This is a genomic window from Arthrobacter sulfonylureivorans (assembly GCF_047607445.1).
In the GTDB taxonomy this organism is placed as follows: Bacteria; Actinomycetota; Actinomycetes; order Actinomycetales; family Micrococcaceae; genus Crystallibacter; species Crystallibacter sulfonylureivorans_A.
Genome location: NZ_JBLKRT010000011.1, coordinates 1 through 112,168 on the forward strand (window position 1 = coordinate 1; position 112,168 = coordinate 112,168).

Sequence of the window (112,168 nt, forward strand, 5' to 3'; positions counted from 1 at the left end):
ACCCCAACCAACCGGAACCGGCCGAACCGGTGCAGGCCAAAGCCCGCCCGGCGAATGCTTGGCCGGCCCGCCGGGTGACGCCGTCCGGCAAAAGGTGCCGTTTGGTGCGGGAGGCGGGCAGCAGGGGCCGCCGGACAGCAGTTTCGGGCAGCGCGACCCGTCCGGAGAACGCTCGGCCGGGCCGCCGGGTGGCGGCTTCGGGGTGAAAGCTCCGCCGGCCGGGACCGAGCCGGGTTGGCAGACCGCCCGCGAGACGGCACGGCAGGAGCGGCTGCGGAACCTGAAGGTCGGCGGGGTGGAGGACGTCTGGATCCGGCGGCTCTACACCGCGCCGGGGACCGGGCAGTTGCTGGGCATGGACTCGAAGGCCCGGAAGTTCCCGGACGGGATCCGGCGGATGGTGCTGGCCCGGGACGCGGTCTGCGGCAGTCCCTGGTGCGACGCGCCGATCCGGCACATCGACCACATCGTCGCCTGGGCCGAGGGCGGGCCCACCACCCTGGCCAACGGGCACGGACTGTGTGAACGCTGCAACCAGGCCAAAGAAGCCGACGGCTGGACCGCCACACCCATCGACGGGCCACGGCACAGCGTGCAGACGACCGCCCCGACCGGCCACACCTACACCAGCACCTCACCGCCCCTGCCCGGCACGCCGCCGGGACGGCCCGCCGTACAGGCAGCCGGGGTGCAAGAGGCAACTGCTGTGCGGCGGGGCCAGCGGACCGCACCGGAGCCGCTGCATTTGGTGGAGACCGCCCTGCGGCAAGCGGGTGCCCTCGACGCGGGCCGCCCTGACATCGGCGCCACGGGTGGCTGGGCGGTCGTCCGCATCCCTAGGGACGAACTGATCCGCCCGGCAGCCTGACCGCAAAGAGCGGCGTGGTGACAACACTCGCGGTTGGTGCCCCGTGCAAGACAGCATTCGGACGAGGCCTTATTAAGCCATCGTGGCTGACAGGCGGGGCTGCCTCCAGTCTGAGCCCGATTCTGAGTGCTCGGTGAGCCGATCACGGTTCGGACTATGGGGCACAGTAAGGCAGACTTGTAGGCGATGAGCATGATGACCTTTTCCTCCCTGTCAGCCATTCCCGCACAAGCTTCTGGTGATTCCAGTGCACTCACCGGTGTAGCCGACTGGGCTGTTGGCTTGATGGAGACCATCGGTGCCCCCGGGGCCGGACTGGCCATCGCGCTGGAAAACCTTTTCCCGCCGCTGCCCAGCGAGGTGGTGCTTCCGCTGGCCGGCTTCACGGCGAGCCGCGGGAGTTTCACCCTTATCGAGGCACTGCTCTGGACCACGCTGGGCTCGGTCTTCGGCGCTTGGGCGCTGTACGGTCTGGGGGCTTGGCTGGGCCGGAGGCGAATGCGCGCCATCGCCGCAAAGCTTCCGCTGGTCGACCTGGAGGACGTGGACAAGGTCGAGGCATGGTTCGGCCGACACGGCTACAAGGCTGTGTTCTTCGGGCGGATGATCCCGATCTTCCGAAGCCTGATCTCCATCCCCGCGGGCATCGAACGCATGCCGGTGACCAAGTTCCTCTTGCTGACCAGTGCGGGCAGCCTGATCTGGAACTCCATCTTCGTGTTCGCTGGTTTCTATCTAGGCGAGAACTGGCACATCGTCGAGCAGTACGCGGGCATCTTCCAAAAGATCGTCATCGTCGTCGTCGTTCTCGCGGTTCTCTACTGGGTCACCACCAGGATCCGTAAGATCCGCAACCGCAGGAGCTAGTAACCCGCCGTCGCTGCACGCGCCTGTTTCTGGGGTTCTTGACCTGGCGCGAAGCGATCCTGCCTTGCGGCGGCTGAAGCCGATGCACCCTTCCCGCCCCTTCTGAGCGGCTTTCACGCGTTGCCGCTGCGCTGAGCGTAGGTTCACACACCTCCTTCCTGCTGTTTGTCGGATGCCGCCTGCCGTGACACGCCGCGCCTGCGGTGGATGCGTCTCATCGACATCAAGCAAGCTGGCGTCCCACGCCCCGTCACAGCCAGCAGCGCGCCAACATCCCACACCCCAGCCCGGTGGCCCGCGTCCCGGGTGGTCGTGACTAGTGGTATCTGCAGATCAGGTGCGCTTCTTGAGTCCATCTGACGATCGCCCCGGCGACGCTGTGGCTGACGCCGCCACCGACGCCGCCACCGACGCCGGGGCCGACGCCGCGCCCCGCCAGCCGACGTCGCGCCCCTCCAACTGGCCCCACTCAACCCCCCACTGCTTGACAAGAGACTCCAAGGTTGTATGGTTAGCTACATCAGTAACTAACCCCTCCACCGAATAACCGGTGTAGGGGCCGTGGAAGGAGCGGCTGTGATCGACGATTCAAGGCCGATCTTCCTGCAGATAGCGGAGCTCATCGAGAACGACATCGTGGACGGGGTGCTGGCGGAAGAGGGTCAGGTGCCGTCCACCAATGAGTTCGCCGCTTTCTACCGGATCAATCCCGCCACTGCGGCAAAAGGAGTCAACCGCCTAGTGGATGACGGGATTCTGTACAAGAAGAGGGGGATCGGCATGTTTGTAGCAGCCGGCGCCCGTTCCCGGTTAGTGGCCCAACGGCGCGACGACTTCTTCAGGGAGTACGTCCAGCCGATGACCCGGGAGGCACGAAAACTGGGCATCAGCACCGCACAGCTGACAGAAATGCTCAACCGCACCGAGTCCACCAGCGACATGACAGAGGGAAGCGTGTCCCGATGAACAACCCGACCATACCCGCCGCCATAGAACTGCGGCAGGTGACCAAGACGTACCGCGATGCGACGGCGTTGGACAACGTCAGCCTCCGCCTGGAAGGCAACCGGATCTACGGCCTGCTGGGCCGCAATGGCGCCGGCAAGACCACCTTGATGTCGGTGCTCACCGGCCAGGGCTTCCAGAGCAGTGGTGAAGCACTGGTCTTTGGCCAGCACCCCTATGAGAACGACGGCGTGCTGTCCCGGATCTGCTTCATCCGTGAATCGCAGAAGTATCCGGACGACTTCACCGCGCGGCAGGCTTTCAAGTCCGCATCTTTGTTCTTCAAGAATTGGGACCAGAGCTTCGCCGACCAGTTGGTCGAGGAGTTCCAACTGCCGCTCAAGAGGCGCATCAAGAAGCTCTCACGGGGCCAGCTCTCCGCCGTCGGCGTGATCATCGGACTGGCATCCCGCGCGGAAGTGACGTTCTTTGACGAACCGTACCTGGGGCTTGACGCCGTGGCCCGGCAGATTTTCTACGACCGGCTGGTCGAGGATTTCGCAGCGCATCCGCGGACCATCATCCTCTCCTCGCACCTGATCGATGAAGTGGCGAACCTGCTGGAGCATGTGGTCCTGATCGACCGCGGCCGAATCATCATGGACGACGACGCCGAGGCCGTCCGCGGCACCGCCGTCACGGTGGCGGGCAACGCTTCTGCCGTCCAGTCCTTCGCTGTCGGCCGCGAGGTGCTGCACCGCGAATCACTGGGCTCGCTGGCTTCCTGGACGGTCGAAGGCCGGCTCACCAGTGCCGAGCGCGCCGAAGCGGCCGATCTTGGACTGGAACTGGCCCCGGTGTCGCTCCAGCAACTGGTGGTGCGCAAGACCATGGCAGCAACCGATGCTGCCCTCGAGACCGACTCCGAACTGGAGGTCCTGAAATGAACCGCGTCGTCAACGTAGCGCGCATGCAGCTGATCAATAAGTGGACGTTCCTGGGGATCCCGGCCATCATCATGGTCGCGGCCTTCCTGGTAACCCTGGCTATTTGGGCGATGATTCCGGCCAGTGGCGAGACGTTCTACTCCGGCGCTTCACAGGCCGTGATGTGGTACTTCCTGGCCCTGGGCATCCAGTCGCTGACGCTCACCTTCCCGTTCTCACAGGCCATGAGCGTCAGCCGGAGGACCTTCTACATCGGCACGGTGGGACTGTTCGCTACGGTGGCGCTGGCCATCAGCGTGCTCTACTACCTGCTGGGCCTCGTGGAAGTTGCCACCAATGGCTGGGGCTTCAACGGACAGCTCTACGCGCTGGACTGGATCGCCAATGAGCACGCGGTGGTGCAGATCCTGTTCTACTTCATCGCCATGGTGGCGCTGTTCATGATCGGCTTCTGGTTCGCCACCATCTACAAGCGCTGGCAGGCAACCGGGATGTTGGTCACATGGATCGCCATCGCTGTGGTCCTCATCGGGCTGCTGGGCTTGACCAGTTGGCAGGGATGGTGGCCGGTGGTGGGGCAGTGGTTCGTCGCCCAGACACCACTGACTGTCTCCGGCTGGACGGCGCTGTTCTGCGCGGTTCTGGCTGGCGGGTCCTACCTGACGTTGCGCCGCGCGACCCCCTGATCCAGGACCCGATCAACGCTCGCAACTTCGGCAGTACGGCGGCTCCCGCATAGCAAGCGGGAGCCGCCGTACTGCGTGTTGGTGGACCGGAACTGTCCGCGTCATCACCTAGTGTGGATCCGTGGCAATTGACTTCACGGCGATCGATTTCGAGACGGCAAACGGGTTCAGGGGCTCGCCATGCTCCGTCGGCTTGAGCAAGGTCCGTGACGGCCGGATCGTCGAGGAAGCCTCATGGCTGATGCGCCCGCCGGACGGCTTCGACCACTTCGATCCGCGGAATGTCCAGATCCACGGTATTACCGCAGGCATGGTTGCCGGAAAGCCCCGCTTCGGGGAACTGTTCGCGGACATGGCAGATTTCATCGGCTCCGACGTGTTGGTGGCCCACAATGCTGCGTTCGACATGGGGGTCATCCGGTCGGCCTTGGAAGTGTCTGAACTTTCCGGCCCGGCTTACGACTACGCCTGCACCGTCATCCTGTCACGGCGCAGCTACTCGTTGGTGTCCTACTCGCTTCCGTTCGTGGCGGAAGCGGCCGGCGTGCCGCTGCTGAACCACCACGACGCCGTGGCGGACGCTCGCGCCTGCGCCGGCATCATGATCGACATCGCCAGCCGAAATTTCGCAGGCAGCATTCCTGACCTGCTCACAGCGATGCAGTTGCGCACCACCCGCCTCGAGGCCTATATCCACGGAACGGCCGCTGTCTCGAAACCAACAAGGACGGCACTGGAACGCCAAACGCTGGCCTCCGCCGGGGGAGCGGCGCCGTCCTCTGCCTGGACGTACTGGCCGGACGAGGGCAGCAACCCCGAGCCGAACCAGGACGCCGACGACTCCCACCCGTTGTACGGCCAGACCGTGGTTTTCACCGGCAATTTGGGCCTGTCCCGCCAGGAGGCCAAGAACCGCGCGGCCGAACTGGGTGCGCGACCGGCCAGCAACGTGACCCGCAAAACCACGGTACTGGTGGTCGGAGACGGTTTCGTCGCTTCGGATCTCAAGAGCGGCCGGGTCACGGCCAAGGCCCACAAGGTGCTGCAGTTGCACGACAAGGGCCAGCAGATCGAGGTGTTGTCCGAGGGCGAGTTCCTGCAGATGATCGGCGGCCGCTGGCCTGCGCACAGCGCCTGACTGGCAGCGCCCGGCCGGCCGCAGCCGCTCGTCGACCTGCAGGTGGACCTCGGTGAGCCCCTGACCGGCCGCACCCGCCAGTCAGACCCGCAGACGGACCCCGGTGAGCTCCTCGGACAGGTCGATCAGCCGGGAGGCAGCATTGCGTTCCAGGGCATGCCGCTGCGGCGCAACGACGGAGGGGCGCCCTGTCAGTTGGAAGCGTCCGTCGGGCCCCCAATAGTCGCCGTTACGAACCTCGTCGCCGGCCGTCGCATGCACCAACGGCCACGCTCCGGCGTCCTTGCCCTGTGCCAGCAGACCGAACAGCAGGCGCTGCTGCCGGGTGGCCGGTTGGGAGAGCCGGAGACCCGGCCTGTCCGGCGTGAAGTACTTCCGGGCATATCCCGGATGCGCCACCACGGACGAGGCAGGTGCGCCTGCTGCGTCCAGCCGGTGCGCCAGTTCGAAACCGAAACTCATCACCGCGAGCTTGGACAGGGCGTAGGACCGGTAGCTGGAGTACTTCGCCGGCAAAGCGGCCCGGCGGAAGTCCGGGCGTACCCAGCGGTGGCTGATGCTGCCCACATGCACCACGCGGCCGCGGCTGTGGGTCAGGCTAGGCATCAGCCTGGCAACCAAAGCGAAGTGGCCCAGATGGTTGGTGCCGAACTGTAGTTCGAAGCCATCGTCAGTGAATTGCAGCTCCCGGGAACCGATGACTCCGGCATTGGCCAGCAGGGCATCGATTCGCTCAAGGCCGGCCAGTTCCTCCGCGGCTTGCCGGACCGAGTCCAAACTGGCAAGGTCCAGCTTCTGGAACCTCACGTCTGCTCCGGGCACCGTATTGCGGACTGCTTCCATGGCCGCGCGGCCGCGGGCCTCGTTGCGTGCGGCCATCACCACCGTCGCGCCGGCCGCGGCCAGTTGCTCACTGGCGAAATAGCCCAAGCCGGCATTGGCGCCGGTCACGACGATCGTCTTCCCGTCCTGGCGGCCCAGGGCGGCCGGGTTGTGGGCCATGCCTAGCCTTGGGTCTGCGCCAGGAAGCGGTCGGCCATGCCGCGGATGACGTCTGGTCCCTCCAGGGCTGCCAGCCAGTCGCCGGGCAGCGCAGCTTCACCGTAATGGGCGCCCAAGAGGCTTGCCGCAATGCTGCCGGTCGCGTTGCTGTCGCCGTCGTGATTGATCGCCGTGGCGACGGCCCTGCGGAAGTGTTGCTCCGGCGTCGTGCTGTCCGCCGTAGCCAGGACCGCGTAGAGGGCGATGGACAGGGCTTCCTCAGCAGACCGGCCGTCGCCGAGTGCCGCGGTTAGGTCGGCAGGTGCCACCGGGCCCTGGGCGGAGAGTTCGACCGCTGCGCGCAAGCGGCCGGCCAGTTCGGCGGACGCGGCATCGTGCTCGGCGCGGGCCAGCATGGCGACGGCGGCGCCCGGCAGGGTCGCCTGTTCATGCACCAGCAGCCGGATCAACGTCGCCAAGGTGGCCGCGCTGCGGTGCGCGGCCGGATGCCCGTGGGTGAGGGCAGAGCCGTCGGTAGCCAGCCGCTGAACGGTCTGGTCGTCGACGAACGGCAGCAGTCCGAAGGGAGCGGAACGGGTCACGGAGCTGCTGTCTTGAGCGTCCCGATTAATCGGACGGGCCCGGGTTCCCATCTCACCGGTGGCCAGCCCGGACAAGCAGGCCTCGGCGGGTGCGTGCCGCGCGTGTAGCACGGTCTGGCCGTCGATCCAGCGGGGCAGCGGCTCAGGAGCCTGGTCCGGAAAGCGGCCTTCCTGCGTGGTGTACCAGCGGAGGTAGGCGAGCCAGAGGCAGGCAGCTTCGTCCGCGGCCGTGCCGCTGTTGGCCCACTCCAGAGCCTCGGTCAAGCCGTCGAGGGTGTACAGCGTTAACTGCGTGTCACTGGTGAAATGCCCCGGCTCCGGCAATTGGGAGAAGTCGCGCAGGCCGTCGGCTCCGAACCGCCCGGCGATCAGGTCGAAGGAGTCCAGTTCAACGGCTGCCCCCAGTTGGTCGCCGAGCGCGCCGCCGAGCAGGCAGCCGCGTACCCGCGAGGGATAGTCCGGAACAGCAGGCGAAGGGTCATTGGACCGGGAACCGGGGAGCGGGGCATCGGTGATCACGATTATTAGCTTAGGCGTGCAGACTGACATTTTGCCCGACTGCGCTTTCGGGATGTGTTCAGGGTTCTCCCAGACCCCGATGACAGAGTGGAGTAGTTTTGAGTCAATCGCCGGCGTCCTGCCGGCCCGGCAGAAGGACAGTATCCATGGCAGCAGCCCACCCGGCGGCATCGGCTCCCGCCGTTCCCGACGTCCCGCCCCGGCTCGGGGAAGGACGCAGCTACTCGGTCCGGATTGGCGCGGAAGTGGCAGGATCGTTCTTGCTGTTTTTCGGTGCGCTGGGGATCGGCATGTTCAATCCGCAGGGCGCTTTCGGCGTTCCCTTCGGCTTCGGCCTGGCGGTCATTGCCGGCATGCTCGCGTTCGGCTACATCTCCGGCGGGCACTTCAACCCGGCCATCACGCTGGGCAGTGCGCTCGCGGGCCGCATCTCCTGGAAAGCGGTGTTGCCCTACGTGCTGGCGCAGCTGGTCGGCATGTCGCTGGCAGCCGTGGTGCTGTGGGTCATTATTGGCAGCCATCCGGCCGGCGCGCAGTCGACCAGCGTCTTCGAATCCATCGCCAACGGCTACGCCAGCGGTGACGAGTTGGGCTTCTCCATGGCCGGCGTGTTCCTGGCCGAAACCATCGCGACCGGCCTGCTGGTGGCCGTCTACCTGGGAGCGACCTCGGCCCGCGACCGGCTGCGCAGCGCACCCTACGCGGTCGGCTCTGCTTTCGCCGTGCTGACCGCGGTGATGCTGCCGATCTCCAACGCCGGCCTGAACCCGGCCCGTTCCACCGCCGCGGTGTACTTCGCCGGCAGTGGCCCGGTGGGCGAACTGTGGCTGTTCTGGGTGGCTCCGCTGCTCGGTGCCCTGATCGCCGGGCTGTTGTACCGCAGCGCTGAGATGGTTCCCAAGGCGCGCAAAGCCGCTGACGACGGCGGTGCCCCGGTGGCGTCGGCAGCCGCACCTGTGGAGGGCGCGACAGCCGTCCGGGAGAGCGGCCGAGGTGATGTTCCCAACACCGCGGTGCAGGACCAGCCGGACGCGCCGGTGCCGGCGGACGACCAGGGCGCGGCCGAAGCCCGCGATTTCTTCGACCGCAAGCCGAACCGGCCCCGCCCGGAATCCGACTGACCCCAAGCTGCAGGCACAACGGCACGTCCCGATTCCGGGGCGTGCCGTTGCGCTTGTCCGAAACTGTCCTGGCCGGCGGCTAGCTTTGAAGCATGAGGTTATTGCACACGTCCGACTGGCACCTGGGCCGCTCATTCCACGGCGTCGGGATGCTGGAGGCGCAGCGCGGATTCATCGACCAATTCCTGGAAACCGTGCGTGACGAGGACATCGATGCAGTGCTGATCGCCGGCGACGTATATGACCGCGCGTTGCCCGGCGTGGATGTGGTCAACCTCTTTTCCGAAGCCTTGTCGCGCATCCGTGCCATCGGGGCCACGGTGATCATGACCAGCGGCAACCATGATTCGGCCAGCCGGTTGGGTTTTGGATCCGGCATCCTGGCCCATGGCGGTGTGCATATCCGCACCCGGCTGGACCAGCTTGCAGATCCGGTGGAGCTGGACCTTGGCGGGGCCACCTTGGCCGTATACGGCATCCCGTACCTCGAACCACGGATGTGCGCTGAGGAGCTCGGGGCGGCGGCCCCCAGCCATACCGCCGTGACACGGTCGGCGTTGGACCGCATCCATGCCGATCTGGCACAACGGCAGGCCGGCGGTCCCGTCCATTCGTTGATCATGGCGCACACGTTTGCCAGTGGCGGCATCAGCTCGGACAGCGAACGGGACCTGAGCATCGGGGGAGTAGGGGCGGTTCCGCTGGATTTGTTTGACGGTTTTGATTACGTGGCGCTGGGACACCTGCACGGACGGCAGGCCCTGAGCAACACCGTGCACTACTCCGGCTCGCCGCTGCCGTACTCCTTCTCAGAGGCCGGGCATGAAAAGGGCGGCATCATCCTCGAGTTCACGGCGGACGGGCTCAGCACCGTTGAAAACGTGTCCTGGCCCGCCAGGCGCAGGCTGGCCGTGCTCAAGGGGACCATGCAGGACCTGCTGGAATCCGCGGACCACGCGTGGGCGGAGGATGCGTACTGCCAGATCACCCTGACCGACGATGAACGGCCGCTGAAGGCGATGGAGCGATTGCGCGAACGTTTTCCGGACACCTTGGTGCTGAGCTTCGAGCCAGCCTCCGGATCCCGGCGGGACACCATGAGCTACAGCCAGCGGATCGCGAAAGCGCAGGACGACCTGCAGGTCTGCTGCGGTTTCCTGGAGCATGTACGTTCCCGGCCCGCCGACGATGCCGAACGGGCGCTGCTGGCGGAAGCGCTGCAGGCAGTACAGGCAGCGGAGGTGTCGGCATGAGAATCCACCGGCTGGAAGTACAAGCCTTTGGGCCCTTCGCGGCTCGGGAATCCATCGACTTCGACGAACTCAGCTCGCAGGGATTGTTCCTGCTCAACGGCCCGACCGGTGCCGGCAAGACCAGTATCCTGGACGCCATCTGTTTTGCGCTGTACGGGTCCGTTCCCGGAGCGCGTCAGCAGGGCAAGCGGTTGCGCAGCGACCACGCCGAACCGGAGACGGCCCCCGAAGTCGTCTGCGAATTCTCCGCTCGTGGCCGCCGCTTCGAAGTGACCCGCAACCCGCAGTGGGAGCGCCCGTCGAGCCGTGCCCGGTCCGGGTCGGTGACGGAGCAGGCGCACACCCTGTTACGCGAGAAGGTCAATGGCGTGTGGGTCCAGAAGAGCAGCCGCAACGACGAGGCGGCCGCGGAACTGCTGTCGGTGCTGGGAATGAGTCTGGAACAGTTCACCAAGGTAGTCCTGCTGCCGCAGGGGGACTTTGCTGCCTTCCTGCGGGCCGACGCCAAAGAGCGCCGGCCGCTGCTGCAGCGCCTCTTCGCCACCGACCGCTACGAGGCGGTGGAGCAGACGCTGGCAGATGAGGCAGCGAACGCGCGGTCGGCTTATCAGTCCGCGTTAGCGGGTGCCGATCAACTCCTGGAACGGGCAACGGAGGAAGCAGCGCGCCATCTGGCTGCCGAGGACATGCCGGACCCGTCGCTGGCTGCCGGGGACCTGCTTGTTGCCTACGAGTCGTCAGTGGGCTCCGCCGCCGCCTCGGTGAAAGGCGCTGCCAACCGCGGACAGGAAGACCTGGGCCGGCTGTTGGAAACCATCGGCAGGCGCGAGCGGGCCGTGGCCGATCACGCGGCCTTGGCGGAACTGGAAAAGCTTTCCTTAGAGCACCGCCATGCCGCTGACAGCCAAGCCGAGTTGACCGAAACGCTGGCAGCGCACCGGTCGGCGGAACTGCTGGCCGCGCCCATCCGTCATCGCGACCAGGCCGCGCTGGCCATGGAACGCGCGGCGAAGGACTTCATGGACCGAATCGATGCGGCCGAGACGCATCCGCTCTATCCGGCTTTCGTTCCCAGCCGTCCGGAACCCGACCTCTCCGGACAGACGCTGCTCGACGAGGCGTCGGACCGGCTTGCCAGTGAGCTTGGACGAATCCGGTCATTGCTGCCCGAAGAGCAGCGGTTGCAGGCCTCCCGTTCCGACGTGCAACGTTTCGAACAGCGTGTGGCGCAGCTGGCGCAGGATCTGGCTGCTGCCACCGCAGACCACGAACAACTCGCCGCCACCGGCCGCGGGCTGCAGGATGAACTGGCTGCACTCGACGAGGCACCGGACGTGGAACTGCTCACGGAGCGCCTGGAGCAGGCGCAGCGCATCCGGGATGCGGTGGCCGACCACACCGCCTGTCTAGCCAAGGCGGAAGCTGCACGCGCAAGCCGCGATGCAGCGCACACCCGGCAACTCGAACGCAAGGAAGCCTGGCTGTCCTTGCTGGAACAGCGTTTGGACCAGGCGGCAGCCGAGCTGGCGGCCAACCTTGCCGAGGGAGACCCTTGTCCGGTATGCGGCGGCACCGAGCATCCGCAACCCGCAGTAGCCGCCTCCGGCCAGCTGATCACCCGCGAGCAGGAAGCCGCAGCCCGCCAGGAGCATGCTGCCGCCGAAGCACGGTACTCCGAAGCACGCGAAGCCTGCGCCAATCTGGAACAGGAGCTGTCCAACTTGGCTTCCCGAGGCGGAGCGACCGATGCAGCGGAAGCGGCCGCGGCCGTGGCAACCGCCCGGGCCAGCTTGGACCATGCGGTAGCGGTGCGGGACCGGCGCCGCACGCTGCAGGAACGTTCTGCCGCTACGACGCAGCAGCTCGAAAAGATCGCGCGCGAGCTCTCGGCCCTGGCTGTGGCAAAGGCCAGCGCCGATTCCGAGCTCAAGGCGGAGAGGGAACGCACGGACGAGCTGGAACGGAAGCTGCGCGAGGCGCTGCCCGACGGGGGCAGCCTGCACGAGCATGCGGCGTCACTGTCCCAACTGGACCGGCTCCTGGCCGATGCCCTCAAGATCCTCGCCCAGCACCGCCATTGCAGCATCACCTTGGATCAGGCCGAAGGAGAGCTCGCCTCAGCGATCGACCGATCCAACTTCACCACTGAAGATGACGCCAGGGTCTCGCTGCTGGCGCCGGCACAGCTACAGGCACTGGAGCAGCGCCACACTGCCTACCTCAAGGCCGGTCAGCGGCTGGCGGTGCTGGAGAGCTCGGAACCCGTTGTCCGCGCCCGCGCCGCCCTCGAGAACGGAGAATCCCTGCCGGATTCCGGGCAATTGGACGCGGCACGCGATCAAGCCGGGGCCTTGGACCGCACGGTGCGAGAGCTCCAGGTGCGGCACGGCGTGCTGGCAGCGTCTCAGCAACAACTGGCCGCCTACCGCCGTCGTTTCGACGAGGAACAACTCCGTCTGGCACCCATTGCCGCACGGCACGAACTGCTGCAATCGGTGGCGGACACGGTGAGAGGACTGGGCGAGAACGAACGAAAGATGACGCTGACCACCTACGTCCTCGCCGCCCGGTTGGAACAGATCGCGGCCGCAGCTACCGAACGCTTGATCGCGATGACTGACGGGCGGTACACCCTGGTCCACGACGACTCAAAGTCCGGGAACAAAAAATCCGGACTTGGCCTGCACGTCAGCGATGAATGGACCGGACAGCGGCGCGACACCGCGACCCTTTCCGGCGGAGAGTCCTTCATGGCCTCGCTCGCGTTGGCCTTGGGACTGGCCGACGTCGTCCAGGCCGAAGCCGGCGGCGTGGACATCGAAACGCTCTTCGTCGACGAGGGATTCGGCAGCCTGGATGAGCAGGCCCTCGAACAGGTCATGGATGCTTTGGAGGGGCTGCGCGACGGCGGCCGGGTGATCGGCCTGGTCAGCCATGTGGCGGAGATGAAGCAGCGGATCGGCGCCCAACTTCAAGTCACGAAGGGACGCCACGGCTCAACCGTCCGCACGGTACTCACCGGCGTCGCCTGACCACCGGTATGATAGGTACGTTATCCGGGTTGTGCGCATCGGGAGGCGGGACGATGCGCGGTTCGAACCAACGGAAAAACCAATGACATCTCCCGATTCCGACGCGCCCGCGGAGCAGCACTCCGCGACCGCTGCTCCGGCCTACAGGCGCAAACGACGCAATCCCTTCGGCCGCTACGCCCGGTTGGCCCGGCTGGCGGGCACTTCCTTCCTGGCCATCGGATTCCTTGCCCGGTTGCCCTTGGCGATGTTGACGGTCGGAGCTTTGACTCTGGTCACCGTGACCAGTGGGTCCTACGCCTCGGGTGGCTTCGCCGCCGGTGCTGTAGGCATCGGTTCAGCCGCCGGGGCACCGCTGTTCGGCTATCTCGCGGATCGAGCGGGACAACGCCCGGTGCTGCTGATCGCCGCCGCGGCCCATACCTGCGCCATTGCCTTGCTGCTGACCTGCGTCTACATCGGCAGCAGCGGGGCCGGGACGGCCGCCGTGTTGGCGGCGTCATTCCTCGTTGGGGCCACCTGCCCGCAGGTCGGGTCGCTGGCGAGGGTGCGCTGGATGGCGATGACGCGCAGCGACAAGCCGGCGCTGGACACGGCGCTGTCTTACGAGAGCACGGCGGATGAACTGACGTTTGTGTTGGGACCGGCGCTGGTCGGGCTGTTGGCCGCGCTGATCGCGCCTTGGCTTCCCTTCGTGCTGGCGGCCGCGCTGACCGTCACTATGGTGACCGCGTTCGCCATCCACCCCACGTACCGCACGGTGGTCCCGGTGACCCCGGAACTGGTCAAGGCGCACCCGGAAGCGGCTGCGGCCGCGACTCCGGTGCGGATCAATTGGCCGTTGGTCTCCATTCCGGTGCTGGGCATGGTGGCCATGGGCACGTTCTTCGGGGCGACCCAGAATGCACTGAGCGCTTTCGGCGGCACCTTTGGAGCGGCCGATGCTGCCGGCCTGCTGTATGCCCTGCTGGGCCTGACATCGGCGTTCGGCGCCCTCTCCGTCGCGTACTGGCCCGCGCGCTGGACGCATGTCTGGCGCTGGGTTGTCTGTGCTGCGTTGATGACGGCTTTTTGCCTCATGCTGCTGCTGCCGGCCGACGTGCTCCCGATGATCTTCGTGCTGCTGCTGGTCGGCGTGCCCGTTGGGCCGACCATGGTCACGATCTACGGCATCGGAAGTATGGTCGCCCCGGACGAGCGGCTTGGCACTGTCATGACGCTGCTGGCCAGCGGCGTTGTCCTGGGCTCTGCGCTGGGCTCGGCGTGCGCCGGCGCGCTGGCCGAAACCTCCGGCCACACAGGTGCCTTTTTGGTCTCGATTGCCGCCGCGGGCATGCTCTTGATGCTCGGCCTGGTGGCCGCCGCCGTCGTCAGGCGCCGGCAGCGCTGAGCGCGCTCACCGCAGTTCAGCCTCGATGGCGGCAGCTGACCGCTGCAATGCTGCCGCGATCTCCTGGTCGGGAGTGTCGGTTCGGATGTAGACCACGGCTATGGCCGCCGGCAGTTGGCCGGGAACGGAAACCGGTACCGCGACCGAGGAGACACCGGGGATGACCTCGTCATGGCTGACGGCGTAGCCGATTTCCTTGGCCAGTTGGGCTTCCGGCCGGATGGGTCGTCCCGGAGCGTGTTGTTCCCACTGTTCCCGGGTCAGCGCCGACTGAATGGCGATTCCCGGTGCGCCAACGTCGAAGGAATGACGCGTGCCCGGATGCTGGACCAGAGCCGTTGTGTGCCGCGGCTCCACGGTGAACAGCGTGACGCAATCGTGTTGATCCCAGACCGCGATGAAAGCGGTCATCATCAGGTCGTTCGCCAGCAAGGTCAGCTCCGGCAGCGCTGCCGACTGCAGGTCGCGCGACACACCGCGTGCCAGCGCGGCCAACCCCGGACCCGCCTGCACTCGCCCGGCCGAATCCCGCATCAACAGCGAATGGTCTTCAAGGGTCCGCAAGATCCGGTAGGCGATCGAACGGTGCACTCCCAGGGCATCGGACAGTTCGGCGATAGTCATCGGCGCCTGCGCTTCGGCCAGGATTTCCAGCGCTCGAATGCCGCGTGACAGAGTCTGGGAGTGCGCCGAGGCCGGCTTGGTGGGAGTCTGGCTCATCGGACCATCCTAGGAAGATTGACTGCTTGAAAGCGGACGTGGAGCGGTGAGACACGCGATGTGCCACGCCTCACACCCACTATTGTTCTATATCAGGACGAAGTGTCCAACTATAGAACGCAATAATGACTGCCGAGGCCCCGTGAACCCCCGTGCAGGTTGAGGCATCGCGGGAATAGGGGCCCTGCCGTTACCCAATTGATATGGGGGCGCCCTGTGGGCCGCGCCACTCTCCGGTAATATGGCTCGGGTCACATTACCGACCGTTCGGTAAATACCGTTCTGTGAACGCAACGGAGAGAATATGTCCACGTCAGAAGAGCTGGCAGGCAACATCAGCCCGGCAGCCCGCCGCGAAGAGCGCAAGGTGCTCGCCGGCACCTTGGTTGGCACCACCATTGAGTGGTACGACTTCTTCATTTACGCCCAGGCTGCCGGATTGGTGCTGGCCTCCCTGTACTTTGCTCCATTGTCGCAAGAGAGCGCCGGGCTGGCGCAGATCGTCTCTTGGGCCTCGCTGGGCATCAGCTTCCTGTTCCGCCCGCTCGGCGCCATCGTCGCCGGCCACCTCGGTGACCGCCTGGGCCGAAAGATGATGCTGGTCTTCACACTGGTGCTCATGGGCGCGGCCACCGCGCTGATCGGTGTGCTGCCGACCTACGCCCAGATCGGCATTTGGGCTCCGATCCTGCTGGTGTTCCTGCGCATCCTGCAAGGTTTCTCGGCCGGCGGTGAATGGGGCGGCGCTGCCCTGATGTCCGTTGAGCATGCCCCGGTGAACAAGCGAGGCTTCTTCGGTGCATATCCGCAGATCGGTGTTCCGTGCGGCATGATCCTCGCCACCGGCGTGATGTGGCTGCTCAGCACCTTGCTGACAGAAGAAGCATTCATGAGCTGGGGCTGGCGTGTACCGTTCCTGTTCTCGATCGTGCTGATCCTGGTGGGCTACGTCATCCGCCGTTCGGTGGACGAGTCCCCGGTGTTCAAGGAGATGCAGGAACGCAAGAAGGAATCGGCAGCTCCGCTGGGCCAGTTGTTCAAGCACAACTGGAAAGAGGTCATCCTCACCGCGCTGATCTTCATCGCCAACAACGCAGCCGGCTACCTGCTGATCGCGTTCTTCGCGTCCTACGCCACCAAGCCGGTGGAGGCCGGCGGCCTTGGCATGGACCGTCCCTCCGTGCTGCTGGCCACCACGCTGGCCGCCTTCGGCTGGTTGATCTTCACCATGTACGGCGGAATTCTCTCCGACAAGATCGGCCGGGTCCGCACCTTCCAGATTGGCTACGTGTGGGTCCTGCTGTGGCAGATCCCGATGTTCATGCTGATCGACACCGCCAGCATTGTGCTGATGGGCATCGCAATGTTCGTCCTGACCATCGGTCTGGGCCTGTCCTACGGTCCCCAGTCGGCTCTCTACGCCGAGATGTTCCCGGCCCACGTCCGCTACTCGGGCGTATCGATCGGCTACGCCATCGGTGCGATTCTTGGCGGCGCGTTCGCCCCGTTGATTGCGGAAGTGCTGCTGGGCGCGACCGGAACAACCATCTCCATCGGCATCTACATCATGGTGCTCTGCGTCATCTCGCTCGTAGCCGTGTCCGTGGTCAAGGAGACCAAGGGCAAGAACCTGCGGGTGGAGGAAGCGCATCAGGAGTACCTGCGTCAGCACCCTGAGGCACGCGACTCCCGCTAGGGAAGGCGCTCCCACTGGGAGCAAGGACTTCTCCTGTGGACCGCCGTCGGTAATGGATACCGGCGGCGGTCCGCTGTTTTGTGGACTGTCGGCGGCAGCTACTGCGGGAGGGCGGCCAAGACTTCCTCGTCGCTGACTTGGTTGAAATGCCGGTAGGCCTCGCCGACGGCCCGAAAGGCCCGCGGCTGACGCAGGCAAAAGACGGCGTCGGCCAGCTTCTCCAGTTCTGTGCAGGTCTGCGGCGGCCCTACGGGCACGGCGACGACGATCTCTCGTGGCTTGCTCTGCCGGACAGCTTTGATGGCGGCCTTCATGGTGGCGCCGGTCGCCAGGCCATCGTCGCAGAGTATGGCGGTACGGCCGACGACCTCAGTCGTCCTGCCGTGCAGATACGCCTCCTGGCGCCGCTGCAGCTCGGCACGTTCCGTGGCTTGGACGGCGTGGAGGCGCTGCTCGCTGTAGTTGCGGCGGCGCAACTCGGCCACAATGTGGTCCACCATGACGACGGCGGTGTGCCCGCCGTGCGCTGCCAGTGCGCCGAAGGCTACTTCCGGCTGATCAGGGATCCCCAACTTGCGGACGATGAGCGCATCCAGGTCAGCACCCAGTTCTTTCGCCACAATGGCAGCCACGGGAACGCCGCCGCGCGCCAGCCCCAGTACGGTGACGTCTTTGCGCCCGCGGTAGTCTGCCAATTCGGCCGCCAACTGATGTGCCGCATCGGAGCGATCTGTAAAAGGGTAAGGTGCTCCGCTCAACAGTCCCACGGCCTCCAGTATCCTCTCCCACGCGATAACGGGCGAGGGCCGAGTGCGAACTGGGCCAAAGCCGCGCCGGGCGTCGAGGGGACAGCGCCGCGAAAGGGCGGGCGCCGCACGAAGGACATTGGCTGCGGGTTGTGGCCCTGGCACCAGAAGGTTGCACGGAATCATAGAGGCTCCGACGGGTAATCGGTTGAGGCGCGATGGGTAGTTCTCCCCATCGCGCCGGTGCAACTGCCCGGATAAGCTCGTATCAACGGTCGGGCTCGGAACGGGGGCCCGCACCGCCTCGGCCGGACTTGGGTCCGGGCGTGGAAGAGCCGGAGCCGCAGGATTCCCCCCAACGCCTGCTGCTCCGGCCCTTTCGTTTAACCCTTGGTGCCCCAAGGGCCCAGCTGCTGCCTTCGGCCGCCGCCGAAACCGATGCGCCGATCGATCCCGGGTCGGTTGCTCTTCACGTAGACGAAGACCATCCCTAAACCGGTGGATGCCCCTGACGCGCATCACCTGGCGTCAGGGGCATCCATTCGTTCGGATGTCGAGAGGGGCGCTATTTCTTCAAGGTGTCCGCATCTTCGACGAGCAAATCGTCGAACTTTTCAAGATCGTCGCTGAGACCTGCGTACACTTCAGGCTTCTTCGACTTGAGGTAAGCGCCGTAGACGATGCCGCCGATGACAGCGAGTACGAGTATCCACGGCAGCACGACCACGTAGGGCTCCTCGGAACCTGCGACGAGCGGGAACTGCACAATCGCCATGATGCTGAAGACCGCTAGCGCGATAAAGCCAATGGCCGGTGCGATCAGGGTCGTCCAGAGCCGCGGGTCGCGCTTCTTGCGGAAGTAGACAACGACTGCAAGGGCGGCGATCGCCTGCACGATGATGATTGAGAGTGTCGCGAAGCCAAGGCCTACCGGAACGAGGGTGAGGATCGACGGCAGATCCGGGAACGCGAAACGGAAGATCGCCGCGATGACCAATGCAAAAATGAGGTTGGTCAGCAGCGCGCGTTGCGGCGCTCCCTTCGCGTTGGTCTTAGCCAGCCAGTGCGGCAGCACACGGGCGCGACCGAGCGAGAAGAGGTAGCGTCCGGCGGAGTTGTGGAATGCCAACTGCGCGGCGAAGAGGCTGACCACGACGAGCACCAGGGCAATGACGACGAAAACCGGCCCCAGATGCTTGTCGATGAGCATCAGGGTGAGGTCGCCCGCCTCAAGATGCTCAATTGCCGTCGCCTGCGCGATGTCGGGACCGATCGAACTGACGATCGCCCACGCGGCAAATGCATGCATGAGCCCGATGATGATGATGGCCGCGTAGGTCGCCCTGGGAATGGTCCGGTGGGGATCCTTCGCTTCCTCACCGAAGAGCGCCGTTGCCTCGAAGCCGATAAACGCGGTGGCCGCGAGCAGCAGGCCGATCCACAATGATCCGCCCATGATGATTTCAGGCGTGAACACCGAGAAGCTGAAGCCCTGCTGGAAGAGCACGGAGAAACCGAACACGAAGACCATGATGATTTCGAGTACGAGCGCGACACCCAAAACGACGGCGCTCACATGGATACCCGAGATGGCGAGCAGGTAAACGATGACGAAGAGTACCGCGCCGGTCCAGAACCAATCGAGCGTGAACGCCTCGCCGAAGAGTTCGGGCATGACGACCATCCCGGCGAAGAAGCCGATGGTTCCAAGGGCGCCGGCCACAAAGGCGTTGTAACCGATCGTGGCGATGATGCCAGTGATGAGGCCCGCAGTCTTGCCCAGGCCTTTCACCGCGATCGCGTAGAAGCCACCAGCGTTGGTCAGCTCCTTGGTGATCTGCGCGTAGCCGATCGCAAAGAGCAGCAGTGCCGCTGCGACCATAAGGATCGCGACGGGAACTCCGCCGCCGTTGCCGTGCGCGATCGCGAGCGGGAGCACGACGATGAGAACCGTGACTGGAGCAACTGCAGCGAGAACGAGAAAGACAATCGCGCTTACTCCAAGCTGGTTGCGTGCCAACACGTCCGTGTTTTTCTCAGACAACTGAACTCCCTTCGAATGAGTTGTGGTGAATATTGGAAGTGAGTCAACTGCCCTGACTGTGCAGCACTCCCAGCTTCCGGACTAATAAAGCCAGTTTGCGCCGGATGCCGCGGTTCTGGCTTGTCATTCCGTGCATGAAGATAGACAATGCGCGCCCGAACGACACTGGCTTCCCGGCTGCAGGGCGCTGGCGCCGGTTATGCCGGGAAGGAGGAACGGCCGGTGTAGCCAAAGTCGGACAGCAGATTGACTCCGTTGACGGCGCGGGACCGGCGGGAGGCCAAGTAGCCGACACTCCAGGCAATGTCGTCGGCCGACTGGATGGGAAAAGACGGGTCATTCATGGCTTCGCCCAGTCCGCGGCGTGCCATCGGTGTGTCGACAATCGACGGACAGACGCTGTTGACCCGGATCCCATACTCGTCGAATAGTTCCACGGCCAGCGCCCGTGTCATTTGGACGAGCGCGCCCTTGGATGCGTTGTACGCGAGCATGCCCGGCACCGCAACGAAGCCGGAGTCAGAGCCGACGATGGTCACGCTGCCGCCCTCTGCGCGCTTGAGGTACGGAAGAGCAAACTTGACCGCAAGGAAGGTGCCCACGACGTTGACATCGAGGACCTCCCGAAAGCTCTTCGCGCTAACGTCCTCGCAGGCCGCTCCCATTTCACCTTCGATGCCGGCGCAGCAGACGAGTGCGTCGATGCCACCCAGCTTGCCGCCGAGTCCTCCCACCGCGTCTTCCAGTTGAGAGTCTTCGGCGACATCGGCGCGTGCGGACACGACTCGCGACGGCCCGACGAGTTCGAGTTCAGAGAGCGCCGCGTCCAGTCGGTCCTGGTTTCGGCCGACGATGCCAACCTGTGAACCTTCCCGTGCGAATAGACGCGCCACGGCAAGGCCGATGCCGGACGAGCCGCCCGTCACGACGACGCGTTGCGGCAGGCTGCTGCCCTCAGTGACTGAAAGTGACATGTGTGCTCCAACTCCCTCGGTCCGGGCGATTGCCTTCCTCTCGGCTTTCGCGGATCGGCTGTGAGACAAGTTACTCAGAGTTGGCGCGGGACGGAATAGCAGTTCATTCACTAGACTGGCAGTCTGATTAATAGACCTTGGTGGAATCCTCTTCCTTTTGACTGAACTAGGGGTATAGTCGCGGTTACACATCCCCGACTTCGGAGCGAGGAGCCCCCATGTCACAGCTGTCCCGCGAGGAAGCCCTCACCATTGCCCGCAACGCTCTTCCAATGTTCGGGATAGCGGAAGACGCGGTGATCGATTTCGTCAAACATCGCGAAAACGTCGTCTTCCGCGTGTCCGAAGGGTCAGCCGCCTTCGCGCTCCGAATTCATCGGCTGGGTCATCGGACTGACGACGAAGTAGGCACTGAAGGCGCTTTCATGACCGCTTTGGGCGCAGAAGGTCTTCCGGTTCCTGCAGTAGTCCGGACCGTTGCGGGCGCCCTGTTCGCGCTTGTTCCTGACAGCAGCGGGCGGATGCACCACGTCGATGTCCAGAGGTGGGTTGCAGGCGGCAAACCCTTGGGTGATGCCGGCGCGGCATGGCTCGGCGAGGACGGCTTGGATACCGAAGTCTTCGCGCGACTCGGCGAACTCTGCGCCACGTTCCATCAGGCATCGCGTCGAATAGGGAAGGTCTCCGGTTACTCCAGGCCGGCCTGGGACGCCGAAGGGCTTGCCGGGGCGGCAGCCCTCTGGGGTGATCCCCGCCGGCTGGGACGGACCGATGATGAACGCGATGCGATCGACGCGGCCGTGCGGCGCATCGGCCAACGCCTGGATCAGTTGGGAACCGCGCCCGAAAATTACGGCGTCATCCATGCTGACTTCACGCCCGAGAACGTTTTGACCGCCGGGGACCGGCACGTCCTGATTGACTTTGACGATTTCGGAGAAGGCTGGTGGCTGTTCGACCTGGCCACCATCCTGTTTTGGTACCACCGCCACCCTCAAGCCGTGGAGTATCGCCAGGCACTGTTGGCCGGCTACCGGAGGCATGCGGATATCCCGGAGCGTGCCATGGAGGACCTGGACACGTTCATCCTGGCCCGGGGCCTCACCTACCTGGGATGGGCCGCCGACCGACCGGGGGATGAGACCAGCGACTTTCTGCAGTCCGAGGTTCTGCCCGTCGTCGTGGATTTGTGCCGTGAGTACGTGGCTGTCGATGGGCAGTTACCGGAAGGGCGCTTGCCGGAAGGGCAGCACACCCCACGTGATGCCAGCCTGCTCGCCCGACGGGCCGCGACCATCGGACCCCACTCGCCTCTTTTCTACGACCGGCCGCTGCACTTCGTGTCCGGTGACGGCGTGTGGTTGGTCGATTCGGAGGGAAACCGCTTTCTCGACGCGTACAACAACGTTCCGCAGGTCGGCCACGCAAATCCTCGGGTGGCAGATGCCGTATGCCGGCAGCTCAATACGCTCAATGTGCATACGCGGTACCTCAGTGAACCAATCGTGGACTACGCCGAGCAGCTCTTGGGCACCTTCGACGCACCGCTTGACCGCGTCTACTTCACGAACAGCGGATCCGAGTCAAACGAGCTTGCCATCCGAATTGCGAGGCACATGACCGGCCGCAGCGGCGTCATTGTCACCGATCACAGCTACCACGGCAACACGATTGCGCTCGCAGCGCTGACGACCGGTTTGACCGTCTCGGAGCCGTTTGGCGACCACGTCCGGCCGATCCACGTACCGGATCTTGATCGCGAGGGGAAGACCTCAGATTCAGGAGTCATCCTGGATCGCGCTTTGGCAGCGATTGACGAGGCCATCGCGTCTCTCGTCGAATCCGGCCACGGCGTGGCTGCCCTGTTGATCGAGCCGGCGTTCTCCACCGAGGGGCTGCCCCGTGTGCCGGAGGGTTACCTTGAAGGGGTCGTCGAGCGGATTCGTGCGGCCGGCGGCTTGGTTATTGCAGACGAGGTCCAGACCGGACTGGGCCGTTTGGGCGATGTCTGGTGGGGTCATCAGGCGACCGGCATCAAGCCGGACCTGGTCACCCTTGGCAAACCGTTGGGTAATGGCTACCCGCTCGGCGGTGTGGTCACCACCGCCGCGATCTTGGAGTCCTTCAGTAGCGCCAACATGTACTTCAATACTTTTGCCGGCACCGCCACCGCGGCGGCTGCCGGCCAAGCCGTGCTGAACGAGATCACCTACCATGGGCTGATTGCCCGCTCAGGTGAACTCGGACGGCACGTTGCCAGCCGGCTCGATGACCTGGTCGCCAGCCATCCTCGGGCAGCCTCTGCGAAGGGACGAGGCCTGTTCTTCGGTTTGGAACTTGTTGACGACGACGGCCGCCCGGATGCCGGCTTGGCCAAACGGATTGTCGAAGCTCTCGTGCGGGAACGGATCCTGATCAGCCGGATTGGACCGAACGACAACATCCTCAAGATCCGGCCGCCACTGGTGATTGGCCTGGACGAACTGGACCGCGTCATTGACGCTCTTGACGTGGCACTCGCCGCGGAAACCCGTGCAGAAGCCGTGCACGCATGAACGCCGACGATCGCTCGGGTCCGTCCACGGCGCGCCGAGGGGAGGGGGAGTCGGGGGCCCAGCTTACTGAGCTGCCCCTTCCTCTTCGCAAGCGGCAGCAACTGCAAACCCGTCACGACTTGGTGCGTTCAGCCATCGACATTATCGACGCGCTGGGGGAGAAAGCCACCACCATCGACCGGATCACGGCGCGCGCCGGCACATCAAGGGCAACCCTTTACGCGCATTTTCCGGGAGGCCGTGCCGACGTGTTGGCCGAAGCCTACAAGAGGGTTGGCCAAGATTTGATCGATGCAGCGGAGCGCGACGCTGCAGGGCAGGACGATTGGATCGAGAAGCTCTGCGCCTACCCGCGTGCCATGCTCGCCCTTGCCGCTCGGCGTGAGCTGGGTTTCTTCTACAACGTCTCGGGGCCCCAGCACTTCGGGATCGGCAAGCGCCGGGGCAGCGCCTCGCAACATACCCTCGACATGTTTGTCCGCGAACTCGGGCACGCCCAGGAGCGCGGGGACCTGCGTGCTGACATCGACATTGAGGCGGTTGCGGGACTCCTCATCGGCGCCATCCGCGAAGCAGGAATCGATGCTGCCCGTGAACCGGCAACAGCACCCCGCAACCTCACGGCGTTCCGCCAGCTTCTGCAAGCCGTCGCCGGCCGCTGACCCGCTCAGGCGCGCCGGTATGTGCTCGGCGGAACGCCAAAGGCGCTGCGAAAGACCCGGCTGAAATGGGCTGCATCGGTGAAGCCCCAACGCGTGGCGATGGCACCGACCGCGCGGTCGGCCTGCAGCGGATCGCGCAGGTCGCGACGGCAGCGTTCGAGCCGTCGGGCGCGGATCCACCCGGCTACGGTGGTTCCAGCGTCGTGGAAAATGCTGTGCAAGTGCCGGGTGGAGATGAAATGCGCTGCGGCAATGCCTGCCGGAGACAGTTCCGGGTCGCCCAGATTGGCTTCGATGTGCTGCCGGATCCGTGCCAGCAATTCGCCATGGTGTCCGCGCTGGGGCCCGTTCCCGCTGTGCAGTTCGCTGTCAAACAGGGTTGCGAGCAGGTCCACGGCGTTATGGGCGAGCCGGTGGCCGCTGGGGCCCGAGAGCAGTTCAAGGTTGTCCGCCAGCTGGACCATGAACGGGCTGATCATCCGGCCGATGCCGGCGTCCCCGGCCATCCGGACGGCGGTCAGTTCGGCGACGGAATCTGTCGGCAGGTCCAACGCGTCGTGCGGGAACATCAGCACCAGGGTGCGGAAGTCGTCGTCGAACTCCAAGGTGTAGGGCCGGTGGGTGTCATAGACCGCCAGATCGCCCGGGCGCAGCGTGGCTTCGCGGTTGTCCTGGACGAGGATGCCGGTGCCGGACAGTTGCAGGTTGAGCTTGTAGTAGAGCCGGTCGGACCGAGTGATGAGCGCGGGCGTGCGCAGCACCTTGTGGCTGTTCGCGGTCACTTCCACCACGGACAATTCGTCCAGAACCCGGGAACGCAGGCGTCCGTGGAAGCCGGCGGGGGAGTTGGTACGGGCCTGCAAAGGCACAAAGGACTCGGAGATCAGCGTGTTCCACTCGGCGAACGAGCGGGCCTCGGCAACCTGCACCGCTGAAGGAACGGCAGGCACGGAAGGCGCAGACGGGGTGCGCGGCAGGGAAGGTGCGGGTACCGCGGCAGCCGCGGTACCGCCAAAATCACCGGCGGTTCCGGCGGTGCCGGATGAGGTGTGGGTGCTGCGTTCGGGAAAGGTGATCGTCACAATGGCCCCTTCGCTTGGAACCGGTTTTCAAGTGTGTCTCAGGACACAGTCTCCACACCATAGCGCCTGCGGGGGCACGTTGTCATGTATTTTCCACAACGGGCGAAAAACAATTTTGATCAGGAAGCTGCGGAGACCATTCGAAGCCAACTGTCCAGGTGCTCGATCAACTGCTCAGGGGAGTGGTGGTCCGGGGTGAGCGAGGCGGTGATCTGCGCGCCCAGCAGGAAGGACATGAGCTGCCCGGCCAGCACGTCGTCGCTGGCCGGAGTGCGGACCTCGCCCGCCTCCCGGGCTTCGGCGAGGAAGCGCATGAAGTCCACGCGCCACCGCTCCATGGAGTCGGAATGGAGGGCGGCCTTGTCCGGGTCGGTGAGCGCCTTTTGCCAGAACGGAATGACCAGTCGGGCCTCGCTGATGGTCACATCGGTGACGGGCAATACCTCCAGGCAATACCGCCGCAAGGCGTCCAGGCCGCTGTGGCCGCGGATGGATTCGGCCACCCGGCGGTTTGTTTGGTCGAAAACGTAGCCGAAGGCAAAGGCCAGCAGGTCGTCCTTGGTGGGGAAGTAGGGCTTGAGTGCGCCGTTGGCAAAGCCTGCTTCTGCGGCAATTTCGCGCATCGTGGCACCGTCGATGCCGTGCCGGGCGATGATCCGCCACGTCGCTTGCACCAAATCGACCCTACGTTGGTCGTGGTCGACGATCTTCGGCACCGGCCGCCTCCTGTAAACGTGCGTAGAAAAAACCCTTGCCATGAATCCTACTGAGGGTTATTCTCTACGAACATAGAAAAAAGAACGTGGTGTCGATCACAGCCCAAAATTCGTCCCGCGTTTCCCAATCTGTTTGAGAAAGGGCCGCCATGACCACCGCTGCCGCCACTGTTTCCTCCTACGCTTTGGCCTCCGCCGAGGAAATCACCGCCGTCCGCACCATTCTGGCTGAGGCAGGGCTGGCGGGGGAGAACACCCGCTTCGCCTACCTTGGGCTGCTGGATCCGCCGCGCCGCGGTGGTGAAGCGAGCGGAGACCGGCGGTTCCGGGCCTTCCTGCTGGACGTCACGGGCGCCGCGCCCAAGGATGTGACCGTTTCCGTCACCTCCCGCAAAGTCCTGACACAGTTTGAGCTGGATACCTCGGTAACCGGCGAGTTGCCGGTACTCGAGGAGGAGTTCGAGGTGGTCGAAGCCATCCTGTCCACCGACGAGCGCTGGCTGAGGGCGATTGCCGACCGTGGACTGGAAATCGACAAGGTGCGGGTCGCGCCGCTGTCTGCCGGGGTGTTCGAGTATCCGGAGGAGAAGGGCCGTCGGATCCTGCGCGGCCTGGCGTTCTACCAAAACTTCCCGGAGGACAGTGCCTGGGCCCATCCAATCGACGGACTGGTGGCCTATGTGGACATCGTGAACAAGACCGTGGACCAGGTGCTGGACTTCGGTGCCATGCCGGTTCCCGCGGAGCACGGCAACTACACGGATCCGGAACTGACCGGCGAACTCCGCACCACGCAGAAGCCCATCGAGATCACCCAGCCCGAAGGACCCAGCTTCACGGTCAGCGGCGGCAACCACATCGAGTGGGAGAAATGGTCCTTTGACGTTGGCTTCGACGTCCGCGAAGGCGTGGTGCTGCACAACATCGGCTTCAAGGACGGCGGCCGCACCCGCTCCATCATCAAACGGGCTTCGATCGCCGAAATGGTGGTGCCGTACGGCGACCCGTCGCCGGTGCGCTCCTGGCAGAACTACTTCGACACCGGCGAATACCTGGTGGGCCAGTACGCCAACTCGCTGGAACTGGGCTGCGACTGCCTGGGCGAGATCACCTACCTCTCGCCCGTGATCGCCGACGGTTTCGGCAACCCGCGGGAGATCCGCAACGGAATCTGCATGCACGAAGAGGATTACTCCATCCTGGCCAAGCACTCCGACCTGTGGACCGGGATCAACTACACCCGCCGCAACCGGCGCATGGTGGTCTCCTTCTTCACCACCATCGGCAACTACGACTACGGCTTCTACTGGTACCTCTACCTCGACGGCACCATTGAGTTCGAGGCCAAGGCCACCGGGATTGTGTTTACCAGCGCGTACCCGGGCAAGGGCTACGAGTACGCCTCCGAGATGGCTCCGGGCCTGGGCGCGCCGTACCACCAGCATCTGTTCAGCGCGCGGCTGGATATGGCGCTGGACGGCTTCACCAACCGGGTGGAGGAAGAAGAAGCTGTGCGGGTTCCCCTCGGCGAAGGCAACGAGCGCGGCAACGCCTTCACCCGCCGTCGTGCTCTGCTGAAGACCGAGTCCGAGGGCGTCCGCGAAGCCAACATGCCGGCAGGCCGGACCTGGCACATTTCCAACCCGGAATCCACCAACCGGCTGGGCGAGCCGGTGGCCTACAAGCTGATGCCGCAGGGCCAGCCCACGCTGCTGGCCGACCCGGAGTCCTCGGTGGCCAAGCGCGCGGCCTTCGCTGCCAAGGACCTGTGGGTTACCCAGTATGCCGAGGACGAGCGTTACCCGACCGGCGACTTCGTGAACCAGCACGCCGGCGGCGCCGGACTGCCGGCCTATGTAGCGCAGGACCGCAACATCGATGGCGAGGACATTGTGCTCTGGCATACCTTCGGCCTGACCCACTATCCGCGGGTGGAGGACTGGCCTATCATGCCGGTAGACACGGCCGGATTCAGGCTCCGCCCGGATGGTTTTTTCGACCGCAGCCCCGTGCTGGACGTGCCGGCCAACACGCCTGCCGCCGGCGGGCACTGCCACCGCTAACCAGGGGGTGTGGAGATGACCGCGGTTGCGCAGTCGGCATCCACGGCCCAGCACGACGCCGGGGCCCAGCTTGAGCGGCTGGCCCGGCTGTGCGCCGTGGTCGCCTTCACCTCCATCGCCGCCCACCTGTGGATGGCCTGGCAGCACCTGGATACCCCGTGGCAGAGCCTGCTGATGCTGGCCATGGCCGCGTTCTGCCTGCCGTGTGCGCTCAAGTCTTGGCGCCACGGCGGGGCAGGACCGGCCCGGATGCTGATGTTGGCGGCCCTGGCCATGGCAGCCTTCCACACCTGGCTGCTGACCGGGGCCGGTTCGTACGGCGGCGGCCACGCCGGGCACGGCGTCGCCGCGGCCGGGAGCACTGCGCTCGGCACAGGCTCCGTGGGGACCGCCGTCGGTCCGGAGTCCCTGCCCGCAGTCCTTCCGCACACCGAAATGATGCTGGGCGTCATCCTGCTGGAACTGCTGGCGGCCGTGTCGGCGGCGTTCTACCTGAACCGGTTGCGCCAACGCCCGTAGAGCCCAGCCCGCCGGAGCTCACACCGGAGTTCAGGCAACCCCGCCGGAGTTCAGGCCTACACGGAGCGGAACGGATTCCTACCGTTTGGCAGGGGCACGCACCCGGCGTATGAATGAGGGGTGACCCCAGACCCTGACTCCGCTCCACACCCCGCTCAGAATCGTCCCGCCGCCGGCATAACGGAGAGCCCGGACGGGCTGGACGGCGCCGAGCAGGGGTATGTGCCGGATCCCGGCCGCTGGCGGATCCTGTCTGTGCTGCTGGTGGCCATTTTCATGTCGCTGGTGAGCGTCAGCATTGTCAACGTGGTGCTGCCGTCCATCCAGATCGGGCTGGGCGCCTCCGATTCGGACCTGCAGTGGGTTCTGTCCGGCTACGCCCTGACCTTCGGCGTGGTGCTGGTGGCTGCAGGCCGGGCGGGAGACATCCTGGGCCGCGGTCCGTTGTTCATCGCCGGCGTCGCGCTCTTCACGCTGGCCTCGGTGGCCGCCGGACTGGCCCCCGACCCGCTCAGCTTGAACATCACGCGCTTTCTGCAAGGACTCGGTTCCGGACTGCTGAATCCGCAGGCCGTGGGCATGATCCAGCAGTACTTTCGCGGTGCCGAACGCGGCCGGGCCTACGGTGCACTCGGCAGCGTGATCGGCATTTCGGTGGCCATCGGGCCCTTGCTAGGCGGGATGATCATCGAGTTCGTCGGTGTGCAGGAGGGGTGGCGCTGGACGTTCCTGGTGAATGTCCCGGTGGGGATCCTGGCCATTGTGCTCGCGTTAGTGTGGTTCAAACCCCGTCACGCCGGGGCCGGCCGTCCCATGGCGGCCGATGCCGACCGGGATCTGGATCCCCTCGGAGCGGTGCTCCTGGGCCTGGCCGTGCTGGCCCTGCTGTTGCCTTTCGTGGAACGCGGGGCCGGGCCCTGGATCTGGCTGCTGCTGCCGGGCGGCGCTGCGCTGCTGGCGTTGTGGGCGTGGTGGGAACACGCCTACCGGCGCCGGGGCCGGAGCCCAATGGTGGATCTGCGCATATTCCGCACGCACAGCTTTTCGAACGGCTCTCTGATCGCCGGCCTGTACTTCATGGGAGTGACCAGTGTGTGGGTGCTGGTGGCCCTCTACATCCAGCAAGGGCTGGGCGGCACCGCGCTCGAGGCCGGGCTGATCGGTCTGCCCGCCGCCCTGCTCGGCGCCTATGCGTCGCACTGGTCGGGCCAGCGCGTCCTGGAGCACGGGCGGACATCGATCGTGGTCGGAATCCTCTGTGCGTTGCTGGGGCTCGGCCTGACCATCGCCGTCATCCTAGGGGAGGCGGCCGGGGTGCTCAGCATCTGGTGGATGCTGCTGACGTTGTCATTCATCGGTATGGCGCAGGGCCTGATCATCACTCCCAACCAGACACTCACCCTCGCCGAAGTGCCGCTGGAGTATTCGGGCAGCGCCGGGGGAGTGCTGCAGACATCGCAGCGGATCGGCACTGCCGTGGGCATTGCCGTGATCACCGCCGTGGCCTTTGCGGTCCAGGCCCGGGCCGGCTGGACGGCAGCGATTACCGCGGGCCTGTGTGTCACCGCTGCTTCGGTGGTCGCCACACTGCTGATCGCCGTGGCCGATGCCAGGCGCAGCTCGCGGTTGTCCGCGGCGAGCTCCGGGCGCCGCTAGAACCGGCCCGCCGGTCAGCGCCGGCGAACTTCGATCTGTCCCTCGCGGACTCGGGTCTCGTAGCCCGGCTGCTCGGAACTGGCCGGGCCCCTGACAACGCTGCCGTCCGCCAGGCGGAAGGTGCTGCCGTGCCAGGGGCAGGTGATGCACCCGTCGTCGACCGTCCCCTCGTCCAGCGGACCGCCCATGTGGCTGCAGACGCTGTCCAGGGCCCGGACAGTCCCGCCGTTGCGGTACAGGACCAGCGAGACGTCGCCGACCTTTGCCAGTTGCGGCGTGTTGTCGGCCAGTTCGCTGGCGGCCAGCACGCCGGTCCATGCGGCCGGCCCTTCCCGCCACGCCGTGTGGTTGACGTTGACGCCGCGCGAGTAGCTCAAGTGCCCGCCGAGGTAACCGCCGGACATGAGCAGGCCGAATCCGCCCAGGGCGATCACCTTGGCAACTCCGCGGTGGCCGCTGCAGCGCGCCGCCAGCGAGGCGGTGAAGCAGATCAGTGCCGACGCGTTCGCGGCGGCATGCACGATTCCCACCCGGCGGTCTTCGCCCTGCGTGTCTGACCAGTCGTTGAGTCCGGCCCAAGCCGTGGGCGCCGCGGTCAGGATACCGGCGGTGACCAGCAAATCGGCGGCGGGCTCGGCGCGGCGGCCGCCCACCGTGTCCAGCAGCGTCGACATGGTCCACGCGCCAATGGGCAGGTCGGTCATCAGTGGATGCAGCGGATGCCCCAGATAGCTGCCGCTGAGGACGTTCCTGACCAACCGCGGTTTAACCAGGCGGCCAACCAGGGCGGCCACCGGCTGGGCCACCTTGTCCAGCGCTTCGGTTTGCTCGATCCGTTCCATCAGCTTGTGCAGAGCAGACATCGGCGTTCCTCTTCCCCATAGAGTGTTGGCCAACGGCAGCCCGCCGGCCGCTGACCGGCCCCCAGTAGCAGCCAGTGTTGCATCGGCGGGCGGAAGCGGCAAGGGTGGGCAGACGCCGGTGGGCGGCCCCCGTACGGAAGCCGCCCACCGGCGTCGTTATTCAAGCGGGCCTTTAGCGGGCCTGAACGGAACTAGACCTGGTTGCCGATCTTGAAGCCCTTGGCGGCCTGGCCGCGGAAGGTGCCGTCTTCGTCATCTTCCCGGGTGAAGGAGAAGCCGTCGGCGCCGATGGTCACCGCCATTTCCGAGCTGTCGGTGCGCTCGACGACTTCCTGCGGGTTGCCGTCGAGGTCCAGCACCAGAGATGCCTCGGTGTACCAGGACGGGACCACCGGGTTGCCCCACCAGTCGCGGCGCTGGTTGTCGTGCACGTCCCAGGTGATCACGGGGTTGTCCGGATCGCCGGTGTAGTAGTCCTGGGTGTAGATCTCCACACGGTGGCCGTCCGGATCCAGAATGTACAGGTAGAACGCGTTGGACACACCGTGGCGGCCCGGGCCGCGCTCGATCCGGTCGGACATGCGCAGCGCGCCCATCTTGTCGCAGATCTGGATGATGTTGTGCTTCTCATGGGTGGAGAAGGCCACGTGGTGCATGCGCGGTCCGTTGCCGCCGGTCAGGGCGGTGTCGTGCACGGTGCCCTTCCGGTGCATCCAGGCGGCATAGGTCACGCCGTCGGAGTCCTTGATGTCCTCGGTGACGCGGAAGCCCAGGTCCTCCAGGTACTTGCGGCCGCGCGGGACGTCCGGGGTGACCTGGTTGAAGTGGTCCAGGCGCACCAGTTCGCCGGCGGAGTAGAGGTCGTAGCGCATGTGCAGGCGCTCCACGTGGTCCACTTCGTGGAAGAACTCGTACGGGAAGCCCAGCGGATCCTCCACCCGCAGCGAGTCCCCAATGCCCTTGACGAAGCCTTCCTTGCGGCGCTCGGTGCGGCAGCCCAGTTCCTTGTAGTAAGCCTCGGCGCGGTCCACGTCCTCCGGGGTGCGCACCCGGTAGGCGAAGGCGGCGACGGCGGCGATCGGTCCCTTGCGCAGCACCAGGTTGTGGTGGATGAACTCTTCGAACGAGCGCAGGTAGATCGCTTCGTCGTCTTCGTGGGTCACGTGCAGGCCCAGCAGGTCCACGTAGAACGCACGGGACTTGGCCAGATCGGTCACCACGATCTCCATGTAGGCGCAGCGCAGGATGTCCGGGGCCGGGACGGAGGGCTTGGGGATTTCGTTGCTCATGTTTCTCTCTCCTTCGAGCGGTGGGGGATGGGGTTAGGCGTCCGTGACTGCGGCGGCATCCTCGGCCTTGCCGAAGACCGGGTTGTGCACCTCGCCGAGGTTGATGTGGACGGCCTGCTGGTCGGTGTAGAAATCGATGGAGCGGTAGCCGCCCTCATGGCCCAGACCGGACGCCTTCACACCGCCGAAGGGAGTGCGCAGGTCGCGGACGTTGTTGGAATTCAGCCACACCATGCCGGCCTCCACGTTTTGGGCGAAGTTGTGCGACCGCTTGAGGTCGTTCGTCCAGATGTAGGCGGCGAGCCCGTACTTGGTGTTGTTGGCCAGCTCCAGCGCCTCCTCGTCCGTGTCGAACGGGGTGATGGCCACGACCGGGCCGAAGATCTCTTCCTGGAAGATGCGGGCGTCCGGAGCCACGTCGGCGAAGACGGTCGGCTGGATGAAGTTGCCCTCCGGGAAGTTCTCCGGGCGGCCGCCGCCGGCGGTCAGGCGGGCTTCCTGCTTGCCGATTTCCACGTAGGACATGACCTTCTCGAAGTGCTCCGGGTGGACCAGGGCGCCCACCTCGGTGGCCTCGTCGTGGGGGTAGCCCACTTTGACGCGCTTGGCCTGGGCCGAGTAGCGCTCGACGAATTCGTCGTAGATGCTCCGCTCCACCAGGATGCGCGAACCGGCGGTGCAGCGCTCGCCGTTGAGGGAAAAGACACCGAAGATGGTCGCGTCGATGGCGGCTTCGAGATCGGCGTCGGCGAACACGACGGCAGGGGACTTGCCGCCCAGCTCCATGGACAGGCCCTTCAGGTACGGGGCCGCGTTGGCGAAGATGATCTGGCCGGTGCGCGACTCGCCGGTGAAGGAGATCAGCGGGACGTCCGGGTGCTTGACCAGCGAGTCGCCGGCGAAGCCTTCTTCACCGAAGCCGTGGACGATGTTGAAGACGCCCTCGGGCAGGCCCGCTTCCTCGAAGATCCCGGGCCACAGGGACGCGGAGAGCGGGGTGAACTCGGCAGGCTTCAGGACCACCGTGTTGCCGGTCGCCAGCGCCGGGCCCAGCTTCCAGGACTCCAGCATGAACGGCGTGTTCCACGGCGTAATCAGGCCGGCGACGCCGATCGGCTTGCGGTTGACGTAGTTGGCCTGGCGGCCGGGGACCTTGAAGGCGTCGTCGTGCTGGGACACGATCAGGTCGGCGAAGAAGCGGAAGTTTTCCGCGGCGCGCTGGGCCTGCCCCAGGGCCTGCTTGATCGGCAGCCCGGTGTCGAAGCACTCCATTTCGGCCAGTTCCTGGCCGCGGGACTCGACGATGTCGGCGATCTTGTGCAGCACCCGGGAGCGCTGGCGCGGCAGCATGGACGGCCAGGGGCCGTTCTCGAAGGCGTCCTTGGCGGCGGCCACGGCTGCGGCGACGTCGGCGACCTTGCCGGAAGCTGCCTTGATGTACGGCTTGTTGGTGACCGGGTCCAGCACGTCGAAGGTGTCGCCGTCGATCGAGTCGACGAGCTTGCCGCCGATGTAGTGCTGCAGATGGGTAGGCAGGTTGTCCGGAACAAAGTGCTCGGCCATGATGGTCCTTTCCAATGGGGGTTGCAGGTCTTGAGGTAGTCGGTTGGGTCTAGAGGGGTGAGGGCGGCATGCCGTCCGCGGCCAGGTAGGCATTGAGCGTGTTGGTCCGGTGGGCCCGGGCCGCCTTCTCCACCTCGCTGGTGCTGGCACCGGCGTCGATCAAATCCAGCAGATGCTCGTGTTCCTCCACGGAGGAGCGGGCACGGCCGGGAATGTGGCTGAAGCTGGAAGCCCGCATGGCGTTGAGCCGGTTCCAGCCCCGGTGGACCAGGTCCAGGATGTGCGGGTTGGGGCAGCGCTCGTACAGCACGGCGTGGAACCTGTCGTTGAGCTGGGTGAAGCGGGGCGGATCGAAGTCGTCTAGGCAGCGGCGCAGCTCGGCGTTGATGGCACGCGCCTCGGCCAGGTCCACCGCGGAGAGCAGCGGAGCGGCCAGCGCCGTTGCCGCTCCCTCGATGACGGCCAGCGTCTCCATGGTGTGCAGGTACAGCTCGGCGTCAACGGCGGCCACCGTCGCGCCGATGTTGCGCTCGAAGGTGACGAGCCCCTCGGCCTCCAGCCGGCGGATCGCCTCGCGCACCGGCACCGTGCTGCAGCCCAGCTCCGCGGCGATGGTGCCGAGGACCAACCGGTACCCGGGCACCAGTTCGCCCTTGGCGATCCGCTCGTGGAGCAGCTCGTAGGCCTGCTCCGATTTGCTGGGGGCCAGGGTGGTCACTTCTGCTGCTCCGCGACCCAGGCGTCGTACCGGGTGCGCCATTCTGCGTTCATTGGGAACAGGCCCTCGATCTTGTGGCCTTGCTTGACCATCTCGAAGACGAAGGTGTCCTGGCGTTCCTGCTCCACAACCTCGTCGGCGATTTCCGCGGCCAGGGCCGGCGGGATGACCAGGATGCCGTTGTCGTCGGCCACAATGATGTCGCCGGGCTGGATGGTGGTGCCGCCGCAGGCGACCGTGACGTCGGTGTCCCAGGGGACGTGCTTGCGGCCGAGGACCGCCGGGTGGGCGCCGTTGTAGAAGGTGGGGATCTCCAAGGCCGCCACCTCGGACAGGTCGCGGACACCGCCGTCGGTAATGATGGCTTCGGCGCCGCGTACCTGGCTGCGCAGGGCGAGGATGTCGCCGAGCGTGCCGGAGCCCTTTTCGCCGCGGGCCTCCATGACCAGGATCTCGCCCGGGCCGATGGCGTCGATGATGCGCTTCTGGGCGTTGTAGCCGCCGCCGTGGGACTTGAACAGGTCCTCGCGGTTGGGCACGTAGCGCAGCGTGCGCGCGGTGCCGATGACCTTCTGGCCGGGCTTGGTGGCCAGCAGGCCGTCGACGCTGACATTGTTCAGCCCGCGCTTGCGCAGCGCGCCGGAGATCGTGGCCGTGGCAACCGAGAGCAGCTTGGCCTTGACGTCTTCGGTCAGCGCGGACTTGCCGGTGACCGCCGGAGCCAGCCCGGCGGCTTCTTCGCTGCCGAACGCGTCAATCCGGTCCTGGTCGGTGATCTTCGGGGTGTTGCCGAAGGAGGCGAATTCCGCTTCGCCCTGGGTGACCGTGGTGGACAGGCGGCCGGTGCTCAGGCCAGCGGCTTCATCGGATACTTCAACCTCGACGACGTCGCCCGGCACGATCACGGAGGAGCCGGCCGGGGTGCCGGTGAGGATCACATCGCCCGGGTGCAGGGTCATCAGCTGGGACAGATCGGCCACAATCCGCGCGAAGGAGAAGATCAGGCCGGCGGTGGTGTCGTCCTGGACCACCTCGCCGTTGACCCAGGTGCGGATCCGCAGCGCGTCCGGGTTGACCGACGCGGCCGGCAGCAGGGCCGGGCCGATCGGGGTGAAGCCGTCGCCGGACTTGGAACGGATGTTGGAGCCTTTGTCCGCGTACTTGATGTCGTAGACGCCCAGATCGTTGCTGGCGGTCACCTGGCCCACGTAATCCCAGGCGTCCTCGACGGAGACGCGGCGGGCGGGCTTGCCGATGATTAGGGCGATTTCACCCTCGAAGGCCAGCAGTTCGGTGTTGGCGGGACGCTCCACGGTGCCGCCGGAGAGGGCCAGCGAGGAGGAGGCCTTCATGAAGTAGGAAGGGTTCGCTGGAACCCGTCCGCGCTGTGCCGCCCGGGAACTGTAGGAGAGGTGTACGGCCAGCACCTTGCCGGCGTCCTCCAGGATCTTAGTATCCACCGTCTGCAGCGTGGCGGCGGACTGGGTGACGTTGCCTTCGGACAAAGCATCCTCCTGTGAAGTACGAAATCGTATACGATCCATCATGGCGTGTGGCGGAAGCCACGTCAAGAGGCTGGCGAAACATTTCTCGACCGATCGGTCGGGAAGTTGGAATGGTGCCGGTGCTGTCCTTGTCCGCTGCTGTTCGGGGATGGCGGCCCGCACGGATGGATCCGGCCCCGGAGGCGGAGGCGGATGCGCCCGACCGTAGAGACGGGTGGGCCCGGCCCCGGAGGCGGAGACGGATGCGCCCGACCGTAGAGACGGGTGGGCCTGACCGCAAAGAAGGAAAGATGGCTGGCGGAAAGCCGCCTATGTCAAGATGCTGCTGCCCGTTTCGTGGCTGACACGCGGTCGTTGGCCACCCGGGATCTGGCTAATACTGTAGCGGCGGCTCAGGGTGTTTCAAAGACTATGGAATTGCCGATATTCAGCCCACGCTGGGAGCGCGGTTCGGTGGCGCGGGGATGGCCAGGTTTCCCGTCGTATTCCCGCCGGTGCGCTCTCCGGGTGACTCAGCAGACGGTGCGCCGCCCGTCGGCGGCCCGGGCATAGGCTGAACGGCCGCAGCCGGGTCCCCGGTGGATGACCCGGTAGCGGATGATCCGGCGCCGGATGGTCGGGCAGCGGGGAAATGAACCGGGGCGGAGGCGACAACCTTGGCGGGCCCATCGGACGCATCGGATCCATCGGGTCCGGCGGAAGCGCTGGAGGGCAATGTCAGTGCCGACTGATCGGGAAGCGGTGCTTCGGCCAGGTTCCGCAGGCTCACGGCGACCTCGTGCGCGGAAGGCCGCGCGTCCGGGTCGCGGTTGGTCATCCGGGTGAGCAGGTCTTTCCAGTGGCCAGGGAGCGAGGCCGGCACCTCCGGGTCACGCAGCAGTCGGGCCAGGGCTGCCTCCATCGGCGTGCCGGAAAAAGCCTTCTGGTGGGTGAGGCATTCGAGCAGGACCAGCGCCAGCGAATAGACATCGCTGGCTCCGGTGACCGGGTGGCCCAAGGCCTGTTCCGGGCTGAGGTAGTTGGCGGTTCCGATGGTCGCGCCCTGGGCCGTTGCCATGCTGGCTTCGACCATCCGCGCAATGCCGAAATCAGACAACTTGGGGTGGTGCCGGGTGTCTGCCGCATGCCCGTTGGCCAGCAGGATGTTGGCGGGCTTCACATCGCGATGGATCACGCCCTGGTCGTGAATGTAGTTCAGCGCATCGGCCAGATCGGCGCCAATCTGCGCTGTTTCGACGGACGTGAGCGGACCGGCGCGCAGCTTGCGCCGCAGGTCGGCCCCTTCAATCAGTTCCATCACCAGAAAACTGGTGGTCGCGCCGTCGTCGGCGGTATGCAGGCCGGCGTCCAGCAAGGTGACCAAACCGGGGTGGTTCAGGGTTGCCAGCAGCAGTGTTTCGGTGTGCTGCCGCCGGTACTCGTCGTCATCGGGCGTCGTCGGAGCGAACATCTTGACGGCCACGTCGCGGCCCAAAGATTCATCCACGGCCCGGTATACGGACGCTGCCCCACCGGTGCCGATAAGCTCCCGTGTCCTGTAGCGCCCGCCCAGGATTGTCTCCATCAAGCCTCCACGCCCCAGGATTTTACTGTCGTCGGCAATTGTACCGATGATCAGCCTGCTTGGCGTCTACGGTTGGGGGCGAAAATGGGTTATCCGGCGAGGAATTCGATGGCGGCGGACTTAAAAGTGCGGGAAGTCACCGCATTGGCGTGCGTGCGGGCCGGCAGCCAGACCAACTCGGCTGCCTCGGCTAGCGCTGCCAGCTCAGGAGCGGTGGTCGCCAGGTCGTCCCTGTCGCCGGCCACCAGCAGGATGGGCATTTTCGGCACGGCTTCGGCGGGCACAAACGGTTCCGTCTTGATCGCTTCGATCATGGTCATCAGCGCGAAGATGTCATTTGACGGCACCAGTTTGGCCATCCGCAGCAATTCAGCGGTGTTGACGTCCTCGATCGGCGTCCCGTCGGCCAGGAAGCGCTGGGCGGCGTGCAGGTCGAAGTCTGCCAGCGGGTCTGCGCTGCCCGGGCCGCCAAGTACCATCCGCCGGACCAGTTCCGGCTGGGTGGCGCCGAATTCCCAGGCCAGCCGGGCGCCGAGGGAGTAGCCGATCAGGTCCACCCCGGTGTCGCCGTCGTCCTCTTTCAAGAGCCGGACCTTGGCGTCCTGGATCAACTGCAGCAGGTCGGCACGGATCCGGCTGGGCGCGTAGGCATCCATTTCTTCGGGGGCAGTGCTTTCGCCGTGGCCGGGCAGGTCTACCGTGACCACGCGCCGGCCCGCCTGCGTCAGCGCGGTGATCCAGCCGGCGTCCTCCCAGTTGAGCTTGGCAGAGGAGGCGAAACCGTGGAGCAGGATCACTGGGCGGCGAGGACCTTCGGTGCCCTCGGCGGCCTCGTGCACTTGCACGTGCAAGTGCGGGTCGACGCCTTCAACGGTGTGCTCCCGGTGGGTTCCCATGCTTAGTCCTCGTCGTCGAGCGCCGCGGTCAAGCGGACGCGGCGCTTGGGCGCTTCTTCCTTCGGTACAGTGCCCACAATACCGGCGGTGTCGTCGGGAACCTCGAAGACGATCAGCGGTTCGCCCACCTTGATGATGTCACCTGGGCCGCCGTAGATTTTCACCACCTTGCCGGCCTGCGGCGAGGGCAGCTCAACGGCTGACTTGGTGGTCTCCACCTCCACCAGCGGGTGGTTGCGCTCGATCTGCTCGCCCTCGGCAACCAGCCACTCCAGCACGGTCGCTTCGATCAGGCCTTCGCCCAGGTCGGGCAGGGGGAACGAAATTTCAGCCACGGCGATACTCCAATACTCGCTGGATCCCGAACAGGATGCGGTCAATGTTGGGTACGTACTCGTCTTCCAGATCTCCTGACGGGTACGGTACGTCGAATCCGGTCACCCGTTCAACGGGCGCACGCAGGGTGCCGAAGCAGCGCTCGGTGATCAGCGCTGCCACTTCGGCGCCCAGACCGGAGGTCAGCGGCGCTTCATGCACGACGACGGCGCGTCGCGTCTTGGCCACGGACGCCGCCAGTCCCTCGGCGTCGATCGGCTTGAGCCAGCGCAGGTCCAGCACCTCGATGTCGATGCCGTCTTCGGCGGCGAGCTCCGCCACCTGCAGGCAGCGGGCCACCATGGCCCCCCAAGCGACCAGCGTCAGGTGCTTGCCTTCGCGGACAATCCGGGAACCTTCGGGGGAGTAGGCATCGGCCGCGGGTGACGTATCTACCGGGCCCTTCTGCCAGTAACGGGATTTCGGCTCCATGAAGATCACCGGATCCGGCCGGGTCGCGGCGTGCTTGAGCAAGTGGTAGGCCTCGTTCGGGCTGGAGGGGGAGACCACCTTCAGCCCGGGTACGTGGGCGAACAGCGATTCCAACGACTCGCCGTGATGCTCCGGAGCACGGATGCCGCCGAAGCTGGGAACCCGCAGCGTGATCGGCATCGGCATGGTGCCGCGGCTGCGGTAGTTCATGCGGCCCACCTGGCAGACAATCTGGTTGATCGCCGGGTAGGCGAAGCCATCGAACTGCACCTCGGGGATCGGGTGGTAGCCGGCCATGGCCAGGCCCACCGACATGCCCAGAATGCCCGATTCGGCCAGCGGAGTGTCGAAGACCCGGTCCTCACCGAACTTCTTCTGCAGGCCATCGGTGATCCGGAAGACACCGCCGAGCTGGCCGACGTCCTCGCCCAGCACCAGTGCCTTGGGGTTGTCCTCCAGCACCTCGGCCAGTGCGCGGTTCAGCGCCTGCTGCATGGAGAGGGTCTCGACGGCGGTGACTTCGGCGGGCTCCACCACGTCAGCGGACGCCTGCTGGGCATCGGTTTCGAACGTGTTGTCGATGGCGGCTTCGAGGTCGCTGAGGGTGGTGTGCTCAGACATGCTCGGACTCCTCTCGCCAGGCGCGCGCCTGGGCCTGCAAGGCGTGGGTGGGTTCCTGATAGACAAAATCGAACATTTCGGTGCCCGGCCGGGACCCAAGTGCCCCCACGCCCTGGCGGATCCGTTCCTCTTCGGCCTGGGCGGCTTCGAGCGCTTCAGCGAAAAAGTCCTCGCCGGCGACGCCCTCGGACAGCAGCAGGCTGCGCATCCGGGCCAGCGGATCCTCGCCGCCGTCGGCGCGTTCCTCGGCCAGGGTGCGGTAGCGGCCCGGGTCGTCACTGGTGGAATGCGGGCCGCGGCGGTAGGTCATGGCTTCCACGATCGCCGGGCCGTTGCCGGAGCGGGCGTGGGCCAGGGCGGCAGCCGTGGCTTGGTGCACGGCCACTACGTCGTTACCGTCCACCTGGAGCGACGGCATGGCGTATCCGGCGGCGCGGGCGGCCACCGAGCCGCCGGCCACCTGGCGCTCGGTCGGCACCGAGATGGCGAATCCGTTGTTCTGGATGAAGAAGACCACGGGGGCCTTCATGACGGCGGCGAAGTTCATCGCTTCATGCACGTCGCCCTGCGAGCTCGCGCCGTCGCCGAAGTAGGTGATGGCCACCCCGAGCTCGCCGGCAGGGGTGCCGGAAAGCGTCTGGCCGTGGGCCCAGCCGACGGCGTGCAGCACGGAACCGGCCACCACGGCCTGGATAGGGGCGAAGCGGGAGACTTGGGGATCATACAGTCCGCCGTGCCAGCTGGCCTTGTGGGTGGACATGTACTCGACCATGTCCACACCCACGGTGCGGGCCACGCCCATCTCCCGGTAGGTCGGAAAGACGAAGTCCCGTTCCATGTCCAGTGCGTAACCGCTGCCGACCTGTGCGGCTTCCTGGCCCAGCTCCGGCGCGTAGCCGGGAATCAGCCCTTGGCGCTGCCAACGGATGGCTGATTCGTCCAAGTGGCGCACCGCCACCATCAGCCGGTAGAGCTCTTTGAGGTCTTCGGCGGACAGGTCGGGCTGGGCCGACGGGTCCAGGGCAAGAGTGTCGCTCATGCCTGCTCCTCCACGTAGTTTCGGTGCCGTGGCCCGCCGGAAGCGGCGGCCGACGGCGTCGGTTGCTAACCGTGACGATAGTCACCGATGGTGGGGGTGTGCAATATGCAACCGGTTTACCGAACAACGTGCGCAGTTAGCTGCTTAGTTTGCGGAAAGGTGTGGACAAACTGCGAAGCCAGTCAGGGAGCAGTGGGACTTTTTGCCGTACGTCTGCGGGCGTTGATTTTCGCCGCGGCGGCGATGCCGGCAATGAGCACCAAAGTGGAGAGCAGCTGAATACCGGTGGCCGGGGAGAAGAAGCCCAGTACCAGGATGATGGTCAGCAAGGCCAGGCCGATGAAGGTGACGGCGGGGAAGCCGCGCATCCGGAACGGCAGTTCGGTACCCTCGCGGTCAGCCCGGCGGCGCAACACCAGCTGGGACAGCAGCACCATCCCCCATACCACCAGGCAGGTCGACCCGACGATGTTCAGCAACACCGGGAGGACCCGCTCCGGGAAGACCAGTTCCAGCACGGTGGCCACGAATCCGAAGGCCACGGACGCGAACACCGCTCTGATCGGAACCTGGCGCTGGCTGAGCCGTTGCAGGGCGTGAGGTGCCTCGTCCCGCTCCGAGAGGGAGAAAATCATCCGCGAGGCCCCGTACAGGTTGGCGTTGAGGGCCGAGAGCAGCGCGATGGCCGCGACCAAGGTAATGGCCGTGTCCGCCCCGGGAATCTTCGCCTCGGAGAGCACTGCGGCGAAGGGGGATGCCAAGGCCGGTGAATCCCAAGGCACGGTCAAGGCGATGACCAGCACGGATCCGAAGTAGAACACCAGAATGCGCCAGACCACGGTGCGGATGGCCTTGGCGACGCTGGCTCCCGGGTTTTCGGTCTCCGCTGCCGCTACGGCCACGATCTCGGTGCCGCCGAAGGCGAAGATCACCACCAGCAGTCCGGCGCCGATGCCGGCGATGCCGTTGGGGGCGAAGCCGTCGCCGCCGAAGATCACGCCCAGTCCGGGCGAGGCCACGTCGGGCAGCCAGCCAAAGATCAGCGCCGCACCGATGGCGAGGAAGGCCAGGATGGCGACGACCTTGAAGATGGCGAACCAGAACTCAAATTCTCCATAGTTGCGCACACCGAAGAGGTTGATCACCGTGAAGAGCACCATGAAGAGCAGCGCGAGCAACCAGACAGGCAGCGACGGCCAGATCGTGGCCAGGAGGCCGGCCGCCCCGACGGCCTCAGCCGCGATCACCACGACCAGCTGCAGCCACCAGAGCCAGCCGATGGTGGCGCCGGCGGTGCGGCCAAGCGCCTTGTCGGCGTACGTCGAGAAGGCGCCGCTGCTGGGGTTGGCCGCGGCCATTTCACCCAGGGCCCACATCACGATGATCACCAGCGTGCCCGCCAGCAAGTAGGAAATCAGCACGGCGGGCCCGGCGGCCTGGATGCCCGCCCCGGAGCCGAGGAAAAGGCCGGCGCCGATGGCGCTGCCGAGACCCATCATGATCAGCTGGCGCTGTTTCATGCCGTGGCCAAGCCTGCCGGGCGCCGTGCCGGTGGAGTCGCGGTGGTGTACGGGATTGGCTCGCGGTCGTGGCATCGACTGTCCTGTTGTTTGGTGAAAGCAGCCCAAAGGCTGACAATTTGTCTAGCGGTTTCCCGCACCCCGCGATGACCGAACGTGAAAGGACGCCCAGCGTCATGCAGATCGACTCTCTCGATGCCGACATCGTCGCGCTGTTCACGGAGGACCCGCGGATGTCCGTGCTGGAAGCCTCGCGGGTACTGAAAGTAGCGCGTGCCACAGTACAGGCCCGGTTGGACAAGATGCAACGCGCCGGAGTGACGTCGGGCTGGGGCCCCCGGCTATCTCCCGAAGCGCTGGGCTACGTCGTGCGCGCCTATTGTTCGTTCGTGATCCGGCAGGAGTCCGGCCACGACGCGGTGGCCGCTGCGCTCGCCGATATTCCGGAAGTGCTGGAACTGCATACCGTGTCCGGCGAGAGCGACCTGCTGGCCTGTGTGGTGGCCCGTTCGAATGCCGATTTGCAGCGCGTGCTCGATGAGGTGATGGCGACCAATACGGTGCTCCGCTCTTCCTCGGTGATCGTGCTCAACAGCCATTTCCGGGAGCGGACGCTACCGCTGGTCAAAGCTGCTGCGGATCCCCGCTGATCTCGGCACTGTGGCTGTCGCCGCCGTCGTAAATTTGGGCGTCGGGAATCACCGCCGCTCGGCCGAGCCCGGCTGCGGTTCCGGCGATCGCTGCGACAACGGCAGGCAGGGCGCCTGTGTCCGGGGCGAGGCTGGCAAAAACGGCCCACGTGAACCCGCCCAGACCGACGGCAAATACCAGGACGTGGATCCACTGCCGGCGCAGGGGTCGGAGTAGGGCGGCCAGCGCGAGGGCAACCGGAGCGCCCAGGAGTGCAGCGAAGAAAAAGCTGACCATCAGCGCCAGGCCCCAAAAGCTCAGGGCCGCCGAGTCTGGTGAAATTACCGTGTCGATAATGCTCACGGTCAGGGAAAAAGCGAACCACGAGCCGTGGGCCACCAGCCAGCCCTTGACGAACGCATAGCTGCCCAGCACCACGCGGTGGTTCGCCGGCCGCGGTTTGGCACCGTAGCGACGACGCAGGATCTCCTCGTTGTCCGGCCATTCGAACCGGCGGCGCTGCTCCTCTGGCTGCATGAGGTGAAGCCTAGCGTCCCGGCCCTCGATGCCCGGCCCGGGCCTCTCCAAGAACCCGCGCGAGTAACGACGCCGCTGCGCATCCCGCGTCACAATCGACTCCCCACCGAATCTGATGAGGTCATTCTGACCATAACCCGCTACCATATGTTCTAGTCATCATGACCTTTACTCAGGTTCCGGGAGGAGGCAGCCATGCCGCTCTATTCAGCCAACGTGTCCGAGCGTGCGCAGCAGCCGCCGGAACTGGCCATTTCCACCGTCATCTTTGCCCTGCGTCCGGACCCGGAAGCCGGCAGCCCCACGTTGTGGCTGCCGCTGGTCCGGCGCACGCGCCAGCCGTTCCGTGATCTCTGGGCGCTGCCCGGCGGACCGCTCCGCCCGGACGAAGCGCTGCAGGACGCGGCGGCCCGGAATCTGCAGGAGACCACCGGACTGCAACCGAGCTACCTGGAGCAGCTCTACGCTTTCGGTGGCCTGGACCGTTCGCCGGTCCAGCGCGTGGTCTCGATTGTCTACTGGGCCCTGGTGAAGCCGGACGAGGCGGCGCTGGCCCGCGAGACGGAAAACGTCCGCTGGGTGCGCGCCGACGACCTTGGACAGCTGGCCTTCGACCACAACCACATCGTGGAGTACGCGCTGTGGCGGCTGCGCAACAAGGTGGAATACAGTTCCATCGCTTACGCCTTCCTGGGCTCCACGTTCACGCTGGCCCAGGTCCGCGAAGTCTATGAGGCCGTGCTGGGCAAGCAACTCGATCCCGCCAACTTCCGCCGCCAGCTGCGCGCCACGCCGGACATTGAACCGACCGACGAGTACCTGCAAGGCGGCCGGCACCGGCCGCCCCGGCTCTACCGCTACACCGGCGGCGAGGCCCAGCTCAGCGGCAGCCCGCCCGTCTGACTGGCCTTGCAAGCACCACGGATTGCCAGGCTTGACCCACTGCCCAGAACAACGGAGAACACCATGCCATCGGTCAACAGCACCATCCAGCTGATCACCCGCGAGGAAGCGCAGGCTTCCGGCGCGGGTGTGCCCGCCTCCACCTGCACGCCCGGGCTGGCCAAGGGGCCGTGGACCTTCGACACCGCGTCGGCCAGCGGAGCGTGGACGCCGTCCTACGGGCCGGGCGCCTCGTTGGCCGATCCGGCGCCCGCCGCCACCCCGCGGCAGGGCGAGATCCCGGCCGAGTACCGGCTGGCCAGCGACGCAGAGCTGGAGGCGCGGATCCTGGCCGCCAAGCAGAAGCTCGGCGACAAGCTGGTGATCCTGGGCCACTTCTACCAGCGCGACGAAGTGGTCAAGTACGCCGACTTCGTGGGCGATTCCTTCCAGCTGGCCCGCGCCGCCAAGGAGAAGCCCGAAGCGGAGGTCATCGTGTTCTGCGGCGTGCACTTCATGGCCGAAACCGCGGACATGCTCTCCGGCCCCGACCAGGCGGTGATCCTGCCGAATCTGGCGGCCGGCTGCTCGATGGCGGACATGGCGGACATCGACTCGGTGCAGGCCTGCTGGGACCAGCTCACCGGTGTGCTCGGCAGCGGTCCGGACGCGGACGGCAAGGTCCCGGTCATCCCGGTGACCTACATGAATTCGTCGGCCGCGCTCAAGGGATTCTGCGGCGAGAACGGCGGGATTGTCTGCACTTCTTCGAACGCCGAGACCGTGTTGGAATGGGCCTTCGAGCGCGCCCACCGCGTGCTCTTCTTCCCGGACCAGCACCTGGGCCGCAATACCGCCAAGGCCATGGGCGTGCCGCTGGAGCAGATGCCCATGTGGAATCCGCGCCAACCACTCGGCGGCAATGACGAAGCCACGCTGCTCGACTCGCGGGTGATCCTGTGGCACGGCTTCTGCTCGGTGCACAAGCGCTTCACAGTGGACCAGATCGACAAGGCCCGCGCCGAATACCCCGGCGTCCGGGTGATCGTACACCCCGAATGCCCCATGCCGGTGGTGGACGCCGCGGACGAAGCCGGCTCCACCGACTACATCCGCAAGGCCGTGGCCGCGGCCACCGAGCCGACGGTCTTCGCCATCGGCACCGAGATCAACTTGGTCAACCGGCTGGCCGCCGAGTACCCGCAGCACACTATCTTCTGCCTGGATCCGGTGATCTGCCCGTGCTCCACCATGTACCGGATCCACCCGGGCTACCTGGCCTGGGTGCTTGAGGCCTACGCCGGCACCGGCGAACTGCCTGGCGGCGAAGTGCTGAACCGGATCACCGTGTCCGATTCCGTGGCCGTCCCCGCCCGCGTGGCGCTGGAACGGATGCTGGCAGCCAAGCCGTGAACAGCAAAGCCTCCCGGCGCATCGCGGTGGTGGGCTCCGGCATCGCCGGGCTCTACGCCGCTGCGCTGGCCGCGAATCGGGCGGACACCGCCGTCACTCTCATCACCAAGGGCTCGCTGGCCGAGTCCAACACCTGGCACGCCCAGGGCGGTATCACCGCGGTGACCGCGCAGGGGATGGCGGCGGGGGATTCCGTGGCGGCCCACGTGGCGGACACGCTCAGCGCGGGCGCGGAGTTGAACGACGACGGCACCGTCCGCCTGTTGTGCGAAGGTGCGGCGCAGGAGATCGCCACCTTGGAAGAGTGGGGTGTGCCCTTCGACCGGCATGGCGAGGGATTCTCGCTCGGCCTCGAAGGAGCGCACTCGTCGGCGCGGATCCTGCACGCCGGCGGCGACCGGACCGGAGCCGGTATCGCCGAAGTGCTGATCCGGGTGGTCTGCCGCTTGGCCGAAGCAGGCCGGCTGCACATCCTCGAGCACACCCGCGTGCGGCGGCTGCTGCTGGACAGGGGCCGCGTCGCCGGGGTGGAAGCGATGGAGGTGCGGACCGAAGCCAACGCCGGGGATGCGGCGCCGACGCAGCTGGCCGCCGACGTCGTGATTCTGGCGACCGGCGGAGCGGGGCAGTTGTTCCCGGCCACCACCAACCCGGCCACGGCGACCGGCGACGGCGTGGCGCTGGCCTGGGACGCCGGGGCGGTGTTGGCCGACCTGGAGTTCATCCAGTTCCATCCCACCCTGCTGGACCCGGCGGCCACCGGCGGCAGCCCATTCATGATCTCGGAGGCGGTGCGCGGCGAAGGGGCCGTGCTGGTGGACGCCGCCGGGGAGCGGTTTATGCCGGTGCTGCACCCGGCCGCCGAACTGGCGCCCCGGGACGTGGTCTCGCGCTGCATCCATCGGCAGCTGAGGCAGCAGGAGGAACGTGGCCTGGTGCCGCAGGTCTTCCTGGACGCCACCGGCGTGGAGCGGCAGCGGGGCCCCGGATTCCTGGCCGCACGGTTCCCGCTGATCGATGCGACGGTCCGCTCGCTGGGCTTCGACTGGACCGGCCAGCCGCTGCCGGTGCGCCCGGCCTCGCATTACTGGATGGGCGGGGTGCAAACCGACGCCGACGGCCGGACCTCGGTGCCCGGGCTGTTCGCGGTGGGCGAGGTGGCCTGCACCGGAGTGCACGGAGCCAACCGGCTGGCCTCGAACTCGCTGCTGGAGGGGCTGGTCTTCGCCCGCCGCGCCGTCGCGGCGCTGGACCTGCCGGCCACTGCACCGGTGTTCCGCGCGGTGCCGCTGGATATTGGCGTCCCGACCGGCGCCCCGGGCAGCGACACTCGGCATACCGGTAGCGTGCCGGATGATGGAACCACCCCGTGCACGCGGGAACAGATCCAGACCGTGATGGCGGCGGCCGCCGGCGTGGTCCGTGACGGCGCGGCGCTGCAGGACGCGGCCCTGCAGTTGGCGCAGTGGCACCTGCCTGTCACCGGTACCGCGTCGGCCGAGGATGCCGCACTGCTGACGCTGGCCCGGCTGGTAGTGGCGGCCGCCGCCGCGCGGCAGAACAGCATCGGCGCGCATTTCCGTAGCGATCACCCCCAGGCACCGGCGGACCGGTCGCGGCTGGCTTTCGTGAACGCCCGCACGGTGGGCGCTGCCGCCTCCCTTTCCAGACCGTCCCAGCGAATCCTGCAGGAGCAGCCATGAACCCTATCCAGCCGATCGACGGCACCGCCCTGGAACGGACCGTCGCCGGGGCGCTCGCCGAGGACGCGCCGTGGGGCGACATCACGTCCAACACGCTGATTCCAGCCGACGCCAGCGCCACCGCGGAGCTGGCCGCCCGCGAGCCCGGATTCTTCTCCGGCGGCCCGGTATTGACCGAGGTGTTCCGCCAGGTGGACCCGTCCGTGCAGGTGGACCTGAAGATCGAGGACGGCGCCGACTTCGCCGCCGGAGAGGTGCTGGCAGTGTTGTCCGGAAACGCCCGGGCCATCCTGCTGGGCGAGCGCGTGGCGCTGAACCTGGTGCAGCGGCTGAGCGGAATCGCCACCCAGACGGCGGCCTTCGTCGCGGAGGCCGCCGGCACCGGTGCCCGGCTGGTGGACACGCGCAAGACCACGCCGGGACTGCGGGCGCTGGAGCGCTACGCGGTGCGCTGCGGCGGCGGGCACAACCACCGCTATTCGCTCTCCGACGCGGTGATGGCCAAGGACAACCACCTGGCCGTACTCACCGCGGACGGCACCCGCGACCTGACCGAGGCCCTGCGGGCGGCCAAGGCCAAGCTGCCGCACACCGTGCACTTCGAAGTGGAAGTGGACCGGGCCGAGCAGATCGAGCCGGTGCTTGCCGCGGGCGTGGACACCATCATGCTGGACAACTTCGGCCTGGACGAGCTCCGCGCCGGCGTCCGGCAGGTGGCCGGCCGGGCCTTGGTGGAAGCCAGCGGCAATGTCCGGCTGGAAACCGTGGGCGCGATCGCGCGGACCGGGGTGGACATCATCTCCTCCGGCGCGTTGACCCACAGCGTCCGGTCGCTGGACCTGGGCCTGGACATCCGTATTTCCGCGGAGTCCGCGGGGCGAGTGGCAGCTCGCGCGGCGGGCGGGGAAGCGGCGTCGTCGTGATTTATCTGGATGCCGCGGCCACCGCGCCGGTGCGCCGCGAGGTACTGGAGGCCATGTGGCCGGCGCTAACTCAGGACTTCGGCAACCCGTCCAGCCACCACACTGTGGGTGAGGCGGCGCTGCGGGCGCTGGACTATGCCCGCGGCAAGGCGGCGGAGGTGCTGGGCTGCCGGCCCGGGGAGATCATCTTCACGTCGGGCGGGACCGAATCCAACAATCTGGCCATCAAGGGGATCGCGCTCGCTGCCCCGCGGGGCAGGCACATTGTCACCAGCGCGGTGGAGCATCCGTCCGTGCTGGAAGCGGTGGACTACCTGGTCCGGTTCCACGGCTTCGAGGCCAGCCAGGTGCCGGTGGACGCCGAGGGTGCCGTGCGGCTGGACGCGCTGGGTGCAGCGCTGCGCGAGGACACCACGCTGTGCACGGTGATGTACGCCAACAACGAGGTGGGCACCATCCAGCCGGTGGCCCGGATTGGCGAACTCTGCCGGGCCGCGGACGTGCCGTTCCACACCGACGCCGTACAGGCCGCCGGCTGGCTGGACCTGGACGTCTCGGCCCTGGGCGTGGACGCGCTCAGCGTGTCCGGGCACAAACTGGGCGCACCCAAGGGCTGCGGCCTGCTCTGCGTTGCCGGCCGGGTTCCGCTGGAGCCGGTGCTGCACGGCGGGGGACAGGAACGCGGCCGACGTTCCGGCACCGAGAACGTCGCCGGGGCGGTGGCGGTCGCCACGGCGCTGTCGCTGGCTGCCGGTGACCGTGTGGCCGACGTCGAGCGGCTCAGCGGCTACCGCGACTACCTGATCGACACCGTGCTGCGCGAACTGCCCGGCACGGTGCTGACCGGACACCGGACCGAGCGGCTGCCGGCCAGCGCCTCCTTCTGCTTCCCCGGAACCTCCGGCGAAGCGGTGCTCCTGGAGTTGGAACGGCGCGGGGTGGTCTGCTCCAGCGGTTCCGCCTGCGCCGCCGGGTCCGACGAGGCCTCACCGGTGCTGCTGGCGATGGGCATCGACCGGGCGGTGGCGCAGACCGCGGTGCGGTTGACCTTTACGGCCAACGTGAAGGAATCCGAGATCGCGCTGGCAGCCCGGTCCGTGGTCGCCGCTGTCAAAGAGATCCAGTCGCTGCGGCGCTGAGAAGGACACGGTGCGCGCAGCTCTTCCGAACGGGTCAGCACAGTGGCTACGGTAGGAACCTGACGGAGGGGGAGCGGGCCATGAAGGCAGGGAACGTACTGGGCCGTGGTGCTGCTGCGGCCCTGTGTTTGGCGCTGGTTTCCGGGTGCGGGCTGCTGCCAACCAACGACGCCGGTGCCTCGCCCAGTGCGGGCGCGTCGCCTGCGGTGGTGGCGGGCGGCGCCGCTTCGCCCGGGCCCGGTGCAGCCAAAGGGCCGGTGCGTCAAGCCACCATCGACGGCTGGAAGGTATACACCGACCCCGACCGCGTGCTCAGCTTCGAGATCCCCGCCGATTGGGTGGTGCAGCGGCAGGTCAAGCCCAGCCAGCCCTCGGACAACGGACTGCATCTGGATATCCGAGACTCGTCCGGCAAGCTGGCCGCCGAACTGCACACCCGGCTGAAACTGCCGAAGGATACCTGCAGCGCGGGCGGCGTCACCGAACTGCGGGTGCTGCTCAGTGAACCGGCGAAGGTGCCAGCCGTGGCGTCCGCTGACACTGTCGATCCGGTCTTCGTGTACCGGACGCTGCTGGGCTACAAGTACTTCGGCTCCTATGGGCTGACCGACAAGCCGGCCGGCAACGGCTTCCAGGCCTGCACAGTGGAAAACACCGTCAACGGCCCGAAATCCGTGGGTACCTACTCCTTTGCCACGGCCGTGCGCCACGGTACCCCGGCCCCGGGCGAAAAGACCGGCCTATTGGACAAGTACGGGCTGATCGCGGAGGCGGAGCGCTTCATCACCACCAAGCACTTCAAGACGGTGCAGCAGGTCATCATGACGCTGCAGATCTCCGGGGACGCCCCCGCCTAAGACGGAAGCATCGGCGTGAGGCGGAGGCGGCACCGGCGTCCGTCTGGTCTTGCCAGCCTTAGCCCGGCACTGGCCCAACCCGTTGCGGCCGATCGGTCCGCGTACATCCGGCCGCCACACGGACAGGCAAGGCCCGGTTGCTGCCGCATTCGCGGAAGCAACCGGGCCCTGTGGGCGGCGGCGCGTCAGTCGTTCTTCAGGCCGGCATGCAGCTTGGTGGTCAGCCCCCGAAGCTGGCCGAATTCATCCTCGGTGAGCAGCGGCGCGAGCATGGAGTGCAGGTGCTTGACGTGCTCCCGGCCAATTTCCTTCTGCAGCGCTCGGCCTTCCTCGGTCAACGAGATTTCGATGCCCCGCTGGTCGTTCTGGGCCGTGCGCCGGAGCACCAGACCCTTCTTTTCCAGTCGGTCCACCATCCGGCTGAGGCTCGGTTGGCTGATCAGCAGGGCTTCATTCAGCTCGTTCAGCCGGCTCCAGCCGCCCGGGCACAAGCTCAGATTGAAGAGCACGTCGTACTCCCGCATCGCGAGCTTTTTGAACTCGGGCAGTTGCTGCATCCGGCGCATTACCGCCACCTGGGTCCGGAACAGCGATTCCCAGGCCTCCGCCGTCGTCCTGATATCAGGGGTAGAGGATTCAGCCATTGGTCACCGACTCGCTGGCCGGCTGCTTGGCGTCGCGCGCAGCCTTGCGGCTGGCGTGCGTGGGGGCATCGGGCACATGCGCCGGCTTGCGGGCGGCGAATTCCTGCTTCAGCACCGGCAGCACCTCTTCCCCGAACAGGTCCAACTGCTCCAGCACGGTCTTCAGCGGCAGGCCGGCGTGGTCGATCAGGAAAAGCTGGCGCTGGTAGTCGCCAAAGTAGTCGGCGAAGGCCAGGGTCTTTTCGATGACCTGCTCCGGGCTGCCCACGGTCAGCGGGGTCTGTGCGGTGAAGTCCTCCAGCGACGGGCCGTGGCCGTAGACCGGGGCGTTGTCGAAGTACGGGCGGAATTCGTTGACCGCATCCTGCGAGTTCTTGCGCATGAAGAACTGCCCGCCCAAGCCCACAATGGCCTGGTCGGCGGTGCCGTGGCCGTAGTGCTCGTAGCGTTCCCGGTACAGGCCGATGAGCTGCATGTAGTGCTCCTTCGGCCAGAAGATGTTGTTCGCGAAGAAACCGTCGCCGTAGTAAGCGGCCAGTTCAGCCACCTGCGGGGTGCGGATGGAGCCGTGCCAGACGAAGGGCGCGACGCCGTCCAGCGGTTGCGGCGTGGAGGTGTAGTTGTGCAGCGGCGTGCGGTGCTTGCCCTGCCAGTTGACTACTTCTTCATCCCAGAGCTTGCGCAGCAAGGCGTAGTTCTCCACGGTGAGCTCCAACGAGTCCTGGATGTTCTTGCCGAACCAGGGGTACACCGGGGCAGTGTTGCCGCGGCCCAGGACCAAGTCCACGCGTCCGTCGGCCAGATGCTGGAGCATGGCGAAGTCTTCGGCGATCTTCACCGGATCGTTGGTGGTGATCAGCGTAGTGGCGGTGGACAGCGTAATCCGCTCGGTCTGCGCGGCGATGTAGGCCAGCAGGGTGGTGGGGGAGGAGGAGAAGAAGGGCGGGTTGTGGTGCTCGCCGATGGCATACACGTCCATGCCGATCTCTTCGACCTTTTTGGCGATGGCCACCGACGCCTTGATCCGTTCGCGTTCGGTGGGCATGCGGTTGGTGGTCGGGTCCAGGGTGACGTCGCTGACGCTGAATACGCCGAGTTCCATGGTTTTGCCTCTTCTGTAGTGCTTGTCGGAGATCAGTTTACATGCATTTGCATTTACTGGTCCAACGGGCAGCAAGGGCCAGGTATTCCCTTGGATTGTTGCGCGGCCGGTCGCCGCCGGTCACCCTGCCGGTCGGCAGCCGGTCACCCTGCCGGTCGGCAGCCGGTCACCCTGCCGGTCAGCGGGTGGTCGGCGCTGCGGTGCCGAGCCAGCGATCGTGCCCCCCGGAGGGCTGCTTCGTGGGTCCGGGGTTACCAAGCCACCGTGACACTGTTACCTTGGGAGCGTCCGAGCAGGCCCAGTTGTCAGGAGGATGAATGAGCGACGCACCGAACCGTGACGAGTTGCCTCTCCCGGATTACGACCACATTCCCCAAGGCACCCTACCGACCAGGATTACCGGGCTGACCGAAGACCAGGTAGGTCAACTGCTCGCCTACGAGCGGGAACACGGCAACCGGCTACCCGTAGTCCAGGTCCTTGAGCAGCGGATGGAAGCGCTCCGCAACGGTGCTGAACCTTCGGGTGCAGCCGTCCCGGATATGCCCGAGGTCAGCGGCGGTCGCGGCGGCTCGCAGGTCTCGCCGGAGACTAGCGGGCCAAACGTTGTCCCGCCCTTCCACGGCAATCCTGCGCATCAGTCCCAGCCGGAAAAGTAAACCGGTCCGGCCGGCCGGACCGGCACCCCGCCGGAGAGCGGGCCCGCTCCGGTCGGCACCTCGCCGGAGAGCCGGCCCGCTCACCCCCGCTGGTTTTTGGAGTCGTCCAATTGGCGGCGCAAAGCGGACAGGATGCGGTCCAGGCTGACCGCGACGTAGCCGCCTGCCGTGCCCGGGGTCTCTGTGGTGACTGAGCCGGCCAGTTCTGTTGTCAGTTGCTGCTGGGCGGCGCTGGCGGCGTCGAGTTTTTCCTGCAGGTCCTCGGCGGCCAGGCTCCTGACCGCGGCTGCCGCGGCCTTCAGTGCCTCGGACATGGGCTCCAGCACCGGCGTGGGGATGTGCAGGTGATCGTCCAAGATCACCGCGCCGAGCACCTCGGTGATGTCCTGGGTGTTGAACGCTGCACGTTCCAGCGTGCGCAAATTGCTCCAGTCGGCCTCAAGATCCCGGTCATGGAACCTGCGCCGCGGGTTCGCTTTGCGGCTGCGGTCGGCGGTCGCCACGGCCTGACGCACCTGTTCGCTCAGCCGGACGATGTTTTCTCCGTTGGACGCCCACTCGTCGCGCTCCGGCGGCCAGTCCTCCAGCAGCGCCTCGGCCATCTCCTCCAACTGGCCCGCAAGGTCGGACTGCAATTGCTGCAGGCTGCGGCCCACCGCGCTGAAGTTCAGCGGCGGGATCAACAGGAAGTTCACCGTAATGCCCACAAGGACTCCCACCGCCATCTGCACCGCATAGCCCAGCGAGTAGTCGCCGGCATCGGAGCCGCCCACCAGCAGGACGAACAGCGCGGCCATCGGGACCCAGTCCCTGCCGGCGCCGAGGCGGGGCAGCCCGGCCACCAGAACACCCAGGAACACCAGCAGGCTCACGGTCAGCACGTGCAGCCCGACCGTCAGCAGGAGGAGCCAGGCCAGTCCGATCCCCAGCAGCAGTCCCGCCAGTGTCTGCAAAGACGTCTTGACGGAATCAGCAACGGTGGAATACATGCTGATCAGCGCACCGAGCGGGGCGTAATACGGATAGTCGGCCACCTCGCCGGGCAGTTGCCGGGCGATGATCCAGGCGATGCCACAGGCCAGGGCCGTCTTGAACGCCAGCTGGATCCGCTGCCAGCCGCCGATCTGCTGGCCATACCGCCGCACCGGCGCTGGAAGCCGGTCCACGAACCGGATGATGGACCTCGCCAGCCGGCCGGGCGTGCCGGCTGGTGCGGTGTCAGGTTCTGGCATGCGGTGCACCTCCCGGGGTTGGGGGGACCCGCCGGAAGTCAGCGCCCGGCAGGGACCAGTTCTGCCTCGAGTGTATTGCGCTTGATCGCCCGGCGCTCGTGCCGTCCCTCCACCAACCGGTACAACACCGGCACCAGCACCAGCGTCAACGCGGTGGAAGAAACCAGGCCGCCGATTACCACCACGGCGAGCGGCTGCGAAATGAAGCCGCCCTCGCCGGTCAGTCCCAGCGCCATGGGCGTCAGCGCAAAGATGGTGGCCAGCGCGGTCATCAGGATCGGTCGAAGGCGGCGCCGCGCGCCGTGCGTAATGGCATCCGCCACGTTCATGCCGGGCTGCCCATCATGCGGACGCCGGTACTGGTTGATCAGGTCGATCAGCACAATCGCGTTCGTCACCACGATGCCCACCAGCATCAGCATGCCGATCAGCGACGGCAGACCCAGCGGAATCTGCGTGAGGACCAGCAGCCCGATGGCTCCGGTGGCTGCGAACGGAATGGAGACCAGCAGGATCAGCGGCTGCACCAAGGATTTGAAGGTCGCCACCATGATCACGTAGACAATGGCGACGGCGGCCAGCAGCGCCCAGCCCAGCTGCGTGAAGGATTCGGCCTGCTGGGTGGCCGCGCCGCCCAGGCTCGCGGTGACGCCCGCCGGCATCTCGGTGCCGTCCAGGACCGCCGCCACCTCGCCGCTGAGCGCACCCAGGTTGTCACCCTCCGGGGTGACGGAGACGACGGCCGTGCGTTCGCCGCCGCTGGCGCTGATCGACGTCGGCACGTCGGTTTCTTTCACCGTGGCCAGATCGGTCAGCGGGACCGGCCCGGCGGCGGTCGGCAGTTCGACGTCGCGCAGCTCGTCGACGCTGGAGAAATCACCGCCCTCGCCGATGAGCACGGGGAAGTCGGTGGTGCCGATCCGCACCGTGCCACCGGGCAACGGGCTAAGCGTTGACGCCAGCAGGCCCGCGACCTGTTCCTCGTCCAGGCCCGCAGCCACGGCCTTGGCGCGGTCCACGGACACCTGCACCACGGGTTCGGCGGCCGACAGGTTGCTGGACGCCTCCGCGGCTCCTGGCAGGTCCCGCAGCCGATCCACCAGCCGGTCGGAAACATCCTGCAACTGGCCCGGATCGCTGGCGGAGATCTCCACATCCACGGTGCTGGAAGTGCCGAAGCCACCGCCCTGCGTGCCCAGCGTGAACGTTGCGTCACCGGGCAGATCCTCGACGGCGGCGCGCACCTTGTCGCGAAGCGCCGCCTGGTCGATGCCTTCCTCCGTGATGACGGTGTACTGGGCCACCGAGGCGCCCGCGGACAGGAACGTGCCTACGCCGCCGCCGGCATTGCCCATGGTGACCTGGACGTCCTGAATGCCGTCCATGCCGGCCAGCAGTTCCTCGACGGGAACCGATGCCTCGTCGGTGGATTCCAGACTGCTCCCGGCCGGCATCTGCAGCCGCAGGCTGAAGCTGTTCTGGCCGCTGTCGCCCAGCAGGTTGGTCTGCATCAGCGGGACCATCGCGGCTGTGCCGGCCAGGACCAGCAGGGCGGCCACGGTGGTGACTACCGGGTGCCGCTGGGTGCCGGCGAGCACCGGGAGATAGCCTCGCTGCAGCAGGGAGCGCCGTTCTTTCTCCGACGCCGCTTCACGGACTGCCAGGGCGTCCGGGCGTGACTGCGGCTGCGGCGACTTCACAAACCAGTACGCCAGCACCGGCACAATCGTCAGCGACACCGCCAGCGAGGCGAGCAACGCCAGTGCCGTGGTGACGGCGAAGGGTCGGAACAGCTCACCTGCCAGATCGCCGACGAACGCGATCGGCAGGAAGACCGCCACCGTAGTCAGCGTGGACGCGGTGATCGCACCGGCGACCTCGCGCACCGCCGTCATGATGGCCTCGCGCTTGGCCTCGCCGTAGTTCAGATGCCGCCGGATGTTCTCCACCACCACGATCGAGTCGTCCACCACTCGGCCGATCGCGATGGTCAGCGCGCCCAGGGTGAGGATGTTCAGCGAGTAGCCGAGCGCGTTCAGGCCGATGAAGGTGGCCAGCAGTGACAGCGGGATGGAAATCGCGGTGATCAGCGTGGCGCGCACGGACAGCAGGAAGACCAGGATGATCAACACCGCGAAGCCCAGTCCCAGCAGTCCCTCGGTGGTGAGGTCCTTGATGGACTTTTCAATGAACGGGGCCTGGTCGAACACGGTAGTGATCTGGGCGCCGTTGCCCAGCTCGGCCTCCAGCTCCGGCACCATCTCTTTGACGGCGTGCGAGATGGCCACCGTGTCGCCGTCCGGTGTCTTGGTGACGGCCAGCGCCAGCGTCAGCTCTCCGTTGGTCCGCGTGATCGAGGTCCGCTCGTCGTCCGCAATGGAAACCTCGGCCACATCCCCAATGGTGGCCGGATCTGCCGACGCGGCCTCCGGCTGCTGGCCGGACTGTGACTGTCCCGGCACCGTGTCCGGGACCGGAACCTGGCCTTCGTCCGCCGAGCCGCTTGGTGGAGCGGGCTGGCCCTGGCCCGGGAACTGTCCCGGTGCCTGCCCCGCCGCACCTGGCGAGGAAGGATCGGAAGGCTGCTCCGCCGTCGTTGTGTCAGCGGGGGAGAGCGGCAGGTTCTCGATGGCCTTCAGGCTGTCCAGCGGGCTGCCGATCTGCACCGAGAGGCTCTGGCCGTCCTGCTGCACCGCCCCTGCCGGAACCAGTCCGCCGCTGCTGGCCAGGCTGTCCACCAGGGCGGATACTCCGACGCCGGTCTCGGCCATGGCATCCTCGTCGGGCAGGATGGCGATGTGCCGGCCGGGGCCGCCGGAGACTTCGGCGCCGCGCACGCCGGCGATGTTCTGCAGCCGGGGCACGGTCAGCCGGTTCAGCTCGGTGCTCAGCTCGCTCAAGTCGACGTCGGATGACACCGCCATGAAGACGATCGGGAAATCGTCGATGCTGCCCGCGAGGGACAGCGGCGATACGTCGTCGGGCAGCTGCTGGCGGACATTGGAAATGGCGCGGTCCACCTGGCTGCGTGCGCGGTCCAGGTTGGTGCCATAGACGAACGTGAGGTTCACGGTGGAGAACCCGGTGCGCGACACCGCCGAGGACGATTCGAGGCCCTCCACGGCGGTGAGCGCACGCTCCAACGGTTCGCTGACCTGCTTGTCCACTACTTCCGGGGACGCGCCGGGCATGGAGCTGACCACAGTGACCCGCGGAAACTCCAGTGAAGGGATGAGCTCCTGTTTCAGCGAGCCCATGGTGATCACGCCGAAAACGGCCACGAAGACCGTAATCAGCGCAATCAGCGCCCGGTTCGCCAGGGACAGCGTTGCCAGCTTGTGCATGGGTTGAAGCTTAGTTTGTCAGGGCCGGCCCGCTGAAACGGACCGCTGTCAGGCCAGTTCGAGCACCTTGTTGGTCTCGGCGGTGATCTCGGCCAGCAGGGACGGGTTCTCGTTCAGGTTGGCGCCGTAGCCGGGGATCATTTCCTTCAGCTTGGGCTCCCAGCCCTTGAACTCCAGCGGGAAGCAGCGTTCCAGCAGGCTGATCATGATCGGGGCCGCGGTGGAAGCGCCGGGGGAGGCACCCAGCAGGGCGGAAATGCTGCCGTCGGCGGAGGCGATCATCTCGGTGCCGAACTGCAGGGCACCGCCCTTCTTCGGGTCCTTCTTGATGACCTGGACGCGCTGGCCGGCGGTGATCAGTTCCCACTGGTCGCCCTCAACCTCCGGGTGGAAAGCACGCAGGGCCTTGTTCTTGCCTTCGCGGGTCTTGAGCACCTCGGTGACCAGGTACTTGACCAAGCCAAAGTTATCCTTGGCGACGGCCAGCATCGGGATCAGGTTGGACGGGCGGACGGACAGCGGCAGGTCCAGCAGCGAACCGGTCTTGAGGAACTTCGGCGAGAAACCGCCGTACGGGCCGAAGAGCAGGGAGCGCTTGCCGTTGACGAAGCGGGTGTCCAGGTGCGGCACGGACATGGGCGGTGCGCCCACGGAAGCCTGCCCGTACACCTTGGCGTTGTGGGCGGCGATGACGGTTTCGTCGGTGCAGCGCAGGAACTGGCCGGAGACCGGGAAACCGCCGAAGCCCTTGGACTCGGGGATGCCGGAGCGCTGCAGCAGGTGCAGGGCGCCGCCGCCTGCACCGATGAACACGAAGCGGGCGTTGACCTTGGTCTTTTCGCCGGTAGCGTTGTTCTTCACGTCCAGCGTCCAGCGGCCGTCCGTGTTGCGGGAGACGTCCAGCACGCGGTGGCCGTAGTTCAGTTCGACGCCGTTGGCGGTCAGGTAGCCGGCCAGCTTGCGGCTCAGCGAGCCGAAGTCCACATCGGTGCCGCCGATGACGCGGGATGCTGCCACACGCTGCTGTGCGTCGCGGCCACCCATGATCAGCGGGGTCCACTCATTGATGGTGGCGTGGTCTTCAGTGAACTCGATCTGTTCAAACAGCGGTTCGTTCTTCAGCGCTTCATAGCGGCGCTTGAGGTAGTCCGCGTGGTCGTTGCCCCAAACAAAGCTCATGTGCGGCAGCGGGTTGACGAATTCCTTCGGCGAGGAGATGTGGCCCTCGCGGATCATGTGCGACCAGAACTGGCGTGACACATGGAACTTCTCGTTGATACCCACGGCCTTGGCGGTCGCCACGGACCCGTCAGCGGCGGCAGGGGTGTAGTTCAGTTCGCAGAGCGCGGCGTGTCCGGTGCCGGCGTTGTTCCAGGGATCCGAGGCCTCCATGCCCACCTCGTCCAGGTTCTCGAACAGACTGATGCTCCAGTCCGGCTGCAGCTGCTTGATGAAGGAGCCGAGGGTGGTGCTCATGATGCCGCCGCCGATCAGCGCGACGTCGACGTTGTTGGATGATCCCGAGGGGGTATTTGCAGTCAACTTCAATCTCCAATAGCAGCTTTGCCAGCATTGAGAAGCCTAGCGCTATGCCACAGCGAGACTAAAATTTGCCGTCTCGGTTGTGACCCAATAGACAGACGCAGCAGGGGGTTCCGTAGTAATGCAGCGTGACACACTGCCGCGGCCGCGACGCCGCGGCAGCCCACCCCAGTTTAGGCCGGGCCCAGCTGAATCAGGTTGTAGACCTCGTCCAGCATCGGGCTGGCCGGGTAACTCTCCACGCGTGGTCCCATGGCAAGCGCCGAGATCGGGAAGGCCAGCGGCACGGCCGGGACGGCCCGGGCCAGCTGCTCATTGATGCTGAGGTACGCGTCCACCCGGTCTTCGCCCTCCGGCAAGGTCTTCGCCCGGGCAATCTTGCTGCGGATCTGCGCGCTGTCGTAGCCGAATTCAGGCGTCTTGCTACCGAAAAGCGGTCCCACGAAGTTGTCGGGATCGCGGTAGCTGCCGCTGATGCCGGCCAGATGCAGGGCATGGTCATCGGTGCCTTGGACCGCTTCCAGATAGCCCTCGTCCCACGGAACCGGCATCGGCTTGATATTGATTCCGACGGCGGTGAGCTGGCGGCTCAGCTCCGCGTACACCTTTTCGGGAGTGGGCAGGTAAGCCCGCGTCACGTCGAGCGGATAGTAGAAGGTGAGTTCACCGCCGTCGTACCCTGCCGCTGCCAGCAGTTCCCGGGCACGATCCGGGTCGTACTCGTAATAGGGGATGGTCTCGTTGTTCACGCCCAGGCTGCGCGGGATGAATTGCTTGGCCTCGGTGGTGCCCTGCAGGTAGAAACTGTCGATCAGCGTCTTCCGGTCGACGGCGTGCGCGATGGCCTGGCGCATTCGAATGTCTTTCAGCCCGTCGGCAGCCTGGTTCATACCCAGGTACGCCACCGAGAACGGGTCGCGCTGGAGGACCTGCATGCCGGCCCGGACCAGGTCCGCGTACGTGTCCGGGGTGACCAGGTCGTAGCCGTCAATGTCGCCGGCGGCCAGCGCCCGCAACCTGGCGGACGGATGCGGCAGCGTCTTGAACACCACGGTGCGCACGTCGCCGGCGGCGCCCCAATAGCCGTCGTAGGCGGAGAGCGCCACACGGTCCTGATCCCAGTTGGCGAAGGCAAAGGGGCCGGTGCCCACCGGCGCCAGTCCGTAGCGGGAGACCTTGTTGCCGTTGCGTTCCTCGCTCAACCGGTCGGCCTTGCCGGCCTTGAGCGCGGCGGGCGAAGAGATGGCGAAGGCCGGCATCGCCAGCGATGCCACCAGCCCGGTGAACCGACGCGTCAGGTTCAGCTGGACCTCCAGCGGGCCCACCACTTCGCAGCTTTCGTAGAGCGATTCGGCCTCGTCGGAGGCCAGCGCGCCGAAGACCGATCGGAAAGCCAGTCCGCCTTCCACCGGCTGGGACTCCTCCGGGAGGTGGTACCAGCGTTCGAAGTTGGTGTGGACCGCGTCCGCGTCGAATGGAGTGCCGTCGTGGAAGGTGACACCTTCGCGCAGCCGGAAGCGATAGGAGCGGCCGTCGTTCACCTCGTTCCATTCGACAGCCAGCCGCGGCGCCGGCACACCGGTCGCCGGATCCACGCCAATCAGGGTCTCCAGCATCTGCCGGGTCACCCGGTACGACTCGGTGTCCAGCGCCAGCGCGGGGTCCAGGGTCACCGGAGTGGCGGCGATGCCCATGGTAAAGGTGGTGTCCTCAGGCGATGCCGTCGGCGAGGCGGGCGTCGTCGCTGAGGGAGCGGGCCGCCCAGGATCCGAAGTGCACCCGGCGAGCAACACAGCCGCTGCCGCGGCGCCGGCCTTCAGCACGGTGCGGCGCGCGGGAAGTGGTGTCACGCTTCGGGCTCCTTCGGGGCGGGCAGGAATGATCCTTCAGTCTAATCGACGCCGATCCCGCACCCCCTGCGGCGAATTCCCGATGAGAGGTAGGCCACATCCGGCTTCGAATGGGGCAGGATGGACTCATGATCGAACAAGCCGACGCCACAGCGCTGCTCGAGGTCAGGGATCTGGCCGTTACGTTCCGCACGACCTACGGCGAAGTCGCAGCAGTGGAGGGCGCGTCGCTGCGCTTGGAACAGGGCCAGACGCTGGCGATCGTGGGCGAATCCGGTTCCGGCAAGTCCACCACGGCGATGTCCTTGATCGGCTTGCTGCCCGGCAACGGCCGAGTGACCGGCGGGAGCATCCGCTTCGACGGCCAGGAACTGGTGGGGCTTCCGGAGCAGCGCATGCGGGCCATCCGCGGCCGCCAGATCGGCCTGGTTCCGCAGGACCCGATGTCCAACCTGAATCCGGTCACCAAGATCGGCTCGCAGGTGGCCGAAACGCTGCTGGTGCATGGCATGGCGACCAAGCGTGATGTGGACCGCAAGGTCATCGAGGTGCTGGAAGCCGCGGGACTGCCCAACGCCAAGGAACGCGCCAAACAGTACCCGCACGAGTTCTCCGGCGGCATGCGCCAGCGTGCCTTGATCGCCATCGGCCTGGCCTGCCGACCGCGGCTGCTGATCGCCGACGAGCCGACGTCGGCCCTGGATGTGACCGTGCAGCGCACCATCCTGGACCAGATCGACTCGATGACCCAGGAGTTGGGCACCGCCGTGCTCCTGATCACCCACGATCTGGGGCTGGCCGCCGAACGCGCCGCCGAGCTGGTGGTGATGCACCGCGGCACCGTGGTGGAGGCCGGACCGGCACGGCAGCTGCTGGAGGACCCACAGCATCCGTACACCCAGTCGCTGGTCAGGGCGGCACCCAGCGTGGCGGCCGTGCGCCTGTTGCCGGGCGCTTTTGCCCCCGGCCCGGAGTCGCGGCCAGGCCGGGCAGAGAAGGTGTTCCAGAACCACGACCCCGGAGCGCCCTCGGCGGGGGCCGCGCCACTGGGGGTGGGCGCCGCTGATCGGTTCGGTGCCGGGGCGGTCTCGGATTCGTCCGCTGGAATGGCCACTGGCTCTGCCGCCGGAGCCCGGTCCGTGGACAACATCGTGGAGCTGCGCGACCTGACGAAGGTGTACAAGATCCGCGGCCAGGCCGAGGACTTCTACGCCGCGAAGAACGTGACCCTGGATGTCCCACGCGGACAGACGGTCGCGATCGTCGGCGAATCGGGCTCCGGTAAGACCACCACGGCACGGATGCTCCTGAAGCTGATCGAACCGACCAGCGGCACCATGACCTTCGACGGCATGGACGTGGCCACCCTGTCCAAGCCGCAACTGCGGGAGTTCCGGCAGCGGGTGCAGCCGGTGTTCCAGGATCCCTATTCATCGTTGAACCCGATGTTCACGGTTGAACGGATCGTGGACGAGCCGCTGTCCACCTATAAGCGCGGCAACGCCAGGGAACGCTCCGCCCGGGTCCGCGAACTGATGGATCAGGTGGCTTTGCCGCAGAGCATGCTGCGCCGCTACCCGTCCGAGCTCTCCGGGGGACAGCGCCAGCGCGTTGCGATTGCCCGGGCGCTGGCGCTGAAACCGGACCTGATTGTCTGCGACGAGCCGGTGTCGGCCCTGGACGTGCTGGTCCAAGCTCAGATCCTGAAGCTGCTCGGAGACCTGCAGTCCGAACTGGGGCTGAGCTATCTCTTCATCTCGCATGATCTGGCCGTGGTTCGCCTGATCTCCGACTACGTCTGCGTGATGAAGGACGGCGAACTAGTGGAGGCGGCCAGCTCGGAGGAAGTCTTTACCAATCCGCGGCACCCGTACACCCGGCGGCTGCTGGCCTCCATCCCGAGCAACGAACTGGACATCGACGTGGAGGATCCGGAGATTGCCTCCTAAGCCAGCCGCACCCGGTTCCAACCCGGAGCCGGAAAATCACCGCCCGGAGGGTTTTGGCTTCCGGACCGGTGTGCGGAGCGCTGCCGTAGCCACCGGCTTCGCCGTCTTCGTGCTGGTGATCGGCACGGTGCTGGTGGCTTTCGGTGCGATCATCTTCGTGGGCGAAGGGCAGTGGGGCGCGGTCTGGCTGCTGGTGGTGCTGGAACTGTTCTTCATCGCGGGCTTTGCCGCCATGTTGCATATGGCCCGCCAGCGGCGCCGCAATGGAGGAAAGCCGCCGGCGGCGCTGCCGGGCTGAATCCCTATCCGGTTGCGGCGCCGGCGCTGTCCCCGTGCTGGTTACTTGGCCCGGGTTTTCGGATCCAGTGCTTCGCGCAACGACTCGCCCAGCAGCGTGAAGCCCAGCGCGGTGATGGCGATGCAGAGTCCGGGCAGGAAAGCCAGCTGCGGAGCGATGCCGAGTTCGGCCTGGGCGTAGGTGAGCATCCGGCCCCATTCCGCGGTTTGTGGCCGCCCGCCACCCAAACCCAGGAAGGAAAGGGCAGCGGCGTCGATCACCGCGGTGGCCAGCGTCAGCGTGGCCTGGACGATCACCGGGCCCAGGCTGTTGGGCAGCTGGTGGTTCATGATGATGGCGCCGCGGCTGAGGCCCAGCGTCTGCGCAGCCAGCATGTATTCGGCGCTGCGTTGCGAAATCATCGATGAGCGCAACAGCCGGGCGAAGATCGGCACCTGCGCCACGCCGATGGCAATCATCACGGCGAAGGCACCTTGGCCCAGGATGGCCGCAATGGACACCGCCAGGAGCAGGTTCGGCACGGAGAGCAGGATGTCCACGGCACGCATGATCACGTTGTCGACCTTGCCGCCGATGCCGCCGGCGATAATGCCCAAGAGCATACCGCCGGCCAGGCCGATGGCCGTGGACATAACGCCGATCACCAGCGACGCCTGCGCGCCCCAGATCAGCTTGCTCAGAAGGTCGCCGCCGAAGCGGTCCAGCCCCAGCGGGAAGCCTTCCACTTCACCGAAGCCCGGGATGTGGGTGGGCGTGATGTAGGTTCGGCCGGGCAGCTCTTCGCCGCCGTAGCGGGCCAGTAGCGGGGCCAGGACCGCCACCAGCAGGAACACTCCCACGATGACGGCGCCGGCGATGGCCTGCGGGTTCTTGCGCAGCCGGCGGAAGGCGTCCTTCCACAGGCTCGTGCCGCCGGTGTCCCGGACGACGGGCACCGGTGCGGCGACGTCGGTATCGCCGCCGGGCTGGGGAGGAAGAGTTGTGCTCATCAGACACGCACCCTCGGGTCGATGACGCTATAGGACACGTCCACCAGCAGATTGATCAGTGAATAGATCACGGCAATGAAAATAATGAACCCCTGCAGTACCGGATAGTCCAGGTTGAAGATGGCGTCGCGCAAGAACCTGCCGATCCCGCTGAACGCGAAGACCGTCTCGGTCAGCACCGCGCCGGAGACCAACAGCCCCAGTTGCAGGCCAATGGTGGTGGTCACCGGCAGCATGGCATTGCGGAGCACAAAGCGGTTGCGGATGGTTTTCTCCTGCAGCCCTTTGGCCCTGGCCGTGCGGACGTAGTCGGCGTTCTGGACCTCCAGCACGGAGGCCCTGGTAATGCGGACAATGATGGCCAGTGGAATGGTGCCCAAGGCGATGCCGGGCAGGACCAGATGCATGAACGCGTCCCAGGCCGCGTCCCACTCCCGGGTGAGGATGCCGTCCAGTACATAGAAGTCGGTCACATGGGTGGCGTCGATGCGCGGATTCTGCCGGCCGTCGGTGGGGAACCAGGGCAGCTTGATGGCGAAGAGCCATTTGAGGATGAAGGCCAGGAAGAAGACCGGTACGGTGATGCCGATCAGCGACAGGACCACCGACGAATGGTCCGGCCACTTCCCGTAGTTCTTGGCCGCCTGATACCCGAGCGGGATACCAATGCCGACGGCGAAGATCAAGGCCACGATGGTCAGTTCAAGGGTTGCCGGAAACCTGGTGCCGAATTCTTCAAGCACCGGCCGGCCGGTCAGGATCGAGGTGCCGAAATCGCCTTGGAGCAGCTTCCCCATGTAGACGAAGTACTGCTCGATCAGCGGCCGGTCGAAGCCGTAGAGCTCGTTGATCCGTGCCACCGCGTCGGGAGTGGCACGGTCGCCCAGCAGCGCGGTGGCCGGGCCGCCGGGCAGGCTGCGCACCCACAGGAAGAGCAGCAGCGAGAGCCCGATGAGGGTGGGGATAAGCAACGCGATGCGTTTGCCGATAACTCTGAGCACAGTATCCTTCCGGCGCCTGGTGGCCGCCTCGTCCTGTTGCCGTGGGGTGGTAACGCCGGGACCCGCACCTGGCGGGTCCCGGCGGCGGGACTACTCGGTCAGTTTGATCGTGTTGAAGACCTCGTCGTTCACCGGGCTGGCCGGGTAGGACTCCACCCGGGGCGCGAAGGCCAGCGACGGGGCCGGATGCGCCAGCGGGATGGCCGGGACGTAGTCGGCGATGTCGGCGTTGATCTCCTCGTACAGCGGCGTCTGCTCTTCGACCTTGCTGGTGCCACGGGCCTCGGCCAGCTTGTCGAACAGTTCCTTGTTGTTGAAGCCGAATTCCGGCTTCTCCTGTCCGAAGAACACTCCGACGAAGTTGTCAGTGTCGTTGTAGTCGCCGGTCCAGCCCAGCAGGTGGATGCCATGGTCCTCGCTGGCTTGGACCCGGTCCAAGTAGTCCGGAGCCCACTTATCCGGCTGCGCCTTGATGGTGATGCCCACTTCTTCGAGCTGGGCGCTCAAATTAGTGAACACCTGCTCCGGCGTCGGCATGTACGGCCGGGAGACGCCCGTGGGGTAGTTGAACTGCAGCTCCAGTCCGTCCGCGTAACCGGCCTCGGCCAGCAGTTCCTTGGCCTTCGCCGGGTCGTAGGCGTAGGTCGTCACGTCGTCGTTGTAGCCGTTGACCATGTCCGGCACGAACTGCGAGGCGACCTTGGTTCCCTCAGGCAGCGTCTGCTTGACCAGCGCGTCCTTGTCGATCGCGTAGGAAAGGGCCTGGCGCACCTTCAGGTCGGCGAGCGGCTCCACCTTTTGGTTGAGCCCCAGGTAGAGAATGGTGAAAGGATCGCGCGGAACGATCTTGAAGCCTGCGTCCGCCAGCGCCTGGGTGTCCGCCGGAGCTACCAGATCGTAGCCGTCGATCTGTCCGGCCTCCAGGGCCTGGCGGCGGGCATTCGGGTCGTCGATGATCCGGAAGATGATCTTGTCGATCTGTCCGCGGTCGCCCCAGTAGCCGTCGAAGTAGGACAGCTCCAACGACTGGCCGGCCTCCCAGCTGTCGAACTTGAACGGTCCGGTGCCCACCGGGTGTCCCTCGGCGTATTCGCTCAACACCGGAGCCTCGGCCGAGCCGCCGACCTCGTCTGCCTTGAACTCTTCCATCGCTGTCGGGCTCTGCATCGCGAAGGCGGGCAACGACAGCGCGGCGATGAATCCGGCAAACGGCTTGGCCAGCTTGACCGTGACCTCGGTGTCACTGGCGGCTTCGCAAGAGTCATAGACAGCGGTTTCGGGGGAGTCGGAGTAACCCTTAAAGAGCGAGCCGTAGTAGTAGCTCACGGCCTGTGACTGCTGGACGCCGGTGAAGTTGTACCAGCGGTCGAAGTTGAAGCACACCGCTTCGGCGTTGAAGTCGGTGTCGTCGTGGAACTTCACGCCTTCCTTCAGCTTGAAGGTGTAGGACAGGCCGTCGTCGGACGCTTCCCAGGACTCGGCCAGCAACGGGGCCGGATCAGCCGTCCCGGGTTCCACGCCCACCAAGCCCTCAAAGATCTGGCGGCTCACGCGGAAGGATTCGCCGTCGCTCGCGTAGGCCGGATCCAGCGATTTCGGATCGGAAGAGGCGGCGAAAACGAAGGTCGAGTTGACGCCGCCTTCGCTTTCGGCGTCCGTTCCGCCGCCGCGTTCGCTTTGGGCACAGCCGGACAGGATGAGTGCGCCGGCGGCCAGGCCGGCTATAGCGGCTGCGGTGCGCCGGCCTCGGCGCGGGCCACCTGAAGTGGTTCCAGTGAATGACATGGACTGCTCCTCGTGGACGTGAGGTGGGGCGCCGACCGTGTGTGCGGCGACCGGCGGAGCCGCGCTATTGCACGGCTCCGCTTGATGAGAGCTTAGTCACATGAAAGATCGAAAGCATCGGTTTCACGTTCTGGCGTGGGACAAATGCATCACAATTTGGTGACAGCACCGCATCCAGCACGACGGCGGTGCGGCTCTCCGTGGGCAGACGCGGGACTGCCGCGGGGCCGGGACCGGGAGGCCGTGGCTCAACTCGAAGCGCGCGCAGCTGCCGCGGGCTGCTGCCGAGAGGCCGTGGCTCTTTCCGAAGAGCCGCGGGCGGGTGCGGGAGCCCGTGGCTTAACGCCAAGAGCCCCGCAGCTTCTGGGCTGCAGGGCTCTTGTTGGTGGTGCGCAAGGCGGGACTTGAACCCGCACGTCCGAAGACACTGGAACCTAAATCCAGCGCGTCTACCAATTCCGCCACTCGCGCATCTGCTCCCGGCCGGACTGCGGCCGATGAGGAACAGCAATTAGTCTACCGGCAACCGGGGCAGGTCTCGGGCGGGTCCTGCCGGCCGCCGGAGACCCGCCCGGACCTAGTTGTCCAGACCCAGGTCACGCCGCAGTTTGGCCACGTGCCCGGTGGCGCGGACGTTGTACTGGGCCAGTGCCACCTTTCCCGCGGGGTCCACCACGATCGTGGAGCGGATCAGGCCCTCGTAGACCTTGCCGTAGTTCTTCTTTTCTCCCCAGGCGGCGTAGGCCTCGGCCACGGCGTGGTCTTCATCGGAGAGCAGGGGGAAATTCAGTTGCTCGTTCTCGGCGAATTTCACCAGCTTGGGGAGCGGGTCGGGGGAGACGCCCAGCACTGCGTAACCGGCTCCCTTGAGTGAGGCGAGGTTGTCGCGGAAATCGCAAGCTTCCTTCGTGCAGCCCGGGGTCGAGGCGGCAGGATAGAAGTAGACCACAACGTTTTGGCCACGATAGTCGGCCAGTGAAACGGCGTTGCCAGCTGAGTCCTGGAGCGTGAATTCCGGCGCGATGTCGCCAGTTGAAAGTCGTTCGGCCATGGGGCAGCTCCTCAGAGATTTGGGGTTTCAGCACCAGCATAGCCAAGTCGGCCCCCTGACAGCCGGGGCAACATACGTATACTTGAGGGCATGCCGGATTTGAAAAATTGGCCGATGCCACGGTTGCTCTCCACCGCCGCGCGGTTGGTGGAGCATGAGTGGAACGACAAATTAGCCGGCCTCGGACTGACCCACGCCGGTGTTATCGCCTTGGAAGTGTTGGCCGCCGACGGCGAGATGACCCAAGCGCAATTGGCGAACCGGGTGCGTGTGCAGGCCCAGACCATGGGTAAGACGCTGGGTCGGCTTGAAGTGCACGGGCACATTGTCCGGGCCCGCAGCGAAGTGGACCGACGGCGGCAGATCGTACAGATCAGCGACGAAGGTCATTTGGCGCTTAAGAAAGCCGCGGAGTTGGAGCGGCTGCTCAGCAGCGGCAATGGCGACCAGATGGACGAGCTCAAGGAACGCTTGACCGTCATTATCCGCAGGCTCGGCAACACCCGTTTTGGCATCGGCGGGGCCGAACCCATCGAGGTCGCCGAGCTCGAAAACCTCGAGAACCTCGAAGACGGCGACTGACCCGTCTTTCCAGCGCCGTTTTCCACCGGCCTTGTCTCTCCACCGGCGGAGTCTAGGTCTTCACCACTGGTACTTCGCGTCTGCACATGACGGGGGCCAGACCTTAGTCACCGGAATGCCAGGCGTCACCAGCGGGATGCCGACGCCCTCAAATGCGCGCGGAAGCCTGCAAGATCTGCCACCACTTCGGCAGCAGTTTCCCCTCCGTACGTGATGCCCGCGGACTGACCGGCATAAACGGGTGCTTGGGCGATGTCCGCATTGCGGCGTGCTGCATCAATTGCCTCCGTGATCCGCGGAGTTGAAGCCACTTCGGTCTGCAGTGCCTCAAGGTCGTCCGCCCAACGGTCGCTGAACCGGTTGCGCAGCGCGCGGCCACCGAACTCGGCGGGCCAGGGGATCTGCTGGGCGATGTCGAAGGCACGGGTGTAGACCGTGTCGTCCGTATGGGCGCCGGCGATGGCCTCCTTGGCCCTGGCGGGGCTGGTGGATTCAGTGCAGGCCGCGAACCGGGTCCCGATCCAGGCACCCTGTGCCCCGGCGGCCAGTACAGCTGCCACACCCCGCGCCGTAGCGATCCCGCCGGCAGCCAGTATCGGTTTCTGCGTCTGGTTCAGCGCCAACTGCAGCAGTGGCAGGGTGGCCACTTCATTACGGCCGTGCCCGCCACCTTCGCTGCCGCGGACCACGACGACGTCGATGTCATCTTCCAGCGCACGCTGAAGGTCCGCGTCGTTCCCCACCTGCATGGCCACCAACGCGCCGGCGTCGCGGGCCATCGAAGCCGCCGCACCCGGATCTCCGAAGCTGATACTGACCACGTCCGGACGGTGTTCCAGCACCACCCGCAGTGGCTCCAGAGACTCGCTCAGCACCCAAGCCATGAGCCCCGCGCCCCACGGCTTGCCCGGGGATGCAGCCAAAGCCAGCTCGCGCTGCAGCCATTCCGTGGCAACCCCGCCGCCGATGCCCACCATGCCGAGTCCGCCGGCAGACGAAACCGCTGCAGCCAGTCGGCCGCCGGCAGCCCCGGCCATCGGAGCGTTGAAGAGTGGTTGGGCCAGGCCAAGGCGGCCGCAGAGATCACCGGAGGCTGGGGAGGAGCTCATGCCGTCGGATTCACCAAGATCTTCACATGCTCCTCATTGTTGTTAATCAGCTGGTACCGCAGATGCCGCACCACGCCACGTCGATCGCAACCGTTCCGGGCTTGAGCTCCGGCTCCGGAATGTCCTCGATCCTGATGTCCCTCTGGGCGAAGTAGCGCGCAGCTTTCATGGCGGACTCCTCAAACGCAGGCTGGGCCTTCATCCTACTGACGCTGCGCAGCTTATTGAATGGCAGGACCACGTTCCGGCAAGAGGTCCATAAGTAGTTGGCAAAGCCAACGTGGCCATGCCCGCCGGCAAGCTGTTGGCAAGCCCACGTGGCCATGCCAACTGCCCAGGCCGATCAAGACAAAAAAGAAACCCCGTCTGGCAAGGCGTTTCGCTTTGCCAGACGGGGTTTGTCTGTGCACCCCCCGGGACTCGAACCCGGAACCCATTGATTAAGAGTCAATTGCTCTGCCAGTTGAGCTAGAGGTGCATCTGTTCCTGAAGGTTTCAGCAGCGGTTTCCCTCTGTTTTTTCCCTCGCAACGACATGTAACTCTAGCAGGACATTTCCGCGAAAGTGAAATCGAGAGGGCTTTTGTAGCCTACTTCACAGGAACGGCCAGCATCCGGTCACTGTCAGTGCCGTTGGTGAGCACCCAGAGTCCTCCGCCCGGCGCCGCGACGACATCTCGCAGCCGGCCGAAGTCGCCCTCATACAAGGCCTCGGGCTCGCCGGCTTCCGTGCCGTCCAGTTCCACCTTCCACAGCCGCTGGCCACGCAGCGCGGCAATCCATGCCGTGCCGTCCACCAGGGCCATGCCGCTCGGCGAAGCATCCGCGGTGGAGGGCCAGACCACTTTGGCGTCAATGAAGCGATCGTCGCCGGGGGCGCCGGTCACCTCCGGCCAGCCGTAGTTGCCGCCGGCTTCGATCAGGTTCAGCTCGTCGTCCCGGTCCGGCCCGAACTCCGTGGCCCAGAGGCGGCCGTCCGCGTCCCAGGCAAGTCCCTGCACGTTGCGGTGGCCGTAGCTGTACACCGGGCTGTCGCCGAAAGGGTTGCCTGGCGCGGGGTCGCCGTCGGCAGTGACGCGAAGGATCTTGCCACCCAACGAGGAGCGGTCTTGGGACCGGGAGGAGACCGCAGCATCACCGGTGGCGATGTAGAGGTAGCCGTCCGGGCCGAACTTGATCCTGCCTCCGTTGTGGTTCCCGGCTTTGGGAATTCCGGTGACAATCTCCCGCCCGTCGCTGAGCTGGCCGTCTTTCCAGCGGTAGCTGACTACCCGGTTGTCCTCTGGCGAGGTGAGGTAGACGTAAAGCTTGGCATCGGCGTCGAAATTGGGGCTGGGCTCCAGTCCCAGCAACCCTCCCTCTCCGGTGGTTTCCAGCGGGGACTCCACCGGTACCGCGGTCACTGTTTCGCCGTCAACCACGTGTTTGATCAGGCCGGTGTTGTTCTCCGAAATGAGGGCGCTGCCGTCGGGCAGTACCGCGATGGACCACGGCTCGTCCAGCTCGGAAGCCGCGGTGCCCACCTCCTGGTTGGCCCCGGCGCTGCCGCCGCTGCTCGGCGCGCCGCTGACGCCGCCGGTGCATCCGGCCAGGACGGTGGCCAGCACCACCGCCAGGCCCATGCCGGCATGGCGCAGCTGCTTGACGCGGTCTTTGCCCTCGGCGTCCACGCGTTATCCCCTTCGCTGGTCCGGCCCGTCTCCGTTCTCAGCTGCGACGGACGGTTCGATGACGGCCTCGCCCGCATAGCCGAGCCATTCGGTTTCATCGTAGAGCGGTTGGGCGGTGGGCGGCGACTGCTCGGCTGCCGCATCTTCGACGTCGGCAGGAGGCGGTTCCTCGGCCCCGGGACCCTGTGCGGTGGTGGTGCCGGTTGCCCCCGGGGACTCCGGCATCGTCTCCTCGACCACCATGTCTTCGTCGGCAGCCGCAGTGTGGACCTCTTCCTCATACATGGCGTCGGCGACGTGCTCCTGCCGGCTACCCGAGTCGCCGAGCGGCCGGTCGGCGTCGGTGTCGCGGGCCTGGCGCTCCTGGTCGAGGGCTGCGTCTGCGGGATCTGCCGGAGGTTCGGAAGGGCGCGACGGCGGTGCCTGGCTTGCGGGCGCGGTAGCGGCGGGTGTCTGGGCGCCCTGTGCGGGCGGTGCGCTGACGGCGGCGGCTTCGGCCCCACCGTCGGAAGGGCCTCGAGTGACGTTGTTGCCCGGGGCGTGGGCTGCGGCTCCGGCGTCGGAGGAGTCGGAGTTTCGAGAGAAGAGCCACCACAGCAGGGCGGCAACGATCATCACCACAACGATCCCGACGACCCACATCCAGTCCATGGCCTTCACCTTCCAGTTGATGGTTATGGTGCACTGGTCCCGACGTTACGTGCGGGGGAGAACAGTGTCCATAGAGCGGGCGGCCCGGTCAGCTCGGGGGCTTACGGGGCGGCCGAGCGCCGAAAACGAAGGCGGCTACGGAGGCTTGGGTGGGCACCTGGGCCCGGAAAGCCAGGGCGGCTGGTTGGGCCGGGGTGGGCAGCAAGGCTCGGGAGCCTAGGCCCGGAAGATCAGCTCCGCCATGAAGCTGTGAAAGTCGGGCTGGTCCTCGGACTGGTCGATGGTGCGCCCCTCACCGGGCAGTTTTCCCTCGGCCTGCACACCGAAGCGGAACGTCCTGCCCGTGCTGGTGCCCACTTCGTATTCACCGCCGCCCAACTGGACGGCGTGCGAGAGGTTGGTCATATTGATGGCAACGGGGACCCCGCCCGCGGTCAGGCTGGTGCCGTCGAACGGCGCTACGACTAATTCCTGAGGCCGCCAGCGGTAGCCGATTACGTAGCAGTGCCCGGTATCGTCGCCCGGCGCTCCGTGCATGTTGTCCTGGCGGCTACTGCCGAAAACCAGGTTGTAGTCGCCGTAGTTGGGGATCTGGGAGTCAAAGATGGCGCTGAGCGCGTCCTTGAGTTCGTCGCTGGTGGGCATCGTGACCTTTGAATCTGCGGGTGGGCTGGGCGGACGGCGCGTGCGGTGGCGGAAACGGGCATTGCTCCCGGCCAGCCTAGGGGGCCGGACCCACAAAAAAGCGCCCGGCCCTGGTGGTGCCCGGCGCTCGATTGCGGTGGTGAAAAAGGTCAGACGGCGTCGACCGCTTTCACCGGCATGGCCGAGTGGTCGGTCTCCCACGCATGGCTGCGCGGCACCGGCCCGTGGTCACGGCGAACAACGACGGCGAGGCGCGCCAGGACGGCGGCCATCCCCACTACGGTCAGGGCTACTGAGACTGTCATGCCTACATTGTCAACTGCCCAGACCTTCAAGTTCAATCTAACGTTGCTAAGCACACTATGTAGGATCGCTTTATGGACATCAGGCGGCTCCAAATTCTGCGGGAACTCGGCGACCGGGGGTCCGTCGTCGCGACCGCGGCTGCGATGAAGGTCACAGCCTCGGCGGTGTCCCAGCAGCTGAAAGTGCTGCAGGAGGAAGTCGGCGTCACGCTGGTGGAAAAGGCCGGCAGGGGAGTGCGCCTGACCGAGGCCGGGCTGGCGATGGCAGCAGCTGCCTCGGACGTGTCTGCCGCCATGGAGCGCGCGCAGGCCACGGTGGACGGGTACCGCAGCGGCTGGCAGAACCAGATTCGTGCCGCATTCTTTCCCAGCGCGGCGGAGATGTTCCTGCCGGGGTTGATGTACCGGCTGCAGGAAATCGAAGGGTTGCACTTCGAACCCTGCATGGAGGACCCCTCCGTGGACGGCTTCCTACGGCTGGCCGCCGACTACGACTTGGTGCTGGCACACAGCCAGCAGGGCGTGGAGACCTTTGCACGGAGCGGGATCACCGTGCTGCCTTTGCTGGACGAGCCGCTGGATGTGGCGATGCCGGCCGGACACCCGTTGGCCGAATTCGACGCTCTCAAGCCCGAGGACGTGGTGGGCTACCCGTGGATCGGGGTGCCTCCGGGCTTCCCCTTCGAGCAAGTGCTGCGGCAGATCGAAGCACGTACCGGCCGGTTGGCCAAGCGGACCACGCGCTACGCGGACCTGCGGGTCATGGAGGCGATGGTGGCCGCCGGACATGGCCTGGCGATCGTGCCGCGCTTCACCTCGCGCAAGGCGCAGACGGCCCGCGGATTCGTGATGCGGCCGCTCGAAGGGATCCGTGCCAGCCGCAGCATCGTGGTGCTGGCCCGCAGCGATGTAGCCGAACGCAGCAGCGTGCACCGGGTCATCGGCATGCTGCAGCAGGAAGCTGTGGCGATCGCAAGCCAGCAGGGTTGAGGGGACGGGCCGGATGAAGACCCCCGTCCACGGTGTGCTGCTGGCGGCCGGTGCCGGGAGGCGGCTGGGCCTCGGGCCGAAAGCGCTGCTGGCCGGTGCGGACGGGGTCCCGCTGGTGCGGAAGGCCGCGGAGGTGCTCCGGCACGGCGGCTGCGCCAGCGTGGCGGTGGTCCTGGGCGCCGGCGCGGCGGACGTGCAAGCGGCCACTGATCTGGCAGGCTGTGCGGTGCTGGTTAATGAGCAGTGGAGCGAAGGGATGGCCGGATCGTTCCGCCTCGGCGTGCAGAGCGCCCTGCCCGAGCAAGCGGTGCTCATTGCGCTGGTGGACCAGCCTGGGATCAGCCCCGAGCTGGTGGCACGGCTGATCGACGCCGGCCAGCCGGCGCGGATCATCGCTGCCGGCTACCGCGGCCCCGAAGGCAAGCTGCGCCGCGGGCATCCGGTCCTGTTCGCGCCCGGCTTGGCAGCCCAGGCAGCAGAGCAGGCCACGGGCGACGCCGGTGCCCGCCCGTACTTGTCGGCGCACCCCGAGCTGGTGGAACTGGTGGACTGCTCGGATCTCTCCGATGGCGGCGACATCGATACGCCAGCGGACCTCGGGCGGCTCCGGTAGCACTCGGCGGTGTTGGTCGGTACGGCCGGAGCTCGATGCGGCCACAAGCGGCCTAACTCGATCACCGGGGAGGCGGGTGGGTGGGGGCGTCCTCGACTACCGGGGTAGCGGGCGCAAGCGGCTTTCTCGATCACGGGGGTAGCGGGCGGAAAGTACCCGGCCGGGGGTGGCCGATGTGCTGGCAGCTATTTCTTCAGGGCGGGGTAGATCGGTGAGGGCAGCCTCCATGGACCCTGCCGTGACCGATTTACCCCGCCTTCGCTGTCGGGGCACGGTGCGGTGGCCGGGCCGGGCTGGAATTCGGTGCGGCTGGATCTCGATGCGGCCGCATGCGGGCTTGCTCCATCACCGGGGTACGGGCGGAAGCGGGCTTGCTCCATCACCGGGGTGGGGCGGCGGGTGAAACTTGGGGGCGGCGGGTCAAACTCGGTGGCAAGCGGCCGTCACCGGCGGGTCAGTATTCCACTTTGTCCGGCAGCCGGTCCCAGAGCCGGAACGGTGCCAGGTAGTCGGTGGTTTCGTAGCCGTCGCGGACCACGGGCATGAGTTGTTTATCGCCCTCCGGGCCGAAGTAGTCGTAGAACAAGGCGTCGTCGAAACCGGAGCTGGCGGCGTCGTCGCGGTCCGCTGCATAGACAACCCGGTCGATCCGCGCCCAGAGCGCCGCGGCCAGGCACATGGGACACGGCTCGCAGCTGGAATACAGCACTGCTCCGGATAGGTTGAACCCGGTCTCGGCGGCGGCCCGGCGGATCGCCACCACTTCGGCGTGCGCGGTCGGATCATTCGTGGCGGTCACACGATTGACCCCGTCGAAGATCTGTCCGTCCCGGGTGACCACCGTGGCGCCAAAAGGGCCGCCGGACTTGCCGACGTTCTCCACGGCGATGTCAACGGCTCGGGCCAAGTACTCGTTGTTTCCGGCATTCATGGGCGCAGACTAACAGGCGAGCGTGGCCAACACCATAGACGCGGGCGCGTCGGTGCCGCCTCGGCACCCGTGGCGAGGCACCGCCGTCGTAATATGCCCTGAACACTGCGGCGCGGGTCATAGAATCAAACCCATGAGCGCGGACGTAACCCCTGATATCAAGCCCCGTAGCCGGGCAGTCACCGATGGCATCCACGCCGCTCCGGCGCGCGGAATGTTCCGAGCAGTGGGAATGGGAGACGACGACTTTGCCAAGCCGCAGATCGGCGTCGCCAGTTCCTGGAACGAAATCACTCCCTGCAACCTTTCGCTGAACCGTTTAGCCCAAGGCGCCAAGGAAGGCGTGCACGCCGGCGGCGGCTTCCCGATGCAATTCGGCACCATCTCCGTCTCCGACGGCATTTCGATGGGCCACGAAGGCATGCACTTCTCGCTGGTCTCCCGCGAGGTCATCGCGGACTCGGTGGAAACCGTCATGCAGGCGGAGCGCATCGACGGTTCCGTGCTGCTGGCCGGCTGCGACAAGTCGCTGCCCGGCATGCTGATGGCCGCGGCCCGGCTGGATCTGGCGTCCGTCTTCCTCTACGCCGGTTCCATCATGCCCGGCTGGGTCAAGCTTGAGGACGGCTCAGAAAAGGAAGTCACCCTCATCGACGCGTTCGAAGCCGTCGGGGCGTGCGCTGCCGGCAAGATGAGCATGGAAGACCTCACCCGCATCGAAAAGGCGATCTGCCCCGGCGAAGGTGCCTGTGGCGGCATGTACACCGCCAACACCATGGCGTGCATCGGCGAGGCACTGGGTATGTCCCTGCCCGGCTCGGCCGCGCCGCCCTCTGCCGACCGCCGTCGTGACGAATTTGCCCGCAAGTCCGGCGAGGCGGTGGTGAACCTGCTCCGTAAGGGCATCACGGCCCGCGACATCATGACCAAGAAGGCGTTCGAGAACGCCATCGCCGTCACCATGGCCTTCGGCGGCTCCACCAACGCAGTGCTGCACCTGCTGGCGATCGCCCGCGAGGCGGAGGTGGACCTGACGCTCGAGGACTTCAACCGGATCGGCGACAAGATCCCGCACCTGGGTGACCTTAAGCCGTTCGGCCGCTACGTGATGACCGACGTCGACAAGATCGGCGGCGTGCCCGTCATCATGCGCGCGCTGCTCGACGCCGGCCTGCTGCACGGCGACTGCCTGACCGTCACCGGCAAGACCGTGGCGGAAAACCTGGCAGAGATCAACCCGCCGGACGTGGACGGCAAGATCCTGCGCGCGCTGGACAACCCGATTCACAAGACCGGCGGCATCACCATCCTGCACGGCTCCATGGCCCCCGAGGGCGCCGTGGTCAAGAGCGCCGGCTTCGACGCCGACGTCTTCGAAGGCACCGCCCGCGTGTTCGAACGCGAACAGGGCGCGCTGGACGCACTGGACAACGGCCAGATCAAGGCCGGCGACGTGGTGGTGATCCGCTACGAAGGCCCCAAGGGCGGTCCGGGCATGCGCGAAATGCTGGCGATCACCGGCGCGATCAAGGGCGCCGGGCTGGGCAAGGACGTGCTGCTGCTCACCGACGGCCGGTTCTCCGGCGGCACCACCGGGCTGTGCATCGGTCACGTGGCGCCGGAAGCGGTCGACGGCGGCCCCATCGCCTTTGTGCGCGACGGCGACCGGATCCGGGTGGACATCGCCGCCCGCAGCTTCGACCTGCTGGTGGACGAAGCCGAGCTGGAAACCCGCCGGGTGGGCTGGGAGCCGCTTTCACCTAAGTTCACCACCGGCGTGCTGGCCAAGTACGCCAAGCTGGTGAACTCCGCCTCCACCGGCGCCTACTGCGGCTAAGCACGGCACCGTTCGGCAGCCGTAAAGGCTGAACCACGACGGCGGGTGCGCGCCCTGCGCGGGCCGCGCACCGCCGTCGTCCTTCCGCAGGGGACGGGCTGGGCCCCGGCCCAGAGGGTCAATTGAGTCCATGTTTTGGACTCAATTGCCCAAATAGTGAGACGCTGATGTCTCAGGTTGACACTGGTAAGCGCGTGGCACGAAACTGAAGCCATGCAAAGCGTATCCGTGGTCGTCCTTATCAAGCGCGTGGCGTAACGCCCGTCTGGTTCGACCACGTCACGCGCTAAACCCCATCGGAGCCAACCGGCTCGACGGGGTTTTTTTATTTGCAGAAGAGCACAGGGCCTTCTTCCGCTCGCGGAGGACGGCAAGCACATCAAAGAAACGTAAGATCCGCAAAGGAAAATCCGATGACTAAGGGATCGCCAGTCAGCCCCTCGCTGATGGCCAACAAGGCGCCGACCGCGGCCGACGCCGTCAAAACCAAAGATGTAGCTGCCTCTGTCTCTTCCGTCGTGGACGGCCTCAGCCCGGTCATCGGGCCGAACAACATCGTGCCGCCCACGGAAATGACCGGCTCACAAGCCGTTGTCCGTTCGCTGGAAGAACTGGGCGTCGATGACGTCTTCGGGTTGCCAGGCGGGGCTATCCTCCCCACCTACGACCCGCTCATGGATTCGGCCAAGATCAACCATGTCTTGGTCCGTCATGAACAGGGTGCAGGCCACGCCGCACAAGGTTATGCCATGGTGACCGGCCGCGCCGGCGTCTGCATTGCCACCTCCGGGCCAGGCGCCACCAACCTGGTCACCGCCATTGCCGATGCGCACATGGATTCGGTGCCGATGGTGGCCATCACCGGGCAGGTGTCCTCGGCCGTGATCGGCTCCGACGCGTTCCAAGAAGCGGACATCGTCGGCATCACCATGCCGGTCACCAAGCACTCCTACCTGGTCACCAAGGCGCAGGACATTCCGCGCGTGCTGGCCGAAGCGTTCCACATTGCGACCACCGGCCGCCCCGGACCGGTGCTGGTGGACATCACCAAGGACGCCCAGCAGTCCATGATGAGCTTCTCCTGGCCGCCGAAGATCGACATCCCCGGCTACCGCACGGTGGTGCGCGGGCATTCCAAGCAGGTCCGTGAGGCGGCCAAACTGATCGCCGCGGCCGAACGCCCGGTGTTCTACGTGGGCGGCGGCGTGATCAAGGCCCACGCGTCCCAGGAGCTGCGCGAGCTGGCCGAGCTGGTGGGCGCCCCGGTGGTCACCACGCTGATGGCCCGCGGCGTGTTCCCGGATTCGCATCCGCAGCATGTGGGCATGCCGGGCATGCACGGCTCCGTCTCCGCGGTGACCGCGCTGCAGCAGGCCGACCTGCTGATCACGCTGGGCGCCCGCTTCGATGACCGCGTCACCGGCGTGCTCAGCACGTTCGCCCCGGGCGCCAAGGTGATCCACGCGGACATCGACCCCGCGGAAATCTCCAAGAACCGCACGGCCGATGTGCCGATCGTGGGCTCCGTCAAGGAAATCATTCCGGAACTCGCCGACGCCTGCCGCGAGCGGTTCGCCGCGGAAGGCACGCCCGACCTCTCCGCATGGTGGGCCGCGCTGGACCGGCTCCGCGAAACCTACCCGCTGGGCTTCTCCGAGCCCGACGACGGTTTGGTTGCCCCGCAGCAGGTGATCCAGCGGATCGGCGAGCTGACCGGGCCGGACGCCGTCTACGTTGCCGGCGTGGGTCAGCACCAGATGTGGAGCGCGCAGTTCATCAAGTACGAGCGCCCGCACGCCTGGCTGAACTCGGGCGGCTTGGGCACCATGGGCTACTCGGTGCCGGCCGCGATGGGCGCCAAGGTGGGCAACCCGGACCGCGTGGTCTGGGCGATCGACGGCGACGGCTGCTTCCAGATGACCAACCAGGAACTGGCCACCTGCCGGCTGAACAACATCCCCATCAAGGTGGCGGTGATCAACAACTCCTCGCTGGGCATGGTCCGCCAGTGGCAGACCCTGTTCTACGACGGCCGGTACTCCAATACCGACCTGAACACCGGCCACGACACCGTGCGCGTGCCGGACTTCGTCAAGATGGCCGACGCCTACGACTGCGTGGGCCTGCGCTGCGAACGGGTGGAGGACATCGACGCCACCATCCAGCAGGCGCTGGCGATCAACGACCGTCCGGTAGTGATCGACTTCGTGGTCAGCCCCAACGCGATGGTGTGGCCGATGGTCCCCTCCGGAGTGAGCAACGACCTGATCCAGATTGCCCGCGACATGACCCCCGTATGGGAAGAGGAGGACTAGGCATGGCCCGCCATACCCTTTCAGTGCTGGTGGAGGACGTCCCGGGTGTGCTGACCCGCGTCGCCAGCCTCTTCGCCCGCCGCGCATTCAACATCCATTCTCTGGCGGTCGGCCCCACGGAAGCTGACGGGTTTTCCCGCATCACCGTAGTGGTCGAGGCCGAGGGCGATCTGCTGGAGCAGGTCACCAAGCAACTGAACAAGCTCGTGAACGTCATCAAGATCGTCGAGTTGGTTCCCGAAACTTCCGTGCAGCGCGACCACATCCTGGTCAAGGTCCGCGCGGATGCCGCAACACGGCTGCAGGTAACCCAGGCAGCAGATCTGTTCCGTGCCTCCGTGGTCGACGTGTCCACAGACTCGTTGGTTGTGGAGGCCACCGGCACCGCCGATAAGCTCGAAGCCCTGCTTGCAGTGCTGGAGCCGTTTGGCATCCGCGAAATAGTCCAATCCGGAACGCTGGCCATTGGCCGCGGCTCCCGCTCGATGAGCGACCGCGCGCTGCGTTCCGCCTGATTCCTTTCCACGAAATACCCAACAGGAGAAACCCAAAGTGACTGAGTTGTATTACGACGACGACGCCGACCTCTCGATCATCCAGGGCCGCAAGGTCGCTGTCATCGGTTACGGCAGCCAGGGTCATGCCCACTCGCTGAACCTGCGTGACTCCGGCGTCGACGTTCGCGTTGGCCTGGCCGAGGGCTCCAAATCCCGTGCCAAGGCCGAGGCCGAGGGCCTGAAGGTCCTCTCCGTCGCCGACGCGGCCGCCGAGGCCGACGTGATCATGATCCTCACCCCGGACCAGGTCCAGGCCAAGGTCTACGCCGAATCCATCGCGGACAAGCTCGAAGAGGGCAACGCCCTGTTCTTCGGCCATGGCTTCAACATCCGCTTCGGCTACATCGCCCCGCCGGCCAATGTCGACGTCGCCCTGGTCGCGCCGAAGGCCCCGGGACACACCGTGCGCCGCGAATTCGAGGCCGGCCGCGGTATTCCGGACCTGATTGCCATCGAGCAGAACTTCACGGGCAAGGCGAAGGAACTGGCGCTGTCCTACGCCAAGGCCATTGGCGGCACCCGCGCCGGCGTCATCGAGACCACCTTCACCGAAGAGACCGAGACCGACTTGTTCGGAGAGCAGTCCGTGCTCTGCGGCGGCGCCTCCCAGTTGGTGCAGTACGGCTTCGAGGTCCTGACCGAGGCCGGCTACAAGCCGGAGATCGCCTACTTCGAGGTGCTGCACGAGCTCAAGCTCATCGTCGACCTGATGTGGGAGGGCGGCATCGCCAAGCAGCGCTGGTCCGTCTCCGACACCGCTGAGTACGGAGACTATGTCTCCGGCCCGCGCGTGATCACCCCCGAGGTGAAGGAGAACATGAAGGCCGTTCTCGCCGACATCCAAGACGGCTCCTTCGCCAAGCGCTTCATGGACGACCAGGCCAACGGCGCCAAGGAGTTCCTGGAGCTGCGCAAGAAGGGCGAGCAGCACCCGATCGAGGCCACCGGCCGCGAACTGCGCAAGCTGTTCTCCTGGGCCAAGTCCGACGACGACTACACCGACGGCGTCGCAGCCCGCTAGTCCCGTGCTACGGCCGGCGCCCACGGCGGGCGCCGGCCGTCACTTTATGCCTGACCGTCGTTCCGGCGGAGGCGCCGGGCCCGCCGGCCCGGTAACAACTGGGGGACCGGGCGGCAGCCGTTCTAGACTGGACCCACCCCACTTATAGACGCACGGCCATCACCATGCATGCAGCGAAGGAACAACCCCTGTGGAAAAACCAGTAGTTCTCCTTGCCGAGGAACTCTCCCCAGCTACCGTCGAAGCCCTCGGGCCTGACTTCGAGATCCGCCAGACCGATGGAGCCGACAGGTCCCAGCTGCTGACCGCGATTGCCGACGTCGACGCCATCCTGGTCCGCTCCGCCACCAAGGTGGACGCCGAAGCCATTGCCGCGGCCAAGAACCTGAAGATCATCGCGCGCGCCGGCGTGGGACTGGACAACGTGGACATCAAGGCCGCCACCCAGGCCGGTGTCATGGTCGTGAACGCACCGACCTCCAACATCATCTCCGCCGCGGAACTGACCGTCGGCCATATCCTGGGCCTGGCCCGCCACATCCCGGCCGCCAACGCCTCGCTCAAGGGCGGTGAGTGGAAGCGCTCCAAGTACACCGGCACCGAGCTCTACGAAAAGAAGATCGGCATCATCGGCCTCGGCCGCATCGGCGCCCTGATCGCTGCCCGCATGCAGGCTTTCGAGACGCAGATCCTGGCCTTTGACCCGTACGTGACCAGCGCCCGCGCCGCGCAGTTGGGCGTGCAGCTGGTCAGCCTGGACGAACTGCTGGAGCAGTCGGACTTCATCACCATCCACATGCCCAAGACCCCGGAGACGGTGGGCATGATCGGCGCCGATGCCTTCGACAAGATGAAGGACACCGCCTACGTGGTCAACGTGGCCCGCGGCGGCCTGATTGACGAATCCGACCTGTACGACGCGCTGAAGGAAGGCAAGATCGCCGGCGCCGCCGTCGACGTCTTCGTCAACGAGCCCAGCACCGACCTGCCGTTCTTCGGGCTGGACAATGTGGTGGTCACCCCGCACCTGGGCGCGTCCACCGCGGAAGCCCAGGAAAAGGCCGGCATCTCGGTGGCCAAGTCGGTGCGTCTGGCGCTGGCCGGCGAGCTGGTGCCCGACGCCGTGAACGTGGCCGGCGGCGTGATCGCCCCGGACGTCCGCCCGGGCATCCCGCTGATCGAGAAGCTCGGCCGCATCTTCACCGCGCTGACCCACGATTCGGTGACCCAGATCGACGTCGAGGTCGCCGGCGAAATCGCCGAGCTGGACGTCAAGGCGCTGGAACTGGCCGCGCTCAAGGGCGTGTTCAAGGACGTCGTTTCGGAGCAGGTTTCATACGTCAACGCCCCGGTGCTGGCCGAACAGCGCGGCATCAACACCCGCCTGATCACCACCACCGAGTCCGAAGAGTACCGCAACGTGCTCACCATCCGCGGCGCGCTGTCGGACGGCTCGCAGATCTCCGTCTCCGGAACGCTGACCGGCCCCAAGCAAATCCAGAAGATCGTGGCCATCAACGGCTACGAGGTGGAAATGCCGATCAGCGAGCACGTCATCGTGTTCCTCTACGAGGACCGTCCCGGCGTCATCGGCACGCTCGGCCGACTGCTGGGCGAACAGGACATCAACATCGCCGGCATGCAGGTCGCCCGCAATGAGGACAGCAAGCAGGCGCTGGCCGTGCTGACCGTGGACAGCGCACTCCCGCAGGACCTGCTGGACCAGCTGAGTGTGGAAATCGGCGCCGTCGTCGCGCGCGAAGTGGACCTGCAGGACTAACGCTCCAGCCGCACTAAAGCCCGCCCGGTCCTCGCTCCATTCGCAGGGCACGGGCGGGCTTTGGTCCGACGCGCGGGTCGATTCCTCGACTGCGCGCACCTCATGAGAACCTTAATGCCGGGTCAATGCGACCTTTGACCTCATTGCCGCCGTATGGAGTGATTTTTTGGAAATCCGGTTCAACGCCGCGTCGCGCTTCATGCGCAGCCGGTCGCTCGTGGTCACGGTTGCCGTCCTGATCGCAGCGATGGTTCTCTCGATTTTCGTCCAGGGCCGGGCACAGGCGGCGCTGACCCGGGTGGTGGACGAAAACAGCCGCGGCGTGTACGACATCCTGGTCCTGCCCGGCGGCGCCGGCGGGGATGAACTGCGCCAGCCCGACTTCCTGTCCGGCAACGGCGGAATCGCCGCCGCAGACCTGGACCAGGTCCGCGGGATCGACGGCGTGTCCGTCGCAGCACCGATTTCGCTGGTCTCCAAGGTGGTCCAGGACATCGAGTTCCCGCAGCTGAAGGCCACGGACTACGTCGGCTATAACGCGAACATCGAGCAGTACCTGAAGTCTCAGGGTATCCAGGACGCCGTGCCGGAAGGCGAGTGGCCCGAGCCCGCTTCGGTGTTCAACGAAGAACCGACCAACTACCGGATCACCGCCAAGGCCGTCAGCAATGACGGCCTGAGCGACACCGTTCTGTTCGAAACCGCCGCCGAGGGTTCACTGGGCCAGGCGAAGCTGGAGGAACTGGACGTTCCCGGCGGCACCAGCCTGCGCACCGTGGCTCCCGAGGACGAGACCGGCATCAAGTTCCCGGACCCCGCCGGCGGCAGCATGCACGGCGATTTTGACACCACCATTGCGCTGCCGATGCTCCCGCAGATCACCGAGACCGTGGTCGCCGTGGATCCCGCTGCCGAATCTGCGTTGCTCGGCGAGGCCGGCGACTTCCTGGCTCCGCTTAAGCAGGCGCCGGAAGCCACGGACCGCAACGCCCAGGAACTGGGCCAGTACTTCTCCTCGCAGTTCGGCATGGGCATGTTCTCCGAGGGCGGCGAAGGCGCCGCGATCGACGGGCACCCGTTCCAGTTCTGGAGCCCGTTCTTCGTCCAGTACCAGAACGCGGTGGAAGCCGGCACGCTGGACGACGAGTCGCAGGTCATCCCCATGGTGGTCCGCTCCGGCACCGACCTGGACCTGACCTACTCGGTCAAGATCGAAGAATTGGACGACGCCGGCAACACCGTCAAGGAAGTCGGCACCGTCAGCAAGGAGCTGGGGGAGGGCTACCTGCCGTTCGCGTCCAGCAAGCCGTTCCAGCTGCGCTGGCCGGGCGGCGAGGACTACAATTACCTGCTCGGTTCCGGCGGCGTCCAGATGGTCGCCGGCCTGCACCAACCGCCGGTGTGGACCACTGACTTCATGTCCAACCCGGATTACGCGCTCGGTGATGCCGCCAGCGACGGCAGCGCCGAGCAGACCGCCACGCCGCAGGGCTGGATCCAGGTCAACAAGCTGCCGGAGAAGACCCTCCAGTGGCAGCTGGAACCGGACCAGAGCCAGCGCGCACCGGTGGAGGAACAGTCCTACCGCAGCACCGTGGATTCCGGCACCGAATCCGCCACGCCGCTGCCCTTTGTGTACGGCACCTTTGACGCCGCCGCGGTGCGGGAGGCCGCCGGCGATGTCAACTACCTGCCGTTGGGCGGCTATGATCCGACGCCGGTGACCATCACCCACGATGCCGAGGGCAAAAAGATCGACGAGACGGTGATGAAGCCGGGGCTCAGCGGTGCTGGCCTGGCCGTGCAGTCCGCCGGTGCGATCACCGACTTCGCCGGGCTTGCCGCGGTCCGCGGCACCAGCGCGGACGACGCCGTGATCGACGCCGTCCGGGTCCGGGTGGACGCCGGCGGTTCATGGGCCGACGCCGAGGACCAGATCAACACCGTCGCCGCCGCCATCGAGGACCTTGGCCTGGAGACCCAGGTCGTTGCCGGTTCGGCCCGCGAAGACGTTTCCATCTACGTTCCCGATTACCACAAGGACGCTTCCGGCACGGTCAGCGATCTCGGCACTGTGCAGCAGTCCTGGGTCCGCCAGGGCGCAGCCGGCGAAGTCCACGGTGCCCTGAGCGCGTCCAGCGCTGCGTTGTTGGCGCTGACCGTCGGCGGTGCGGCCCTGTTGACTGCGGCCAGCGCCGTGGCCTTCACCCGTTCCCGCCGGACCGAAGCCGTGACGCTGCGGGCCATGGGCTGGAACCGGCGCCGCATCCGATCCTGGTTCCTGAACGAGCTGCTGGTCGGTGGCGTTGCCGTGCTGGCGGTGGCGATCATTGCCAGTGCCATCAGCCGCAGCGCTGTGACCTTGTGGGTATCGCTCATCGCGCTGGTGGTCTACGGTGCTTCCTCCTTCATCTCGGCGGCCATGCTCAAGCCGCATCCGAAGAGAGATACAGAACCGTCCGGTGCTGCCGGTGTGCCGTCCGTGAAGACGCCGCTGCAGTTCGCCGCGCGGCAACTGAGCACCAACCGGTTCAACACCGTGGCGATTGCCTTGGCGGTGGCCGTGCTCGGCGCCGCGGCCGGAGCCCTGGTAGCCGTGTTGGCGGACATTCCGCGCGCCGCAGGCAGTACCGCGCTCGGGTCGCTGGCCGCCTCGCAGCTAAGCGGACTCAACATCGCACTGGCGCTGCTGGGCGTCGTGACCGCGCTGCTGTTGGCGCTGATGACCACCCGGTTTGAAGCCCAGCGGAAGCGCGAACAGTTCGCCATCCTCGGCGCCATGGGCTGGACGCCCACGCTGCTGCTGCAGGCCCGCCGCGGCGAGGCCGGCATCACCGCGGCCGTCGCCCTGCCGCTGGCGGTCATCGGCGCCGTCGTAACTGCCCTGTTTATCGCACCGCACGCTGCGGTGTGGGCCGCTGCCGCTGGCATCGTGGCCGTGCTCCTCTGGTTTGTTTTGATGACAAGGACCCGGAAATGATTGAAGAACGCCTGACCCGCGCTGCCATCAAGGAGCGCACCGAGGACCACGCCATGCCGGTGGAGCTGCGCGGCATCACCATCCGGTACGACGGCGGGGCCGAACCTCTGGTGATCGCCGAGGACTTCGACCTCGGCCTCGAAGCCGGGACCATGCACTGTCTGGCCGGCCGCAGCGGCTCCGGCAAGACCAGCATCCTCACCGTGGCTGCCGGTCTCCAGGAGCCCACAGCCGGCGAGGTATTCTGGCAGGGCGATGCGCTCAGCACCATGGACGATGACCAGATCTCCGACCGCCGCCGTGCGCTGATCGGCTACGTGGATCAGGGCGGGGCGCTGATCGACGGCATGAGCGCTCTGGAGAACGTGCTGCTGCCGGCCGTACCCGACGGCCAGGTTGAAGAGCGCACCGAGATGGCCAAGGACCTGCTGGACCTGGTCGGTCTGGGCCGCCGCATGCGGCACCGCCCCGGCCAGCTCTCCGGCGGCGAACGCCAGCGCGTCGCGATCGCCCGCGCCCTGATCCTGGGCACCAAGGTCCTGGTGGTGGATGAGCCCACCGCCAACCTGGACCGTGAACAGGCCAATAAGATCATCCACATCCTGAAGGACACCACCCAGGACGGCATCGCCGTGCTCGTGGCCTCCCATGACCAGGAGCTGATCAAGGCTGCCGACAGCAGCACCAAGATGAACTAGCAAAGGCCCGGCCCCCGGGGCCGGGCGCCTAGCGTCCTGTCGCATCTCTTCGAGGGCGGGGAAAATCTTTGAGGGCAGGGTCCATGGACCCTGCCCTCAAAGATTTTCCCCGCCTTGGCGGCGCCCTGCACCGCCCTGGTGCAGATCGGGGCAACCGTGGCCATAGTCAGCTACGCCGCGGTCTGGCTCGCCCGAAACGCCTTTTCGTAGGCGTGGACCAGCCGGCGCCTCAAAGCTTCGTCGTCGCTCAGGTCCGGCCAGCGGACGCGGACGAACTTCCAGCCATACTCCATGAGCAATGTTTCCCGTTTCCGCTCTTTGAGAAGTACCGCATCCGTGTCTAGTTCGAGGTTGTATTTGGTGTCGCCGTCGAACTCGAGAATTAACTTGAGTTCAGGCCAAGCCATGTCCGCCCGGTACCGGCCATGGGCTGTCTCAAGCTCATATTGCAGTACCGGCGGGGGAAAGCCCCATGTGAGGACTTTCAGACGCAGCCGGGTCTCCCCGGGTGACTCACTCAATCCGCTCGCGGCAGACATCACTTGTCGCGCCTTGCTGATGTTTCGGAACCCTGTCTGGTCTTCGATAATGTCCCAGATCTTTCCGGGTAGAGCTCCTGCCCGGAGCACGGAATCGGCAATGACGGTGGCCAATTCGAACGGCAGCAACTTTGCGCAATCAACCAAGGTACGTTCAGGGGTTGTCAAGAGGAGACCGTCCCGCCGAACCAACTGATCAGCCGGGATCGTTGTGTTGTGTCGTACTACGCCCACTGAATTGTCTCCATGCCGCGACCGCTGGACAACGTGGATCTCCGTGGGTGCGTTCCACACGTCAAAGCTCCATAGCCGAGCGGCTGAGACGTGGCTGTACACCAGCGCTGATCGTGTTGTCAGGTGATGGGCCCGCACCATCCAGGTGTCGCGCTCCCAAGATTTCTGCATGCGCCAGTATGGAGCGGAAATGTAGACCCCATGCCGTAGCCGGAAGATGTGTCGCGCCTGCAGCGCTGCGTGAATGTCGCTTTCCTCGTATCCGGCAGTACGCAGTTCCGAAAACGTTTTCAGCTGACCGGGCGGGATCTCTAGCCGTGGCGCGAGCGGTGAAGGCATGGGAACAATCTGCCTGCACACGGAAGCGCAGTCCATAGCCTCGCCGGTGTTGTGGATAACGTCCGATGGAGAAAGCACGACGACGGTGTTCCCTGCCTTTGACACGTGGCCGCAATGGGACGCCCATTCCCACCGCTGCTCCTACGCCGTCAACTGTGATGATCGACAAGGCAGCGCAGCAATCCGACATGCTCCGACGCCACTTCCCACGCCGCTGCGCAGGCCACGAATCCGGCACCACTCCGCACCGCCCGACGCCACTTTCGCGTTGCGGGCGCCATCCCTACATCACGCGACGTTGCGCATTTCGACAACCGCCGAACGCAGAGGGTAATTTCATAGAGTGACCTCATCTGAGCCCAAGACCCCGTACTACATCACAACGGCCATCACGTACCCAAACGGCGTGCCGCATATCGGCCATGCCTACGAGTACATTGCCACGGACGCGATGGCCCGTTTCAAGCGGTTGGACGGCTACGATGTCATGTTCCTGACCGGCACTGACGAGCACGGCATGAAGATCGCCCAGACGGCAGCCAAGGAGGGCATCACGCCCAAGGAACTCGTGGATCGGAACACCGCGGTCTACAAGTCGGCGCACCAGGTCTTGGAGATCTCCTATGACCGGTTCATCCGCACCACGGATGCGGATCATTACCAGGCTTCCCAGGCCATCTGGAAGAAGATGGAAGAGGCCGGGGACATCTACCTGGGCAAGTACGAGGGCTGGTACTCGGTCCGCGACGAGGCCTACTACGCCGAGGATGAGACCGAGCTCCGCGAGGACGGCAAGCGCTATTCCATCCAGACGGATACCGAGCTGACCTGGACGGAGGAGGAGAGCTACTTCTTCCGGCTCTCCCAGTACCAGGACAAGCTGCTCAAGCTTTATGAGGAGCAGCCCAACTTCGGCGCGCCCCGCAGCCGCTTCAACGAAGTCATCAGCTTCGTCAAGGGTGGCCTGGAGGACCTGTCCATCTCCCGCACCACGTTTGACTGGGGCGTCCCGGTCCCAGGCAATGACAAGCACGTCATGTACGTGTGGGTGGACGCGCTGACCAACTACCTCACCGGCGTCGGGTACCCGGACACCGAGGCCGAAGCTTTCAAGAAGTACTGGCCCGCCGATGTCCACGTGATCGGCAAAGACATCTCCCGCTTCCACGCGGTGTACTGGCCGGCCTTCCTGATGTCCGCCGGGCTGGAACTGCCCCAGCGCGTGATGATCCACGGCTTCCTGAACAACAACGGCGTGAAAATGTCCAAGTCGCTGGGCAACGTGGTGGCCCCGGACGAGTGGGTTGCCCAGTACGGCCTGGACCAGGTCCGCTTCTTCCTGCTGCGCGAGGTCCCCTTCGGCGCCGACGGCTCGTACAGCCATGACGCGGTGGTGGGCCGGATGAACGCGGATTTGGCGAATAACCTGGGCAACCTGGCCCAGCGTTCGCTGTCCATGGTGGCCAAGAACTGCGAGGGCAAGGTCCCGCAGCCGGCCACGTTGGCGCCCGAGGACCACGAACTGCTGGCCCGCGCCGAGCGCCTCTTGGAGAAATCGCGTGCGGCCTACGAGGTGCAGGACTTCCACGGCTCGCTGGAAGCCATCTGGACCGTGCTCGGCGACACCAACGCCTACTTCGCCGAACAGGCGCCGTGGGTGTTGCGCAAAACGGACGTGGAGCGGATGAACACCGTGCTCTACGTGACGCTGGAAGTGCTGCGGATTGTCTCCATCCTCATTCAGCCGGTCATGCCCACCTCGGCGGGCAAGCTGCTGGACGTGCTGGGACAGCACGACGGCGCCCGCGACTTCGCTGCCATCGGCTCGGCTTTGGTGCCGGGAACCCCGCTGCCGGCTCCGACGCCGATTTTCCCGAAATACGAGGAACCGGCCGCCGACTAACGTTCTGGCGAAGCAAGGAAGCGCTGCGGTGCGGTGGTGTTCATCATCCGCTCCACGCGTTTTTGCTGGGCCACCGCCTGCGCCTCCAGCTCCTGGAAACGGAGGGCATCCAGGCGGGGGTCGCTGGGTGCCAGCTCAGCCAGAATTTGCCACATGCATTGCTTCCCGCGCAGCGCGGACAGCATCGATTCGAGCTCCAGTTGGGTCCCTACGCCGCCCGAAGCACGGGTCGGATTGAGCGGGTTCACTTTGCTGATGACGGCTCCGGCCGCGGCGGCGAGCCGCTTGAGCGTGTTGCGCCGGTGGCCGAAGCTGCGGTGCAGCGCCTTCAGCTCCCTGCGCTCGGCGGACAGTTCCTCCCGCAGCTTTCGGAACTCGGCCTCCTGCGGCGTGCCCGCCCATGCCTGGCGGACTGCGTCGAACAACTGCACACCGGCCGCTGAGCCCAGCAAGTGGTAGTCCAGATAGGACGCGATGTCCTTGTGATTCAGCGTGCGTGTCGACAGTTTGTCAGCGGCCATGGCCTTCCTCTCTGCTGCCGGTCATCTCAAGCGGATGGATTCCGCCGTCGTCGTCATGACTGTCCTTACCCACAAGAGCGCGCGCTCATTCACCCAATTCCTCCGGGTGGCGGAACTTGGTTCTCCTGCCGTAGGCGCCCCGATTCCACATCCAGGTGAACAGCCACAGCACCAAACCGAGGCCGATCATCATGCCGGCAATCTGGTACTCAATCGGATCCTGCGCCCACGGACCCACCAGGAAGAGGCAGGTGAACATGCCCAGATAGGGCAGCACCGTGGGGGTCCGGAAATGCTTGCGGTCCACCGGTTTCCGGCGCAGCACCAGCACCGCCAGGTTCACAATGGTGAAGACGCCCAGCAGCAGCAGCGCGGTAGTGCCGCCGAGTGCGGTAACGCTCTCGGCGCCCATCACGTTGGTGACCACAAAGATCAGCACGAAGGCAATGAGCGTGGTGAAGATGATCGAGGCCCAGGGGGAGCGGCGGTTGGAGTGCACCTTGCCCAGGAAATGCGGCAGCACGTCCTGCCGCGCCATGCCGTAGAGCAGCCTGCTGGCCATCAGCATGTTGATCAGTGCGGTATTGGCCACCGCGAACATGGACAGGAACGGGTAGATGACGTCCACCGGCAGGCCCGGCGCTCCGATCTGCACGACCTCCAGCAGCGGTGTGGGGCTCTCCGACAACTGCCCGATCGGCACAATAGCCACCGCGGTGATGGACACCAACAGGTACACAATCACGGTGATGCCGAGGCCGGTGAGCATGACTTTGGGGAAGATCCGGGACGGGTCCTTGGTTTCTTCGGCCATGTTGACTGAATCCTCGAAGCCTACGAAGGAGAAGAAGGCCAGAGAGGTGGCGGCCGTGATGGCCAGGAAAACGCTCTTGTCGTTCGAGGTTTCGAAGACCATCACCCGGCTGAAGTCCACATTGCCCTGGCTCATCGCCCAGAATCCGATGAGGATCACGATCAGCAGGCCGGTGAACTCCACCAGGGTCAGCACCACGTTGAACTTCACCGATTCGCTGACGCCGCGGAAGTTGATCGCCGCCAGGACGGCCATGAAAATGATGGCTACCCAGGTCACCCCGGTCTGGTTCCAGTCCAGGTTGAAGCCGGCAATGAAGTTCTCGCCGAGGAATTTGGCAGCGGTGGAGGCCGAGGTGATGCCGGAACTGAGGACGGCGAAGGTCACCAAAAAGGTCAGAAAATGGATCCCGAAGGCCTTGTGTGTGTACAGCGCGGCGCCCGCAGCTTGCGGGTACTTTGTCACCAACTCCAGATAGGAGAAGGCGGTGATGGTGGCTACGACAAACGCCAGCAGCAGGGGCGCCCACGCCGCGCCGCCCACCTCACCGGCCACCTGCCCGGTGAGGGCGTAAACGCCGGTTCCCAGGATGTCGCCCACGATGAAAAGCAGCAGGAGCTTGGTGCCGATGGCCCGCTTCAGCTCCGGATGCTTCTTGGTTTCGGTGGATTCGCTCACGGTCGACCTCCGTCCACGCAGTACTTGCCGCTGCTCTATCCGGCCAACGTAGCACCCGCTAGAGACGATGTCTGCGGCACAGACGCGTGCGGGGGAGACACTCACCCAGATTGCTCTTCCCTAGGCCTGCGGGGGCCCAATCGGTAGAGTGTCGGCTACTTGCGACGCGGAAGGATGCTCCGATGACCTACCAGACCATGTCCTTCAACAGTCTGCGTCCAGCCGCAGGCGCCGCCGTCTTCCACGGCTCCGAACACGGCGCGCACGCGTCCTTCTTCGTCAATTCCCGCGGCGCCGAGCGCCATCGCCACCCGTATGAAGAGATCTTTGTACTGCTCGACGGCGAGATCGACTTCATCATCGACGGCGAGTCCGGCCATGCAGCCTCCGAGACCGTGATTGTCATCCCAGCACATACCTGGCACGAGTTCACGGCGACCAGCGCCGACGGCGTGAGGATGGTCAACATCCATCCGGTCGCGCAAATGCAGACCGAATGGGCCAAATGACCTCGGCCTGCGCCGGGCGCCCGCGGTCATCGACCCTCGGACCACAGCGAAACGTCCGCGCCCCTCACACACGGTCTTCGGCCCTCGGGCCACGGCGGGACGCCCGCGTCGCTCAGCCGCGGTCATCGGCCCTCAACCACTATTCAGCAGGTGCCCTTCCCAGGCCTGAGAAGGGCACCTGCTGATTCCTCGATGAGGGAGATTGCGGGTAGGGGGGAGCTACGGGGGGATGGGGACGACGACGGCGTGGCCTCGCCTGGCCTGCATCCTCATAGCCTGCCCTCCCGGACCGCACGCCTCGTCGGGCTAAACCGTTGCCAGGCCCTCCACTGGGGAGAGGCGGGCGGCGCGGCGGGCCGGCATCACCGAGGCCAGCAGCCCGGCCACCACGGCGACGGCCAGCACGGCCAGCAGTTGCAGCCACGGAACGTCCGGCACCACGGTGGCGAAGGCCCCCAGCGCGGACTGCGCGCCGAGCCAGCCGTACACCGCGCCCAGCACCGCGCCGATCAGCGCGGCCACGCCGGCGATCAGCACTGCCTCCAGGGCCAGCATGCCGCGCAGCTGCGACTTGGTGAGCCCCAGCGCCCGGAGCAGCGAGGATTCCTGCGTCCGTTCCAGCACCGAGAGCGAGAGCGTGTTCGCCACTCCCACCAGCGCGATCAGCACCGCCACGGCCAGCAGCCCGGTGACCACCAGCAGCAGCACGTCAATCACCTGGTTGAACGCGGCCCGTTCCACGGCGGCGCCGGAGATCTGGTATTCGTTCACGTCCAGTCCGGCGGCCAGCTGGCTGCGCAGGTCCAGCAGGGCCCAGGCGTCCAGATCGCGGTCCACCGAGACCCACAGCTGCGGCAAGGACGTGTAGTAGTCCTCGCTGTCGGCGGCGGGCAGCTCCGGAACGCCGATTTCCGCGGCCACGGCGGAGGAGATCAGCGGCGGCAGGGTCCGGCTGTCGGCCTCCACCACGGTCAGCTCCTTGGAGCCCTTGCTGCCGGTCACGGTCAGGGTCTTCAACTCGGAGCCCTGCGGCATCAGCACGGTGTTCCCGTCCAGCATCAGGGTCTTGTCCTGCAGCAGGTCCAGCTGCTCCGGCGCCAACTGGTACACGCCGGTGCGCGCCCCGTGGACCTCGGCATGACCGCCGTTCGTAATCAAACCGGCGGCCGCAACGCCGTCGTAATTCATAGCGGAGGCCGCCGCCGATGCATCCAGCGGCTGCTCCTCCAAGGTGAGCTCGCCTACGGAAAGGTCCACCGGGTATTCCGCGCCCAACTGGCCGTCGAAGGCGGTGCGCGAGGTCTGCGCGCCGGTCATCATCATCGCCACCAGGGTCACGCCGATCAGCAGCGCCGTGGCGGTCGCGGAGGTACGGCCGGGGTTGCGCACGGCGTTGACCGCCGCCAGTTTGCCCGGGACGCCGGCCGGCTTCGCGAGCGCGCCCACCGCCGTCACCAGCGGCGGCACGAACAGCGTGGCGCACAGCAGCAGTCCGATAAAGGACAGCATGCCGCCGGGCAGGGCAATCAGCAGGTTTGCGGAGACCGCGCCCAGCGCGAGCACGACGGCGCCGCCGACCGTGAGCGCGACGCCCACCGCGAGCCTGACCTTGCCTTTGGCATTCCCGGCGCGGGCCTCGTCGGCCGGCCGCAGCGCAGCCAGCGGAGCAACCCGGGTGGCGGCACGGGCCGGGGCCAGCGCGGCCAGGACGGTGAGGAGGATCCCCACCGCCAGCCCGACGGCGACGGCCACCGGCGGCACAGCCAATGCGGCGAACTCGGTGTCCGGCTGCGCCTGCAGCACGGCGATGATGCCGGCCATCAGGCCTACCGCGCCCAGCACGCCCACGATGGACGCGACCACGCCCACTAGCAGCGCTTCGGCCAGCACGGAGTTGCGGATCTGCTTGCGGTCCGCGCCGATGCAGCGCAGCAGCGCCAGCTCACGGGTGCGCTGGGCGATCAGCACGGAGAACGTATTGGCCACTACCAGGGCGGAGACCAGCAGCGCCACCAGCGCGAACGCCAGCAGCACCACGGTGAGCTGGTCGGTTCCGCCGGTGAAGCTCGCCACCACTGCCTTGGTCTGCTCTTCGGCGGTGTTCACGGTGGCATCGGCGAAACCGGCATCGGCCAGCGCGGCCGCCACGGCAGTCTTCACCGCGGTCGCGTCGGCGCCGGACGCCAAATCCAGCTGGATGGAGCGCAGCTGCGGCCCACCTTCGCCAGCCAGCTGCTGGACCAGTTCGCCGCGGGTAAAGAACTGCGGCTGGCCCATCAAGAACGGATCCTTGGAGGCCTTTACAATGCCGGAAATTGTCAGCCCGGTTCCAGCAGCGGCGAGGTCCTCGGCCGCAACCAGACCGCCGGCCGGGGCCAGTTCCACGGTGTCGCCGGCGGCCAGTCCATGTTTTTCCGCGGTGCCGGCGTCCAGGGCCACCTCGCCGTCGCCCGGCAGTTTGCCGCTCAGCAGGTCCAGGTTGTCCAGCCCGGCAGGCGCCGTGTTCTGCAGCGCGCCGTATCCTGATTCGGTCGGCGTGCCGAACGCGATCCACCCCATCTCCTGCGCGTACACCGCGCCCACGCCGTCGGTGCCCCTGACGGCGTCAACGGCCGGTGTATCCAGCGGAGCCGAGGGTCCCTCGGTCACCACCAGGTCCGCGTTCCGGAAACCGGCGCCGATGCTGTTGCCCAGCGACGCTTCCGTGGAGGCGTTGACCATCAGCGTGGCGGTCAGGAACCCCACCGCCATCATCACGGCAAGCCCGACGGCGATGAACCGCCGCGCGTGCTGCCTCACCTGTGCGAGTGCTACTTGCAGCATGGCTTAGGCCCCCAGCTTGGCCAGCGAAGCCAGGATCGTGTCGGTGTTAGGGCGGTCCAGTTCGCCGACCAGCGCGCCGTCGTTCATCAGCACCACGCGGTCTGCGTAGGAGGCGGCCACCGGATCGTGCGTGACCATGATGATGGACTGGCCCATCTCCTGGCAGGACCGGCGCAGCAGCGAAAGCACTTCGGCTCCCACCTTCGAATCAAGGTTGCCGGTGGGCTCGTCGCCGAACACCACGTCCGGGCGCGTCAGCAGAGCCCGGGCCACGGCCACCCGCTGCTGCTGTCCGCCGGACAGCTCGTGCGGGCGGTGTGCCAGCCGGTCGGTCAGGCCGAGCGTCTTGGTGACGTAGCCGAACCACTCGTTGTCCACCGTCCCGTTGGCCAGCGAGATGGGCAGCGTGATGTTCTGCTCCGCGGTTAGCGTGGGCACCAGGTTGAAGGCCTGGAAGACGAAGCCCACGCGCTCGCGGCGCAGCTTGGTCAGCTGGGAGTCGTTGAGTCCCGTGATCTCCGTGCCGCCGATCCAGATGTTGCCCGAGTCGGCGGTGTCCAGCCCGGCCAAGCAATGCATCAACGTGGACTTGCCGGATCCGGACGGGCCCATGATCGCGGTGAACTTGCCGGCGTCGAAGTTGGCGTCCACATTCTTGAGGGCGTGCACACGGGTATCGCCGGTGCCGTAGATCTTGTTCAGGCCGCGGGTGGCAGCGGCCGCGGCGGCGCGTCCGGGGGCGGCGCCGGCGAGTGATTGCTCAGTTTTAGTGGTCATACTCCTACGGTAGGGAACCGATGTCCCGGTCCGGATCCGCCGCCGGGCTGGTATTCGCCGCCGCCGCGCTCATACCCAGGGTGGAGAAGTGGCCCCCGGTGGCCGACCAAGCGAGCGCCAGCGAGCGTGTGGAGACCCGCCCCCTGTGGTCGACCAAGCCTGGGACGTTTGCTCCGGTGGTCGACAAGCGAGCGCCAGCGAGCGCGTGGAGACCGTAGTACACGGCAGCAATCGTCGGGGCTGGGGGATCGTGAGGGCTGGGTAAATCGGTGAGGGCACCGTCCATGGGGGGTGCCCTCACCGATTTACCCCGCCCTCGACCGAACGGTCGTCCCGATGGCTGGACCGAACCGGGCGCGAAGACCTTACGGAGGCCGACCAAATGTGGGAGCGCTGCCCCGGTCGTCGACCAAGCGAGCGCCGGCGAGCGCGTGGAGACCCGAGCGGAGACCGCCCGCTCCCGAAGCCCCGCCCAACCACCGAGGCGGAACACGGCAGGACACGCCGCAGTGGTGAAACCTTTGTGCTTCGGGTGCGGGAGAGTGGAACATTGAGCCATGAAGCTTACGCGCCTGGCCGCACTGCCCCTTGTCTCCCTACTGGTTTTGACCGGCTGCGCCCCGAAGGAACAGCCGGCCCGCCCGCTGACGTCGGCCACGGCGACGCCAACGCCGACGTCAAGTGTGGAAACAGGGGACATGCCGGCCGCGCTGGCGAAACTGGCCACCGCACTCTACGAGGGCGGCGAGCTCAAGGCCAACAAGCGGACGGCAAGCGCGCTCGCGGACCGCAAGCCGGTGGACACCACGATCACCGTGAAGGCGTCCACCGGCAAATGGAACAAGCAGAAGATGGCCGTGCTGACGTCGGACAAGGACGTGACCCTCGCCGTCGAAAAGGGTGGCACCTGGACCGCGGTCGGTGGTTGGTGGCCGTCGCTCGGCGTCAAGAAACCCGTGCTGGGCGGCAAGCGTCACGTCCTGGTCATCGGCTCCGATGCCCAGAAGAGTAAGGGCGAGAAGGTTCGCGAAGCCCGAGCCGATGCCCTTCAGGTGGTTGGCGTGGACGGCAAGGGCGGCGGCGGAATCCTGGGCATTCCGCGCGACCTCTGGGTGAATATGCCGGGCGGCGGGCAGGCGAAAATTAACGCGGCCATGATGCAGGGTGGGCCTAAAGCTCAGCAGAAGGTCGTAACGGATGCGACAGGCCTGAAGGTGGAGGGCTACATCCTCACCGGTTTCAAGGGCTTCGAAAACCTGGTCGATGACATAGGCGGAGTGACCGTCGACGCGCCCGTCCCGGTGCTCGACGTCAAGGCGGGAAAGAGCAAGCTCGACGGCGAGACGGCGCTGGACTTCGCCCGGGAACGAAAGACCTTGCCGGGCGGCGACTTCGATCGCTCAGCACACCAGGGCGTCCTGCTGCTCGGATTCGCCGCACTGGCAAAGATGAACGGTCCGGCCGGACTCGTCGATCTGCTCTCCGCCGCCGATCCGCTGGTGGAGACCAACCTGACCGCGGAGCAGGCGCTGACACTCGGCGCCTGGGCGTACAAGACGGATCCGCGCAAGGTCGGCGGCGAAGTGCCCGAGCCCCCATTCGGGTACAGCTCGGACGGCCAGTTCATGCTGCATCTGGACACGCCGACCCGCAAGATTTTCGATTCCTTCGCGGACGGCAACCTGTAGTTCGGCGGCTGCGGCTGCCGGGCGCCTGGGAGACGACGGCAACCTGTAGTTCGGCGGCCGCGCTGGCCGCAGGGCTGCCGCGCATCCGGGGAGCCGGCGGCATCCAGTGGCACAGCGCCTGCCGGCTGCCCCATGGTCCCGCGCGCACCCGCCCGGCTACGGCGTAACGACCCCGGTTTCGTAGGCGATCAACACGGCCTGCACCCGGTCGCGCGCGTTGAGTTTGGCCAGGATGTGGCCCACGTGGGTCTTCACAGTTGCCTCGGACAGGAACAACTGCGCGGCAATTTCCGGGTTGGAGAGGCCCTGCGCAATCAGCGTGAACACTTCGCGCTCCCGAGCGGTCAGCGTTTCGACCGCCGCATGGCTGCGACTGGCCGGGCCCGGCGTACGCAGCATCGGTGCCACGTGTTCCAGCAGCCGCCGCGTGGTGGACGGCGCAATCACCGCGTCGCCCCGGTGCACCGTGCGGATGGCGCCCAGCAGTTCCTCCGGCGGGGCGTCCTTGAGCAGGAATCCGCTGGCTCCGGCCTGAATGGCGGCCAGCGCGTACTCGTCGAGGTCGAACGTCGTCAGCACCACTACCTTTAGGTCCGCCCGGTCCGAACCCGCGGGCTGCGCGGCGGCGGTGCCCAGCAGCTTGGTAGTCGCCTCAATCCCGTCCATGCCGGGCATGCGGACATCCATGAGCACGACGTCGGCGCGCACCTTTCCGAGCGCGCTCACGGCTTCGCGCCCATCGCCGGCTTCGGCCACCACCTCCAGGTCCGGCTGGGAATTGATCAGCATCTTGAAGCCGCCGCGGACCAGCTGCTGGTCGTCGACGAGGGCAACGCGGATAGGGGAGTCGGTCATCGGGATCTTTCTTGGTCGGGCTGGGCCAGCCGATGGGCGGCAGGCTTCGGCTTCAGGCTTCGGTGTAGGGGATGTAGGCCGAGACGCGGAATCCGCCGCCGGCGCGCGGTCCGGCGTCAACCGTTCCATCGTAGAGCGCCAGCCGTTCGGCCATCCCGGTAAGGCCCTGCTGGCTTCCCGCGGTGGCCGGGTCTGCGGCGGCGCCCCGGCCGTCGTCGTTAATCTGCAGTTCCAGGCCGCGGACAGTCCATTCCAGACGCACCTGCGCCGAGGCCTCGGGCCCGGCGTGCTTGAGGACGTTGGTCAGGCCTTCCTGCACCACCCGGTAGGCCGTCAGCTCGGCGCCCGCTGGCATCGACCGTCTCGGGCCGCCGAACTGCTCCAGCTGCACGTCCAGCCCGGAGCGGCGGACGGTGTCTACCAGGGTCTCCACGTCGGCCAGCGTCGGCAACGGCCGGGTGGAGGCAATCTCGTCTCCGCGCAGCACGCCCAGCAGCCGACGCATGTCCTGCAGCGACGTGCGGCCGGTTTCGGCGATGGTTGCCAGGGTTCCGGTGGCAATGGCCGGGTCCTGCACGCTGGCGTACCGGGCGCCGTCGGCCTGCGTAATGATGACGGAGAGCGAATGCGCCACGATGTCATGCATTTCGCGCGCGATGTGACTGCGTTCATCCGCGGCGGCCAGATCGCGCTCCTGCTGGCGTTCCACTTCAAGCCTGCGGGCGCGGTCCTCCAGCGCTCGGACGGTCAGCCGCCGGTTGCGGACTAAGTCGCCGAACATCCAGCAGGCAAGCACCAAGGCGTCGACTGCTACCAGAGCAACCAAGTAAAAGGGCGCGGTGCCTCCAGTGAACGGATCCGTGATGCCGTAGCGGATCACGTACATCGCCCCGCCTAGCAGTGCCAGCACCAAGCCGCCCAGGCTGCTCCAGCGGGGGCCGTACGCCGCCAACGAGTAGACGGTGACCAACACAAACACATGCGCGGGCAGCGGCTCGCCGATGACAGCCACATTCATTAGGGCCGCTGCCGCCATTGCCACCCCGGACTGCCAGGGATACGTTCGCCGCCAGGCGAGTGGGACAACCAACAACGCCGACATCACGAATGCCGCCAGATGGGCCATCGCCAGGTAGGGCAGGACAAACGCCACTACGGCCGCCAGCATCAGGATCAGATCTACTTTGCCGGTATTGGCCTGGAGCCAGCGGTAGATTTTGTGGTGCACGCCCATGATCCACAACTCTAGGATGTCGGCCGGACAGCCGCGTCATGCCGCGGTCTGAGATTTGTGGGGCGGGGGACCGCCGCGTCGACCGCCCGCCCCACCTCGTCGACCGGACAGTTCGTCGCCCGCCCACTCTTCAGCAGGCGGCCCTATCAGCTCTGAAGCGGCCGCCTGCTGAATAGTCGATGGACAGTTGAGGGGACGAGCGCTTGAACCCCCGCGGCCCCACCGACCAGCGCCCCGCCCTCCTGTTCACATAATGGGACGGTTTGCCCAGAATGTGGACCCCCTCCCTAAAATAAATCCATGAGCGCAGCAACGAAGGCATTCTCCCTGGCAGTCATTCCCGGCGACGGCATCGGTCCGGAGGTCGTGGCCGAGGCGGTGAAGGTCCTTGAGGCGGCAACTGCCGGCGGCGACGCCACCTTCGAGCTGACCGAATACCCGCTGGGCGCCGAACACTGGCTGGCCACCGGCGAGACCTTGCCCGAGGAGACGCTGGAGCAGCTGCGCAAGCATGACGCCATCCTGTTCGGCGCCGTCGGTGCCGCCCCCGGCGATACCCGCATCCCGTCCGGCATCATCGAACGTGAGATGCTGCTCAAGCTGCGCTTCTCGCTGGACCACTACGTGAACCTGCGCCCGGCCAAACTGCTGCCCGGGGTGGCCAGTCCGCTGGCGAACCCAGGCGAGGTGGACTTCGTCGTCGTTCGCGAAGGCACCGAAGGTCCGTATGTGGGCAACGGCGGTGCGCTGCGGGTGGGCACTCCGCACGAGATCGCCACCGAGGTTTCGGTCAATACCGCGCACGGCGTGGAGCGCGTGGTCCGCGACGCCTTCCTCCGCGCCTCCGCCCGCCGCAACAAGCTCACGCTGGTGCACAAGCACAACGTGCTGGTCCATGCCGGCCACCTGTGGCGCCGCACTGTGGAGACCGTCGGCGCGGAGTTCCCGGACGTCGCCGTCGACTACCTGCACATCGACGCGGCGACCATCTTCATGGTCACCGACCCGGCGCGCTTCGACGTGATCGTCACCGACAATCTGTTCGGCGACATCATCACCGACCTGGCCGCGGCGATCACCGGCGGTATCGGACTGGCAGCGTCCGGCAACATCAACATGGACCGCACCGCCCCGTCGATGTTCGAACCGGTGCACGGCTCCGCCCCGGACATCGCCGGCCAGCAGAAGGCCGACCCCACGGCAGCCATCCTGTCCGTGGCGCTGCTGCTGGATCACCTAGGCCTGGCGGATGCCGCAGCCCGCGTGCAAAAGGCGGTGGAGGACGACGTCGCAGCCCGGGGGGGTGCCTCCCGCACCACTGCGCAAATCGGCGATGCCATCAGTGCCGCTTTGGCAGTAGGCTAGTTAGCGGTTACTAACCAAAACCATTTATTGACGCACAAGGGCGTGCCCTCACCGCGGAGGAACCCATGACTGAAACCCTCGAATTCACCCAGCAGCTCTCGGATCGTCCGAAGAGTGCCGAGGAGCGCGCCGCCATTCTGGCGAACCCGGGCTTCGGCAAGCACTTCACGGACCACACGGCCGTGGTCGACTACAAGGTCGGCCCTGACGGCAACGGCGGCTGGTCGAATGCGCGGATCGAGCCCTACGGGCCCATCATGATGGATCCGGCCGCCGCGGTGCTGCACTACGGCCAGGAGATTTTTGAGGGCCTGAAGGCCTACCAGCACGACGACGGGTCCGTCTGGACCTTCCGCGCGGAAGCCAACGCCGCCCGGCTCAACACCTCGGCCCGCCGCCTGGCGCTGCCGGAGCTGCCCGAAGAAACCTTCATCGAGTCGCTGCGTCAACTGGTCAGCACGGACAAGGCCTGGGTTCCCACCGGTGACGGCGAGGCGCTGTACCTGCGCCCGTTCATGATCGCCACCGAGGCGTTCCTTGGCGTGCGCCCGGCGCATGAGGTGTCCTACCGGGTGATTGCTTCACCGGCCGGAAACTACTGGGGCGGCGAACTCAAGCCGGTTTCCATCTGGCTTTCCGGCCACTACTCCCGGGCCGGCGAAGGCGGCACCGGCGAGGCCAAATGCGGCGGCAACTACGCGGCGTCGCTGGCCGCCCAGCTGGAAGCCGAAGCCAACGGCTGCCAGCAGGTGCTCTTCCTGGACAAGTTCAACGACAACGCCATCGAGGAACTCGGCGGGATGAACGTGTTCTTCGTCTTCAAGGACGGGCGCCTGGTCACGCCGGAACTCAACGGCCACATCCTGCACGGCGTCACCCGCTCCTCGGTGATCGAACTGGCCAAGGACCGCGGCCTGGACGTGCAGGAACGCAAGATCACCATCGACGAATGGCGCGACGGCGTGGCCGCCGGCGACATCACCGAAGCCTTCGCCTGTGGCACCGCCGCCGTGATCACCCCGATCGGCGAGCTGAAGGCCGACGGCTGGTCCATCGCGTCCCCGAGCGCCGGTTCTGGCGAAGTGGCCATGTCCATTCGGCAGGAACTGCTTGGCATCCAGACCGGTGCGGTGGAGGATTCGCGCGGCTGGCTAACGCGCCTGGCCTAGGCTTGCTGACCGGCTTGGCCTAGGCTGGCTGACCCGCCTTTGCCTAGGCCGGGCGGCCCGCTTGGCCTACCCACTGCTTCAGTTCCGCGACAGCCGGGTCCACACTAGGTCCATGACCGGGGTGGCTTACGTGCTTGCCGTGATCTTCGGCTTGGTCCTGATCGCCGTCGGGATCGCTGAGGCGTTCTATTTCCGCGACCAGCGCTTCCACAAACTGTTCCTCATCCGGCCGCAGGATGTGGCAGCGGTCCGGCTCTGGACCATCAACCTCGGCTTCTACAACATAGTCTGGGGGCTGGTCCTCATCGCCGGGGTGTTCATCGCCGCCAGCGGCAGGACCGCCATCGGCGAGACCATGGTCGTCTTCACCTGCCTCGCCCACGTGGTCCTCGGGGCGGTGCTGTGGATCTCCGAACGCCGGCTCTGGCAGAGTGCCCTGGCCCAAGCCATCTTGCCGCTAATCGTCCTCCTCCTGCTGCTCTGACCCGGGAGGAGGACGACGGCCGGCCCGCCTTCCGGTGGGACGCCGTCAGTGTGCGCCCACCCAACCGGCTGCGAACCCACCCGGCACGCTACCGCTTCCGGGCGGCGGCCTTGCGCTCGGCGGCCTTCCGGGCCTTCTTGGATATCGGCTTCAGTGCCTTGCGCTCAGCCTCTTCGGCGGCGATCCGGTTCTTCCGGGCATCCACCAGATCGTTCCACAGCGCGGAGGCAAAGCTGCCGCCGTCGCGCTCATAGACCTGGTACGGGTAAGACGCGAAGATCCCCGCCGGCGAGCCCGCACCCGGGAGCTCCTTGCCGGTCTTCAGCGCATAGGCGTCGCCGAGCGACCACGTCTCCGACAGGTAGCGGGCCAGGTTTTCGCGAATGAACACATTGGCGTCCGGGGCCTCGGCAGCCTCGGCCAGCAAAGTCTGCAGGCGCGCAGCCAGCAGCTCCCCGGCAGCGTCGGAGAGATCCGCACCCTGGCCCGCCGCAGCCTCGAGTTCGGCAGTGAACTCGTTTACCGCGGATTCCCAGTCAGTCGTCTCGCGGTTCTTTTGCCAGGTGGGGAACCAGACAATGTCGCCGTTGGCATGGTTGTGGATGTGCTGCATTCCGCTATTGCGCTCGGCCGCCGCGTGGTCGTGCTCAGCCGAGTCATAATCGGCCAGCAGTTCGGCCAAGGACAAGGTGTTCTGCGTTTCCGCCATCGAATTCTTCCTATCGTGCAGCAGCAATGCTTCCATCTGGGGCAACCCCGCCGCCGCGCGAACTTATTCCGCGCTTCAGTCCTGCCGACGACGCCGGTGTCGAGTCTTGCCTGCCGGACCGTGGGCGCATCCTACCGCCGGACGCGGCGCCAAGACGCCGCTTCGACGCAGCCGTTGCGCCGTCAGTACCGGCGTCAGACGACGCTCGCGTCCACCTCAAGCGCCGGCAGGCGCTGGACATGCGGTGCCAGCCAAGCCCGCGCCTCGGCCTCGTCGTCGAAATAGCGGGCGAAATCCTCGTCGTCGAAGATCCGCAGAAAGAAGTTCGCCAACACCCGGTCCACCGGCCCGTCGCCGAGCACAGCCAGCGCAATAGAGGGAGTGAAGGTCTGGGCGACCGCCTGCACCTCCGATGTGGCCCAGCGCACTCCGGCGATCCGCAGCAGCATCACCACCCGCCGGTCGCCCACCAGATCGAAGAGGTGGTCGACCACCTGCTGCGCCAACTCGGCGCCGACGCTCAGGCCGCGATGCAGCGTCAGCACCATCAGGCCGTCGTCGTCCAGTTGCACATCGAATGTTGAGTGAACTTCCTCCAGCACTGATCCCCCCCATCGTCGTGCCGCGGTCAGCGGCCGGTGCAGGACCCCAGCCTATGCGACGAATGTCACATTGGCAGCATGGTGGGGTTGTATGTGAACCGAACCTTTCATATTTCGCAAATATTACGACGGCGGCGCGCACCTTCCGGTCAGCGGTCCTGGGGTGCCGGACGGGGAAGTGCGAGGATGGCTCTGTGACCGCTGAACAGAATTCCGCCCTGGTCCGCAGCAGCGACCTGACCCGCTACCGGTTGGCTCCCAATCCCGGGCCGATGAGCCTGGACGGCACGCAGTCGTACCTGATTGCCGACCCGGAGAGCAGGGGAGTGGCCGTGGTGGATCCGGGGCCGCTGGATGAGGCCCACTTGGCCGAACTGGCCGCCGCCGGCGAGGTGGAACTCGTCCTGATCACCCACCACCACATTGACCACACCGAGGCCAGCGAGCGTTTCCACGAACTGACAGGTGCGCCCGTGCGGGCGCTGGACGCCGCGCTCTGCTTCGGCGGCGACCCGCTCACGGACGGCGAAGTGATCAGGGCTGCCGGGGTCGACATCCACGTTGTGACCACCCCCGGGCATACGGCAGACTCCGTCAGCTTCCACCTGCCCGCGGACGGCGAGCACGGCTCGGTCCTCACCGGCGACACCATCTTGGGACGCGGGACCACCATCATTGCCTTCCCGGACGGACGGCTCGGCCCCTATCTGGATTCACTGGCCCGGCTGGAGATCCTCGGTCCGGCCAAAGTGTTGCCGGCGCACGGCGGCACTCTCCCGGACCTCTCGGCGATCTGCCGCGAATACGCCAGCCACCGCCAGATGCGGCTGGATCAGATCCGCGCCGCCCTCGCGCATCTCGGCGCCGACGCCAGCGTGGACGACGTAACCGACCACGTCTACCACGACATCGATGCCGCCGTCCGGCTCGCTGCCGAAGCCTCGGTCGCGGCCCAACTGGAGTACTTGCGCGGCTGACGGGGTCCTTCGGCTTGGAATCCATCCACCGGCAACCAGTAGGCTAAACCCATGCGTATAGCCCGGTTTGTCCTTGATTCCGACCCCCAGTACGGCATCGTCGAAGGCGAGGAGGGAAGCGAGCAGGTCACCGTCATCGCCGGCGACCCGTTCTTCAACGGCGTCCAGCCCACCGGAGCCCGGCACAAGCTCGAGGACGTCCGCCTACTCGCCCCGATCATCCCGCGCAGCAAGGTGATCGGCATCGGCCGCAACTATGCCGAGCACATCAAGGAAATGGGCAATGAGACGCCCGCCGCACCGCTGATGTTCCTCAAGCCCAACACCTCGGTCATCGGGCCCAACGAGCCGCTGGTACTGCCCGAATTCTCCGACGAGGTCTCCTACGAAGCCGAACTCTGCGTCATCATCGGGCGGATCTGCAAGGACGTCCCGGTGGAGCGCGTGGATGATGTCATCTTCGGCTACACCTGCGGCAACGACCTGACGGCCCGCGATGCACAGCGCACCGACAACCAGTGGGCCCGCGCCAAGGGCTTCGACGGCTCGGCGCCGCTCGGCCCGTGGATTGAAACCGAACTGGACACCGAGGATCTGGCCATCCGGGGCCGCCTCGACGGCGAACTGAAGCAGGACGGCAACACCTCGCAGATGATCTGGGGCGTCAAGGAGTTGGTCTCCTATGCCTCCCAGGCCTTCACGCTGCTGCCCGGCGATGTGATCATGACCGGCACGCCCTCCGGCGTCGGCACCATCGAGGCCGGCCAGCGCTACGAGGTGGAGATCGAAGGCATCGGAAAGCTCTCCAACACGGCACGCCGCTGATCCTCATGCGCTCCAGCCGCCGATCGTTCGCAGTCTTCGCACTGGGGTCGCTGGCTACGTTTTCGGTGGCTGCCCGCGCCACGCATTACCTGGGCGGCCCCGCCTGGCTCACGGCAACCTTCCTCGCCGTCGGCATCCTGTTGGCACTGTATTACCTGTACCGGTTGCTCACTGCCTGGCTGGCCCGCAGCAGGCGCCCCAAGTAGCGGGCGCCGGGCCGGAACAGGGGACTGGCGCGGGAGACTAAACTGGGAGCCATCATGACTAATGCTGCTGCCATTCCCACTGTCGACGACGAAACTCCAGTCCGCGTGCGCTTCTGCCCGTCTCCCACGGGCACCCCGCATGTGGGCCTGATCCGCACCGCGCTGTTCAACTGGGCCTACGCCCGGCACACCGGCGGCACCATGGTGTTCCGGATCGAGGACACCGATGCTGCCCGCGACAGCGAGGAGAGCTACCAGCAGCTGCTCGACGCAATGAAGTGGCTGGGCATTGACTGGGACGAGGGCGTTGAAGTGGGGGGCCCGCACAAGCCCTACCGGCAGTCCCAGCGTGGGGACATCTACCGGGACGTGATCGCCAAGCTCAAAGAAGCCGGCCACCTCTACGAGTCCTACTCCACCCCGGAAGAAGTTGAAGAGCGCCACCGCGCCGCGGGCCGCGACATCAAGCTCGGCTATGACAACTTTGATCGTCACCTAACGCCGGAGCAGGTCGCGGCTTTCAAGGCGGAGGGTCGCGAGCCGGTGCTGCGCGTGCAGATGCCGGATGAAGACATCACCTTCACCGACCTGGTCCGCGGCGACATCACCTTCAAGGCCGGCAGCGTGCCGGACTTTGTGGTGGTGCGGGCGAACGGCAAGCCGCTTTACACGCTGGTCAATCCGGTGGATGACGCGCTGATGGGTATCACCCACGTGCTGCGCGGCGAAGATCTGCTCTCGTCGACGCCTCGTCAGATCGCGCTCTACCGCGCGCTGGTGGACATCGGTGTTGCCCGCTACATGCCGCTGTTCGGCCACCTGCCCTACGTGATGGGTGAGGGCAACAAGAAGCTGTCCAAGCGTGACCCGGAATCGAACCTCTTCCTGCACCGCGAACGCGGCTTCATCCGCGAGGGGCTGTTGAACTACCTGTCGCTGCTGGGATGGTCGCTGTCCGCCGACGAGGACATCTTCACCGTTGACCAGCTGGTGGAAAATTTCGATATCCACGACGTGCTGGCCAATCCGGCCCGGTTCGACCTGAAGAAGGCCGAAGCCATCAACGGAACGCATGTCCGGCTGCTGGAACCGGGCGACTTCAAGCTCCGGCTGGTGCCCTACCTGCAGCACGCCGGCCTGGTCGGCGAAGTGCTGAACGAACGCGAGCAGATGATCCTGGCAGATGCCGCCCCGCTGGTCCAGGAACGCATCACACTGCTGGGCGAAGCGCCGGAGATGCTTGCCTTCCTGTTCAAGAAAGACGACCAGATCGACGTCGCACAAGATGCCCGCAAGGGTCTGCCGGAGAACCTGACCGAGGCGCTGGATGCCGCATTGGCGGCGCTGGAGCCGATCGAAGAGTGGACGGCAGAGAACATCCAGGCGGCGCTGCGCGCGGCCTTGGTCGATGGCCTGGGGCTTAAGCCCCGGCTGGCTTTCGGACCGGTCCGGACCGCTGTGTCGGGACGGCGTATCTCGCCACCCTTGTTCGAGTCCATGGTGATCCTCGGCAAGGAGTCCTCGCTGGCACGGCTGAAATCCTTCCGCGGCTGAGCCTGAATCCGAGCAGCGGGCGGTCTCAGCCGCCCGTCAGCTGCTCGTTTTGCACTTTCGAGCAAGCATCCGGTAAAGTAATTACTCGTGCTGAGGCGCTAGGGAATGGGTAACAGCCCCTTTCCACCGGCTCCGAAAGTGCCATTGGGATATGGTGTAATTGGCAACACAACGGTTTCTGGTACCGTCATTCTAGGTTCGAGTCCTGGTATCCCAGCGCTACAGCCTCCGCTTTCGCGGGGGCTGGATTGTGCGGAGGCAAACTCCAAGCAAACCTACGGCCCCATCGTATAGCGGCCTAGTACGCCGCCCTCTCACGGCGGTAACGCGGGTTCGAATCCCGCTGGGGTCACTGTCCATGCAGGACAAGGCAGCACCGGCCTTCAACAGTGCAAGCTATGCGGCCCCATCGTATAGCGGCCTAGTACGCCGCCCTCTCACGGCGGTAACGCGGGTTCGAATCCCGCTGGGGTCACCAACAGCCGGCCCCGGACATTGTCCGGGGCCGGTTTTTTGTCTGCAGGGAGACGTGCGTCTCAGAGCGGCCAAGGTTCGGGTAGTTGGCAGCTCCTGCTGGCATGATGGGGAACGTGACCAGCATGGTGCCTGAGGGCCAAGACAGGGGAGCGGCAGGCGCCGTCGCGCTCTTGGAGCAAAGCCGCAGCACGCTTGAGGCGCTGGACTTGCCGCTGAACGTGACGGGAGCTGCCGAGGCACGCGGCGCCATCCAGGCGGCCGTGGCCCAGCTGGACGACTACATTTTGCCCCGCTTCCGCACGTTGGATGCACCGCTGCTGGCAGTGGTGGGAGGCTCGACCGGCGCCGGAAAGTCGACCCTGGTCAACGCGCTGGCCGGCTTTCCCGCGACTCGCGCGGGCGCGATCCGACCCACCACCCGCCAGCCAGTCCTGCTGCATCATCCGAGCGACAGAGCCTGGTTCGCGGACCGGCGGATCCTGCCCGGCCTCAACCGCATCACCGGAACGCCAGCACAAGGCGCCACCGACGACTACGCCGGCGGGACCGAATCGGCAGCAGAGCCGGCCGGAACCTCGCTGGTGCTGCTGGCGGACCGCAGCATCCCTGCCGGCGTTGCGGTGCTCGACGCACCGGATGTCGATTCCATTTCCGACGACAACCGACGATTGGCCGGACAACTGCTGGCGGCGGCGGACTTGTGGATTTTTGTCACCACAGCCAACCGCTACGCCGATGCGGTGCCTTGGGCGTTGCTCTTGGATGCCGCCCGCCGGGACATCGAAGTCGCGGTGGTCCTGGACCGGGTTCCGGCCGACGTGGAGGCGGAGGTCCGCACCGACCTGGCCGGACTGTTGCAGCGGCAGGGGCTCGCTGCTGCGAAGCTGTTCGTCATTCTCGAATCCACGCTGGACGAACAGGGCATGCTGCCGGCCGGTGCCGTGGACCCGCTCCGCGCTTGGCTCGAGGAGCTGGCCGCCGACGCTTCCAGCCGGGCCGCTATTGCCCGCCGCACGCTCGGCGGGGCCGTGCGCTCACTGGCCCACACTGTCCGGGCCGGCGCTGCTGCCGCGGACGATCAGAACGCCGCCGGGCAGAGGCTGCGCAAGATGGTCGACGGCGCCTATCAGGCAGCCACCGACCAGGCCCTCGCGGCCACGCAGGACGGGACGCTTCTGCGCGGCGAGGTGTTGGCCCGGTGGCAGGACTTTGTCGGAACCGGAGAGTTTTTCCGCGGCATCGAGAGCGGAATAGGCCGGCTGCGGGACCGGATCGGTGCGTTCTTTTCCGGCAAACCCGCGCCGTCGGTAGTGGTCGAGGCAGCCATTGAGTCCGGACTGCAGGCCGTGGTCGTCGAGGCAGCGGCCAATGGTGCCGAACAAGCCGATGCCGGATGGCGGGTGGATCCGGCAGGGCAGGGACTGCTCGGCGGCGACGACCTGTCCACGCCCAGTGCCGGGTTCTCGGACGACGTGGCACGGGAGATCCGGGCATGGCAGTCGGATCTGCTGGACCTGATCCGCAGCGAGGGCGAGGACAAGCGGTTCACCGCCCGCATGCTCTCCTTCGGTGTCAACGGACTCGGGGTGGCCCTGATGGTGGTCATTTTCGCGGCAACCGGCGGTCTGACAGGGTTGGAGATCGGCGTGGCCGGCGGAACGGCCGTGGTGGGCCAGAAGCTGCTCGAAGCAGTCTTCGGCGAGGACGCCGTACGCCGGCTGGCCCGCAAGGCCCGTGCCCAACTCCAGGAGCGGACCACCAGGCTGATGCAGGCAGAAGCGCAGCGTTTCCTGTCCCGAATCCCGGCCGAGGAGCAACAAGCCGAGCCGATGCGCACGCTGGCAGACCAACTTCAGGCAGTGGGGGCAAAGACGGACTCGGAGGCGGCGGAATGAGCCGGCACCGGGGGAAACCCGAAGCGTCGGTGTTGGAGGCGCGGCTGGAGGCCCTGAATTCGGCCGCTGAACTTGCCGACGGCGTGCTGCCGAAAGGGGACTTGGCGTCCACCATCGACGTCCTGGAACGTGCCAGCACCCGCCGATCCTTGTCCGCTGACCATACCGTGGTGGGGTTCTTCGGAGCGACGGGCAGCGGCAAGTCCTCCCTCTTCAATGCCGTGTCCGGAAGCCATCACGCCACCGTGGCGGCGCGTCGGCCGACCACTTCGGAAACACTGGCCGGCATCTGGGGAACAGCCGGCAGCGAGCCCCTGCTCGATTGGCTGCAGGTCAACCACCGGCACGTCATGGCCGATGAGTCGCTGGACGGACACGGCAGCCTGATTCTGCTGGACCTGCCCGATTTCGATTCCACCGCCGTCGAGCACCGCGAGATCGTGCACCGGCTGGCCGGGCAGGTCGATGTACTGGTGTGGGTTCTGGATCCGCAGAAGTATGCGGACGCAGCCGTGCACCATGGATTCCTGCGGCCGCTGGCCTCCCACGGGGCGGTAACACTGGTCGTGCTGAACCAGATGGACCGGTTGGCCGAGAACCAACGGAAACCGGTCCTGGAATCGCTTAAGGACATCCTGGTCCAGGATGGGCTGGGCCGGACCGATGTCTATCCTGTCTCCGCCCGGACAGGCGCGGGCGTTGACGAGCTCAAGGCGGCCATCACGGCGTTCGCCGACCGGCGGCAGGCCGCAACAAACCGTCTTATCGCCGATGTCCGCAACGCGGCTCGAGCTCTGGACTCGGGTCTCGACGCAGAACCGGCAGGCATCAGCAAACCAGCCCGCGCCCAGCTCGCCGAACAGCTCGCCCAGGCCGCGGGTGTTGACGCGATCTGCGACGCCGTGGCAACGTCCTATCGCCGGCAGTCGCACGCCCGGACGGGTTGGCCGGTGGTCCGCTGGCTGGGAAAGCTGCGCCGGGATCCGCTCAAACGGCTTAATCTGGACCGCAAAGATGTCAGTCCGATGCTGAACCGGTCGTCGATGCCGGCGCCCGGTCCGGCGCAACAGGCACAGTCGGACAAGGCTGTGCGGCAGTTCGCCGACCGTGCAGGCGAAGGGGCCAGCGCTCCGTGGCGCGCGGCCATCCGCCGGTCGGCACGGTCCGCAGAGGAGACCCTCCCCGACGACTTGGACCAGGCCCTGGCGGGCACCGACCTGCGGTCCGACCGCGCGTCCTGGTGGTGGCCGGTCTTCGGGGTGATCCAATGGTGCGCGTTGGCGGCTGCCTTGGCCGGAGCGCTCTGGCTGTTGGGCATCGCTGCGCTCGGCTATTTCCAGTTTCAGGTGCCGGAGACACCCAGGGTTGAGGGCTTTCCCGTACCCACCTTGTTGTTGGCAGCCGGGATCCTCGCCGGGGTGCTGCTGGCACTGGCTTCCGGCCTGATCTCCCGCCTCGTCGCCAGATCCAGGGCAGCAACGGCACGACGGCGGCTGCGCGCCTCCGTCGCGCGGGTGGCGGAAGAGCGGATCGTCCAGCCGGTGCAGGATGCCCTTGCGCGGTACCAGGAATTCCGGCGGGCGGTTGCCAAGGCGTCCGGAGAATGACGCTGCCATAACGCCGTCAGACTGACCGTGCGAAGCGCGGGACATGGGGCGGTGATGAACAAGAAAGAAAGTACAGATTGACCGACGAATTGATGATCAACCACCTGGACGAAGGATCCCTGCTGGACCGGATCTTTCCGCGCCTTGGCCGCGCCAACGTCCCGGTTGGCCCCGGCGATGATGCCGCCGTCATCGACGCACCGGATGCACGGACCGTCATCTCGATCGACACCTTGGTCCAAGACCAGGACTTCCGGCTCGTCTGGCCCTCCGGATACCGGACCACCGGCTACGACGTCGGCTGGAAATCCGTGGCGCAAAACCTCTCGGACATCAACGCCATGGGTGCCGTGCCCACGTCCTTGGTCATCAGCCTCACGTTGCCCGGTTTGACACCGGTGGCGTGGGTTGAGGATTTGGCCGACGGCGTGGCCGAGGCGATCCGGAAACTCGGCGCGGACCGCTGCTCCATCGTCGGCGGCGATCTGGGCCGGGGTAATGCGCTGGTTGTCACCGCGGCAGTCACCGGCGACCTCGAAGGCCGCCACCCGGTGCTGCGCAGCGGTGCGCGCCCCGGTGACATCGTGGCCGTAGCCGGGACGCTGGGGAAGGCAGCAGCTGGGTTGCGCCTGCTCGACAGCACGCACTTTGCCCGCGAATTTCCGGCTTCGCTGCAGGCGCTGGCCCGCATCCAGTCGCGGCCTGAACCACCACTGCACGCGGGCCCGGCAGCGGCAAAGGCGGGCGCGACGGCCATGATGGACATTTCGGACGGCCTGCTTCGCGACGCTGCCCGGCTGGCCCGTGCCAGCTCCGTCTCGGTCGACCTGTTCGCGGCCGCATTGCAGGACTTTGTTGAACCGCTGCGCGGGGCAGCCAGCCTCTTGGGTGCCGACCCGATGGAATGGGTGCTCGGCGGCGGCGAGGACCATGGCCTGCTAGGCACGTTCCCGACAGCGGAGGCCCTGCCGGTAGGTTTCGTCGCTGTAGGAACCGTGCGCGAT

Annotated in this window: 94 protein-coding genes, 5 tRNA genes and 1 pseudogene; 52 read left to right on the forward strand and 48 right to left on the reverse strand. The window is 66.3% G+C overall.

What is annotated here, in order from left to right; all coding sequences use genetic code 11:
- The 6 genes from ACMX2H_RS07050 to ACMX2H_RS07075 form a co-directional block, all read left to right on the forward strand.
- Positions 1 to 868 (forward strand): HNH endonuclease (locus tag ACMX2H_RS07050; RefSeq protein ID WP_414959828.1); only part of this gene is annotated, 868 nt, incomplete at its 5' end.
- 186 nt (positions 869 to 1,054) lie between these two features.
- Positions 1,055 to 1,735 carry a DedA family protein gene (locus ACMX2H_RS07055; protein ID WP_414959829.1) on the forward strand — a complete coding sequence of 227 codons (681 nt, stop codon included), beginning with the start codon at positions 1,055 to 1,057 and terminating at the stop codon, positions 1,733 to 1,735.
- Between the two features lie 576 nt (positions 1,736 to 2,311).
- The gene (locus ACMX2H_RS07060) at positions 2,312 to 2,701 is read left to right on the forward strand and encodes a GntR family transcriptional regulator (protein ID WP_414959830.1); all 390 of its coding nucleotides are present in this window, start codon (positions 2,312 to 2,314) and stop codon (positions 2,699 to 2,701) included.
- Positions 2,698 to 3,627 carry an ABC transporter ATP-binding protein gene (locus ACMX2H_RS07065; RefSeq protein WP_414959831.1) on the forward strand — a complete coding sequence of 310 codons (930 nt, stop codon included), beginning with the start codon at positions 2,698 to 2,700 and terminating at the stop codon, positions 3,625 to 3,627. The genes ACMX2H_RS07060 and ACMX2H_RS07065 overlap by 4 nt, the downstream gene beginning before the upstream one ends.
- Positions 3,624 to 4,313 (forward strand): hypothetical protein, encoded by a 690-nt coding sequence (locus ACMX2H_RS07070; RefSeq protein WP_414959832.1) that lies wholly within the window; start codon positions 3,624 to 3,626, stop codon positions 4,311 to 4,313. The genes ACMX2H_RS07065 and ACMX2H_RS07070 overlap by 4 nt, the downstream gene beginning before the upstream one ends.
- Positions 4,314 to 4,434: 121 nt before the next feature.
- Complete coding sequence (locus ACMX2H_RS07075; RefSeq protein WP_414959833.1) at positions 4,435 to 5,451, forward strand: 3'-5' exonuclease; 1,017 nt, start codon at positions 4,435 to 4,437, stop codon at positions 5,449 to 5,451.
- An 81-nt stretch (positions 5,452 to 5,532) separates the two neighbouring features.
- Here ACMX2H_RS07075 and ACMX2H_RS07080 read toward each other — a convergent pair whose 3' ends face one another.
- On the reverse strand, positions 5,533 to 6,453 hold the full coding sequence (locus tag ACMX2H_RS07080) for an SDR family NAD(P)-dependent oxidoreductase (protein ID WP_414959834.1): 921 nt from the start codon (positions 6,451 to 6,453) through the stop codon (positions 5,533 to 5,535).
- Between the two features lie 2 nt (positions 6,454 to 6,455).
- Entirely contained in the window at positions 6,456 to 7,553 is a 1,098-nt protein-coding gene (locus ACMX2H_RS07085) for an ADP-ribosylglycohydrolase family protein (RefSeq protein ID WP_414959835.1), read from the reverse strand.
- Between the two features lie 146 nt (positions 7,554 to 7,699).
- Between ACMX2H_RS07085 and ACMX2H_RS07090 the strand changes: the two genes are divergently transcribed.
- The 4 genes from ACMX2H_RS07090 to ACMX2H_RS07105 all read left to right on the forward strand — a co-directional run bounded on the left by ACMX2H_RS07090 (position 7,700) and on the right by ACMX2H_RS07105 (position 14,349).
- Positions 7,700 to 8,674 carry an MIP/aquaporin family protein gene (locus tag ACMX2H_RS07090; RefSeq protein WP_414959836.1) on the forward strand — a complete coding sequence of 325 codons (975 nt, stop codon included), beginning with the start codon at positions 7,700 to 7,702 and terminating at the stop codon, positions 8,672 to 8,674.
- A gap of 92 nt (positions 8,675 to 8,766) precedes the next feature.
- Complete coding sequence (locus ACMX2H_RS07095; protein ID WP_414959837.1) at positions 8,767 to 9,927, forward strand: exonuclease SbcCD subunit D; 1,161 nt, start codon at positions 8,767 to 8,769, stop codon at positions 9,925 to 9,927.
- Positions 9,924 to 12,959: an AAA family ATPase gene (locus tag ACMX2H_RS07100; protein ID WP_414959838.1), complete on the forward strand. Its 3,036-nt coding sequence runs from the start codon at positions 9,924 to 9,926 to the stop codon at positions 12,957 to 12,959. Before ACMX2H_RS07095 ends, ACMX2H_RS07100 begins: the two co-directional genes overlap by 4 nt.
- Before the next feature lie 82 nt (positions 12,960 to 13,041).
- Entirely contained in the window at positions 13,042 to 14,349 is a 1,308-nt protein-coding gene (locus tag ACMX2H_RS07105; protein ID WP_414959839.1) for an MFS transporter, read from the forward strand.
- 6 nt (positions 14,350 to 14,355) lie between these two features.
- On the opposite strand, the gene ACMX2H_RS07110 is transcribed toward ACMX2H_RS07105, so the two are convergent.
- The gene (locus ACMX2H_RS07110; protein ID WP_414959840.1) at positions 14,356 to 15,069 is read right to left on the reverse strand and encodes an IclR family transcriptional regulator; all 714 of its coding nucleotides are present in this window, start codon (positions 15,067 to 15,069) and stop codon (positions 14,356 to 14,358) included.
- 304 nt (positions 15,070 to 15,373) lie between these two features.
- Here ACMX2H_RS07110 and ACMX2H_RS07115 point away from each other — a divergent pair, with 304 nt between their 5' ends.
- Entirely contained in the window at positions 15,374 to 16,765 is a 1,392-nt protein-coding gene (locus ACMX2H_RS07115) for an MFS transporter (protein ID WP_414959841.1), read from the forward strand.
- Between the two features lie 98 nt (positions 16,766 to 16,863).
- On the opposite strand, the gene ACMX2H_RS07120 is transcribed toward ACMX2H_RS07115, so the two are convergent.
- The 3 genes from ACMX2H_RS07120 to ACMX2H_RS07130 form a co-directional block, all read right to left on the reverse strand.
- Positions 16,864 to 17,532 (reverse strand): phosphoribosyltransferase, encoded by a 669-nt coding sequence (locus ACMX2H_RS07120; protein ID WP_414959842.1) that lies wholly within the window; start codon positions 17,530 to 17,532, stop codon positions 16,864 to 16,866.
- Between the two features lie 544 nt (positions 17,533 to 18,076).
- On the reverse strand, positions 18,077 to 19,555 hold the full coding sequence (locus ACMX2H_RS07125; protein ID WP_414959843.1) for an APC family permease: 1,479 nt from the start codon (positions 19,553 to 19,555) through the stop codon (positions 18,077 to 18,079).
- A gap of 197 nt (positions 19,556 to 19,752) precedes the next feature.
- Complete coding sequence (locus tag ACMX2H_RS07130) at positions 19,753 to 20,529, reverse strand: SDR family NAD(P)-dependent oxidoreductase (protein ID WP_414959844.1); 777 nt, start codon at positions 20,527 to 20,529, stop codon at positions 19,753 to 19,755.
- Between the two features lie 218 nt (positions 20,530 to 20,747).
- On the opposite strand from ACMX2H_RS07130, the gene ACMX2H_RS07135 reads away from it, so the two are divergent.
- Both ACMX2H_RS07135 and ACMX2H_RS07140 read left to right on the forward strand, forming a co-directional pair.
- Positions 20,748 to 23,084, forward strand: coding sequence for an aminotransferase class III-fold pyridoxal phosphate-dependent enzyme (locus ACMX2H_RS07135; RefSeq protein WP_414959845.1), 2,337 nt, complete (start codon positions 20,748 to 20,750; stop codon positions 23,082 to 23,084).
- On the forward strand, positions 23,081 to 23,746 hold the full coding sequence (locus ACMX2H_RS07140) for a TetR/AcrR family transcriptional regulator (RefSeq protein WP_414959846.1): 666 nt from the start codon (positions 23,081 to 23,083) through the stop codon (positions 23,744 to 23,746). Before ACMX2H_RS07135 ends, ACMX2H_RS07140 begins: the two co-directional genes overlap by 4 nt.
- Before the next feature lie 5 nt (positions 23,747 to 23,751).
- Here the strand turns inward: ACMX2H_RS07140 and ACMX2H_RS07145 are convergent, their stop codons facing one another.
- Together ACMX2H_RS07145 and ACMX2H_RS07150 are read right to left on the reverse strand one after the other, a co-directional pair.
- Entirely contained in the window at positions 23,752 to 24,723 is a 972-nt protein-coding gene (locus tag ACMX2H_RS07145; protein WP_414959911.1) for an AraC-like ligand-binding domain-containing protein, read from the reverse strand.
- A gap of 224 nt (positions 24,724 to 24,947) precedes the next feature.
- The gene (locus ACMX2H_RS07150; protein ID WP_414959847.1) at positions 24,948 to 25,544 is read right to left on the reverse strand and encodes a TetR/AcrR family transcriptional regulator; all 597 of its coding nucleotides are present in this window, start codon (positions 25,542 to 25,544) and stop codon (positions 24,948 to 24,950) included.
- Positions 25,545 to 25,693: 149 nt separating this feature from the next.
- Between ACMX2H_RS07150 and ACMX2H_RS07155 the strand changes: the two genes are divergently transcribed.
- The 3 genes from ACMX2H_RS07155 to ACMX2H_RS07165 all read left to right on the forward strand — a co-directional run bounded on the left by ACMX2H_RS07155 (position 25,694) and on the right by ACMX2H_RS07165 (position 29,782).
- On the forward strand, positions 25,694 to 27,607 hold the full coding sequence (locus ACMX2H_RS07155; RefSeq protein WP_414959848.1) for a primary-amine oxidase: 1,914 nt from the start codon (positions 25,694 to 25,696) through the stop codon (positions 27,605 to 27,607).
- A gap of 9 nt (positions 27,608 to 27,616) precedes the next feature.
- On the forward strand, positions 27,617 to 28,126 hold the full coding sequence (locus tag ACMX2H_RS07160; protein WP_414959849.1) for a hypothetical protein: 510 nt from the start codon (positions 27,617 to 27,619) through the stop codon (positions 28,124 to 28,126).
- 120 nt (positions 28,127 to 28,246) lie between these two features.
- Entirely contained in the window at positions 28,247 to 29,782 is a 1,536-nt protein-coding gene (locus ACMX2H_RS07165) for an MFS transporter (protein WP_414959850.1), read from the forward strand.
- Positions 29,783 to 29,796: 14 nt separating this feature from the next.
- Here the strand turns inward: ACMX2H_RS07165 and ACMX2H_RS07170 are convergent, their stop codons facing one another.
- The 11 genes from ACMX2H_RS07170 to ACMX2H_RS07220 form a co-directional block, all read right to left on the reverse strand.
- The gene (locus ACMX2H_RS07170; RefSeq protein ID WP_414959851.1) at positions 29,797 to 30,645 is read right to left on the reverse strand and encodes a Rieske (2Fe-2S) protein; all 849 of its coding nucleotides are present in this window, start codon (positions 30,643 to 30,645) and stop codon (positions 29,797 to 29,799) included.
- A gap of 191 nt (positions 30,646 to 30,836) precedes the next feature.
- Positions 30,837 to 31,934, reverse strand: coding sequence for a 3,4-dihydroxyphenylacetate 2,3-dioxygenase (gene hpaD / locus ACMX2H_RS07175; protein WP_136786683.1), 1,098 nt, complete (start codon positions 31,932 to 31,934; stop codon positions 30,837 to 30,839).
- 33 nt (positions 31,935 to 31,967) lie between these two features.
- On the reverse strand, positions 31,968 to 33,497 hold the full coding sequence (hpaE, locus tag ACMX2H_RS07180; protein ID WP_414959852.1) for a 5-carboxymethyl-2-hydroxymuconate semialdehyde dehydrogenase: 1,530 nt from the start codon (positions 33,495 to 33,497) through the stop codon (positions 31,968 to 31,970).
- Between the two features lie 49 nt (positions 33,498 to 33,546).
- Entirely contained in the window at positions 33,547 to 34,257 is a 711-nt protein-coding gene (locus ACMX2H_RS07185) for a GntR family transcriptional regulator (protein ID WP_414959853.1), read from the reverse strand.
- A complete protein-coding gene (locus tag ACMX2H_RS07190) occupies positions 34,212 to 35,720 on the reverse strand; it encodes a fumarylacetoacetate hydrolase family protein (RefSeq protein ID WP_414959854.1) in 1,509 nt (502 codons plus the stop codon). The genes ACMX2H_RS07185 and ACMX2H_RS07190 overlap by 46 nt, the downstream gene beginning before the upstream one ends.
- Positions 35,721 to 36,147: 427 nt before the next feature.
- Positions 36,148 to 37,284, reverse strand: a complete 1,137-nt coding sequence (locus ACMX2H_RS07195; protein WP_414959855.1) for a serine/threonine-protein kinase — start codon at positions 37,282 to 37,284, stop codon at positions 36,148 to 36,150.
- Positions 37,285 to 37,373: 89 nt separating this feature from the next.
- Complete coding sequence (locus tag ACMX2H_RS07200) at positions 37,374 to 38,180, reverse strand: alpha/beta fold hydrolase (protein ID WP_414959856.1); 807 nt, start codon at positions 38,178 to 38,180, stop codon at positions 37,374 to 37,376.
- Between the two features lie 2 nt (positions 38,181 to 38,182).
- The gene (locus ACMX2H_RS07205) at positions 38,183 to 38,515 is read right to left on the reverse strand and encodes a biotin/lipoyl-containing protein (RefSeq protein ID WP_136786678.1); all 333 of its coding nucleotides are present in this window, start codon (positions 38,513 to 38,515) and stop codon (positions 38,183 to 38,185) included.
- A complete protein-coding gene (locus ACMX2H_RS07210) occupies positions 38,508 to 39,482 on the reverse strand; it encodes an alpha-ketoacid dehydrogenase subunit beta (protein WP_414959912.1) in 975 nt (324 codons plus the stop codon). Before ACMX2H_RS07210 ends, ACMX2H_RS07205 begins: the two co-directional genes overlap by 8 nt.
- A gap of 118 nt (positions 39,483 to 39,600) precedes the next feature.
- Positions 39,601 to 40,647 carry a thiamine pyrophosphate-dependent enzyme gene (locus ACMX2H_RS07215; protein WP_414959857.1) on the reverse strand — a complete coding sequence of 349 codons (1,047 nt, stop codon included), beginning with the start codon at positions 40,645 to 40,647 and terminating at the stop codon, positions 39,601 to 39,603.
- A gap of 182 nt (positions 40,648 to 40,829) precedes the next feature.
- A complete protein-coding gene (locus ACMX2H_RS07220; RefSeq protein ID WP_414959913.1) occupies positions 40,830 to 42,146 on the reverse strand; it encodes an amino acid permease in 1,317 nt (438 codons plus the stop codon).
- Positions 42,147 to 42,343: 197 nt separating this feature from the next.
- Here ACMX2H_RS07220 and ACMX2H_RS07225 point away from each other — a divergent pair, with 197 nt between their 5' ends.
- Positions 42,344 to 42,817: an Lrp/AsnC family transcriptional regulator gene (locus tag ACMX2H_RS07225; RefSeq protein ID WP_414959858.1), complete on the forward strand. Its 474-nt coding sequence runs from the start codon at positions 42,344 to 42,346 to the stop codon at positions 42,815 to 42,817.
- Here the strand turns inward: ACMX2H_RS07225 and ACMX2H_RS07230 are convergent.
- Positions 42,792 to 43,334 (reverse strand): hypothetical protein, encoded by a 543-nt coding sequence (locus ACMX2H_RS07230; protein WP_414959859.1) that lies wholly within the window; start codon positions 43,332 to 43,334, stop codon positions 42,792 to 42,794. The genes ACMX2H_RS07225 and ACMX2H_RS07230 overlap by 26 nt on opposite strands.
- A 195-nt stretch (positions 43,335 to 43,529) precedes the next feature.
- Between ACMX2H_RS07230 and ACMX2H_RS07235 the strand changes: the two genes are divergently transcribed.
- The 6 genes from ACMX2H_RS07235 to ACMX2H_RS07260 all read left to right on the forward strand — a co-directional run bounded on the left by ACMX2H_RS07235 (position 43,530) and on the right by ACMX2H_RS07260 (position 50,251).
- Entirely contained in the window at positions 43,530 to 44,237 is a 708-nt protein-coding gene (locus ACMX2H_RS07235) for an NUDIX hydrolase (protein WP_414959860.1), read from the forward strand.
- A 63-nt stretch (positions 44,238 to 44,300) separates the two neighbouring features.
- Positions 44,301 to 45,629, forward strand: coding sequence for a quinolinate synthase NadA (gene nadA, locus ACMX2H_RS07240; protein WP_414959861.1), 1,329 nt, complete (start codon positions 44,301 to 44,303; stop codon positions 45,627 to 45,629).
- Positions 45,626 to 47,332: an L-aspartate oxidase gene (gene nadB, locus ACMX2H_RS07245; protein ID WP_414959862.1), complete on the forward strand. Its 1,707-nt coding sequence runs from the start codon at positions 45,626 to 45,628 to the stop codon at positions 47,330 to 47,332. Before nadA ends, nadB begins: the two co-directional genes overlap by 4 nt.
- On the forward strand, positions 47,329 to 48,255 hold the full coding sequence (gene nadC, locus ACMX2H_RS07250; RefSeq protein WP_414959863.1) for a carboxylating nicotinate-nucleotide diphosphorylase: 927 nt from the start codon (positions 47,329 to 47,331) through the stop codon (positions 48,253 to 48,255). Before nadB ends, nadC begins: the two co-directional genes overlap by 4 nt.
- The gene (locus ACMX2H_RS07255) at positions 48,252 to 49,394 is read left to right on the forward strand and encodes a cysteine desulfurase family protein (RefSeq protein ID WP_414959864.1); all 1,143 of its coding nucleotides are present in this window, start codon (positions 48,252 to 48,254) and stop codon (positions 49,392 to 49,394) included. Before nadC ends, ACMX2H_RS07255 begins: the two co-directional genes overlap by 4 nt.
- An 80-nt stretch (positions 49,395 to 49,474) precedes the next feature.
- Positions 49,475 to 50,251 (forward strand): hypothetical protein, encoded by a 777-nt coding sequence (locus ACMX2H_RS07260; protein ID WP_414959865.1) that lies wholly within the window; start codon positions 49,475 to 49,477, stop codon positions 50,249 to 50,251.
- Positions 50,252 to 50,436: 185 nt separating this feature from the next.
- On the opposite strand, the gene ACMX2H_RS07265 is transcribed toward ACMX2H_RS07260, so the two are convergent.
- Complete coding sequence (locus ACMX2H_RS07265; RefSeq protein WP_414959866.1) at positions 50,437 to 50,895, reverse strand: MarR family winged helix-turn-helix transcriptional regulator; 459 nt, start codon at positions 50,893 to 50,895, stop codon at positions 50,437 to 50,439.
- Positions 50,888 to 51,997: an LLM class flavin-dependent oxidoreductase gene (locus ACMX2H_RS07270; protein WP_414959867.1), complete on the reverse strand. Its 1,110-nt coding sequence runs from the start codon at positions 51,995 to 51,997 to the stop codon at positions 50,888 to 50,890. The genes ACMX2H_RS07265 and ACMX2H_RS07270 overlap by 8 nt, the downstream gene beginning before the upstream one ends.
- A gap of 317 nt (positions 51,998 to 52,314) precedes the next feature.
- On the opposite strand from ACMX2H_RS07270, the gene ACMX2H_RS07275 reads away from it, so the two are divergent.
- Positions 52,315 to 52,656, forward strand: a complete 342-nt coding sequence (locus ACMX2H_RS07275; RefSeq protein ID WP_414959868.1) for a hypothetical protein — start codon at positions 52,315 to 52,317, stop codon at positions 52,654 to 52,656.
- Between the two features lie 80 nt (positions 52,657 to 52,736).
- Here the strand turns inward: ACMX2H_RS07275 and ACMX2H_RS07280 are convergent, their stop codons facing one another.
- From ACMX2H_RS07280 to ACMX2H_RS07295, 4 genes are all read right to left on the reverse strand, one after another.
- Entirely contained in the window at positions 52,737 to 53,888 is a 1,152-nt protein-coding gene (locus ACMX2H_RS07280) for an FUSC family protein (RefSeq protein ID WP_414959869.1), read from the reverse strand.
- 38 nt (positions 53,889 to 53,926) lie between these two features.
- Positions 53,927 to 57,232, reverse strand: a complete 3,306-nt coding sequence (locus tag ACMX2H_RS07285; RefSeq protein WP_414959870.1) for an efflux RND transporter permease subunit — start codon at positions 57,230 to 57,232, stop codon at positions 53,927 to 53,929.
- 48 nt (positions 57,233 to 57,280) lie between these two features.
- Entirely contained in the window at positions 57,281 to 58,774 is a 1,494-nt protein-coding gene (locus ACMX2H_RS07290) for a malate:quinone oxidoreductase (RefSeq protein ID WP_414959871.1), read from the reverse strand.
- Positions 58,775 to 58,947: 173 nt separating this feature from the next.
- Complete coding sequence (locus ACMX2H_RS07295; RefSeq protein WP_414959872.1) at positions 58,948 to 60,624, reverse strand: ABC transporter substrate-binding protein; 1,677 nt, start codon at positions 60,622 to 60,624, stop codon at positions 58,948 to 58,950.
- 128 nt (positions 60,625 to 60,752) lie between these two features.
- Between ACMX2H_RS07295 and ACMX2H_RS07300 the strand changes: the two genes are divergently transcribed.
- Together ACMX2H_RS07300 and ACMX2H_RS07305 are read left to right on the forward strand one after the other, a co-directional pair.
- On the forward strand, positions 60,753 to 62,573 hold the full coding sequence (locus ACMX2H_RS07300; protein WP_414959873.1) for a dipeptide ABC transporter ATP-binding protein: 1,821 nt from the start codon (positions 60,753 to 60,755) through the stop codon (positions 62,571 to 62,573).
- Positions 62,563 to 62,871, forward strand: coding sequence for a hypothetical protein (locus ACMX2H_RS07305; RefSeq protein WP_414959874.1), 309 nt, complete (start codon positions 62,563 to 62,565; stop codon positions 62,869 to 62,871). The genes ACMX2H_RS07300 and ACMX2H_RS07305 overlap by 11 nt, the downstream gene beginning before the upstream one ends.
- Positions 62,872 to 62,912: 41 nt before the next feature.
- Here the strand turns inward: ACMX2H_RS07305 and ACMX2H_RS07310 are convergent, their stop codons facing one another.
- The 5 genes from ACMX2H_RS07310 to bcp form a co-directional block, all read right to left on the reverse strand.
- The gene (locus ACMX2H_RS07310) at positions 62,913 to 63,860 is read right to left on the reverse strand and encodes an ABC transporter permease (RefSeq protein ID WP_414959875.1); all 948 of its coding nucleotides are present in this window, start codon (positions 63,858 to 63,860) and stop codon (positions 62,913 to 62,915) included.
- Entirely contained in the window at positions 63,860 to 64,861 is a 1,002-nt protein-coding gene (locus tag ACMX2H_RS07315; RefSeq protein ID WP_136786658.1) for an ABC transporter permease, read from the reverse strand. The genes ACMX2H_RS07310 and ACMX2H_RS07315 overlap by 1 nt, the downstream gene beginning before the upstream one ends.
- Before the next feature lie 90 nt (positions 64,862 to 64,951).
- Positions 64,952 to 66,646 carry an ABC transporter substrate-binding protein gene (locus tag ACMX2H_RS07320; protein ID WP_414959876.1) on the reverse strand — a complete coding sequence of 565 codons (1,695 nt, stop codon included), beginning with the start codon at positions 66,644 to 66,646 and terminating at the stop codon, positions 64,952 to 64,954.
- A gap of 386 nt (positions 66,647 to 67,032) precedes the next feature.
- Positions 67,033 to 67,117, reverse strand: a tRNA-Leu gene (locus tag ACMX2H_RS07325).
- 106 nt (positions 67,118 to 67,223) lie between these two features.
- Positions 67,224 to 67,697, reverse strand: coding sequence for a thioredoxin-dependent thiol peroxidase (bcp, locus tag ACMX2H_RS07330; protein ID WP_414959877.1), 474 nt, complete (start codon positions 67,695 to 67,697; stop codon positions 67,224 to 67,226).
- Between the two features lie 114 nt (positions 67,698 to 67,811).
- On the opposite strand from bcp, the gene ACMX2H_RS07335 reads away from it, so the two are divergent.
- Positions 67,812 to 68,279, forward strand: a complete 468-nt coding sequence (locus tag ACMX2H_RS07335; RefSeq protein ID WP_414959878.1) for a MarR family winged helix-turn-helix transcriptional regulator — start codon at positions 67,812 to 67,814, stop codon at positions 68,277 to 68,279.
- 125 nt (positions 68,280 to 68,404) lie between these two features.
- Here ACMX2H_RS07335 and ACMX2H_RS07340 read toward each other — a convergent pair whose 3' ends face one another.
- From ACMX2H_RS07340 to ACMX2H_RS07370, 7 genes and pseudogenes are all read right to left on the reverse strand, one after another.
- Entirely contained in the window at positions 68,405 to 69,388 is a 984-nt protein-coding gene (locus ACMX2H_RS07340; RefSeq protein ID WP_414959879.1) for an NAD(P)H-dependent flavin oxidoreductase, read from the reverse strand.
- A 52-nt stretch (positions 69,389 to 69,440) separates the two neighbouring features.
- Positions 69,441 to 69,557 (reverse strand): annotated as a pseudogene (locus ACMX2H_RS07345) (2,3-butanediol dehydrogenase); the annotation flags it as partial.
- A gap of 236 nt (positions 69,558 to 69,793) precedes the next feature.
- Positions 69,794 to 69,866 (reverse strand) — tRNA-Lys (locus ACMX2H_RS07350).
- Positions 69,867 to 69,977: 111 nt separating this feature from the next.
- Positions 69,978 to 71,057 carry a PQQ-dependent sugar dehydrogenase gene (locus ACMX2H_RS07355; RefSeq protein ID WP_414959880.1) on the reverse strand — a complete coding sequence of 360 codons (1,080 nt, stop codon included), beginning with the start codon at positions 71,055 to 71,057 and terminating at the stop codon, positions 69,978 to 69,980.
- Between the two features lie 3 nt (positions 71,058 to 71,060).
- The gene (locus ACMX2H_RS07360) at positions 71,061 to 71,708 is read right to left on the reverse strand and encodes a hypothetical protein (RefSeq protein ID WP_414959881.1); all 648 of its coding nucleotides are present in this window, start codon (positions 71,706 to 71,708) and stop codon (positions 71,061 to 71,063) included.
- 216 nt (positions 71,709 to 71,924) lie between these two features.
- The gene (locus ACMX2H_RS07365) at positions 71,925 to 72,353 is read right to left on the reverse strand and encodes a hypothetical protein (protein ID WP_414959882.1); all 429 of its coding nucleotides are present in this window, start codon (positions 72,351 to 72,353) and stop codon (positions 71,925 to 71,927) included.
- 149 nt (positions 72,354 to 72,502) lie between these two features.
- Entirely contained in the window at positions 72,503 to 72,658 is a 156-nt protein-coding gene (locus tag ACMX2H_RS07370) for a hypothetical protein (protein ID WP_169304005.1), read from the reverse strand.
- 72 nt (positions 72,659 to 72,730) lie between these two features.
- Here ACMX2H_RS07370 and ACMX2H_RS07375 point away from each other — a divergent pair, with 72 nt between their 5' ends.
- Positions 72,731 to 73,648 (forward strand): LysR family transcriptional regulator, encoded by a 918-nt coding sequence (locus tag ACMX2H_RS07375; RefSeq protein WP_414959883.1) that lies wholly within the window; start codon positions 72,731 to 72,733, stop codon positions 73,646 to 73,648.
- A gap of 13 nt (positions 73,649 to 73,661) precedes the next feature.
- Positions 73,662 to 74,261: a nucleotidyltransferase family protein gene (locus tag ACMX2H_RS07380; protein WP_414959884.1), complete on the forward strand. Its 600-nt coding sequence runs from the start codon at positions 73,662 to 73,664 to the stop codon at positions 74,259 to 74,261.
- Between the two features lie 454 nt (positions 74,262 to 74,715).
- Here the strand turns inward: ACMX2H_RS07380 and ACMX2H_RS07385 are convergent, their stop codons facing one another.
- Positions 74,716 to 75,192: a nucleoside deaminase gene (locus tag ACMX2H_RS07385; RefSeq protein WP_414959885.1), complete on the reverse strand. Its 477-nt coding sequence runs from the start codon at positions 75,190 to 75,192 to the stop codon at positions 74,716 to 74,718.
- A gap of 133 nt (positions 75,193 to 75,325) precedes the next feature.
- On the opposite strand from ACMX2H_RS07385, the gene ilvD reads away from it, so the two are divergent.
- From ilvD to ACMX2H_RS07420, 7 genes are all read left to right on the forward strand, one after another.
- Positions 75,326 to 77,029 carry a dihydroxy-acid dehydratase gene (gene ilvD, locus ACMX2H_RS07390; protein ID WP_414959886.1) on the forward strand — a complete coding sequence of 568 codons (1,704 nt, stop codon included), beginning with the start codon at positions 75,326 to 75,328 and terminating at the stop codon, positions 77,027 to 77,029.
- Between the two features lie 413 nt (positions 77,030 to 77,442).
- Complete coding sequence (locus ACMX2H_RS07395; RefSeq protein ID WP_414959887.1) at positions 77,443 to 79,344, forward strand: acetolactate synthase large subunit; 1,902 nt, start codon at positions 77,443 to 77,445, stop codon at positions 79,342 to 79,344.
- Between the two features lie 2 nt (positions 79,345 to 79,346).
- Positions 79,347 to 79,859 carry an acetolactate synthase small subunit gene (gene ilvN, locus ACMX2H_RS07400; RefSeq protein WP_136786644.1) on the forward strand — a complete coding sequence of 171 codons (513 nt, stop codon included), beginning with the start codon at positions 79,347 to 79,349 and terminating at the stop codon, positions 79,857 to 79,859.
- A 37-nt stretch (positions 79,860 to 79,896) separates the two neighbouring features.
- Complete coding sequence (gene ilvC, locus ACMX2H_RS07405) at positions 79,897 to 80,922, forward strand: ketol-acid reductoisomerase (RefSeq protein ID WP_414959888.1); 1,026 nt, start codon at positions 79,897 to 79,899, stop codon at positions 80,920 to 80,922.
- A gap of 190 nt (positions 80,923 to 81,112) precedes the next feature.
- Positions 81,113 to 82,702, forward strand: a complete 1,590-nt coding sequence (serA, locus tag ACMX2H_RS07410; protein ID WP_414959889.1) for a phosphoglycerate dehydrogenase — start codon at positions 81,113 to 81,115, stop codon at positions 82,700 to 82,702.
- 166 nt (positions 82,703 to 82,868) lie between these two features.
- Entirely contained in the window at positions 82,869 to 85,682 is a 2,814-nt protein-coding gene (locus ACMX2H_RS07415; RefSeq protein ID WP_414959890.1) for an ABC transporter permease, read from the forward strand.
- Entirely contained in the window at positions 85,679 to 86,380 is a 702-nt protein-coding gene (locus ACMX2H_RS07420) for an ABC transporter ATP-binding protein (RefSeq protein WP_136786641.1), read from the forward strand. The genes ACMX2H_RS07415 and ACMX2H_RS07420 overlap by 4 nt, the downstream gene beginning before the upstream one ends.
- 170 nt (positions 86,381 to 86,550) lie before the next feature.
- Here the strand turns inward: ACMX2H_RS07420 and ACMX2H_RS07425 are convergent, their stop codons facing one another.
- Entirely contained in the window at positions 86,551 to 87,492 is a 942-nt protein-coding gene (locus tag ACMX2H_RS07425) for a hypothetical protein (protein ID WP_414959891.1), read from the reverse strand.
- A 343-nt stretch (positions 87,493 to 87,835) separates the two neighbouring features.
- Between ACMX2H_RS07425 and metG the strand changes: the two genes are divergently transcribed.
- Positions 87,836 to 89,395: a methionine--tRNA ligase gene (metG, locus tag ACMX2H_RS07430; RefSeq protein WP_414959892.1), complete on the forward strand. Its 1,560-nt coding sequence runs from the start codon at positions 87,836 to 87,838 to the stop codon at positions 89,393 to 89,395.
- Here metG and ACMX2H_RS07435 read toward each other — a convergent pair.
- Positions 89,392 to 89,916: a hypothetical protein gene (locus ACMX2H_RS07435; RefSeq protein ID WP_414959893.1), complete on the reverse strand. Its 525-nt coding sequence runs from the start codon at positions 89,914 to 89,916 to the stop codon at positions 89,392 to 89,394. The two genes, metG and ACMX2H_RS07435, sit on opposite strands and share 4 nt — an antisense overlap.
- An 85-nt stretch (positions 89,917 to 90,001) precedes the next feature.
- Entirely contained in the window at positions 90,002 to 91,408 is a 1,407-nt protein-coding gene (locus tag ACMX2H_RS07440; RefSeq protein WP_414959894.1) for an APC family permease, read from the reverse strand.
- Between the two features lie 182 nt (positions 91,409 to 91,590).
- Between ACMX2H_RS07440 and ACMX2H_RS07445 the strand changes: the two genes are divergently transcribed.
- Positions 91,591 to 91,917, forward strand: a complete 327-nt coding sequence (locus ACMX2H_RS07445) for a cupin domain-containing protein (protein WP_414959895.1) — start codon at positions 91,591 to 91,593, stop codon at positions 91,915 to 91,917.
- A 306-nt stretch (positions 91,918 to 92,223) separates the two neighbouring features.
- Here ACMX2H_RS07445 and ACMX2H_RS07450 read toward each other — a convergent pair whose 3' ends face one another.
- Together ACMX2H_RS07450 and ACMX2H_RS07455 are read right to left on the reverse strand one after the other, a co-directional pair.
- Positions 92,224 to 94,740: an FtsX-like permease family protein gene (locus tag ACMX2H_RS07450; RefSeq protein WP_414959896.1), complete on the reverse strand. Its 2,517-nt coding sequence runs from the start codon at positions 94,738 to 94,740 to the stop codon at positions 92,224 to 92,226.
- 3 nt (positions 94,741 to 94,743) lie between these two features.
- Positions 94,744 to 95,517 carry an ABC transporter ATP-binding protein gene (locus ACMX2H_RS07455; RefSeq protein WP_414959897.1) on the reverse strand — a complete coding sequence of 258 codons (774 nt, stop codon included), beginning with the start codon at positions 95,515 to 95,517 and terminating at the stop codon, positions 94,744 to 94,746.
- Positions 95,518 to 96,074: 557 nt separating this feature from the next.
- Between ACMX2H_RS07455 and ACMX2H_RS07460 the strand changes: the two genes are divergently transcribed.
- The gene (locus ACMX2H_RS07460) at positions 96,075 to 97,205 is read left to right on the forward strand and encodes an LCP family protein (protein ID WP_414959898.1); all 1,131 of its coding nucleotides are present in this window, start codon (positions 96,075 to 96,077) and stop codon (positions 97,203 to 97,205) included.
- A gap of 156 nt (positions 97,206 to 97,361) precedes the next feature.
- Here the strand turns inward: ACMX2H_RS07460 and ACMX2H_RS07465 are convergent, their stop codons facing one another.
- Together ACMX2H_RS07465 and ACMX2H_RS07470 are read right to left on the reverse strand one after the other, a co-directional pair.
- Positions 97,362 to 98,060: a response regulator gene (locus tag ACMX2H_RS07465; RefSeq protein ID WP_414959899.1), complete on the reverse strand. Its 699-nt coding sequence runs from the start codon at positions 98,058 to 98,060 to the stop codon at positions 97,362 to 97,364.
- Positions 98,061 to 98,112: 52 nt separating this feature from the next.
- Positions 98,113 to 99,294 (reverse strand): sensor histidine kinase, encoded by a 1,182-nt coding sequence (locus ACMX2H_RS07470; protein ID WP_414959900.1) that lies wholly within the window; start codon positions 99,292 to 99,294, stop codon positions 98,113 to 98,115.
- A gap of 300 nt (positions 99,295 to 99,594) precedes the next feature.
- Between ACMX2H_RS07470 and ACMX2H_RS07475 the strand changes: the two genes are divergently transcribed.
- From ACMX2H_RS07475 to ACMX2H_RS07485, 3 genes are all read left to right on the forward strand, one after another.
- Entirely contained in the window at positions 99,595 to 100,659 is a 1,065-nt protein-coding gene (locus tag ACMX2H_RS07475; protein ID WP_414959901.1) for a 3-isopropylmalate dehydrogenase, read from the forward strand.
- 65 nt (positions 100,660 to 100,724) lie between these two features.
- Positions 100,725 to 101,828, forward strand: a complete 1,104-nt coding sequence (locus ACMX2H_RS07480) for a branched-chain amino acid aminotransferase (RefSeq protein ID WP_414959902.1) — start codon at positions 100,725 to 100,727, stop codon at positions 101,826 to 101,828.
- Between the two features lie 112 nt (positions 101,829 to 101,940).
- On the forward strand, positions 101,941 to 102,312 hold the full coding sequence (locus ACMX2H_RS07485) for a DUF1304 family protein (protein WP_414959903.1): 372 nt from the start codon (positions 101,941 to 101,943) through the stop codon (positions 102,310 to 102,312).
- 88 nt (positions 102,313 to 102,400) lie between these two features.
- Here ACMX2H_RS07485 and ACMX2H_RS07490 read toward each other — a convergent pair whose 3' ends face one another.
- Positions 102,401 to 103,021: a hypothetical protein gene (locus ACMX2H_RS07490; protein ID WP_414959904.1), complete on the reverse strand. Its 621-nt coding sequence runs from the start codon at positions 103,019 to 103,021 to the stop codon at positions 102,401 to 102,403.
- Between the two features lie 194 nt (positions 103,022 to 103,215).
- Entirely contained in the window at positions 103,216 to 103,623 is a 408-nt protein-coding gene (locus ACMX2H_RS07495; protein WP_414959905.1) for a DUF7793 family protein, read from the reverse strand.
- Positions 103,624 to 103,817: 194 nt separating this feature from the next.
- Between ACMX2H_RS07495 and ACMX2H_RS07500 the strand changes: the two genes are divergently transcribed.
- The 10 genes from ACMX2H_RS07500 to thiL form a co-directional block, all read left to right on the forward strand.
- On the forward strand, positions 103,818 to 104,600 hold the full coding sequence (locus ACMX2H_RS07500) for an MBL fold metallo-hydrolase (RefSeq protein WP_414959906.1): 783 nt from the start codon (positions 103,818 to 103,820) through the stop codon (positions 104,598 to 104,600).
- Between the two features lie 51 nt (positions 104,601 to 104,651).
- Positions 104,652 to 105,425, forward strand: a complete 774-nt coding sequence (locus ACMX2H_RS07505) for a fumarylacetoacetate hydrolase family protein (protein WP_414959907.1) — start codon at positions 104,652 to 104,654, stop codon at positions 105,423 to 105,425.
- 5 nt (positions 105,426 to 105,430) lie between these two features.
- Complete coding sequence (locus ACMX2H_RS07510; RefSeq protein ID WP_414959908.1) at positions 105,431 to 105,631, forward strand: hypothetical protein; 201 nt, start codon at positions 105,431 to 105,433, stop codon at positions 105,629 to 105,631.
- Between the two features lie 54 nt (positions 105,632 to 105,685).
- A complete protein-coding gene (gene gltX, locus ACMX2H_RS07515; RefSeq protein WP_414959909.1) occupies positions 105,686 to 107,185 on the forward strand; it encodes a glutamate--tRNA ligase in 1,500 nt (499 codons plus the stop codon).
- 145 nt (positions 107,186 to 107,330) lie between these two features.
- Positions 107,331 to 107,402 (forward strand) — tRNA-Gln (locus ACMX2H_RS07520).
- A gap of 62 nt (positions 107,403 to 107,464) precedes the next feature.
- Positions 107,465 to 107,537: transfer RNA gene (locus ACMX2H_RS07525), tRNA-Glu, on the forward strand.
- Between the two features lie 50 nt (positions 107,538 to 107,587).
- A tRNA-Glu gene (locus tag ACMX2H_RS07530) sits at positions 107,588 to 107,663 on the forward strand.
- A gap of 121 nt (positions 107,664 to 107,784) precedes the next feature.
- Complete coding sequence (locus ACMX2H_RS07535; protein WP_462677830.1) at positions 107,785 to 109,557, forward strand: dynamin family protein; 1,773 nt, start codon at positions 107,785 to 107,787, stop codon at positions 109,555 to 109,557.
- Positions 109,554 to 111,164, forward strand: coding sequence for a GTPase (locus ACMX2H_RS07540; protein ID WP_414959910.1), 1,611 nt, complete (start codon positions 109,554 to 109,556; stop codon positions 111,162 to 111,164). The genes ACMX2H_RS07535 and ACMX2H_RS07540 overlap by 4 nt, the downstream gene beginning before the upstream one ends.
- Before the next feature lie 92 nt (positions 111,165 to 111,256).
- Positions 111,257 to 112,168 (forward strand): thiamine-phosphate kinase (gene thiL / locus ACMX2H_RS07545; RefSeq protein WP_414959915.1); only part of this gene is annotated, 912 nt, incomplete at its 3' end.

Bases quoted from the DNA above. Each gene is read 5' to 3' on its own strand.
- ACMX2H_RS07055 (WP_414959829.1), top strand. From the start codon at position 1,055: ATGAGCATGATGACCTTTTCCTCCCTGTCAGCCATTCCCGCACAAGCT.
- ACMX2H_RS07065 (WP_414959831.1), top strand. From the start codon at position 2,698: ATGAACAACCCGACCATACCCGCCGCCATAGAACTGCGGCAGGTGACC.
- ACMX2H_RS07070 (WP_414959832.1), top strand. From the start codon at position 3,624: ATGAACCGCGTCGTCAACGTAGCGCGCATGCAGCTGATCAATAAGTGG.
- ACMX2H_RS07080 (WP_414959834.1), bottom strand. From the start codon at position 6,453: ATGGCCCACAACCCGGCCGCCCTGGGCCGCCAGGACGGGAAGACGATC.
- ACMX2H_RS07090 (WP_414959836.1), top strand. From the start codon at position 7,700: ATGGCAGCAGCCCACCCGGCGGCATCGGCTCCCGCCGTTCCCGACGTC.
- ACMX2H_RS07095 (WP_414959837.1), top strand. From the start codon at position 8,767: ATGAGGTTATTGCACACGTCCGACTGGCACCTGGGCCGCTCATTCCAC.
- ACMX2H_RS07100 (WP_414959838.1), top strand. From the start codon at position 9,924: ATGAGAATCCACCGGCTGGAAGTACAAGCCTTTGGGCCCTTCGCGGCT.
- ACMX2H_RS07105 (WP_414959839.1), top strand. From the start codon at position 13,042: ATGACATCTCCCGATTCCGACGCGCCCGCGGAGCAGCACTCCGCGACC.
- ACMX2H_RS07110 (WP_414959840.1), bottom strand. From the start codon at position 15,069: ATGAGCCAGACTCCCACCAAGCCGGCCTCGGCGCACTCCCAGACTCTG.
- ACMX2H_RS07115 (WP_414959841.1), top strand. From the start codon at position 15,374: ATGTCCACGTCAGAAGAGCTGGCAGGCAACATCAGCCCGGCAGCCCGC.
- ACMX2H_RS07130 (WP_414959844.1), bottom strand. From the start codon at position 20,529: ATGTCACTTTCAGTCACTGAGGGCAGCAGCCTGCCGCAACGCGTCGTC.
- ACMX2H_RS07135 (WP_414959845.1), top strand. From the start codon at position 20,748: ATGTCACAGCTGTCCCGCGAGGAAGCCCTCACCATTGCCCGCAACGCT.
- ACMX2H_RS07140 (WP_414959846.1), top strand. From the start codon at position 23,081: ATGAACGCCGACGATCGCTCGGGTCCGTCCACGGCGCGCCGAGGGGAG.
- ACMX2H_RS07155 (WP_414959848.1), top strand. From the start codon at position 25,694: ATGACCACCGCTGCCGCCACTGTTTCCTCCTACGCTTTGGCCTCCGCC.
- ACMX2H_RS07170 (WP_414959851.1), bottom strand. From the start codon at position 30,645: ATGTCTGCTCTGCACAAGCTGATGGAACGGATCGAGCAAACCGAAGCG.
- hpaD (WP_136786683.1), bottom strand. From the start codon at position 31,934: ATGAGCAACGAAATCCCCAAGCCCTCCGTCCCGGCCCCGGACATCCTG.
- hpaE (WP_414959852.1), bottom strand. From the start codon at position 33,497: ATGGCCGAGCACTTTGTTCCGGACAACCTGCCTACCCATCTGCAGCAC.
- ACMX2H_RS07185 (WP_414959853.1), bottom strand. From the start codon at position 34,257: ATGGCGCACCCGGTACGACGCCTGGGTCGCGGAGCAGCAGAAGTGACC.
- ACMX2H_RS07195 (WP_414959855.1), bottom strand. From the start codon at position 37,284: ATGGAGACAATCCTGGGCGGGCGCTACAGGACACGGGAGCTTATCGGC.
- ACMX2H_RS07200 (WP_414959856.1), bottom strand. From the start codon at position 38,180: ATGGGAACCCACCGGGAGCACACCGTTGAAGGCGTCGACCCGCACTTG.
- ACMX2H_RS07210 (WP_414959912.1), bottom strand. From the start codon at position 39,482: ATGCAGCAGGCGCTGAACCGCGCACTGGCCGAGGTGCTGGAGGACAAC.
- ACMX2H_RS07215 (WP_414959857.1), bottom strand. From the start codon at position 40,647: ATGAGCGACACTCTTGCCCTGGACCCGTCGGCCCAGCCCGACCTGTCC.
- ACMX2H_RS07220 (WP_414959913.1), bottom strand. From the start codon at position 42,146: ATGATGGGTCTCGGCAGCGCCATCGGCGCCGGCCTTTTCCTCGGCTCC.
- ACMX2H_RS07225 (WP_414959858.1), top strand. From the start codon at position 42,344: ATGCAGATCGACTCTCTCGATGCCGACATCGTCGCGCTGTTCACGGAG.
- ACMX2H_RS07230 (WP_414959859.1), bottom strand. From the start codon at position 43,334: ATGCAGCCAGAGGAGCAGCGCCGCCGGTTCGAATGGCCGGACAACGAG.
- ACMX2H_RS07235 (WP_414959860.1), top strand. From the start codon at position 43,530: ATGCCGCTCTATTCAGCCAACGTGTCCGAGCGTGCGCAGCAGCCGCCG.
- nadA (WP_414959861.1), top strand. From the start codon at position 44,301: ATGCCATCGGTCAACAGCACCATCCAGCTGATCACCCGCGAGGAAGCG.
- nadC (WP_414959863.1), top strand. From the start codon at position 47,329: ATGAACCCTATCCAGCCGATCGACGGCACCGCCCTGGAACGGACCGTC.
- ACMX2H_RS07260 (WP_414959865.1), top strand. From the start codon at position 49,475: ATGAAGGCAGGGAACGTACTGGGCCGTGGTGCTGCTGCGGCCCTGTGT.
- ACMX2H_RS07265 (WP_414959866.1), bottom strand. From the start codon at position 50,895: ATGGCTGAATCCTCTACCCCTGATATCAGGACGACGGCGGAGGCCTGG.
- ACMX2H_RS07270 (WP_414959867.1), bottom strand. From the start codon at position 51,997: ATGGAACTCGGCGTATTCAGCGTCAGCGACGTCACCCTGGACCCGACC.
- ACMX2H_RS07275 (WP_414959868.1), top strand. From the start codon at position 52,315: ATGAGCGACGCACCGAACCGTGACGAGTTGCCTCTCCCGGATTACGAC.
- ACMX2H_RS07280 (WP_414959869.1), bottom strand. From the start codon at position 53,888: ATGCCAGAACCTGACACCGCACCAGCCGGCACGCCCGGCCGGCTGGCG.
- ACMX2H_RS07285 (WP_414959870.1), bottom strand. From the start codon at position 57,232: ATGCACAAGCTGGCAACGCTGTCCCTGGCGAACCGGGCGCTGATTGCG.
- ACMX2H_RS07300 (WP_414959873.1), top strand. From the start codon at position 60,753: ATGATCGAACAAGCCGACGCCACAGCGCTGCTCGAGGTCAGGGATCTG.
- ACMX2H_RS07310 (WP_414959875.1), bottom strand. From the start codon at position 63,860: ATGAGCACAACTCTTCCTCCCCAGCCCGGCGGCGATACCGACGTCGCC.
- ACMX2H_RS07320 (WP_414959876.1), bottom strand. From the start codon at position 66,646: ATGTCATTCACTGGAACCACTTCAGGTGGCCCGCGCCGAGGCCGGCGC.
- bcp (WP_414959877.1), bottom strand. From the start codon at position 67,697: ATGGCCGAACGACTTTCAACTGGCGACATCGCGCCGGAATTCACGCTC.
- ACMX2H_RS07335 (WP_414959878.1), top strand. From the start codon at position 67,812: ATGCCACGGTTGCTCTCCACCGCCGCGCGGTTGGTGGAGCATGAGTGG.
- ACMX2H_RS07340 (WP_414959879.1), bottom strand. From the start codon at position 69,388: ATGAGCTCCTCCCCAGCCTCCGGTGATCTCTGCGGCCGCCTTGGCCTG.
- ACMX2H_RS07360 (WP_414959881.1), bottom strand. From the start codon at position 71,708: ATGGACTGGATGTGGGTCGTCGGGATCGTTGTGGTGATGATCGTTGCC.
- ACMX2H_RS07365 (WP_414959882.1), bottom strand. From the start codon at position 72,353: ATGCCCACCAGCGACGAACTCAAGGACGCGCTCAGCGCCATCTTTGAC.
- ACMX2H_RS07370 (WP_169304005.1), bottom strand. From the start codon at position 72,658: ATGACAGTCTCAGTAGCCCTGACCGTAGTGGGGATGGCCGCCGTCCTG.
- ACMX2H_RS07375 (WP_414959883.1), top strand. From the start codon at position 72,731: ATGGACATCAGGCGGCTCCAAATTCTGCGGGAACTCGGCGACCGGGGG.
- ACMX2H_RS07380 (WP_414959884.1), top strand. From the start codon at position 73,662: ATGAAGACCCCCGTCCACGGTGTGCTGCTGGCGGCCGGTGCCGGGAGG.
- ACMX2H_RS07385 (WP_414959885.1), bottom strand. From the start codon at position 75,192: ATGAATGCCGGAAACAACGAGTACTTGGCCCGAGCCGTTGACATCGCC.
- ilvD (WP_414959886.1), top strand. From the start codon at position 75,326: ATGAGCGCGGACGTAACCCCTGATATCAAGCCCCGTAGCCGGGCAGTC.
- ACMX2H_RS07395 (WP_414959887.1), top strand. From the start codon at position 77,443: ATGACTAAGGGATCGCCAGTCAGCCCCTCGCTGATGGCCAACAAGGCG.
- ilvN (WP_136786644.1), top strand. From the start codon at position 79,347: ATGGCCCGCCATACCCTTTCAGTGCTGGTGGAGGACGTCCCGGGTGTG.
- ACMX2H_RS07420 (WP_136786641.1), top strand. From the start codon at position 85,679: ATGATTGAAGAACGCCTGACCCGCGCTGCCATCAAGGAGCGCACCGAG.
- ACMX2H_RS07425 (WP_414959891.1), bottom strand. From the start codon at position 87,492: ATGCCTTCACCGCTCGCGCCACGGCTAGAGATCCCGCCCGGTCAGCTG.
- ACMX2H_RS07435 (WP_414959893.1), bottom strand. From the start codon at position 89,916: ATGGCCGCTGACAAACTGTCGACACGCACGCTGAATCACAAGGACATC.
- ACMX2H_RS07445 (WP_414959895.1), top strand. From the start codon at position 91,591: ATGACCTACCAGACCATGTCCTTCAACAGTCTGCGTCCAGCCGCAGGC.
- ACMX2H_RS07450 (WP_414959896.1), bottom strand. From the start codon at position 94,740: ATGCTGCAAGTAGCACTCGCACAGGTGAGGCAGCACGCGCGGCGGTTC.
- ACMX2H_RS07455 (WP_414959897.1), bottom strand. From the start codon at position 95,517: ATGACCACTAAAACTGAGCAATCACTCGCCGGCGCCGCCCCCGGACGC.
- ACMX2H_RS07460 (WP_414959898.1), top strand. From the start codon at position 96,075: ATGAAGCTTACGCGCCTGGCCGCACTGCCCCTTGTCTCCCTACTGGTT.
- ACMX2H_RS07465 (WP_414959899.1), bottom strand. From the start codon at position 98,060: ATGACCGACTCCCCTATCCGCGTTGCCCTCGTCGACGACCAGCAGCTG.
- ACMX2H_RS07470 (WP_414959900.1), bottom strand. From the start codon at position 99,294: ATGGGCGTGCACCACAAAATCTACCGCTGGCTCCAGGCCAATACCGGC.
- ACMX2H_RS07475 (WP_414959901.1), top strand. From the start codon at position 99,595: ATGAGCGCAGCAACGAAGGCATTCTCCCTGGCAGTCATTCCCGGCGAC.
- ACMX2H_RS07480 (WP_414959902.1), top strand. From the start codon at position 100,725: ATGACTGAAACCCTCGAATTCACCCAGCAGCTCTCGGATCGTCCGAAG.
- ACMX2H_RS07485 (WP_414959903.1), top strand. From the start codon at position 101,941: ATGACCGGGGTGGCTTACGTGCTTGCCGTGATCTTCGGCTTGGTCCTG.
- ACMX2H_RS07490 (WP_414959904.1), bottom strand. From the start codon at position 103,021: ATGGCGGAAACGCAGAACACCTTGTCCTTGGCCGAACTGCTGGCCGAT.
- ACMX2H_RS07505 (WP_414959907.1), top strand. From the start codon at position 104,652: ATGCGTATAGCCCGGTTTGTCCTTGATTCCGACCCCCAGTACGGCATC.
- ACMX2H_RS07510 (WP_414959908.1), top strand. From the start codon at position 105,431: ATGCGCTCCAGCCGCCGATCGTTCGCAGTCTTCGCACTGGGGTCGCTG.
- gltX (WP_414959909.1), top strand. From the start codon at position 105,686: ATGACTAATGCTGCTGCCATTCCCACTGTCGACGACGAAACTCCAGTC.
- ACMX2H_RS07535 (WP_462677830.1), top strand. From the start codon at position 107,785: ATGGTGCCTGAGGGCCAAGACAGGGGAGCGGCAGGCGCCGTCGCGCTC.
- ACMX2H_RS07540 (WP_414959910.1), top strand. From the start codon at position 109,554: ATGAGCCGGCACCGGGGGAAACCCGAAGCGTCGGTGTTGGAGGCGCGG.